The organism is Pseudoclavibacter sp. VKM Ac-2888 (assembly GCF_015351285.1).
Lineage (GTDB): Bacteria > Actinomycetota > Actinomycetes > Actinomycetales > Microbacteriaceae > Pseudoclavibacter.
In genome coordinates, this window is the sequence record NZ_JADKSM010000001.1 from 2,813,928 (window position 1) to 2,926,726 (window position 112,799).

At 68.7% G+C, this 112,799-nt stretch carries 108 protein-coding genes (2 of these 108 cut by a window edge); 69 read left to right on the top strand and 39 right to left on the bottom strand.

Annotated features, from left to right (window positions below; all coding sequences use genetic code 11):
- On the top strand, positions 1-831 hold the 3' portion of the coding sequence (locus tag ITJ61_RS13305; RefSeq protein WP_228496672.1) for an alkaline phosphatase. It extends 846 nt beyond the left edge of the window; 831 of the gene's 1,677 nt are visible here — the last part of the coding sequence; its start codon lies beyond the left edge, outside the window; the stop codon is at positions 829-831.
- Between the two features lie 107 nt (positions 832-938).
- Here ITJ61_RS13305 and ITJ61_RS13310 read toward each other — a convergent pair whose 3' ends face one another.
- The 3 genes from ITJ61_RS13310 to ITJ61_RS13320 all read right to left on the bottom strand — a co-directional run bounded on the left by ITJ61_RS13310 (position 939) and on the right by ITJ61_RS13320 (position 4,355).
- Positions 939-1,571 (bottom strand): LysE family translocator, encoded by a 633-nt coding sequence (locus ITJ61_RS13310; protein ID WP_104244103.1) that lies wholly within the window; start codon positions 1,569-1,571, stop codon positions 939-941.
- A 127-nt stretch (positions 1,572-1,698) separates the two neighbouring features.
- Positions 1,699-2,817, bottom strand: a complete 1,119-nt coding sequence (locus ITJ61_RS13315) for a hypothetical protein (protein WP_104307588.1) — start codon at positions 2,815-2,817, stop codon at positions 1,699-1,701.
- A 176-nt stretch (positions 2,818-2,993) separates the two neighbouring features.
- The gene (locus ITJ61_RS13320; protein ID WP_323744357.1) at positions 2,994-4,355 is read right to left on the bottom strand and encodes an MATE family efflux transporter; all 1,362 of its coding nucleotides are present in this window, start codon (positions 4,353-4,355) and stop codon (positions 2,994-2,996) included.
- Positions 4,356-4,497: 142 nt separating this feature from the next.
- Between ITJ61_RS13320 and ITJ61_RS13325 the strand changes: the two genes are divergently transcribed.
- The gene (locus tag ITJ61_RS13325; protein ID WP_194686424.1) at positions 4,498-6,510 is read left to right on the top strand and encodes a M13 family metallopeptidase; all 2,013 of its coding nucleotides are present in this window, start codon (positions 4,498-4,500) and stop codon (positions 6,508-6,510) included.
- Positions 6,511-6,596: 86 nt separating this feature from the next.
- On the opposite strand, the gene ITJ61_RS13330 is transcribed toward ITJ61_RS13325, so the two are convergent.
- Entirely contained in the window at positions 6,597-7,139 is a 543-nt protein-coding gene (locus tag ITJ61_RS13330) for a hypothetical protein (RefSeq protein WP_194686425.1), read from the bottom strand.
- 133 nt (positions 7,140-7,272) lie between these two features.
- A complete protein-coding gene (locus ITJ61_RS13335) occupies positions 7,273-8,625 on the bottom strand; it encodes a glutamyl-tRNA reductase (protein WP_104244113.1) in 1,353 nt (450 codons plus the stop codon).
- Between the two features lie 143 nt (positions 8,626-8,768).
- Here ITJ61_RS13335 and hemE point away from each other — a divergent pair, with 143 nt between their 5' ends.
- The 12 genes from hemE (at position 8,769) to ITJ61_RS13395 (ending at position 19,748) form a co-directional block, all read left to right on the top strand.
- Positions 8,769-9,902, top strand: coding sequence for a uroporphyrinogen decarboxylase (gene hemE / locus ITJ61_RS13340; RefSeq protein ID WP_258063484.1), 1,134 nt, complete (start codon positions 8,769-8,771; stop codon positions 9,900-9,902).
- Complete coding sequence (locus tag ITJ61_RS13345; RefSeq protein ID WP_194686426.1) at positions 9,899-11,368, top strand: protoporphyrinogen/coproporphyrinogen oxidase; 1,470 nt, start codon at positions 9,899-9,901, stop codon at positions 11,366-11,368. Before hemE ends, ITJ61_RS13345 begins: the two co-directional genes overlap by 4 nt.
- A 97-nt stretch (positions 11,369-11,465) precedes the next feature.
- The gene (locus tag ITJ61_RS13350; protein ID WP_104244117.1) at positions 11,466-11,789 is read left to right on the top strand and encodes a hypothetical protein; all 324 of its coding nucleotides are present in this window, start codon (positions 11,466-11,468) and stop codon (positions 11,787-11,789) included.
- 30 nt (positions 11,790-11,819) lie between these two features.
- Positions 11,820-12,281 carry a phage holin family protein gene (locus ITJ61_RS13355; protein WP_104244119.1) on the top strand — a complete coding sequence of 154 codons (462 nt, stop codon included), beginning with the start codon at positions 11,820-11,822 and terminating at the stop codon, positions 12,279-12,281.
- A complete protein-coding gene (locus ITJ61_RS13360; protein WP_104244121.1) occupies positions 12,274-12,570 on the top strand; it encodes a DUF3618 domain-containing protein in 297 nt (98 codons plus the stop codon). The genes ITJ61_RS13355 and ITJ61_RS13360 overlap by 8 nt, the downstream gene beginning before the upstream one ends.
- A 60-nt stretch (positions 12,571-12,630) precedes the next feature.
- A complete protein-coding gene (gene hemQ, locus ITJ61_RS13365) occupies positions 12,631-13,443 on the top strand; it encodes a hydrogen peroxide-dependent heme synthase (RefSeq protein ID WP_104244123.1) in 813 nt (270 codons plus the stop codon).
- Positions 13,444-13,532: 89 nt separating this feature from the next.
- Complete coding sequence (locus ITJ61_RS13370) at positions 13,533-14,726, top strand: ferrochelatase (RefSeq protein ID WP_323744390.1); 1,194 nt, start codon at positions 13,533-13,535, stop codon at positions 14,724-14,726.
- Positions 14,723-15,646: a hydroxymethylbilane synthase gene (hemC, locus tag ITJ61_RS13375; protein WP_258063490.1), complete on the top strand. Its 924-nt coding sequence runs from the start codon at positions 14,723-14,725 to the stop codon at positions 15,644-15,646. The genes ITJ61_RS13370 and hemC overlap by 4 nt, the downstream gene beginning before the upstream one ends.
- Before the next feature lie 33 nt (positions 15,647-15,679).
- Positions 15,680-16,594 (top strand): uroporphyrinogen-III synthase, encoded by a 915-nt coding sequence (locus ITJ61_RS13380; RefSeq protein ID WP_104244129.1) that lies wholly within the window; start codon positions 15,680-15,682, stop codon positions 16,592-16,594.
- Positions 16,595-16,690: 96 nt separating this feature from the next.
- Positions 16,691-17,716: a porphobilinogen synthase gene (gene hemB, locus ITJ61_RS13385; protein ID WP_194686428.1), complete on the top strand. Its 1,026-nt coding sequence runs from the start codon at positions 16,691-16,693 to the stop codon at positions 17,714-17,716.
- On the top strand, positions 17,713-19,065 hold the full coding sequence (gene hemL, locus ITJ61_RS13390) for a glutamate-1-semialdehyde 2,1-aminomutase (RefSeq protein WP_194686429.1): 1,353 nt from the start codon (positions 17,713-17,715) through the stop codon (positions 19,063-19,065). Before hemB ends, hemL begins: the two co-directional genes overlap by 4 nt.
- A gap of 47 nt (positions 19,066-19,112) precedes the next feature.
- Complete coding sequence (locus tag ITJ61_RS13395; protein ID WP_181059529.1) at positions 19,113-19,748, top strand: DedA family protein; 636 nt, start codon at positions 19,113-19,115, stop codon at positions 19,746-19,748.
- A gap of 142 nt (positions 19,749-19,890) precedes the next feature.
- Here the strand turns inward: ITJ61_RS13395 and ITJ61_RS13400 are convergent, their stop codons facing one another.
- On the bottom strand, positions 19,891-20,550 hold the full coding sequence (locus tag ITJ61_RS13400) for an FMN-dependent NADH-azoreductase (RefSeq protein WP_104244135.1): 660 nt from the start codon (positions 20,548-20,550) through the stop codon (positions 19,891-19,893).
- Positions 20,551-20,630: 80 nt separating this feature from the next.
- Between ITJ61_RS13400 and ITJ61_RS13405 the strand changes: the two genes are divergently transcribed.
- A complete protein-coding gene (locus tag ITJ61_RS13405) occupies positions 20,631-20,978 on the top strand; it encodes a winged helix-turn-helix transcriptional regulator (RefSeq protein ID WP_104300409.1) in 348 nt (115 codons plus the stop codon).
- A gap of 22 nt (positions 20,979-21,000) precedes the next feature.
- Here ITJ61_RS13405 and ITJ61_RS13410 read toward each other — a convergent pair whose 3' ends face one another.
- Positions 21,001-22,020, bottom strand: a complete 1,020-nt coding sequence (locus ITJ61_RS13410; RefSeq protein ID WP_194686430.1) for an acryloyl-CoA reductase — start codon at positions 22,018-22,020, stop codon at positions 21,001-21,003.
- A 109-nt stretch (positions 22,021-22,129) separates the two neighbouring features.
- Between ITJ61_RS13410 and ITJ61_RS13415 the strand changes: the two genes are divergently transcribed.
- Both ITJ61_RS13415 and ITJ61_RS13420 read left to right on the top strand, forming a co-directional pair.
- Positions 22,130-22,606, top strand: coding sequence for a GNAT family N-acetyltransferase (locus ITJ61_RS13415; protein WP_104244141.1), 477 nt, complete (start codon positions 22,130-22,132; stop codon positions 22,604-22,606).
- A gap of 110 nt (positions 22,607-22,716) precedes the next feature.
- Positions 22,717-24,069, top strand: a complete 1,353-nt coding sequence (locus ITJ61_RS13420; protein WP_104244143.1) for an ABC transporter substrate-binding protein — start codon at positions 22,717-22,719, stop codon at positions 24,067-24,069.
- Positions 24,070-24,505: 436 nt separating this feature from the next.
- Here the strand turns inward: ITJ61_RS13420 and ITJ61_RS13425 are convergent, their stop codons facing one another.
- The 5 genes from ITJ61_RS13425 to ITJ61_RS13445 form a co-directional block, all read right to left on the bottom strand.
- Entirely contained in the window at positions 24,506-25,312 is an 807-nt protein-coding gene (locus ITJ61_RS13425) for an ABC transporter ATP-binding protein (protein ID WP_104243553.1), read from the bottom strand.
- Positions 25,309-26,328 carry an ABC transporter ATP-binding protein gene (locus ITJ61_RS13430; RefSeq protein WP_181058078.1) on the bottom strand — a complete coding sequence of 340 codons (1,020 nt, stop codon included), beginning with the start codon at positions 26,326-26,328 and terminating at the stop codon, positions 25,309-25,311. The genes ITJ61_RS13425 and ITJ61_RS13430 overlap by 4 nt, the downstream gene beginning before the upstream one ends.
- Positions 26,321-27,301 (bottom strand): branched-chain amino acid ABC transporter permease, encoded by a 981-nt coding sequence (locus tag ITJ61_RS13435; protein WP_104300418.1) that lies wholly within the window; start codon positions 27,299-27,301, stop codon positions 26,321-26,323. The genes ITJ61_RS13430 and ITJ61_RS13435 overlap by 8 nt, the downstream gene beginning before the upstream one ends.
- A 10-nt stretch (positions 27,302-27,311) precedes the next feature.
- A complete protein-coding gene (locus ITJ61_RS13440; RefSeq protein ID WP_228496673.1) occupies positions 27,312-28,571 on the bottom strand; it encodes a branched-chain amino acid ABC transporter permease in 1,260 nt (419 codons plus the stop codon).
- Positions 28,572-28,963: 392 nt separating this feature from the next.
- Positions 28,964-29,896, bottom strand: a complete 933-nt coding sequence (locus ITJ61_RS13445) for a rhodanese-related sulfurtransferase (protein ID WP_104342713.1) — start codon at positions 29,894-29,896, stop codon at positions 28,964-28,966.
- Between the two features lie 61 nt (positions 29,897-29,957).
- On the opposite strand from ITJ61_RS13445, the gene ITJ61_RS13450 reads away from it, so the two are divergent.
- Positions 29,958-30,890 (top strand): DNA-3-methyladenine glycosylase family protein, encoded by a 933-nt coding sequence (locus ITJ61_RS13450; protein ID WP_194686431.1) that lies wholly within the window; start codon positions 29,958-29,960, stop codon positions 30,888-30,890.
- A gap of 196 nt (positions 30,891-31,086) precedes the next feature.
- Positions 31,087-31,500 carry an Hsp20/alpha crystallin family protein gene (locus tag ITJ61_RS13455; protein WP_104243543.1) on the top strand — a complete coding sequence of 138 codons (414 nt, stop codon included), beginning with the start codon at positions 31,087-31,089 and terminating at the stop codon, positions 31,498-31,500.
- Between the two features lie 139 nt (positions 31,501-31,639).
- On the opposite strand, the gene ITJ61_RS13460 is transcribed toward ITJ61_RS13455, so the two are convergent.
- Entirely contained in the window at positions 31,640-33,079 is a 1,440-nt protein-coding gene (locus ITJ61_RS13460; RefSeq protein ID WP_194686432.1) for a xylulokinase, read from the bottom strand.
- Between the two features lie 156 nt (positions 33,080-33,235).
- A complete protein-coding gene (gene xylA, locus ITJ61_RS13465) occupies positions 33,236-34,429 on the bottom strand; it encodes a xylose isomerase (RefSeq protein ID WP_104243539.1) in 1,194 nt (397 codons plus the stop codon).
- Positions 34,430-34,650: 221 nt separating this feature from the next.
- Here xylA and chvE point away from each other — a divergent pair, with 221 nt between their 5' ends.
- From chvE to ITJ61_RS13485, 4 genes are all read left to right on the top strand, one after another.
- On the top strand, positions 34,651-35,772 hold the full coding sequence (chvE, locus tag ITJ61_RS13470) for a multiple monosaccharide ABC transporter substrate-binding protein (protein ID WP_104243589.1): 1,122 nt from the start codon (positions 34,651-34,653) through the stop codon (positions 35,770-35,772).
- 162 nt (positions 35,773-35,934) lie between these two features.
- Positions 35,935-37,449 carry a multiple monosaccharide ABC transporter ATP-binding protein gene (gene mmsA, locus ITJ61_RS13475; protein WP_323744358.1) on the top strand — a complete coding sequence of 505 codons (1,515 nt, stop codon included), beginning with the start codon at positions 35,935-35,937 and terminating at the stop codon, positions 37,447-37,449.
- Positions 37,450-37,499: 50 nt separating this feature from the next.
- Positions 37,500-38,654 carry a multiple monosaccharide ABC transporter permease gene (gene mmsB / locus ITJ61_RS13480; RefSeq protein WP_104243587.1) on the top strand — a complete coding sequence of 385 codons (1,155 nt, stop codon included), beginning with the start codon at positions 37,500-37,502 and terminating at the stop codon, positions 38,652-38,654.
- A 146-nt stretch (positions 38,655-38,800) separates the two neighbouring features.
- Positions 38,801-39,952: an ROK family transcriptional regulator gene (locus ITJ61_RS13485; RefSeq protein WP_104330179.1), complete on the top strand. Its 1,152-nt coding sequence runs from the start codon at positions 38,801-38,803 to the stop codon at positions 39,950-39,952.
- Positions 39,953-40,065: 113 nt separating this feature from the next.
- Here the strand turns inward: ITJ61_RS13485 and ITJ61_RS13490 are convergent, their stop codons facing one another.
- Positions 40,066-41,046, bottom strand: a complete 981-nt coding sequence (locus tag ITJ61_RS13490; protein WP_104243585.1) for a beta-ketoacyl-ACP synthase III — start codon at positions 41,044-41,046, stop codon at positions 40,066-40,068.
- Between the two features lie 108 nt (positions 41,047-41,154).
- Entirely contained in the window at positions 41,155-41,547 is a 393-nt protein-coding gene (locus tag ITJ61_RS13495) for an META domain-containing protein (RefSeq protein WP_258063385.1), read from the bottom strand.
- Between the two features lie 41 nt (positions 41,548-41,588).
- On the opposite strand from ITJ61_RS13495, the gene ITJ61_RS13500 reads away from it, so the two are divergent.
- From ITJ61_RS13500 to ITJ61_RS20350, 3 genes are all read left to right on the top strand, one after another.
- Positions 41,589-41,966 (top strand): ankyrin repeat domain-containing protein, encoded by a 378-nt coding sequence (locus tag ITJ61_RS13500; protein ID WP_104342716.1) that lies wholly within the window; start codon positions 41,589-41,591, stop codon positions 41,964-41,966.
- 108 nt (positions 41,967-42,074) lie between these two features.
- Positions 42,075-42,575: a DUF1990 family protein gene (locus ITJ61_RS13505; RefSeq protein ID WP_104307646.1), complete on the top strand. Its 501-nt coding sequence runs from the start codon at positions 42,075-42,077 to the stop codon at positions 42,573-42,575.
- A 40-nt stretch (positions 42,576-42,615) separates the two neighbouring features.
- On the top strand, positions 42,616-43,512 hold the full coding sequence (locus tag ITJ61_RS20350; protein ID WP_219819580.1) for a helix-turn-helix transcriptional regulator: 897 nt from the start codon (positions 42,616-42,618) through the stop codon (positions 43,510-43,512).
- A gap of 33 nt (positions 43,513-43,545) precedes the next feature.
- Here the strand turns inward: ITJ61_RS20350 and ITJ61_RS13515 are convergent, their stop codons facing one another.
- The 3 genes from ITJ61_RS13515 to ITJ61_RS13525 form a co-directional block, all read right to left on the bottom strand.
- Positions 43,546-44,760, bottom strand: coding sequence for an MFS transporter (locus ITJ61_RS13515; RefSeq protein ID WP_104342717.1), 1,215 nt, complete (start codon positions 44,758-44,760; stop codon positions 43,546-43,548).
- Between the two features lie 92 nt (positions 44,761-44,852).
- Positions 44,853-46,985: an FUSC family protein gene (locus tag ITJ61_RS13520; protein WP_194686434.1), complete on the bottom strand. Its 2,133-nt coding sequence runs from the start codon at positions 46,983-46,985 to the stop codon at positions 44,853-44,855.
- Positions 46,986-47,005: 20 nt separating this feature from the next.
- Positions 47,006-48,556 (bottom strand): helix-turn-helix transcriptional regulator, encoded by a 1,551-nt coding sequence (locus tag ITJ61_RS13525; protein ID WP_194686435.1) that lies wholly within the window; start codon positions 48,554-48,556, stop codon positions 47,006-47,008.
- 500 nt (positions 48,557-49,056) lie between these two features.
- On the opposite strand from ITJ61_RS13525, the gene ITJ61_RS13530 reads away from it, so the two are divergent.
- The 9 genes from ITJ61_RS13530 (at position 49,057) to ITJ61_RS13570 (ending at position 60,375) form a co-directional block, all read left to right on the top strand.
- On the top strand, positions 49,057-50,247 hold the full coding sequence (locus ITJ61_RS13530; RefSeq protein ID WP_323744359.1) for an amidohydrolase family protein: 1,191 nt from the start codon (positions 49,057-49,059) through the stop codon (positions 50,245-50,247).
- A 39-nt stretch (positions 50,248-50,286) separates the two neighbouring features.
- Positions 50,287-51,057 carry an ATP-binding cassette domain-containing protein gene (locus tag ITJ61_RS13535; RefSeq protein ID WP_228496674.1) on the top strand — a complete coding sequence of 257 codons (771 nt, stop codon included), beginning with the start codon at positions 50,287-50,289 and terminating at the stop codon, positions 51,055-51,057.
- Positions 51,054-53,009: a YhgE/Pip domain-containing protein gene (locus tag ITJ61_RS13540; RefSeq protein WP_104330185.1), complete on the top strand. Its 1,956-nt coding sequence runs from the start codon at positions 51,054-51,056 to the stop codon at positions 53,007-53,009. The genes ITJ61_RS13535 and ITJ61_RS13540 overlap by 4 nt, the downstream gene beginning before the upstream one ends.
- A gap of 71 nt (positions 53,010-53,080) precedes the next feature.
- Entirely contained in the window at positions 53,081-54,487 is a 1,407-nt protein-coding gene (locus tag ITJ61_RS13545) for a glutamate decarboxylase (protein ID WP_104307604.1), read from the top strand.
- A 78-nt stretch (positions 54,488-54,565) separates the two neighbouring features.
- Positions 54,566-55,291, top strand: coding sequence for a hypothetical protein (locus ITJ61_RS13550; RefSeq protein WP_194686437.1), 726 nt, complete (start codon positions 54,566-54,568; stop codon positions 55,289-55,291).
- Positions 55,292-55,294: 3 nt separating this feature from the next.
- Positions 55,295-56,212, top strand: coding sequence for a DMT family transporter (locus tag ITJ61_RS13555; protein WP_194686438.1), 918 nt, complete (start codon positions 55,295-55,297; stop codon positions 56,210-56,212).
- A gap of 130 nt (positions 56,213-56,342) precedes the next feature.
- On the top strand, positions 56,343-58,151 hold the full coding sequence (locus ITJ61_RS13560; protein WP_194686439.1) for an oleate hydratase: 1,809 nt from the start codon (positions 56,343-56,345) through the stop codon (positions 58,149-58,151).
- A 79-nt stretch (positions 58,152-58,230) separates the two neighbouring features.
- Positions 58,231-59,310 (top strand): linear amide C-N hydrolase, encoded by a 1,080-nt coding sequence (locus ITJ61_RS13565; protein WP_104330190.1) that lies wholly within the window; start codon positions 58,231-58,233, stop codon positions 59,308-59,310.
- A 93-nt stretch (positions 59,311-59,403) separates the two neighbouring features.
- Complete coding sequence (locus ITJ61_RS13570) at positions 59,404-60,375, top strand: FUSC family protein (protein WP_194686440.1); 972 nt, start codon at positions 59,404-59,406, stop codon at positions 60,373-60,375.
- A 15-nt stretch (positions 60,376-60,390) separates the two neighbouring features.
- Here ITJ61_RS13570 and ITJ61_RS13575 read toward each other — a convergent pair whose 3' ends face one another.
- Positions 60,391-61,395, bottom strand: coding sequence for an AI-2E family transporter (locus tag ITJ61_RS13575; RefSeq protein ID WP_181059726.1), 1,005 nt, complete (start codon positions 61,393-61,395; stop codon positions 60,391-60,393).
- Between the two features lie 274 nt (positions 61,396-61,669).
- Here ITJ61_RS13575 and ITJ61_RS13580 point away from each other — a divergent pair, with 274 nt between their 5' ends.
- Genes ITJ61_RS13580 through ITJ61_RS13595 form a run of 4 tightly spaced genes read left to right on the top strand, consistent with a single transcriptional unit; the run spans position 61,670 to position 65,937 of the window.
- A complete protein-coding gene (locus tag ITJ61_RS13580; protein ID WP_194686441.1) occupies positions 61,670-62,350 on the top strand; it encodes a GntR family transcriptional regulator in 681 nt (226 codons plus the stop codon).
- Positions 62,347-63,882 carry an MmgE/PrpD family protein gene (locus ITJ61_RS13585; RefSeq protein WP_194686442.1) on the top strand — a complete coding sequence of 512 codons (1,536 nt, stop codon included), beginning with the start codon at positions 62,347-62,349 and terminating at the stop codon, positions 63,880-63,882. Before ITJ61_RS13580 ends, ITJ61_RS13585 begins: the two co-directional genes overlap by 4 nt.
- The gene (prpB, locus tag ITJ61_RS13590; RefSeq protein WP_194686443.1) at positions 63,882-64,781 is read left to right on the top strand and encodes a methylisocitrate lyase; all 900 of its coding nucleotides are present in this window, start codon (positions 63,882-63,884) and stop codon (positions 64,779-64,781) included. Before ITJ61_RS13585 ends, prpB begins: the two co-directional genes overlap by 1 nt.
- Before the next feature lie 40 nt (positions 64,782-64,821).
- The gene (locus ITJ61_RS13595; RefSeq protein WP_194686444.1) at positions 64,822-65,937 is read left to right on the top strand and encodes a bifunctional 2-methylcitrate synthase/citrate synthase; all 1,116 of its coding nucleotides are present in this window, start codon (positions 64,822-64,824) and stop codon (positions 65,935-65,937) included.
- Between the two features lie 79 nt (positions 65,938-66,016).
- Here ITJ61_RS13595 and ITJ61_RS13600 read toward each other — a convergent pair whose 3' ends face one another.
- The 4 genes from ITJ61_RS13600 to upp all read right to left on the bottom strand — a co-directional run bounded on the left by ITJ61_RS13600 (position 66,017) and on the right by upp (position 68,674).
- A complete protein-coding gene (locus ITJ61_RS13600) occupies positions 66,017-66,349 on the bottom strand; it encodes an ArsR/SmtB family transcription factor (RefSeq protein ID WP_181058082.1) in 333 nt (110 codons plus the stop codon).
- A complete protein-coding gene (locus ITJ61_RS13605) occupies positions 66,333-66,797 on the bottom strand; it encodes a MarR family winged helix-turn-helix transcriptional regulator (protein ID WP_104243495.1) in 465 nt (154 codons plus the stop codon). The genes ITJ61_RS13600 and ITJ61_RS13605 overlap by 17 nt, the downstream gene beginning before the upstream one ends.
- A 160-nt stretch (positions 66,798-66,957) precedes the next feature.
- Positions 66,958-67,653: a winged helix-turn-helix domain-containing protein gene (locus tag ITJ61_RS13610; RefSeq protein WP_104243493.1), complete on the bottom strand. Its 696-nt coding sequence runs from the start codon at positions 67,651-67,653 to the stop codon at positions 66,958-66,960.
- Positions 67,654-68,038: 385 nt separating this feature from the next.
- Positions 68,039-68,674 (bottom strand): uracil phosphoribosyltransferase, encoded by a 636-nt coding sequence (gene upp, locus ITJ61_RS13615; RefSeq protein ID WP_104243489.1) that lies wholly within the window; start codon positions 68,672-68,674, stop codon positions 68,039-68,041.
- An 81-nt stretch (positions 68,675-68,755) separates the two neighbouring features.
- Between upp and ITJ61_RS13620 the strand changes: the two genes are divergently transcribed.
- Complete coding sequence (locus ITJ61_RS13620; protein WP_323744360.1) at positions 68,756-69,217, top strand: nucleoside deaminase; 462 nt, start codon at positions 68,756-68,758, stop codon at positions 69,215-69,217.
- 21 nt (positions 69,218-69,238) lie between these two features.
- On the opposite strand, the gene ITJ61_RS13625 is transcribed toward ITJ61_RS13620, so the two are convergent.
- Entirely contained in the window at positions 69,239-69,538 is a 300-nt protein-coding gene (locus ITJ61_RS13625) for a hypothetical protein (protein ID WP_146080122.1), read from the bottom strand.
- 215 nt (positions 69,539-69,753) lie between these two features.
- Between ITJ61_RS13625 and proC the strand changes: the two genes are divergently transcribed.
- The 3 genes from proC (at position 69,754) to ITJ61_RS13640 (ending at position 73,595) form a co-directional block, all read left to right on the top strand.
- The gene (gene proC, locus ITJ61_RS13630; RefSeq protein ID WP_104307611.1) at positions 69,754-70,593 is read left to right on the top strand and encodes a pyrroline-5-carboxylate reductase; all 840 of its coding nucleotides are present in this window, start codon (positions 69,754-69,756) and stop codon (positions 70,591-70,593) included.
- Between the two features lie 91 nt (positions 70,594-70,684).
- Positions 70,685-72,238, top strand: a complete 1,554-nt coding sequence (locus ITJ61_RS13635) for a DnaJ domain-containing protein (RefSeq protein WP_104243483.1) — start codon at positions 70,685-70,687, stop codon at positions 72,236-72,238.
- Between the two features lie 103 nt (positions 72,239-72,341).
- Positions 72,342-73,595 (top strand): CPBP family intramembrane glutamic endopeptidase, encoded by a 1,254-nt coding sequence (locus ITJ61_RS13640; protein ID WP_194686445.1) that lies wholly within the window; start codon positions 72,342-72,344, stop codon positions 73,593-73,595.
- Between the two features lie 111 nt (positions 73,596-73,706).
- Here the strand turns inward: ITJ61_RS13640 and ITJ61_RS13645 are convergent, their stop codons facing one another.
- Positions 73,707-74,918: a M20 family metallopeptidase gene (locus ITJ61_RS13645; protein WP_181065032.1), complete on the bottom strand. Its 1,212-nt coding sequence runs from the start codon at positions 74,916-74,918 to the stop codon at positions 73,707-73,709.
- Positions 74,919-74,980: 62 nt separating this feature from the next.
- Entirely contained in the window at positions 74,981-76,552 is a 1,572-nt protein-coding gene (locus ITJ61_RS13650; RefSeq protein ID WP_104243477.1) for an AbgT family transporter, read from the bottom strand.
- A 109-nt stretch (positions 76,553-76,661) separates the two neighbouring features.
- Here ITJ61_RS13650 and ITJ61_RS13655 point away from each other — a divergent pair, with 109 nt between their 5' ends.
- On the top strand, positions 76,662-77,678 hold the full coding sequence (locus ITJ61_RS13655) for an Lrp/AsnC family transcriptional regulator (protein WP_194686446.1): 1,017 nt from the start codon (positions 76,662-76,664) through the stop codon (positions 77,676-77,678).
- On the opposite strand, the gene ITJ61_RS13660 is transcribed toward ITJ61_RS13655, so the two are convergent.
- Both ITJ61_RS13660 and ITJ61_RS13665 read right to left on the bottom strand, forming a co-directional pair.
- Positions 77,671-78,339, bottom strand: a complete 669-nt coding sequence (locus ITJ61_RS13660) for a potassium channel family protein (protein WP_068478414.1) — start codon at positions 78,337-78,339, stop codon at positions 77,671-77,673. The genes ITJ61_RS13655 and ITJ61_RS13660 overlap by 8 nt on opposite strands.
- The gene (locus tag ITJ61_RS13665) at positions 78,332-79,789 is read right to left on the bottom strand and encodes a TrkH family potassium uptake protein (protein WP_104342733.1); all 1,458 of its coding nucleotides are present in this window, start codon (positions 79,787-79,789) and stop codon (positions 78,332-78,334) included. Before ITJ61_RS13665 ends, ITJ61_RS13660 begins: the two co-directional genes overlap by 8 nt.
- Positions 79,790-79,999: 210 nt before the next feature.
- Between ITJ61_RS13665 and ITJ61_RS13670 the strand changes: the two genes are divergently transcribed.
- The 3 genes from ITJ61_RS13670 (at position 80,000) to ITJ61_RS13680 (ending at position 80,816) form a co-directional block, all read left to right on the top strand.
- Positions 80,000-80,212: a helix-turn-helix domain-containing protein gene (locus ITJ61_RS13670; protein ID WP_104243471.1), complete on the top strand. Its 213-nt coding sequence runs from the start codon at positions 80,000-80,002 to the stop codon at positions 80,210-80,212.
- Between the two features lie 106 nt (positions 80,213-80,318).
- Positions 80,319-80,417, top strand: a complete 99-nt coding sequence (locus tag ITJ61_RS13675) for a 30S ribosomal protein bS22 (RefSeq protein ID WP_082775156.1) — start codon at positions 80,319-80,321, stop codon at positions 80,415-80,417.
- A gap of 135 nt (positions 80,418-80,552) precedes the next feature.
- Positions 80,553-80,816 (top strand): glutaredoxin family protein, encoded by a 264-nt coding sequence (locus ITJ61_RS13680; protein WP_104300462.1) that lies wholly within the window; start codon positions 80,553-80,555, stop codon positions 80,814-80,816.
- 25 nt (positions 80,817-80,841) lie between these two features.
- Here ITJ61_RS13680 and ITJ61_RS13685 read toward each other — a convergent pair whose 3' ends face one another.
- The 3 genes from ITJ61_RS13685 to ITJ61_RS13695 are packed head-to-tail and all read right to left on the bottom strand — an operon-like array spanning position 80,842 to position 83,533.
- Complete coding sequence (locus ITJ61_RS13685; RefSeq protein ID WP_194686447.1) at positions 80,842-81,780, bottom strand: FHA domain-containing protein; 939 nt, start codon at positions 81,778-81,780, stop codon at positions 80,842-80,844.
- A 38-nt stretch (positions 81,781-81,818) separates the two neighbouring features.
- Positions 81,819-83,006, bottom strand: coding sequence for a M23 family metallopeptidase (locus tag ITJ61_RS13690; RefSeq protein ID WP_323744361.1), 1,188 nt, complete (start codon positions 83,004-83,006; stop codon positions 81,819-81,821).
- Complete coding sequence (locus ITJ61_RS13695; RefSeq protein WP_146081180.1) at positions 83,003-83,533, bottom strand: hypothetical protein; 531 nt, start codon at positions 83,531-83,533, stop codon at positions 83,003-83,005. The genes ITJ61_RS13690 and ITJ61_RS13695 overlap by 4 nt, the downstream gene beginning before the upstream one ends.
- Before the next feature lie 317 nt (positions 83,534-83,850).
- Here ITJ61_RS13695 and ITJ61_RS13700 point away from each other — a divergent pair, with 317 nt between their 5' ends.
- The 8 genes from ITJ61_RS13700 (at position 83,851) to ITJ61_RS13735 (ending at position 92,487) form a co-directional block, all read left to right on the top strand.
- Entirely contained in the window at positions 83,851-84,144 is a 294-nt protein-coding gene (locus tag ITJ61_RS13700) for a hypothetical protein (protein ID WP_104243463.1), read from the top strand.
- Between the two features lie 19 nt (positions 84,145-84,163).
- Positions 84,164-84,982, top strand: a complete 819-nt coding sequence (locus ITJ61_RS13705; RefSeq protein WP_194686448.1) for a hypothetical protein — start codon at positions 84,164-84,166, stop codon at positions 84,980-84,982.
- Positions 84,982-86,565 (top strand): hypothetical protein, encoded by a 1,584-nt coding sequence (locus ITJ61_RS13710; RefSeq protein WP_194686449.1) that lies wholly within the window; start codon positions 84,982-84,984, stop codon positions 86,563-86,565. The genes ITJ61_RS13705 and ITJ61_RS13710 overlap by 1 nt, the downstream gene beginning before the upstream one ends.
- A 4-nt stretch (positions 86,566-86,569) precedes the next feature.
- Positions 86,570-88,063, top strand: coding sequence for an SCO6880 family protein (locus ITJ61_RS13715; protein WP_194686450.1), 1,494 nt, complete (start codon positions 86,570-86,572; stop codon positions 88,061-88,063).
- A complete protein-coding gene (locus ITJ61_RS13720; RefSeq protein ID WP_194686451.1) occupies positions 88,060-89,622 on the top strand; it encodes an ATP/GTP-binding protein in 1,563 nt (520 codons plus the stop codon). Before ITJ61_RS13715 ends, ITJ61_RS13720 begins: the two co-directional genes overlap by 4 nt.
- Positions 89,619-91,424 carry a type IV secretory system conjugative DNA transfer family protein gene (locus ITJ61_RS13725; RefSeq protein WP_194686452.1) on the top strand — a complete coding sequence of 602 codons (1,806 nt, stop codon included), beginning with the start codon at positions 89,619-89,621 and terminating at the stop codon, positions 91,422-91,424. The genes ITJ61_RS13720 and ITJ61_RS13725 overlap by 4 nt, the downstream gene beginning before the upstream one ends.
- Positions 91,421-91,822: a DUF4913 domain-containing protein gene (locus tag ITJ61_RS13730; RefSeq protein ID WP_323744362.1), complete on the top strand. Its 402-nt coding sequence runs from the start codon at positions 91,421-91,423 to the stop codon at positions 91,820-91,822. The genes ITJ61_RS13725 and ITJ61_RS13730 overlap by 4 nt, the downstream gene beginning before the upstream one ends.
- 269 nt (positions 91,823-92,091) lie before the next feature.
- Positions 92,092-92,487, top strand: coding sequence for a type II toxin-antitoxin system HicB family antitoxin (locus ITJ61_RS13735; protein WP_194686454.1), 396 nt, complete (start codon positions 92,092-92,094; stop codon positions 92,485-92,487).
- Positions 92,488-92,591: 104 nt separating this feature from the next.
- On the opposite strand, the gene aspS is transcribed toward ITJ61_RS13735, so the two are convergent.
- Positions 92,592-93,902: an aspartate--tRNA(Asn) ligase gene (gene aspS, locus ITJ61_RS13740; protein ID WP_194686455.1), complete on the bottom strand. Its 1,311-nt coding sequence runs from the start codon at positions 93,900-93,902 to the stop codon at positions 92,592-92,594.
- A 117-nt stretch (positions 93,903-94,019) separates the two neighbouring features.
- Between aspS and ITJ61_RS13745 the strand changes: the two genes are divergently transcribed.
- From ITJ61_RS13745 to ccsB, 5 genes are read left to right on the top strand one after another with little or no spacing between them, the layout of a single operon-like run.
- Positions 94,020-94,667, top strand: coding sequence for a histidine phosphatase family protein (locus tag ITJ61_RS13745; protein WP_104243445.1), 648 nt, complete (start codon positions 94,020-94,022; stop codon positions 94,665-94,667).
- A complete protein-coding gene (locus ITJ61_RS13750; protein WP_323744363.1) occupies positions 94,664-95,302 on the top strand; it encodes a TlpA disulfide reductase family protein in 639 nt (212 codons plus the stop codon). Before ITJ61_RS13745 ends, ITJ61_RS13750 begins: the two co-directional genes overlap by 4 nt.
- Before the next feature lie 53 nt (positions 95,303-95,355).
- Positions 95,356-96,210 (top strand): cytochrome c biogenesis CcdA family protein, encoded by an 855-nt coding sequence (locus ITJ61_RS13755; RefSeq protein ID WP_416366857.1) that lies wholly within the window; start codon positions 95,356-95,358, stop codon positions 96,208-96,210.
- Positions 96,194-98,005, top strand: a complete 1,812-nt coding sequence (gene resB, locus ITJ61_RS13760; RefSeq protein WP_104300478.1) for a cytochrome c biogenesis protein ResB — start codon at positions 96,194-96,196, stop codon at positions 98,003-98,005. The genes ITJ61_RS13755 and resB overlap by 17 nt, the downstream gene beginning before the upstream one ends.
- Positions 98,002-99,093, top strand: a complete 1,092-nt coding sequence (ccsB, locus tag ITJ61_RS13765) for a c-type cytochrome biogenesis protein CcsB (protein WP_104300480.1) — start codon at positions 98,002-98,004, stop codon at positions 99,091-99,093. Before resB ends, ccsB begins: the two co-directional genes overlap by 4 nt.
- Here the strand turns inward: ccsB and ITJ61_RS13770 are convergent.
- The gene (locus tag ITJ61_RS13770; protein ID WP_104243439.1) at positions 99,078-100,091 is read right to left on the bottom strand and encodes an o-succinylbenzoate synthase; all 1,014 of its coding nucleotides are present in this window, start codon (positions 100,089-100,091) and stop codon (positions 99,078-99,080) included. The two genes, ccsB and ITJ61_RS13770, sit on opposite strands and share 16 nt — an antisense overlap.
- Positions 100,092-100,198: 107 nt before the next feature.
- Between ITJ61_RS13770 and ITJ61_RS13775 the strand changes: the two genes are divergently transcribed.
- From ITJ61_RS13775 to ITJ61_RS13785, 3 genes are all read left to right on the top strand, one after another.
- The gene (locus tag ITJ61_RS13775; protein ID WP_104243437.1) at positions 100,199-100,741 is read left to right on the top strand and encodes a hypothetical protein; all 543 of its coding nucleotides are present in this window, start codon (positions 100,199-100,201) and stop codon (positions 100,739-100,741) included.
- 79 nt (positions 100,742-100,820) lie between these two features.
- Positions 100,821-101,732: a 1,4-dihydroxy-2-naphthoyl-CoA synthase gene (locus tag ITJ61_RS13780; RefSeq protein ID WP_104243435.1), complete on the top strand. Its 912-nt coding sequence runs from the start codon at positions 100,821-100,823 to the stop codon at positions 101,730-101,732.
- 87 nt (positions 101,733-101,819) lie between these two features.
- Entirely contained in the window at positions 101,820-103,085 is a 1,266-nt protein-coding gene (locus tag ITJ61_RS13785; RefSeq protein WP_323744365.1) for an AMP-binding protein, read from the top strand.
- A gap of 33 nt (positions 103,086-103,118) precedes the next feature.
- Here ITJ61_RS13785 and ITJ61_RS13790 read toward each other — a convergent pair whose 3' ends face one another.
- On the bottom strand, positions 103,119-104,363 hold the full coding sequence (locus ITJ61_RS13790; RefSeq protein ID WP_194686456.1) for an SGNH/GDSL hydrolase family protein: 1,245 nt from the start codon (positions 104,361-104,363) through the stop codon (positions 103,119-103,121).
- Between the two features lie 156 nt (positions 104,364-104,519).
- Between ITJ61_RS13790 and ITJ61_RS13795 the strand changes: the two genes are divergently transcribed.
- Positions 104,520-105,500 (top strand): 1,4-dihydroxy-2-naphthoate polyprenyltransferase, encoded by a 981-nt coding sequence (locus ITJ61_RS13795; RefSeq protein WP_194686457.1) that lies wholly within the window; start codon positions 104,520-104,522, stop codon positions 105,498-105,500.
- Here ITJ61_RS13795 and ITJ61_RS13800 read toward each other — a convergent pair.
- Entirely contained in the window at positions 105,497-105,913 is a 417-nt protein-coding gene (locus tag ITJ61_RS13800) for a DUF4229 domain-containing protein (RefSeq protein WP_194686458.1), read from the bottom strand. The two genes, ITJ61_RS13795 and ITJ61_RS13800, sit on opposite strands and share 4 nt — an antisense overlap.
- A 147-nt stretch (positions 105,914-106,060) precedes the next feature.
- Here ITJ61_RS13800 and ITJ61_RS19900 point away from each other — a divergent pair, with 147 nt between their 5' ends.
- From ITJ61_RS19900 to ITJ61_RS13810, 3 genes are read left to right on the top strand one after another with little or no spacing between them, the layout of a single operon-like run.
- Positions 106,061-106,630: a PLDc N-terminal domain-containing protein gene (locus tag ITJ61_RS19900; protein WP_104243427.1), complete on the top strand. Its 570-nt coding sequence runs from the start codon at positions 106,061-106,063 to the stop codon at positions 106,628-106,630.
- Entirely contained in the window at positions 106,623-108,473 is a 1,851-nt protein-coding gene (gene menD / locus ITJ61_RS13805) for a 2-succinyl-5-enolpyruvyl-6-hydroxy-3-cyclohexene-1-carboxylic-acid synthase (RefSeq protein ID WP_323744366.1), read from the top strand. The genes ITJ61_RS19900 and menD overlap by 8 nt, the downstream gene beginning before the upstream one ends.
- Before the next feature lie 58 nt (positions 108,474-108,531).
- Positions 108,532-109,017 (top strand): acyl-CoA thioesterase, encoded by a 486-nt coding sequence (locus ITJ61_RS13810; RefSeq protein WP_194686460.1) that lies wholly within the window; start codon positions 108,532-108,534, stop codon positions 109,015-109,017.
- Positions 109,018-109,056: 39 nt separating this feature from the next.
- Here the strand turns inward: ITJ61_RS13810 and ITJ61_RS13815 are convergent, their stop codons facing one another.
- Entirely contained in the window at positions 109,057-109,266 is a 210-nt protein-coding gene (locus ITJ61_RS13815; protein ID WP_104243421.1) for an Rv0909 family putative TA system antitoxin, read from the bottom strand.
- 95 nt (positions 109,267-109,361) lie between these two features.
- Between ITJ61_RS13815 and ITJ61_RS13820 the strand changes: the two genes are divergently transcribed.
- Positions 109,362-110,213, top strand: a complete 852-nt coding sequence (locus ITJ61_RS13820) for a PPK2 family polyphosphate kinase (RefSeq protein WP_104243419.1) — start codon at positions 109,362-109,364, stop codon at positions 110,211-110,213.
- 1 nt (position 110,214) lies between these two features.
- Here the strand turns inward: ITJ61_RS13820 and ITJ61_RS13825 are convergent, their stop codons facing one another.
- Together ITJ61_RS13825 and ITJ61_RS13830 are read right to left on the bottom strand one after the other, a co-directional pair.
- Positions 110,215-110,748, bottom strand: coding sequence for an ASCH domain-containing protein (locus ITJ61_RS13825; RefSeq protein ID WP_228496676.1), 534 nt, complete (start codon positions 110,746-110,748; stop codon positions 110,215-110,217).
- Entirely contained in the window at positions 110,745-112,046 is a 1,302-nt protein-coding gene (locus ITJ61_RS13830) for an isochorismate synthase (RefSeq protein WP_323744367.1), read from the bottom strand. Before ITJ61_RS13830 ends, ITJ61_RS13825 begins: the two co-directional genes overlap by 4 nt.
- Positions 112,047-112,121: 75 nt before the next feature.
- Between ITJ61_RS13830 and ITJ61_RS13835 the strand changes: the two genes are divergently transcribed.
- Positions 112,122-112,799, top strand: partial view of a class I SAM-dependent methyltransferase gene (locus ITJ61_RS13835; protein ID WP_104243417.1) — the 5' portion only. Its footprint extends 51 nt past the window's final position; the window shows 678 of its 729 coding nt (coding positions 1-678); the start codon lies at positions 112,122-112,124; its stop codon lies beyond the right edge, outside the window.

Here is a 112,799-nt window from a genome sequence, read left to right on the forward strand (position 1 = left end):
CGCACGGACAGTGGCGCGAGGAACGACGTGCCGGGTCTCGCGACGCTCACCGAGGGCGCCCTGAACGTGCTCGACAACAATGACAGCGGCATGTTCCTCATGGTCGAGGGCGGCGCGATCGACTGGACCGGGCACGCCAACCAGACCGACCGAGCACTCGAGGAGACCCTCGACTTCAACGACGCCGTGGATTCCGTCATCGACTGGGTCGAGACCGAGTCGAGCTGGGATGAGACGCTCGTCGTCGTCACCGCCGACCACGAGACCGGCTACCTCTCTGGCCCGGTCGAAGGCCAGTTCACGCCCATGACGGTCGAGAACCACCTCGACTACGCCACCCACTCGTGGAACTCCACGAACCACACCAACCAGCTCGTGCCCTTCTTCTACAAGGGTGCAGGTGCCGAGCAGCTCACGGCGCTCGCCGATCAGCGCGACCCGCTGCGCGGCCACTACCTCGACAACACCGAGATGGCGCAGTGGCTGCTGACGTCCGCGTGGGTCGAGGTCGCTCCGCCGACTCCGACCGCGACGACCGAGCCGACGGCCACGACCGTGCCGACCGCGACCACAGAGCCGACGGCGACCGCGACCACCGCACCGACGGCGACGACCGAGCCGACCGCGTCCACGACGGCATCCGCCACCGCTCCTGCCAGTGCGGGTCCGGCACCCACGAGCACCTCGGCGACCGGCCGGGGCGGGGACTCGCTGGCCACGACCGGCGCCGACGGTGCAGCGCCCATCGCGATCGGCGCTGGTCTGCTCCTGGCCGCAGGCATCACCGTGGTATTCGTCGCCCGTCGCCGCGCCGCGACCGAGCGCGAGTAGCGGAGGAGCTCCCAACAGCGAGGCGTCACCAAGAGCACGCCGCTCGCGCGCGGAGCGCATGGCTGGCCGGTCCCGGATGCACGGGACCGGCCAGCCTGACCGCGTCTCTAGGACTTCGCGCCGGTGAAGGCGAGCGCCCCGCCGAGCCCGATCATCATGGCTCCACCCGTCGCTGACATGCCGGAGATGCGCTTGGGGGAGCGTGCGAACCAGGCCCGTGCGGTGCCGGCGAAGAGCGCCCACGCACCGTCGAAGACGAGCGCCAGCAGAAGGAAGCAGACGCCGAGCTCCATGAGCTGGAGCCAGGCCGGCCCGGCCGCCGGTGACACGAACTGGGGGAGCACGGCCACGAAGAACGCGATCGTCTTCGGGTTCGTGCTGCCGACGATGAAGCCCTGCGTGAGCAGCTTGAAGGCGCTCGCGGGAACGGGCGGTGCGGCCTCGAGGTGGGCGTTCCTCGTGCGGATCGCCTGCACGCCGAGCCAGACGAGGTAGACCGCGCCGACGATCTTGATGATCGTGAACGCCACGACCGACGAGGCGACAAGGGCCCCGACCCCGAGCGCCACCGCGAGGACCGCCGGGATCATCCCGATGGCGTTGCCGACGACGCTCAGCACGCCGGCCCGACGGCCGAGCGCGATCGACCTGCCGATCACGAAGAGCACGCTCGGCCCCGGGATGAGGATGAGCAGCACCGACGCGATGGCGAAGGCGAGCAGGCTGTCGAGTGGGACCATGACGAGAACGTACCGCTCCCGAGGCCCGAGCGCGAGCGATCCTGGGGGACGGTCAGGCCCATGTTCGGAGCCTCCCCGAGTGGGCCTCGCTCTCAGCCGGAGCCCTTCGGAGGCCCGCCCTTCACGCTCAGGCCGGGACGACGCCGTAGGCGTAGGCGAACTCGGTGGTGCGCTGGTTGCGATCGTTGTTGTCGGCCGGGAGGAAGCCCACGTGCCCAGCGGTCGACGCCACGTCGAAGGAACCAGCGCCCGGAGCGTCGTAGACGATGTCGAACTCGAGGAAATCGTCAGCGTCGAGTGGTGTCCCGAACACGGCGACAAGCTCCTGCACACTCGAGCCTGCCTGACGCTCCGGTGCGGTCACGTTCTGGAGGAAGTCACCCGTCGCGGTGCCGTTGCGGCGGACGTTGGCGATGGAGAAGGTCGTCGTCGAACGGTAGTCGAACCTGACGACGGCTGAGCCCGACGCGGGAAGCGGGCTCGGGCCGACCGACGTGATCTTGACCGACGTCGGACGGCTCGTGCGGGCCGGCCCGGTGCCGAGGGGCACCGTCTCGAAGCTCGCCTCGGTCTCCGCGGCGTACGGTGCGGCCGGCTCGAGCTCGGTGACGCCGACGCCCTGCAGCACGTTGTTGTCGGTCTTGGTCTCGGGAGCCAGAGACGTGGCGCTGACCCGGGATCCCGTGATCTTCGCCGGGTCGTACGCGTCGTTCGGGTAGCGCAGGAGCACGGTCGACTCGACGACGAGCACCACCGCACCGGTGGGGAAGATCGGGTCGTCGGACTCGTTGACGGGAACCGAGACGGGGACGAGCCACCTGTGCTCGGTGCGCGTTCCGGTCACGATCGTCTCGACATCGTCGACGTACGTGGGCTCAGCGGCCCCGGCGACCCGGTACCCGACGCGGTCGATCGTGGCCACCTCGTTGTCGACCGTGTAGCTGGCCTGGAAGCCCGAGGCAGGGGAAGGCGTGTCGCCGAAGTTCGCGACGGCGAAGTTGCTGAGCGGCACGAACGACGTGTACCGCTGGGAGTAGTCCGGCGTGAAGAGGGGGAGGGAATCCCCGAACTGCAGGCCGACGATCGCGAGGTCGAACCCGGCGGTCGTCGTGCTCGCCGACGCCGACGGTGCTCCGACGGCCAGTGTCACGAGGGGGATGCTCCAGGCGCCGGCAGTCACGATGGCGCGCCGCGAGGGGAGCTGCTTGTCGGTCGAGCTGCTGTTCGAGGGAAGGGATGCACGCATGGTGGAACTCCAGAGGGGGATCTGTTGGCGCCGGCGTCAGATGCGCGCAGCGTCTGCGAGCCCAGGGGCGACCCGCAATCCCCACATTTGCAGGAAATCACCCGGGGAGCGATGGGGAGAACTCCCCGTGGCTCGGCTCGGATCCGCGAAGCCGAGCGAGCGGATCCGAGCGTCCGCTACCTCGCGGCGCCCGGGACGAGCCACTTCGTGCCGCGCTCCCTGGCACCCAGGACGAGCGCCCGAGCGCCCATGGTGCCAACGGCGAACGACGCCCACAGCACTCCGAGACCAGCCGCACCCTGCATCCCGAGCTGCAGCACGACCGTCACGCCGACCACCAGCACGAGCAGCGGCGGGATGCCAGCCAGCGCCAGGTAGCGAACGTCACCCGCCCCGATGAGGATGCCGTCGAGCACGTAGACGAACCCCGCGATCGGAGTCCCGGCAGCGAGGATGAGGAACCCGACGGGCAAGAGGGAGAGCACGGCGGTGTCGCTCGTGAAGACGTACCCGAGAACCCACGCGAGGGCCGCGAACACGACCGCGAGGATCACGCCGAACCAGAACCCCCACTGCTTGAGGCGGCGGGAGATCGCCGTGACCCGCTTCGTGTCACCGGCACCGAGGGCGTGCCCGACCATCGCCTGGCCCGCGATGGCGAGCGCATCCAGGGTGAAGGCGATGAGGCTGTTGACCGAGATGAGGATCTGCAGGGAGGCCAGCTCCGCGACCCCCTGCTGCCCGGCCGCCCAGACCAGCACGACGAGGGAAGCGCGCAGCGTGAGGGTGCGCAGCACCATGAACGCGTTCGCCGAGAACACCGTCCGAGGGTCGCCGATACCCGGCCGCAGCGAGACGCCGAGCTCGCGGCCCGCTCGGACCGCGATGACGATGTAGACGATGGCCATGCCCCACTGCGCGATGACCGTGCCGAGGGCAGACCCCGCGATGCCCCAGCCGAAGCCGTAGATGAAGACCGCGTTCAGCGCCCCGTTCACGGCGAAGCCCGCGATGGCGACGACCAGCGGCACCTTGGTGTTCTGCAGGCCGCGCAGCAGGCCCATGGCGGCGATGACGAGCAGCATCGCGGGGAGACCCCACAGGCTCAGGGACAGGTACGTGTTCGCGGCATCGATGGCGCCGGGATCGCTCGTGAAGACGCCGACGAGCGGAGCGCTCAGGGGGAGGCCGACGATGAGGAGCACGAGCCCGCAGAAGGCCGCCAGCCACATGCCCTCGATACCGGCGCGGATGGCGCCTGGCCGGTTGCCGGAGCCGAGCAGCCGCGCCACGACCGGGGTCGTCGTGTAGGCCAGGAACACCATGATGCCGACGATCGTGTGCAGGATCGTCGCCGCGACCCCGAGGCCAGCGAGCGCCGTATCGCCGAGGTGGCCGACGAGGGCCGTGTCGGTGATCAGGAACAGCGGCTCGGCGACGAGCGCCCCGAACGCCGGAACCGCGAGGGTCAGGATGCTGCGGTCGAGCGCGCGTGCATCGGCGCGTCCAGCGGGTTGGGGGTTCCGAGATGCGCGCACGGATCCATCCTCCCAGGAGTCAGCGCGAAGCCCGTTGCCCAGACGCGGGCAGGTGCACGGTGGGTGACCCCGCGTCCCCTCGCGTGTTCGCCCTGAGGTGATCTCAGCGCCTGTGTCGGTGGCGTGTTCTAGCCTGAGGGACATGTCACAGACGGACGACCTCGCCTCCACCGCTCCCGCAACCGAGCAGCTGCCCTCGGGCATCGACCTGGAGGCGCTCGACGCCTCGGTCCGCCCCGCAGACGACCTGTTCAGGCACACCAACGGCAAGTGGATCGCTGCCACGGAGGTGCCCGCGTACCTGCCCGCCTACGGCAGCTTCATCCAGTTGCGCGAAGACGCCGAGAAGGCGGTCCTCGACATCCTGAAGAGCGGCACGGACGCGGAGCCTGGGTCGGAGCTGCGCAAGGCGGCAGACGCCTACGCGGCGTTCATGGACGAGGAGAAGCTCGAGGCCCTCGGCTTCGACCCGGTTCGCCCCGACATCGACCGCGCACTCGCCGCATCGACGATCGACGAGTTTCTCCACGTGCTTGGCGACCTCGAGCGCACCGGCCTCGGCTCGTTCGTCTCGGCCTACGTCTACCCCGACCTCAAGTCGCCCGCAGAGTACGCCCTCTACTTCGAGCAGTCGGGCCTCGGCCTGCCTGACGAGAGCTACTACCGCGAGGAGCAGTACGCCGAGATCCGCGAGCAGTACACGGCGCACATCGCCCGCATGCTCGGCCTCGCCGGACTGCCGGACGCGGGGGCTCGGGCCGCGCGCGTCTTCGCGCTCGAGACCGAGATCGCCAAGCTCCACTGGGACGTCGTCAAGTCGCGCGAGGCGGAGCTCGCGTACAACCCGCGCACCTTCGCGGAACTCAGCGCGGCCTACGCGAACGTCGACTTCGCGGGCTGGACCGCACGCTGGGGTGCACCGGCCGGCGCACTCGACCGCGTCATCGTCCGTCAGCCCGACTTCTTCGAGGGTGCAGCTGACCTGCTCACGCACGAGCGGCTCCAGGCCTGGCAGGACTGGCTCGTCTGGGGCATCGTCTCGCAGTACTCGGGCATCCTCGCCCCGTCGGTCTCCGCGGCCAACTTCGACTTCTACGGCAAGACCCTCCAGGGCACGCCAGAGCAGCGCGAGCGTTGGAAGCGGGGCACGGGCCACGCTGAGGGCAAGCTCCCCGAGGCCATCGGCAAGGCCTACGTCGAGCGGCACTTCTCGCCGACCGCGAAGGCCAAGATGCTCGAGCTCGTCGGCTACCTCACCGGGGCCTACCGCGCATCCATCGCCGAACTCGAGTGGATGAGCCCGGAGACCCGTGAGCGAGCCCTCGACAAGCTCGAGAAGTTCGTCACCAAGATCGGGTACCCCGACCGCTGGCGCGACTACTCCGACCTGGAGATCAGGGACGACGACGTGGTCGGCAACTCGCGCCGGGCCTCGGTCTACGAGGCGGCCTACGAATTCGCCAAGCTCGGCACGCCCGTGCGACGCGACGAGTGGATGATGCCGCCACAGACCGTCAACGCCTACTACTCGCCAGGCGAGAATGAGATCGTCTTCCCCGCCGCGATCCTCCAGCTGCCATTCTTCGACGAGCACCGCGACCCCGCCGCGAACTTCGGCGCCATCGGCGCCGTCATCGGCCACGAGATCGGGCACGGCTTCGACGACCAGGGGTCCAAGTACGACGGAGACGGGCGCCTCGAGGACTGGTGGACCGCGACCGACCGCACCGCCTTCGAGCAGCGCACCCGGGCGCTCATCGACCAGTACAACGAACTCTCACCTGAGGGCACCGAGGGCCAGAAGGTCAACGGCGAGCTCACCATCGGCGAGAACATCGGCGACCTCGGCGGACTCGGCATCGCCTGGAAGGCGTACCGCGCCTACCGCGCAGACGCCGGCTTCGACGCAGACGACGAGAACGTCATCGACGGGCTCACCGCGGCGCAGCGGTTCTTCCTCAGCTGGGCGCAGGCGTGGCAGCAGAAGGCGCGCCCCGAGTACGCGAAGCTGCTCCTCGCGGTCGACCCGCATTCGCCCGCCGAATTCCGATGCAATCAGATCGTCCGCAACGTCGATGCCTTCTACGACGCCTTCGACGTCACTGAGAGCGATGCCCTCTGGCTCGCCCCCGAATCCCGGGTCACCATCTGGTAGCCGAGCGCTGAGCCAGGCATCACCTCGACGCCTCCCGGGACGCAAGACGGCTACGGGAGGCGTCGTCTCGTCTCGTCGCTGCGCCGCTACTCGACGCCGATCGGTGCCCAGGCCCCGGTCGACCCCGTCAGCATGATGCGGGCGCCTGAACCCAGGTACGTCGACGCGACGGCGTCACCTGCACACAGGTCGACGCCTTCCCCCGTGTACAGGGTCGACGTCGTGATCCTGTCTTCCGCATCGCCGAAGAGCAGGGCGAACGAGCCATCGGCGACCGGCAGGGTTCCATCCGCGAGCTCGTAGTTCCCCGCGTCGATGCCAGTGCTCTCAGCAAGCGACTCGACCGTATCGCCGGGGCAGGCGATGACCGCGCCGGTCGCGCCGCTCGGCAGAAGCGCGGCGAAATCGAGGGTGGCGCCCATCTCGTTCTCGCTCAGGGCATCCGCGATCGACGTGCCTGGCGGCTGCATGCCCTCCTCGGGGACGGCACCATCGGTCTGCCCGGAGCCCGAGCATCCGCTCAGCGCGAGGAGCGCGGTCGCAGCAACGGTGCCGGCAAGCAGCTTGGAGCGGTGTTCGCGGAGCATTCGCAGGGGTTCCCATCGACGGAGCGTGCACTCGGTGGTCATCTCGGGATGCTCAGCCCAGGGCGAGAAGGTGCGGTTCCCGAGATCGCCGGCGCGCATCGATTCTGCCCCGTGTGCTCGAGGATTCGGGTGAGCCTGACCGCAGTGCCGCGCATTCGGCGTCGGGTGGGGGCTGCTAGGAGGTGTGCACGGGGCACTCGAGCGCCCCGTCGTCTTCCGCCTGAGCGACGCGGGGGAGCGCGGTGGGCACGACGGGTGCCGCCGCCGGGGTCGCCGGCTTCGTCGCGGGGGTCTCGCGCTCGACGGTGATGCCGAAGAGCAGCTCGATCGCGTCGAGGTACTCGTCGCCGCGACCAGCGCGGGCGAGTTCCTTCGCGCGCACCGACGGGCTGTGCAGGAGCGTGTTCGCGAGGCGACGCAGAGCAGCCTCGGCGACGCCCGATTCGTCCTTGTTCGCGACGCGCTCGGTCTCCGCGCGCGCGATGTCGGTGATGTGCGAGCGAAGCGCTGCGATGCCCTCCGCGACGCTCGTCTCAGCCTGCTGCTCGACGAACTCGCTGGCTGCGCGGGACACGATGCAGCGAGCCTCATCGGCGGCCCCGAGCTCTTCGAGGGGAGCGTGGATGCGGATGGTCTCGAGGTCGAGCACCGAGATGCCGTCGAGGCGGCCCACGGCCGGGTCGACGTTGCGCGGCATGCCGAGGTCGATGATGAGCGTGGCCTCGGCGCATCCGGGCGCGAGTCGCGCGCCGAGCATGAGGTCGTAGTCGATGACCACCGTGTCGGCGCTCGAGCAGGTGACGACGAGGTCGGCGTTCGAGAGGTGCTCTGGCAGGTTCTGGCCGTCGATGACGAAGACGCCGTCGCGCTCGGCGAACTTGTGGGCGCGACCCGAGGGGGAGTACACGCCGACGCGGGTCACGCCGCGGTCCTGCAGGGCCTTGAGCGAGGCTGCCGCGTACGAGCCGGTGCCGACGAGCACGACCTGCGCGGTGCTCCAGTCGGCGATCTGGGATGCGGCGAGCTCGAGCGAGAGGCGCACGAGCGATCGGCCAGCGCTCTGGAGCTTCGTGCCCGACTTGATGCCACGCGATGTGGTGGACGCCGACTGGAAGAGACGCTCGAGCTGCGAGGTCGACATGCCGGCCGCACGTGATTCCTCGAGCGCGCGGCGCACCTGACCGGAGATCTCGCCCTCGCCCACGACCACGGACTCGAGGCCGCTCGAGACGGCGAAGAGGTACTCGGGCACTTGCGTGTCGTGGATGACGGCCATGTTGGCGCGGAGCGTCTCGACGGAGACGTCGAGTGCCGTCGCGATGGTCGGCATGAGCTCGGGAGCGACCGGCTGAGCCGTGTCGATGTCGAGGTAGATCTCGAAGCGGTTGCAGGTGGCGAGCACAATGGCTCCGTCGACGCCTGGGGCGTCGCGGAGCGCGGACTCAAGTCCGCCATCTTCGCGGGCCGCGAGCTTTTCAAGGACTGGGAAGCTCGCGGTGCGGTGATTGGCACTCAGACACAGCAACACGATTACTTATTGTAGAAGTTCTCCGCGTTTCCGCTTCTGAGCCATACCTTCCCTTAAACCTCTTGCGGTCCGCCAGAGCCGGGAATCCATCGTCGGATGCCCGCTGTACGGCCCCGTCCGGGCGTCGGGTGGAGAATGGGCGGGTGACCGAAACAGCTCCTGCACCCCTGCCGCTCAGCGACTCGCACCCCCTCTCCTCAGGCCTCACCGCCGATGCTCCGCTCATCCGCGCGGCACGCGGGGACCGGCCTGAGACGCTCCCGGTGTGGTTCATGCGACAGGCTGGCCGTTCGCTGCCCGAGTACCGCGAGCTGCGCAAGGGCATCGAGATGCTCGACTCCTGCCTGCGCCCGGAGCTCGCCGCGGAGATCACGCTGCAGCCCGTGCGCCGTCACGGCGTCGACGCGGCGGTCTTCTTCAGCGACATCGTGGTTCCGCTCAAGCTCATCGGCGAGGCCGTCGATATCGTTCCAGGCACAGGCCCGGTCTTCGACAACCCGGTGCGCTCCTCGCAGGAGGCACACGAGTTCGCCGCGCGCATCAGGGCCCGCATCAGCCCGGAGCTCTTCGCTCCCATCACCGAGGCCGTCTCGCTGACGGTGGCGGAGCTCGGCTCCACGCCGCTCATCGGCTTCGCCGGGGCGCCGTTCACGGTCGCCGCGTACGTCGTCGAGGGCGGCCCCTCGAAGGACCACCTCCGCACGCGCACGCTCATGCAGGCCGACCCTGAGGCGTGGGCCGACCTCTCCGGCGCGATCGCGGAGCTCTCGGCCGCGTTCCTGGAGGCGCAGGTGCGCGCGGGAGCGAGCATCGTGCAGCTCTTCGACTCGTGGGCTGGCTCGCTCAGTCGCGATCGCTACCAGAAGTCGATCGCCGCCTCGAGCGGCCTGGCGCTCGAGCGGGTACGGGCCCTGCGCACGCCGGGTGGCGAGCGGGTCCGCACGATCCACTTCGGCGTGGGCACTGCCGAGCTGCTGCCGGACATGCACGCGATCGGGGCCGACGTCATGGGGGTCGATGACCGCATCACGCTCGACGAGGCCTCGCGGCGCCTCGGCGGCGGAGTGCCGCTGCAGGGCAACGTCGACCCTGCTGTGCTCGGAGCGGGCGCCGCGGTGCTGCAGGAGCACGTGCGAGATGTCGTTCGCCGGGGGAACTCGGCGCCCGCGCACATCCTCAACCTCGGCCACGGCGTCCCGCCGTCCGCCGATCCAGCGGTGCTGACCGGCCTCGTGGAGTTCGCCCACTCGCTGCCGGACGGCGGTCGGGTCGAGTGAACCGATCGTCCCTCGGCCAGTCGACGCCCGACCTCGTCGTCGTCGGCGGGGGCATCGCGGGCATGCTCGCCGCCAGACGGGCAGCGGGCCGCGGTGCCAGCGTGGTGGTCGTCGAGGCGGGAGATCGGCTCGGCGGGATGATCTGCCGCGCAGACCTGGGCGGGCTGCCGATCGACATCGGTGCGGAGGCGTTCGCCACGCGCGGTGGCGCGTTCGCGGCCCTGCTGCACGAGCTCGGGATGCACGATGACATCGTCGAGCCGCGAGCACTGGGCTCCTGGGTCGTGACCGATGCGACTGCTGCTCCGATGCCGGCTGGGGGGATGCTCGGCATACCCGGGGAGGCGGCTCTGCGTGATGCGGAGTCCCGCGCCGCGGTGCACGCCGCGATCGGCGACGAGGGCATCGCGGAGCTCGAACGCGACCGGACGCTCGACCCGGGTGTCGGCGCCGACGCCTCCGACCTCGAGTCGCTGGTGCTCGCGCGCATGGGGCCGACGGTGCTCGGCCGGCTCGTCGCGCCGGTCACGCGGGGCGTGTACTCGCTCGACCCGGCGGAGCTCGACCACCGAGTGCTCATCCCCGGTCTCGCCGAGCGCGTCCACGAGCACGGTTCCCTGTCGGCCGCCGTCGCGGCGCTCAGGAAGAGCGCGCCCCCTGGCGCCGCAGTTCGCACCGTCGAGGGAGGCATGCACCGCGTGGTGGCGCGGCTCGAGCACGAGCTCGCTGAGCTCGGCGTCGATGTCCGGCTCTCCACTCGCGTCGCCTCAGTGCTCGAAGACGGCTCCGCCCTCGAGCAGGCCTGGCGCGTCGAGTTCGAGGGCGCTGGGTCGCTCTTCGCGAAGCGCATCCTGTCGACCGTCGCCGTGCCGCGCTCCGTCTCCGCCCGCGGTGACGACTCCGAGGGGCCATCCGGCGAGGCGGTTGCGATCGGCGGCGCTGCCGCAGTCCCCGCCGAGGTCGTCGCGCTGCTCGTGCGAGCCCCGCAGCTCGACGCTCACCCGCGAGGCACTGGCGTGCTCGTCGGCGACCCGAGTACGACCATCCGGGCGAAGGCCCTGACTCACGTCACCGCGAAATGGGCCTGGCAGGAGGCGGCAGCCGACGGGATGCACGTGCTCCGGCTCTCCTACGGTCCACACGCTCGCGGGGGCAGCGAGCCGCTCACGCATTCGCTCAGCGACGACGAGACGACCGAGCTCGCGCGCGGCGATGCCGGGCGCCTGCTCGGCACGACCATCGAGCGCGAGGACGTCATCGCGATGGCCAGGCACGTCTGGCGCATCCCGGCCCCGGCCGCGCGCATCGGACGATCCACAGAGCTCCGGGGTGCGCGGGACGAGGCGCGGCGGACGGCTGGGGTCGCGCTCGCCGGCACCTGGATCGACGGAACGGGGCTCGCGAGCGTCATCCCAGGGGTGCTGCGCGCCGTGGATGAGCTCTTCCCCGAGGACGCACAGGCTTAGCGCGAGTTGAGATGCCTCGCGGGGCTAGGCTTGCTCCGTGGCTTGATCGCGCCCGATTGACCGATCGCTGGCGTACCGGCGAACGATAGGAGTTTTCATGAAGAAGTTCGTGTTTGTGCTTGGCCTCGGTGCCGGGTACGTCCTTGGTGCTCGCGCGGGGCGCAAGCGCTACGAGCAGATCTCCTCCGTCGCGCAGACGGTGTGGGACACGAAGCTCGTCCGCTCCAAGCGCGCTGAGGTCGACGAGTTCTCCCGCAAGCTGGCTCCGAAGGTCGCCGACGCGGCCGTCAGCGGTGCGAAGCTCGTGACGGCCCAGGTCACGAAGGCGGTCAAGGACAACGGCAAGAAGAGCTCGTCCGGCAAGTCGAACCCGCCTGCTCCCTCCGGAACCGTCGGCAACCCGAGCAGCGACGCGTCCTAACCAGCACTCCCAGCAGAGAGCGACACACCCATGTCTGAGTCGTCAGAAAAGACGCCGATCCGCGGGCCCTTCCCCGGCATCGGCCGCACGAGGGCCAACCCGAAGTCACGGTCGAGCCTCGGCACGCTCGTGACCGACGTCCCCAAGCTCCTCACGAAGCTCGTGCGCGACGAGGTCGAGCAGGGCAAGCGAGAGCTCATCTCGACCGGCACGAAGTACGGCATCGCGGTCGGTCTCTTCGCCGCCGCGGCGTTCTTCGCGCTCACGCTGTGGGCTGTGCTCGTGACCGCCGCCGTCCTCGGACTCAACACGGTGTTCGCGCCGTGGCTCTCCGCGCTCATCGTGGCAGGCGCGTTCCTGCTGTTGGTCATCGTGCTCGGCCTCGCCGGCTACCTCGCGCTGAAGCGCGCGGGCAAGCTCGCGCCGGAGCGCACGATCGCCAGCGTCAAGCAGGATGTCAACGCAGTGAAGGGGCTCGGACAGTATGAGTGAGCAGAACGGCGAGGCGACTCTCGCGAAGAAGGAAGACAAGCGCAACGACGGCCAGCTGAAGGCCGACATCGAGCGCACCCGACGTGAGCTCGCGGCGACGCTCGACGCGATCGAGGTGAAGGTCGACCCGCGCATCCGCGGCCGCGAACTCCTCGAATCAACGCGTCACAGCATCCAGCGCCTGAAGGAAGACAATCCGCTCCTGCTCGCGGGCATCGCAACTGGTGCCGCGGTCGTCGTGGCCGGTGGCGTGACCGCCGCCGTTGCCCTGTACCGCCGCTCCCGCTGAGCTCGTGGTCGGCTGTGCGCCGCACCCCAAACACTCCTCGACATTTCGTAGAATAGGACCATGACCCATTCGAATGAGGTCCCGGCTTTCGCCGCCGAGCCCAACGCAACGTCCGCAGTCCCCGCAGAGCACGCATCGGCTGCTCAGCAGGGCGCCCCAGAGGCCCACCATGGCGCTGAGGAGCAGGGGGGAGGCGCGACGCTCACCGAGTACACGATGATCTCGGTCTTCCGACGAGAGACGCTCAACGAGCTCGTCCTGTCCGGGCGCGACGCCATCAAGGCCGTCGACGAACTCGACGGCATCGTCGCGGAGCTGGCGGAGAACGGCGTCAAGGTGCGCGGCTTCTACGACGTCTCCGGGTTCCGGCACGACGGCGAGCTCATGGTCTGGCTGCACGGTGAAGTGCCCGAGAGCCTGCAGTGGGGCCTGCGCCAGATCCGCCGAAGCGAGCTCATCGCGCCGCTCACGCCGTCCTGGCAGATCGTCGGGGTGCATCGCGCCGCCGAGTTCAGCGCGCGCCACATGCCGGCGTACATGCTCGGCAAGGAGCCGCGCCAGTGGGTCACCGTCTACCCGTTCGTGCGCTCCTACGAGTGGTACCTGCTGCCAGAGGACGAGCGTCGTCAGATGCTCGCCGAGCACGGCCGAGCCGGATCGGCGTACACGTCGACGCTCACCAACACCGTCGCATCCTTCGGCATCAGCGACTACGAGTGGCTCCTCGCGCTCGAGGACGACAACCTCCTCAACCTGGTCGACATGATGCGTGACCTGCGACAGACCGACGCTCGGCGCCACGTGCGCGAGGAGGTGCCGTTCTACACGGGTCGCTTCCTGCAGACCTCCGAGATCGTCGAGGTGCTGCAGTGACCGACGTCGCCGCACAGCAGACCGGTTCGAAGCCGCAGGGCCGCAAGCCCGGCCCGGCGACCTTCACCCGCGTCGAGGTCAATGCTGCCGTGAGCGCCGCCTCCGACGCCGCCAAGTTCGGCCCCGAGCACACGACCGAGCCGGTCGCCTACGACGGCATCCTGCTCGCCTCCTTCGGCGGCCCGGAAGGACAGGACGAGGTCATCCCGTTCCTGCGCAACGTCACGGCAGGCCGTGGCATCCCCGACGAGCGGCTCGAGGAGGTGGCCCACCACTACCGGCACTACGGCGGCGTGAGTCCCATCAACGAGCAGAACCGTCAGCTGAAGGCCTCCATCGAGCGGGAGCTCGAGCGGCGCGGCATCGACCTGCCCGTCTTCTGGGGCAACCGCAACTCCGAGCCGTACTTCAACGACGTGCTGCTGGACGCCCGCGAAGCGGGCTGCTCGACGCTCATCGCAGTCGCCACGAGCGCCTACTCGTCGTTCTCCAGCTGCCGTCAGTACCGCGAGGACTTCGCTGACGCGCTCGAGGACACGGGGCTCGGCGGGCAGCTCACGATCGACAAGGTGCGCGCCTTCTTCGACCACCCGGGCTTCATCGCCCCCTTCATCGAGGGTGTTCGCGACGCCGTGCTCAGCCTCGCTCGGGAAGACGCCGAACTCGACCTGGCCAACGAGGTCGAGGTGCTCTTCACGACCCACTCGGTGCCGATGGCGGACGCCGCGAACTCGGGCCCTCCTGGCGCGGGCTTCGGTGAGAGCGGCGCATACGCCGCCCAGCATCTCGCCGTCGCGGAAGTCGTGGCCCTCGCGGCCCTGCAGGAGCTCGCGGAGGACACGACCATCTCAGGCCGAGTGCCAGAGCAGCTCTCCTGGCAGCTCGTCTACCAGTCGCGCTCCGGCCCGCCCTCGCAGCCGTGGCTCGAGCCCGACATCAACGACGTCATCGCCGAGCTCCCGTCGAAGGGCGCCAAGGCGGTCGTCGTCGTGCCGATCGGCTTCGTCTCCGACCACATGGAGGTCCTCTGGGACCTCGACAACGAGGCGAAGGACTCGGCAGCGGATGCGGGACTCGCGTTCCGCCGCACTCCGACCCCCGGCATCCACGCCAAGTACGTCGAAGGGCTCGTCGACCTCGTCCTGGAGCGCCGCGACGCGCTCCCCGTCGAAGAGCGTCCTGCGATGACCTCGATCGGACCGTGGTTCGACGTGTGCCGTCCAGGGTGCTGCGCGAACAAGCGACTGGGCTTCAAGCCGGCGGTCTCCGGACTGCTGCCGTGACCCTGCGGATCGGCACGCGAGGCAGCGCGCTCGCGGTCGCGCAGACGTCGACAATGGCGCGGGAGCTCGAGCGCATCACGGGCGAGCAGACCGAGCTGGTGCGAGTGACCACGCACGGCGACGTGACGCGTGCCGCACTGTCGTCGCTCGGCGGCACCGGTGTGTTCGCGAGCGAGCTGCGGGATGCGCTGCTCGCGGGGGAGTGCGACCTCGTCGTGCATTCGCTCAAGGATCTCCCGACCGCGAAGGCTCCCGGCCTCACGGTGGCCGCGTACCCCGTGCGGGAAGATGCGCGTGACGCGCTCTGCTCGCTCGGCGGAGCCTCCGGACTCTCCCTCGCGGAGCTTCCGCACGGCGCGAAGGTCGGCACCGGTTCGCCGCGGCGCGTGGCGCAGCTCCTGACGCTTCGGCCCGACCTCGAGATCCGCGATATCCGCGGCAACGTCGAGCGTCGTCTCCGCTTCGTCACGGACGGCGAGCTCGACGCCGTCGTGCTCGCTGCTGCCGGGCTCGAGCGGCTCGGCTTCGCGGATGCGATCACCGAGCGCTTCGACCTCGCCGACTTCCCCAACGCTCCCGGTCAGGGCTGCTTGGCCATCGAGGTGCGCGACGATGACGCACCTGCGGGCGTCGCCGAACTCGACGACCGAGAAGCGCGTGCGGCGGTGCTCGTCGAACGCGGCATTCTCGCGACGCTCGAAGCCGGATGCGCGGCTCCCGTCGGCGCTGCAGCCCGGTACGCCGACGGAAAACTCGAGGCGTGGGCTACCGTGTATGCAGTAGACGGATCTTCGCGGGTCTCCAGCAGGCGTGCCGTGGAGGTCTCCGACCCCGGCGCATTCGATGCCGCCCAGGCAGAACTGGTCTCGCTCATCTCGACGGACCTCTTCGATCAGGGTGCTGTCGCGCTGATGGCCTGAACGGAGGGTCCGGACGTGAACGGAGGAACCACGATGGATGCACCGCTGAAGGGCTGGAAGATCCTCGTACCCCGTGGAGGCGTCTGGGGTGGCGACGTCGCGGAGGCTGTTCGCGCCCGTTCGGCGTTCCCCATCACGGCCCCGCTCATCAACTTCGCGAGCCCGAACGAGGACGACTCCCGGGTGCTGAGCGACAAGATCCGCCTGCTCGAGAGCGGGCACTACAACTGGATCGCGGTCACGAGCGCCACGGCTGCCGATGTCATGCACTCGCTCGGCGTGAAGGTGCCGGACCACACGCTCATCGCGGCGGTCGGCGAGACGACCGCGGCCTCGCTGACGACGGCCGGGTACCGGGTGGACTTCGTTCCCACGCACGACAACTCCGCCAAGGGGCTGCTCCTGGAGTGGGCCGAGGCGGCTCGCCGCCAGCCGCCCATCTCGGTGCTGTGGCTGCGCTCGGAGGTCGCTCGACCGACGCTCGCGGAAGGGCTCGCCAGGCGCGGCCACCTCGTCGACTCGGTCGTCGCGTACCGCACGGTGGGTGTGCCGGCGGCGGAGAGCATCCAGTACGACATCCGCAACAGCCGGATCCGAGCGATCCTCGTGACGAGCGGCTCCGTGGCGGAGCAGGTGCACAAGCAGTTCTCGCCGATCCCTGATGAGATCTACATCGCCGCGATCGGCCCCCGGACCGCGAAGGACGCCAGGCAGCTGGGTCTCCGCGTCGACGTCGTCGCCAAGCAGCGCTCGGTCGCATCGCTGCTCGACGGCCTCGAGTGGCTTGCGAGCGGCAGCGACATGCCGGTGACCGAGGCCATCGATCTGAAGGCGCTTCGCGCGTTCGAGGCGAGCGAGCTGCAGGCCGAGCACGACAGTCGACCGGTGCCGAAGGAAGACATCCCTGCCCTCGACGAGGGACGCGGTCAAGCCCCCAATGACCGCTGAGTTCGCCGCCTGCTGGGCGGATCGGACCCACATGCCGACAAGCCGGGCCGCGTCCGCGACCGTCGGCGCAGAACTCCTGAGGAAGGACACGATCGCATGATCTCCCCGAGCCGCAGGCCTCGTCGCCTGCGCCAGAGCGACGCCGTGCGCCGCCAGGTCCGCGAGGTGCGCGTGCACCCGAACGACCTCATCCTGCCGCTGTTCGTCCGCGAGGGCGTGAGCGAGCCGATCGCGATCTCGTCGATGCCCGGCGTGCAGCAGCACTCGCTCGACTCGCTGCGCCGCGCGGTCGAGGAGGCGGCGACGCTCGGAGTCGGCGGGGTGATGCTCTTCGGCGTGCCGGAGACTCGCGACGCCGTGGGCTCGGGCGCGACCGATCCGAACGGCATCCTCAACGTCGCGGCCCGCAAGCTCGCGGAGGAATTCGGCGAGGACATCGTCGTGCAGACCGACCTCTGCCTCGACGAGTTCACCGACCACGGCCACTGCGGCGTGCTGGATGCGGCCGGTCGTGTCGACAACGACGCGACGCTCGAGCGGTACGACGCGATGGCGATCGCCCAAGCCGACTCCGGTGCTGCGATGCTCGGGATGTCGGGGATGATGGACGGCCAGGTCGCGAGTGCGAGGGCCGCCCTCGACGCAGCCGGGCACACCGACGTCGCGATCGTCGCCTACTCCGCGAAGTACGCGTCGGCGTTCTACGGCCCGTTCCGGGAGGCTGTGGACTCGCAGCTCCAGGGAGACCGTCGCACCTACCAGCTCGACCCGGCCAACCGCCGCGAGGGCATGCGGGAGGCGCTCATCGACATCGATGAGGGCGCCGACGTCGTCATGGTGAAGCCGGCTGGCTCGTACCTCGACGTGCTCGCCGATGTCGCCGCGGAGTCGATCGTTCCCGTGTGGGCCTACCAGGTCAGCGGCGAGTACGCCATGATCGAGGCCGCCGCGGCGAACGGCTGGATCGACCGCGATCGCGCGATCGCGGAGTCCATCACGTCGATTCGACGCGCTGGCGCGGATGCCGTGCTGACCTACTACGCGAATGAGCTCGCGCGCACCCTGGCGTCGCAGTCGGGCACGCCAGTGTCGGCGGCCCATGGCAGAGTGGATGCACGATGAACCACGACGTCTCCGCCTCGCTCTTCGCCCGCTCGCTCGAGGTCACGCCCGGGGGTGTGAACTCGCCGGTCCGCGCGTACGGCTCGGTTGGGGGCACGCCTCCCTTCGCTGCCTCCGCGACGGGTCCGTACCTGACCGACGTCGACGGCAACGAGTACGTCGACCTCGTCAGCGGGTGGGGCCCCATGCTGCTCGGGCACGCGCATCCCGCCGTCGTCGAGGCAGTCCAAGACGCGGCGGCTCGCGGGCTCTCGTTCGGAGCCCCCACCCCGGCCGAGACGCTGCTCGCGGAGCTCGTCGTCGATCGCATCGCCCCCATTGAGCAGGTGCGCCTCGTCTCCACGGGAACCGAGGCGACCATGACGGCCCTGCGGCTCGCACGCGGCTACACGGGCCGCGACCTCATCGTGAAGTTCGCGGGCTGCTATCACGGCCACTCCGACGGCCTCCTCGCGGCGGCGGGCTCGGGCCTCGCCACGCTCGCGCTCCCGGGCTCTGCCGGTGTGCCGGAAGCCATCACCTCGCAGACCATCGTCGTCCCGTTCAACGACCTCGACGCCGTGCGCGCCGCGTTCGCCGAGCATCCCGGCGAGATCGCCGCTGTCATCACCGAGGCGTCACCCGCGAACATGGGCGTCGTCCCTCCCGAGCCTGGCTTCAACCGCGAGCTCGCCCAGCTGTGCTCGTCCGAGGGTGCCCTGCTCGTCTGCGACGAGGTGCTCACCGGGTTCCGCACCGGGCCAGCAGGCTGGTGGGGCGAGGAGCAGAAGACCGAGTCCTCGAGCGGATGGCAGGCCGACCTGTACACGTTCGGCAAGGTCATCGGCGGCGGCATGCCCGTCGCGGCCCTGGGCGGTCCGCGCGAGATCATGAGCCACCTCGCCCCGCAGGGCCCCGTCTACCAGGCTGGCACGCTCTCGGGGAACCCCGTCGCGGTCGCCGCCGGCATCGCGACGCTCTCGCACGCCGACGCCGCCGTCTACGCTCGCGTCGACGCGGCTGCCGAGCGCATCCGCACCGCGACCTCCGAGGCGCTCACCGCCGCGGGCGTCGCCCACTCGGTGCAGAACGTCGGCAACCTCTTCAGTTTCACCTTCGGCGATGGCGCGGCGCTCGGCTGGACCGGAACCGGCGGCGGGCCGCGGAACGAGGACGAGGTCAAGCGCCAGGAGGCCTGGCGCTACCCGCCGTTCTTCGCCGCGATGCTCGACGCCGGTGTCAACCTGCCGCCGAGCGTCTTCGAGGCCTGGTTCGTCTCGGCTGCCCACGACGATGCGGCCATCGACCGCGTCCTCGCGGCGCTCCCCGCAGCAGCCCGGGCCGCGGCCAACGCCTCGGCACCCGAGTAGGGCCGCGTTGGAACGCCGAGCCGTCGACGAAAGGGCCTAGAAGCCACGTGGAGGAACTCACCAACTGGGTGCTCGACCTGAGGGGCTCCGGCTGGAGCTTCGCGGTCGTGGCGCTCGTGCTGCTCGTCGGCGGCGTCGTCACCTTCCTGCCGAGTCAATCGCTGGTCGTGGCGATCTCCGCCCTCACCGCCGGAGATCAGGGGTGGACAGCCCTCATCAACCTCTTCGGACTCTTCGCGTTCTGCGTCGTCGGCATGGTGCTCGGCGACATCGGCACGTACTGGCTCGCCAGGGGCGTCGGGTTCGGCAAGTGGAGCTGGATGAACGGGCGCCGGCTCACCGCCGTGCGCACGCGAGTCGGCGATCAGCTGAAGACCCGTCCGAAGTGGGTCATGGTCACCGTGCGGCTGCTGCCGCTTGGGCGCATCGCGACGGTGCTCGCCGCATCCGACGCCCGGATGCCGATGCCCACCTTCCTTCCGCTTTCTGTGCTCGCGAGTGCCGTGTGGGTTGGCTACGCGGTGGTGATCGGCGCTGTGTTCGGCTCGTTCAGCACGGACAACCCGCTGCTCATGATGGTGCTCGCCGTGGTCACGGCCATCGCTCTTGGCCTTCTCGCGCAGGTGGTCAACGGCTGGTTCGAGAAGCTCACCGACCGCCGGAAGGCCGACGTCGCAAGCTAGGGCACCCCGCCCACGGAGTCGGAGAGTCTGCGGGATGCAGAACGCGCTTCGCTGAGAGGCGTTCCCCTCGAGGAAGCGAGTTCCGTATCCCGAGACTGCCCGGCTGTCGACGGTCGGAGCGGTGGAGCTGGGCTCCGCCTGCCTACGCGGCGTCGGTCTTGCCGCGGAGCTCGGCGAGCTCGCGGCCGGACTCCGCCGCCTTCGTCTCGGCTTCGGACTTGAGGTCGGCGGCGAGGTCGGCGAACTGGTCGAGTGCCGGGTTGACGCCCACGAGCGTGAAGGGACGCTGCACGACGCGGAGGTCGAGGCCCCAGGCGTCCTGGAGCAGACGGGTCAGGTACGGCGTGGAGTGGTCCCAGCCTTCCTTCGGGGTGCCCTCGTCGTAGTTGCCACCGAGGACGGTCGCGAGGGTTGCGGGCTTCCCGGCGAGCGTCGTGCTTCCAGCGTTGGTGCGCGGGTCGGTGTAGGCGAGGTCGAACCAGAGCTTGAAGTGCTGCGAGATGCCGTAGTTGTAGAGCGGCACGGTGAAGAGCAGGGCGTCGGCCGCGATGATCTCGTCGGCCAGCTGCGCTGCGAGGGCGACGGCGGCGCGCTGCTCCTCGGTGCGGTCGTCCTCGGGCGTGAAGCCAGCGTAGACGGCGTTCTGCCAGGCGTCGGCGGGGATGGGCGACTCGATGAGGTTGCGGCGTGTGACGACCGAGTCGGGGTGTGCCTGGGTCCACTCGGCCTCGACGAGGTCGCCGAGCGCGCGGCTGGCGGAGGTGGCGGGGAGCAGGCTGGCATCGATACGGAGAAGGGACATGCGGGGCTCCTTGAAATTTCACAGAGTCGCTATGAAAACCAGAGCGACTCTTTGCAGATTAGCACGGGTACACTGGCGGCATGGCAGAGAAAGCGCAGGAGCACGGCGCCGCGGAATGCGACGGCGCCATCTCGCTCGCCTTCACGCTGCTGGGCAAGCGCTGGAACGGCATGATCATCGATGTGCTCGGCTCGCAGCCCCTCACCTTCGTCGCCCTGCGCCGCGCGGTGACGGGCATCAGCGACGCGGTCCTCTCCGACCGCCTGACCGAGCTCGCCGGGGCCGGACTCGTCGCGCGCACCGTCAACGACGGCCCGCCGATCTCGGTCAGCTACGAGCTCACGACGGCAGGTCAGCGCCTCATTCCGGTGCTCAAGCAGCTCGGCACGTGGGCTTCGGAGAACCTCGAGCACGCCCCGCTGGCCTGATCCAGCGTCAGTCGCCCTCCAATCAGGCGTCACCCCGCACGCGCACGACCGTTCGCCCGCGCACCGCCCCATCGAGGATGGGCTGCGCGACCTCGATCGCCTCCTCGAGGGCGACGACCTCGGTCATCGACTCGAGCAGTTCGCTGTCGAGCTCGAGGAGCCTGTTCCAGGCCTCGGCCCGCACCTCCAGGCTCTGCACGACCGAGTTGATGCCGCGCAGCGTCACGCCGCGCAGGATGAACGGCAGGACCGTCGTCGGCAGGTCGGTACCCTGCGCCAGCCCGCACGCCGTCACCAGCCCTTCTCGTCTCGTCTGCGCGATCACGTTCGCGAGGGTCGTCGAGCCGACCGCGTCGATGGCCCCGGCCCAGCGCTCCGTCTGCAGTCCCTTGCCCGGCGCATCGGAGAGCACGTGCCGGTCGATGATCTCGGCCGCGCCGAGGCGGCGCAGGTAGTCACCCTCCTCGTCACCGCGGCCAGTGGATGCGACGACCCGGTAGCCGAGTCCCGCCAGCAGGGCGATCGCCACGCTGCCGACGCCACCCGCCGCACCCGTCACGAGCACATCGCCGTCGCCGGGCGCGACCTGCTTCTCGAGCGCCAGCACCGACAGCATCGCCGTGTACCCGGCAGTGCCGATGGCGGCCCCCTGCAAGAGGGACATCTCCTCGGGTAGGTGGATGAGCGACTCGTCGTCGACGAGGCACAGCTCGGCGAGGCCGCCGTGCCTGCTCTCGCCGAGCCCCGCACCGTTCAGCACGACGCGGTCGCCTGGCACGAAGTTCGGCGTGCGCGACTCCCGAACGACGCCGACGACGTCGATGCCCGGGACGAGCACATCCGCTCGACTCACGCCGGGCCTGCCGGCGAGCAGCAGGGCGTCCTTGTAGTTGAGGCTCGAGTAGGCCACGTCGACGAGCACCTGGCCGCGATGGAGGCGGCCGTCGCCGAACAGCTCGTCGCCGAGCTCATCGAACGCGACGTCGATGCGAGGCTTCCCCGCGTCGTCGGTGGACTTCGTCGTCAGGTATCCGCGAACCATGGCGCCATCGTAGGGGGCGCGGATCAGAGCTCCCCAGCATCCGCTGCACGGAGCCGACCGCATGCCGCTCGCTGCTCTGCTGCGCTGCCGCTCTGCAAGACTGGCTGGCATGATCACGGTCCGCACCTTCACCGAACTCAGTGCCGCCGAGCTCTGGGGCATCCTGCACCTGCGCTCGAGCATCTTCGTCGTCGAGCAGGACTGCGTGTACCTCGACCCGGACACGGCCGACTTCGCCGACGGCACCCTGCATGCGTTCATCGGCGACGACCCCCTCTACCCGCACAGCTACGCGAGACTCCTCCCCATCGGCTGGCCGGACGAGCACCTGCCGACGCACCTGTCACGCCCCATCGGCAGGGTCGTGACGGCCGAGAGCTCCCGCGGCCTCGGATACTCGGCTCAGATCATCCGCCACCTCGTCGAGATCGCCGAGAGTGAAGGCCTCTCGACCTCCCTCAACGGGCAGGCCCACCTCGAATCCTGGTATGCGAGATTCGGGTTCGAACGATGCGGTGAGAACTTCATGGAGGACGACATTCCCCACGTGCCGATGGTGAAATACACATCGAGCCCTGACTCATGATTTACTCGCTCGTAACAAGCATGAATCAGTTAGTCGCAGTGCCGCGGCTAGCTTGAGATCCGGGCGCCGCTGCGCGGCGCTCGCTCTCTGCTTACGTATAAAGGAGCACCATGAGTAACTTTGCCAAGTCGTCTCCCTCCAGGAAGTTGCGCATCACCACAGGAATCGCCGCCATGAGCGTCGGCGTCTTCATGCTGGCTGCGTGCTCGTCGACGACCGAAGGTGGCAGTCCAGATGCGGAGGGCGATGCTGCCGCTGCCGTCTGTGGGCCCGACACGGCTGCATCCGTAGCCGACGTCACGCCCGTCGACGCACCGACCGCTCAGGAGCGCTCCGAGGCGCTCAAGATCGGCTCGCTGCTTCCGCAGACTGGAACCCTCGCCTTCCTCGGCCCGCCCGAGATCGCGGGTGTCGACCTCGCAGTCGCCGAGATCAACGCCTCGCCGTCCGGTGTGCTCGGCGGCAACATCACCGTCGTCCACCGTGACTCGGGCGACACGTCGACCGACATCGCGACGCAGTCGGTCACCGACCTGCTGAGCCAGAACGTGTCCGCCATCGTCGGCGCGGCATCCTCGGGCGTCTCGATGACGGTCATCGACCAGATCACCGGTGCAGGCGTCGTGCAGATCTCGCCGGCGAACACCTCGGCCGAGTTCTCCACCTACGCCGACAACGGCTTCTACTTCCGCACGGCCCCCTCGGACATCCTCCAGGGACGCGTCAACGGAAACACGATCGTCAACGACGGCAACGCATCCGTCGGCATCATCTACCTGAATGACGCCTACGGCTCGGGCCTCTCCGAGAGCATCACCACAGCAGTCGAGGCTGCTGGCGGCGAGGTCGTCGCGTCTGAAGCCTTCAACGAGGGCGACAGCCAGTTCTCCGCACAGATCGACGCCGTCACGGCCGCCGACCCCGACGCGATCGCGCTCGTCGCGTTCGACCAGACGGCGACCATCGTTCCGCAGCTCATCGGCACCAAGGGCTTCCCCGCCGACAAGCTCTACATGGTGGACGGCAACATGGCCGACTACTCCGCTGACTTCGAAGAGGGCACGCTGAACTGCGCCAAGGGCACCATCCCCGGTGTCGTCGCCTCCGACGACTTCCGCGCCCAGCTGCTCGGTATCGACCCGGACCTGAAGGACTTCACGTACGGCGCTGAGTCGTACGACGCGGTCATCCTGGCAGCCCTCGCCGCACAGGCCGGCGGTGCCGCTGACCCGGCGACGATCAAGGACAACATGCAGAAGGTTTCTGTAGAGGGTGAGAAGTGCACCACCTACGCCGACTGCGTCGCGCTCCTCGAAGCTGGAACCGACATCGACTACGACGGCGTCTCCGGACCGATCTCGTTCGACGAGAACGGCGACCCGTCAGAGGCCACGATCGGCATCTACCAGTACGGCAACGGCAACACCTACTCCAACATCGGAGAAGAGGCTGGCCAGCTCTAAGCTGACCCGCTGAGCGAAGGGCCCGGGATGCACGCATCCCGGGCCCTTTTGTGTGCCCTGGCGGGGCTGGGCTTGGCCCTATCGCATGCCCGAGCCGAGCATCCGCCCGCCCCGCTGCCGTCCTCTCCCTCCCCCCTGCACCCCCCCCGCAAGCAGCCAACGCTGCCCGACGTTTCCCCCTCTGCGGGCCGTCGCAGCGGGGGAAACGCCGGGCAGCGTTTACCTCCCTCCGGGGAGGGGAGCCTTCTGCAGAACCTGGGCGTGAGGAGCCCCCGCTGCCCGCGCATCGCTGCCCGCGAAGGCAACCAAGACTGCCCGGCGTTTCGCCCCCTGCGCAGTCTGGCAGGGGGCGAAACGCCGGGCAGTGATCGGCTTCGCCTTCGCCTTCGCGGGGGCGCCGGGCCGGGGGCCGGGGCGGCTGGGTGGATGCTCGCGGCTAGTGGGCCGCGTCGCCGTCCTTCGCCTGTTCGTCGGCCGCGAGGGTGCCGAGGTAGAGGGCGATGACCTTCGGGTCGTTGAGCAGCTCGCGTCCGGTGCCCGTGTACGCGTCCTTGCCCTGGTCGAGCACGTAGGCGCGGTCGCAGATCTGCAGGCAGCGGCGCGCGTTCTGCTCGACCATGATGACGGAGACGCCGGCACGGTTGATCTGGCGCACACGCAGGAACGTCTCGTCCTGACGGACCGGGGAGAGGCCTGCCGACGGCTCGTCGAGGAGCAGCACCGACGGGTCCATCATGAGGGCCCGCGCCATGGCGACCATCTGCCGCTCACCGCCGGAGAGGGAGCTCGCGCGCTGCTTGCGGCGCTTCCCGAGCTCGGGGAAGAGGTCGGCGACGAACTCGAACCGCTCGTTGAAGACCTTGGGCCGCAGGAAGAGCCCCATCTCGAGGTTCTCCTCGATCGTGAGCGACGGGAAGACGTTGTTGTTCTGCGGCACGAGCCCGACGCCCTTGGCGACGAGCTTGTCGGCGCGGAGGCCCGTGATGTCCTCGCCCTTCAGCATGACGCTGCCGCCGCGGATCTTGATCTGCCCGAAGATGGCCTTGAGTACCGTCGACTTGCCGGCGCCGTTGGGCCCGATGATGCCGATGAGCTCGCCGGGGTAGGCGTCGATCGAGCATCCGTTGAGGATGTTCACGCCGGGCAGGTAGCCGCCGACGAGGTCGATCGTCGACAGCACAGCGTCGCTTCTGGGGGTCGTCGCTGTCGCAGAACCGGATGCGTTTGGCGTCGTCTCGCTCATTTGCTGTCACTCTCCGTCGTCTCGGTCCCGGGCTTCGTCTCGGCGATCTCCTCGGCGATCGTGGTCGTCCCGAGCACTTCGGCCTCGTACTCGGCCGCCGCTTCGACGCCCTGTTCCTCGGCGATGCGCTCGACTTCCAGCTCCTGGATGTCGAGGTCGCCGAGGTCCTGGTCGTGGTGTGCGCCGAGGTAGGCGTCGATCACGGCCTGGTCCTTCATGACCGTCTCAGGCGGGCCCTCCGCGACGATCTGGCCTTCGGCCATGACGACGACCCAGTCGGAGATGTTCGTGACCATGTGCATGTCGTGCTCGACGAACAGCACCGTGGTGCCGTCGTTCTTGAGCTCCTTGACGTGGCCGAGGAGTGACTGCACGAGGGCCGGGTTGACGCCGGCCATGGGCTCGTCGAGCATGATGAGCTTCGGGCTGCTCATGAGGGCGCGGGCCATCTCGAGGAGCTTGCGCTGTCCGCCGGAGAGGGACGCCGCGTAGTCCTCGCGCTTCGCGTCGAGCTTGAAGCGGGCGAGGAGCTCGTCGGCCTTCTCGGTGATCTCCTTCTCGCGGTCGCGCCACAGCGGCTTGAACAGCGCGCGCAGCATGCCCTCGCCGCCCTGCTGGTCGGCGCCGAGGAGCATGTTGTCGAGCACCGTCATGCGTCCGAGGGACTTCGTGAGCTGGAAGGTGCGGACCATGCCGGAGCGGGCCACCTTGAAGGCGGGCACGTTGGCAAGGGAGGTGCCGTCGAACGACCATGTGCCCGTGTTGGGCTTGTCGAAGCCCGTCAGCAGGTTGAACATGGTGGTCTTGCCGGCGCCGTTGGGGCCGATGAGCGCCGTGATCTTGCCGCGCGGGATCTCGAGGTGCTGCACATCCACGGCCGTGTTGCCGCCGAACTGGCGGGTGACGCCGTCGGCGATGACGATCGGGTCGACCTTCTTGCAGCCGGGGCCGACCTTGCCGTCGACGAACTCGTGGGTGGGGAGGATGCCCGTTGGGGGGCTCGTCTGCTCAGGCACTGAAGCTCAGCTCCTTCTTGTTTCCGAAGATGCCCTGGGGTCTGAAGACCACCAGCAGCATGAGCGCGATTCCGACGATGATGAAGCGCAGCTGGCCCGCCTGCGTCGTCGAGAGGAAGGTGATCGCGCCCGATTCGATCGCGCCGTACAGGATGCCCTGCGTGAGCGAGAGCACGACCCAGAAGATCATCGCTCCCACGATGGGCCCGAAGATCGTCGCGGCTCCTCCGAGCAGCATGATCGTCCAGATGAAGAACGTGAGACCCGTCGTGTAGTTCGCGGGTTGCACGGCTCTCGGCAGGATGAAGATGATGCCGGCGAGGGAGCCGAGGAGGCCACCCGTGATGAGGGCCTGCATCTTGTAGGCGAAGACGTTCTTGCCGAGGCTGCGCACGGCGTCCTCGTCTTCGCGGATGCCGCGGACGACGCGACCCCACGGGCTGCGCATGAGCGCCCACACGAGGAGGGTCGCGAGGATGACGAGGCCCCAGCCGACGATGCGGGTCCACCAGTCGTAGGCGTTGTAGGTGAAGGGACCGAAGCCGTAGGTGCCGTCGGGGATCGGGTTGATGGCCGCGAAGGTGCCCTTGAAGCCGTTCAGGCCGTTGGCCGCACCCGTCACGGGGGTGAGGCCGGTCGTCGTCACGATGTACCGCAGGATCTCTGCGGAGGCGATCGTGACGATGGCCAGGTAGTCGGCGCGCAGCCGCAGCGTCGGGACGCCGAGGATGAACGAGAAGACGATCGAGACGACGATGACGCACAGCACGGCGGCCCAGATGGGCCAGCCGAGGCTGATCGTCGGGATCGCGAACGCGTACGCGCCGAGCAGCATGTACGCGGCCTGGCCGAAGTTGAGGAGGCCGGTGTAGCCGAAGTGGATGCCGAGGCCGATCGCGGCGAGCGCGTAGGCAGCGGTGGTGGGGCTGAGGAGCTCGCCGATGGCGTTGCTCAGGATGTTTGACCAGTCCATGGTTCGTCTCCTAGCCGACTCGCTCGCGGCGGCCGAGAATGCCCTGGGGCCTGACGAGCAGGACCAGGATGAGGATGAGGAGCGCCGCCGCGTACTTGAGGTCGGCGGGGATGAAGAGGGTCGAGAGCTCGACGAAGATGCCGACGACGAGCGAGCCGACGAGGGCGCCGTAGGCGGAGCCGAGGCCACCGAGGGTGACGGCGGCGAACATCAGCAGGAGCACCTGGAAGCCCATGTCCCATGAGGATTGGCGGTAGAGGGCGAGCATGACGCCGGCGAGGGCGGCGAGGCCACCTGCCGTGGTCCACACGATGCGGATGATGCGGTCGACGTTGATGCCGGATGCGCTTGCGAGCGACGGGTTGTCGGACACGGCCCTGGTGGCTTTGCCGACGCGGGTGCGCGTCAGGAACAGGGCCACGAGGAGGAGCGTGACGATCGAGATGCCCATGCTGAGGAGCGAGCCCGTCGTGATGCGCACGGGGCCGAACTCCACGGCTCCGCTGAGGCCCACCGAGCTCATCGGGAGGATCGCCCCGCCGAAGAAGAACTGGTAGAGGTAGCGGAGTGCGAGGCCGAGGCCGATGCTCACGATCATCGCCGGGACGAGGCGCACGCCGCGCTTGCGGAGCGGCTTCCAGAGGGTCGCATCCTGGAGCCAGCCGAAGGCGGCGCCGAGGATCACGACGACGATGATGGCGACGAAGATGTTGAGCCCCATGACGACGGCGAAGAGCCAGGCCATGAGTCCGCCGAAGGTGACGAGCTCGCCGTGGGAGAAGTTGTTCAGCCCGGTGGTGCCGAAGATGAGGGTGATGCCGATCGCGCCGAGCGCGATGAGGAGGCCGAAGTTGAGGCCGGCGACGAGGCGCTCGATGAGCTGCGAGCCGAAGTTGCTGCTCTGCCTCGTGTCCTCTCCGAGTGCGAAGAGGCGTCCGACGTTGGTCGTCGACCATTCGTCCTCGGTGACCTCTGCGGTGGCGCCGTCCTCGTTCCGCAGGTCGATGCCGTCTGGCAGGGTCTCCGTGTCGAGCGTGACCGTGTAGTTGCCTGGGCCTGGGACGGGCACGCGCCAGCGGCCGTCTTCACCCGACTCCACCGTCTCGGAGTAGCCGTCGCCGTCGACGGTGAGCGAGACGCCCGCGACGGGTTCTCCCTCGTAGTTGAGGATGCCGCTGATCGAGTACGGCGACTCCTCATCGACGGGGTCGGCTGCCGCGTTCGCGGGGCCGGCCATCGCGAAGACGCCGAGGAACGCAAAGAGCGACATCGCAAGTGCTGCGAGCATTCGGTGGGTTCGGGTGAGCCGGGAACGCCGGGCGGTCGCTGAGCGCGAACCGGCTGGCGTGAGCGGACTGGGGAGAAGGGGCACGGAGTACCTCCAGTGCGAGTCGGGCTGGGCACGACGACTGAACGAGATTCTGGAACTGCTATTTCTGCAAGCGAGGATTCGCCACTCTGCGAATCTACGGATGGTTTGTATCGGCAATGTTTCACTGCCGCTACACACGATAGCCGTGCGGAAGAGGCTCTGCTCGCAGCCAGGAGCCTCAGCGCGCAATTTTGTTCTACGTCACCACAATTGTGGTGCCTCAGCACGGCACAGTGTGCCGCCACATCCAAGATCTCCGATTTGTGAAGATGTCTTTCGTCTCCGGCGTGTCACCGACCGGATGGTGCCCCCGCCGCGGCACTGAGGCCCGCGGGCGTGTGCTCGGGACAGTGGAGTGCGCGCTCGCCGCAGTCCGCACAGGCGACGAAGCGTTCCCTGCAGGAGGGGTCGCTGCAGTTCTGGGTGCGGTGCGTGGGCCTCTCGCATTCGCGGCAGCGGCCGAGGACGTCGGTGTCGGGGCCGAACTCGAGGTGCTCGCGAGCGTCGAAGACCGCGAGGGAGCCCTTCCAGAGCCCCTCGTTGCCGAACTGCTCCGCGTATCGGACGATGCCGCCGTCGAGCTGGTACACCTCGTTGAAGCCGCGCTTGAGCATGAGCGCTGAGAGGACCTCGCAGCGCACGCCACCCGTGCAGTAGGTGACGACGGGCTTCGACTTGAGGTCGTCGTACTTGCCCGATTCGAGCTCGGCGATGAAGTCGCGGGTGGTTCCGGTCTCCGGAACGATGGCGCCCTCGAAGCGGCCGATCTGCGCCTCGATCGCGTTGCGGCCATCGAAGAAGACGATCTCGTCGCGCGATTCGACGAGTGCGTGCAGCTCGTCGGGTGCGAGGTGGGTCCCGCCGCCCTTGACGCCGTGCTCGTCGACCTCGAGCTCGCCCGGCGCCCCGAAGCTGACGATCTCGTCGCGCACCTTGACGCTGAGGCGTGGGAAGTCGAGGCTCTGTCCCTGCTCGTCGAGGCCGGTGCCCTCCGACCACTTGTAGTCGGCGTCCTTGAAGGCCGCGTACTCCCGGGTGGTGCGCACGTAGCGCTTGAGCGCGTTCAGCTCGCCGCCGAGGGTGCCGTTGATGCCGTCCTTGGAGATCAGGATGCGCCCACGCAGCCCCAGGGACGCCGCGAGGTCGCGCTGCCAGAGGCGGATCGCCTCCGGGTCGGCGAGGGGCGCGAAGGCGTAGTAGAGCACGATCTTGGGGACAGCCATGAGGACGATTTTAGGTGAGGGGCTCACGCCGAATGTCCGTGGGTCTGCGTACCCTTGCCGCATGCCAGATCGGGTCATGTCGCTCTATCGGCCGGCGTCACCGGTCGATGTGCAGCAGACCCTGTCTCCCCTCATGCGGGGCAGGCGAGATCCGACGTGCTGGGTGCATCCGGTGTCGCGGGACGTGTGGCGCACGTCCCACACGCTGGCGGGAGGCGCGACCACGGTGTTCCGCCAGGCCCGGGAGGGGGTGCGGGTCGTGTCGTGGGGTGCGGCCGCTGAGATCGCGGTCGACGAGGCTCCCACGCTGCTGGGCCGCGACGACGACTGGAGCGAGCTCCGTCTCGACGCCCTGCCGGAGCTGGCGGATGTGCGGCGACGGAACGAGGGGCTGCGGCTCCCGAAGTCGGGCGCGGTGTTCGAGGCGCTGAGCGCGGCGATCATCGAGCAGAAGATCACGGGCCTCGAGGCGCATCGCGCTTGGGACATCCTGCACCGCGACCACGCCGACGCGGCGCCAGGGCCGGCCGGTCTCGTGCCGCGGCACCTGCGCCTGCCGCTCACGCCGGAGCAGTGGCGGCGCATCCCGAGCTGGGACTGGCACCGGGCCGGCGTCGACTACTCGCGGTCCGGCACGGTGATCCGCTCGGCGACGGTCGCGTCGGCACTCGAGCGCACGAGCGGCCTGCCGACGGGGTCGGAGGAGCCGCTCCGTCGTCTTCGCTCGATCGTGGGGGTCGGCGTGTGGACGGCCAACGAGACCGTGCAGCGCTCGCATGGCGACCCTGATGCCCCGAGCTTCAGCGATTACCACATCCCCAACATGGTCGGGTGGGCGCTCGCGGGCTGCGACGTCGACGACGACGGCATGCGGGAGCTGCTCGAGCCGTGGCGCGGACACCGCGAGCGGGTCGTGCGGCTCATCAAGCTCGCGGGCAACCCGCGCCCGAAGCACGGCCCCCGTTTGACCGTGCAAGACCACCGCTCCCACTGAGCTCTGCGCCCGGCGTCGACGTGCGCTGACCTTTTCGAGAGGCGTTCGCCCACGGCTGACGGGGTTTTCAGCAAACTTTCTGGCACTCGATGGGGCAGAGTGCTAATTTTCTGCTCAAGGAAGTTGACACCAGTCGACTCAAGTTCACCGCACCGTCTCGCGCTGACGAGCGTGCGTACAAGGAAGGGAAAACGACATGGCACGCGTCTTCGATCCGTTCCAGGAGATGGAACGACTTTTCCAGGGAGCACCGAACAGCCCGCGTTCGATGCCCATCGACCTCTACCGCGAGGCCGACCACTACATCCTCACCGCCGACCTGCCCGGCATCGACCCGAGCTCGATCGACGTCGACCTCGACGGCCAGCAGCTGACGATCCGCGCCGAGCGCAGCACGGTCAACGCCGAGGGCGCCAAGTGGCTCGTCCGTGAGCGCAACGGCGGCAGCTACCTCCGCCAGTTCACGCTCGGCCAGGGGCTCGACACCGAGCGCATCGCGGCGAGCTACGAGCACGGCGTGCTGACCGTGACCGTGCCGGTCAGCGAGCGCGCGAAGCCGCGCAAGATCGAGGTCGAGAGCGGCACGAAGGTCGAGACCATCCAGGCCTGAGCGGCCCGGTGATCACCGCTTCGTGATGTGACCTCTGTGACGCAGTGAGGGGCAGCGCCGACGGGCGCTGCCCCTCACTGCGTCGGTAGGTCTGTGGGTCTGCGCTCGTCCTCGACTCGCGCTCGCGCCTTCGTTCGCGTCAGGCGGCGTGGAGTCCCGTTCCTGCCTCTTCGGTCTCGCGGGCGAGCTTCGCGGCCGCAGCGTAGCGGGTGCGGAGTGCCGCGTCGGGGGCGGGCTCGAGGCGAGCGATGGTCTCGACGGGCCAGTCCGGACGTGTCCCGGTCGCCACCCAGGCAGCCTGGCGGGCTGCACCGTCGGCGACGTACTCACCGGGTGCCGGGATCTCGACGGGCACGTCGAAGAGCGTCGGCGCGACGGCGCGGACGCCCTCGCTCAGCGCGGCGCCGCCGATGAGCATGACTCGCTTCGCCTCGACGCCGAGCGCACGGTGGGCGTCGAGTGCCTGCGCGAGGCTGCCGAGCATGCCCTCGACTGCGGCCCTGGCGAGGTTCTCGCGGGTGAACGATCCGCGGGTCATGCCGAGGAGCGACGCGGTCGCATCCGGCAGGTCGGGGGTGCGCTCGCCGTCGAGGTACGGCACGAACGCGAGACCACCAGAGCCGACGGGTGCCGATGCGGCGAGCCGACCGAACTCCTCGTGGTCGACGCCGAGGACCTCGGCGGTCGTGTCGATGACGCGAGCGGCGTTGAGCGTCGCGGACAGGGGAAGGAACGCTCCCGTCGCGTCCGCGAACCCGGCCAGCCCACCGCGGGGGTCGACCACCGGTCGGTCGGCGACGGAGAAGACGGTGCCTGAGGTGCCGATCGAGACGACGACGTCGCCCGGACGCGCGTTGAGACCGAGCGCCGCACCAGCGTTGTCGCCGGCGCCCGCGGCGACGAGTGCGCCGGCCGGTGTCTTCCCAGCGACCTCGTCCGGTCCGAGCACACGGGGCAGGATGGCGTCGTGGCCGAGCGCCGCGATGAGCAGCTCGCGGTCGTAGTCGAGCGTGAACGGCGACCAGTAGCCGGTCCCCGACGCGTCGGAGCGGTCGGTCGTGAGCTTCGTCAGGTCCGGGCCGAGGGGGCTCTCGCCTGCTGGGCCGTAGCCGAGGAGGCGCCACGTGAGCCAGTCGTGGGGGAGGGCGACGGCCGCGACGCGCGCCGCGTTCTCGGGTTCCGCATCCCGCAGCCAGCGCAGCTTCGTGATCGTGAACGAGGCGACGGGCACGAGTCCCGTGCGCTCGACGAGCGCATCCTGGCCGAACTCGGCGATGAGGTCTCGTGCTGCGCCTGCGCTGCGGGTGTCGTTCCAGAGGAGGGCGTCGCGGACGACGCGGCCGTCGGCGTCGAGGGCGACCATGCCGTGCTGCTGGCCGGCGACGGAGATCGCCGCCACATCGTCGAGCCCGCCGGCGGCCTCGGTCGCGCCCTGGACGGCAGCCCACCAGTTCGCCGGGTCGATCTCCGTGCCGGGGAGGTGAGCTGCGCGCCCCTGGCGGACGAGCGCACCCGTCTCCGCATCGCGGATGACGAGCTTGCAGCTCTGCGTACTCGAGTCGAAGCCGGCGACGAGCATGGTGGTCTGCTTTCTATAGGGCGAGTGCGGTGTTGAGGTTCAGGCGCTGGTCGAGCATGCACGACAGAGCTGGGGCGGATGCACGCGCGTGGTGAGTGCATCCGCCGCAGCTCTGCGCGGGGGGACGGGGGAGCCCGTCGGTCGTTGGGGCGTGTGCTAGCCGCGTGCGCCCATGAGGTGCTCGAGCGCGAGCTGCTGCAGGCGCACGAAGCCGAAGCCCTTGCCGTTGAAGTACGCGTCGGCGTCGAAGTCCTCGAAGGCGGAGCGGTCGGCGAGGAAGTCGTCGTAGGTCTCGCCCTCGCCGAGCGTGTTCGTGGAGAGCTCGTCGACGCGGGAAGCTGCGAGAGCCTCCTGCACCTCGGGGTCGGCGCGGAAGGCCGCCGCGCGCTCCTTGAGGAGAAGGTAGGTGCGCATGTTCGCTGCCGCCGACTCCCAGACGCCCGTCTCGTCCTCGGTGCGCGAGGGCTTGTAGTCGAAGTGGCGGGGGCCCGTGTAGGTCTGACCGCCGTTGGGGCCGCCGTTCTCGAGCAGGTCGACGAGCGCGAACGCGTTCTGCAGGTCGCCGTGGCCGAACACGAGGTCCTGGTCGTACTTGATGCCGCGCTGGCCGTTGAGGTCGATGTGGAAGAGCTTGCCCTGGTAGAGGGCCTGCGCGATGCCTGCCGCGAAGTTGAGGCCGGCCATCTGCTCGTGCCCGACCTCGGGGTTCACGCCGACGAGCTCCGGGCGCTCGAGGGTCTCGATGAAGGCGAGTGCGTGGCCGACCGTGGGGAGCAGGATGTCGCCGCGGGGCTCGTTCGGCTTCGGCTCGATCGCGAAGCGGATGTTGTAGCCCTTGTCGGTGACGTAGTCGCCGAGGAGGTTGACGGCCTCGCGGTAGCGCTCGAGGGCCTGGCGGATGTCCTTCGCGGAGTCGTACTCCGCACCCTCGCGGCCGCCCCACATGACGAACGTCTCGGCGCCGAGCGACGCGGCGAGGTCGAGGTTGCGGAGGACCTTGCGCAGCGCGAAGCGGCGCACGTCGCGGTCGTTGGAGGTGAAGCCGCCGTCCTTGAACACGGGAGCGGAGAAGAGGTTCGTCGTGACCATGGGAACCACGAGCCCGGTCGCATCCAGTGCGCCACGGAGGCGGGAGATCTGCGAGTCGCGGACCTCGTCACTCGAGCCGAACGGGAAGAGGTCGTCGTCGTGGAAGGTGAGGCCGTAAGCGCCGGCTTCTGCGAGCTTCTCGACGACGTGCACGACGTCGAGGTCGGCGCGCGTCGGGCCGCCGAACGGGTCGGTCCCGTTGTAGCCGACGGTCCACAGACCGAATGAGAACTTGTCTGCGGGGGTGGGAGTCAGAGACATGGGAGTCCGTTCTAGGTATCGTCGTTGATAAGTTCCAGAGAGCAACATATAGCACTTCGTTGTGTCACTTCCACCACGAGTTCCGGATGAGACGGGGTTCGGATGGCGCCTGGGGCCAGTTTTGTCACGAATCTGACACGGGGTTGCACAACCTGACCCAAGTGGGTATATGTTTGGCGCGACAACTTAGGGCAACACATTTCAGAGAGGAAATGACCGTCATGTCAGCAACGAAGAAGTTGCTCGGTCTCGCAGTCGTTGGAGGCCTCGCACTCGGTCTCACCGCATGCGACGCGCCAGCAGACCCAGCAGCAACCGGCGAAGCAGGAGCAGCAGTCGAGGTCGAGAGCGTTGGCATCTCGATGCCCACCCGCGAGCTCGAGCGCTGGATCAACGACGGAGCGCAGCTCCAGAGCAAGCTCGACGAGGCCGGCTTCACGACCGACCTGCAGTACGCCGAGAACGACCCGGACACGCAGATCTCGCAGATCCAGAACCAGATCGCATCCGGAGTCGACGTGCTCGTCGTCGCCGCCATCGACGGCTCGGTGCTCGCACCGGTGCTGCAGGATGCGGCTGACGAAGGCGTCACGATCATCGCCTACGACCGCCTCATCAACGACACGGAGAACGTCGACTACTACGCGACGTTCGACAACTACGCGGTGGGCAAGCTCCAGGGCGAGTACATCGTCGACAGCCTGGACCTCGAGAACCAGCCCGGCCCGTTCTACCTCGAGCCCTTCGCCGGCAGCCCGGACGACAACAACGCCAAGTTCTTCTTCTCCGGAGCCTGGGACGTCCTCAAGCCGTACATCGACGAAGGCAAGCTCGTCGTCGGCTCCGGCAAGTCGCCGGCATCGAACGACGACTGGGCCTCGGTCGGCATCCAGGGCTGGGAGAGCGCCGGCGCTCAGGACGAGATGGAGACCCGTCTCGCCTCGAACTACGCCGACAAGAAGGTCGACGTCGTCCTCTCGCCGAACGACAGCCTCGCCCAGGGCATCGCGGAGGCGCTCGTCTCCGCCGGCTACACGCCCGGCTCCGAGTGGCCCATCCTCACGGGGCAGGACGCTGACAAGGCATCGGTCACGAACATCCTCGCCGACAAGCAGTCGATGACGGTCTGGAAGGACACCCGCCTCCTCGGCGACCAGGTCTTCGCCATGGTCGAGTCGCTCAAGGCGGGCACCGAGGTCGACGTCAACGACACCGAGAGCTACGACAACGGCGTCAAGGTCGTCCCCTCGTACCTCCTCGACCCCGAGGTCGTCACGAAGGACACCGTGCAGGAGAAGCTCATCGACAGTGGCTTCCTCCAGGCATCGGACGTCGGACTCTAACGAGTCACCGACACCACACTGAACGCGCTCGGGCTGGCTGTGCCCCCACACCAGCCCGAGCGCGCTTCTGTTGCAGCTCGCGCCCTCGAGGCGCAGCAGTGCCGAGCGGTGACGCTCGGAAAGTGAGACGGAGCAATGGTGCAAGACGACACAATCCTGAAGATGTCGAACATCGTGAAGGAATTCAGCGGTGTGCGAGCCCTCGCGGGCGTCGACATCGAAGTCCGTCGCGGCGAGGTGCACGGCATCTGCGGCGAGAACGGCGCGGGCAAGTCGACGCTCATGAAGGTCCTGAGCGGCGTCTACCCCCACGGCACCTTCGAGGGGACCATCGAGTTCGATGGCCGCGAGGTGCGGTACAAGACCATCAACGACAGCGAGCAAGACGGCATCGTCATCATCCACCAGGAGCTCGCCCTCAGTCCCTACCTGTCGATCGCGGAGAACATCTTCCTCGGCAACGAGATCCAGCGCTTCGGCGTCATCGACTGGGACGAGACCAACCGCCGTGCGGCGGAGCTGCTCAAGCGGGTCGGCCTCAACGAGAACCCCGCAACCGTCATCCGCGAGATCGGCGTCGGCAAGCAGCAGCTCGTGGAGATCGCCAAGGCGCTGTCGAAGGACGTGAAGCTGCTCATCCTCGATGAGCCGACCGCTGCCCTCAACGACGAAGACTCCGCGCACCTGCTCGGCCTCATCGAGCAGCTGCGCGAGCAGGGCATCACGTCGATCATCATCTCCCACAAGCTCAAGGAGATCCGGCGCATCGCAGACCGCGTCACGATCATCCGCGACGGGGCGACGATCGACTCGATCGACATGACCGAGCCGGATGCGACCGAGGGTCGGATCATCCGCGCCATGGTCGGCCGCGAGCTCTCCTCTATGTTCCCGCCCCGCGAGGCGGTCATCGGGGAGGAGAAGCTGCGCGTCGAGAACTGGACGGTGCACCACCCGGCCGACCCGAGTCGCAAGGTCGTCGACGACGTGTCGTTCCACGTGCGCGCCGGCGAGATCATCGGCTTTGCCGGCCTCATGGGCGCAGGCCGCACGGAGCTCGCCATGAGCATCTTCGGCCGCAGCTACGGCACGAACATCTCCGGGGAGGTGTACAAGTCGGGTCAGCTGATCTCCACGAAGACGATCAACGAGTCCATCAAGAACGGCCTGGCGTACACCACCGAGGATCGAAAGCACCTTGGCCTCAACCTCATCGGCGACATTCAGGCCAACATCTCCGCGGCCGCCGCGAAGAAGGTCGCCCGTTGGGGCATCGTCGACGGCATCAAGGAGAACGGCGTCGCCGAGGGCTACCGCAAGTCCATGAACATCAAGACGGCGAGCGTCGCGACGCCCACGGGCAAGCTCTCCGGCGGCAATCAGCAGAAGGTCGTGCTCAGCAAGTGGCTGCAGACAGACCCTGACGTGCTGTTCCTCGACGAGCCCACCCGCGGCATCGATGTCGGCGCGAAGTACGAGATCTACGGGCTCATCAACAAGCTCGTCGAGCAGGGCAGGGCGGTCGTCGTGATCTCCTCCGAGCTCCCCGAGCTGCTCGGCCTCGCCGACCGCATCTACACGATCTCCGAAGGACGCCTCACGGGTGAGGTCTCCAAGGAGAACGCAACACAGGAACTGCTCATGCAGTACATGACCGCTGGAAAGGACGAGTCGTGACCACCACGAACACCGAGGCCGCGAACGAAGCAGGCACCCGGAAAGTGAGGATGTCGGTCGACGTCCGCCAGTACGGGATCCTCGGCGCACTCGCCGTCATCATCATCCTGTTCCAGATCCTCACCGGCGGGAAGCTCCTGCTGCCCGCGAACATCAACAACCTCATCCAGCAGAACGCGTACGTGCTGATCCTCGCGGTCGGCATGATCATCGTCATCATCGCTGGCCACATCGACCTGTCGGTCGGCTCGGTCGTCGCCGTCGTGGGTGCCATCACGGCCATCGCCATCACCCAATGGGGGCTGCCGTGGTTCGCGGCGGTGCTCATCGGCCTCGCGGCCGGGGCGGTGATCGGCATCTGGCAGGGATTCTGGATCGCCTACGTGGGCATACCGGCGTTCATCGTGACGCTAGCGGGCATGCTGCTCTTCCGAGGTCTCACTCTCGTGCTCCTCACGGGTGGAACGATCAACGCGCTGCCGGACGAGTTCGTCGCCATCGGCAAGGGCTCGCTGCCGCAGTCGATGGGCACGATGCTCGGCGGACACGACGTCGTCACGATGCTCATCGCGCTTGTCGTCGTCGCAGCCGTCATCGGAAGCCAGCTCCGCACCCGCGCACGCCGCAAGAAGCTCGACCTGCCCGTCGAGCCCGGGGCCGCCCTCATCGCGAAGCTCGCGATCGTCGCCATCGCAGTGCTCGCGTTCGCGTGGCTGCTCTCGGCGCACAAGGGCCTGCCGATCATCCTCATCATCCTGGCCGTGCTGATCATGCTCTACACGTTCATCCTGCAGCGCACCGTCTTCGGCCGGAACGTCTACGCCATGGGTGGCAACCTCTTCGCGGCCAAGATGAGCGGTGTGCGCACGGAGCGCGTCAACTTCCTCATCTTCGTCAACATGGGTGTGCTCGCGGCGCTCGCCGGCATCGTGACGACGGCCCGCGCAGGTGGCGCCGTCGCCTCAGCTGGCAACACCTACGAGCTCGACGCCATCGCGGCGGCGTTCATCGGCGGCGCGGCGGTGACCGGTGGAGTTGGTACCGTTATCGGCGCAGTCATCGGCGCGATGATCATGGGTGTCCTCAACATGGGACTCTCGATCCTCTCGGTCGACTCGGCCTGGCAGTCGGTCATCAAGGGCCTCGTGCTGCTGCTCGCCGTGGCGATCGACGTGCTCGGCAAGCGCCGAGGCGGACGCAGCTGATCGATCTCCGTCGCCCGCGCTGAACCCAGCGCGGGCGACGGAACGGCTCGGCCGAGCGCCAGCCTGCCCGGAAGCAGAAGCAGAAGCAGAACCAGAACCAGAACCAGACACGCACCGCCGTGACGAGCGAGAGAAAGAGGACGGGCATGGCCACCGATCGTGTCGCCTCTTCGAACCTCTCCCTCATCCTCGAACGCCTTCACCGCGGTGGACAGGCGTCCAGAGCTGAACTGACCCGCGAGACCGGCCTCAACCGTTCCACCATCGCTGCGCTCGTCTCCGAGCTGGCCGACCGCGGCATCGTCGAGGAGCATGAGCCCGTCGCGACGAATCTCGTCGGCAGGCCGAGCCCTATCGTCGGCGTCTGCGACAAGATCGTCGCCGTCGCGGTCGTGCCGGAGGTGGACGCCCTGAACGTGGGTGTCGTCAGCTTCCGCGGCGAGCTGCTGAAGCGCATCCGCTTCGAAACCGAGAAGCCGCCGACCGCGAGAGAAGCGGTCGCCATCGTGAAGGCCCTCGTCGAGGGGCTCAGCGAGAGCCTCGACACGCTCTACGAATGCGTCGGCATCGGCGTCGCCGTGCCAGGACTCGTCCGGGCCTCCGACGGATTCGTGCGCTGGGTTCCGCACTTCGAGTGGCGCGACGTGCCGCTCGCCGAGCAGCTGCAGAAGGCCACGGGCCTGCCGGTGCTCGCCGCGAACGACGCCAACCTCGGCGCGGTCGCCGAGCACATCTTCGGCGCCGGCCGCGGCATCAGCAACATGCTCTACATGAACGGTGGCGCGAGCGGCATCGGCGGCGGCATCATCGCCGACGACCGACTCCTGCACGGCGTGGCCGGCTACGCGGGCGAGTTCGGGCACAATCTCGTGGCGACTCCCGCGGCGCTCGGCAACTCGGGCGACGATGAGCTCGAGCGTGTCGTCAGCAGGCGTCGACTGCTCGCCGCCCTCGGCACGAAGAGCGCCAGCGACGACGAGCTGGAGCGGATGCTGCAGCAGAACATCGACCCGGCGGTGAAGCTCGAGACGCACCGCCAGCTCGGGGTACTCAGCGTCGGCGTGCGCAACATGATCAACATCCTGAACCCCGAGCGGGTGGTGCTCGGCGGGTTCCTCGGCGTGCTGCTTGACCTCGAGCGCGACTACTTCCTCGAGATCCTCGCCGAGCACACGCTCGCCCCGAACTACGGCGAGGTCGAGGTGGTGCGGGCCGGGCTCGGCAGCGACCTGCTGTTCATCGGCGCCGCCGAGCTGCAGTTCCAGGCGCTCATCGAACGCGCCCACCTGCGCCGCTAACCCCCGCTGCCGACGCGGTTTCGAGATGGGAACCTCGCTTCGGGATGGTCTGTTCTCCATCCGGAAGCGGATTTCCCATCCGCAGACTGGGTCCAGCGGGCCGCCTTGGCGAGCTACGCGGGGTTGCGGACCTCGGGGAATGCGATGACCTGACCCGAGTAGCAGAAGCCTCCGCCGAAGCCGAGCAGGAGGGCGGGGCCACCGGGCTCGGCGACGCCAGCCTCGACCTGCTTGGCGAGCGCGATGGGGATGGAGGCGGCTGAGGTGTTTCCCGAGTAGACGACGTCGCGAGCGACCACGTCGTCGGCGAGGCCGAGCTGCTTGCCGAGGGCGTCGATGATGCGCAGGTTCGCCTGGTGCGGGACGAACGCGACGAGCTCGTCCGCTCGCACCCCGCCCTTCGCGAGCGCATCGATCGCGACGTGCTGCGCCTGCGTGATCGCCCAGCGGAAGACGCTGCGGCCCTCCTGCTCGAAGCGGCCGGACGGCTGCTGGATGCGCACGAGGTTGCCGAGCTCCGGCTGCGAACCCCACGCGACGGGGGCGACGCCGGGAGTCTCGCTGCGCTCGAGCACGACCGCGCCTGCGCCGTCTGCCATGAGGATGGCGGTGGTGCGGTCGGTCCAGTCCATGAAGTCGCTCATGCGCTCGGCGCCGATGATGAGGGCGCGGCTCGCGGAGCCGGCGCTGATCGCCTGGTCGGCGACGGCGAGCGCCTGCGAGAAGCCGGCGCATGCCGCGTTGAGGTCGAAGGCGACGGGGTGCGTCGCGCCGATGCGGGTCGCGACCTGCGCGGCCGTCGACGGCGAACGGTCCATGGCCGTCATCGTCGCCACGATGACCATGTCGATGTCCGTGCCCTGCACGTCCGCGGAGAGGAGCGCCTTGACGCCGGCCGCTGCGGCCAGGTCGGTGACGCTCTGCCCGTCTGCGGCAAGTCGACGCTCGCGGATGCCGACGCGTGACGTGATCCACTCGTCGCTCGTGTCGAGAGTCTGCGAGAGCTCATCGTTCGTCACGATGCGCTCCGGCGACTCGTAGCCGACTCCGACGATGCGCGAGTGCACTGGCTGAGGCTGGGGGAAGGAAAGCATGATCAACGCAGAATCCTACCCTCCGGTCAGTGCTGGTCTCTGTGGGGGTATTCGGAGCGTGCGCGTCGCCCGGATTGCCGCATCGAACGGGGGCGCCCGGGGTGCGCGTCAGCTTCGGGGGAGCGTGCCGATCTCGTCGCCGGCGTCGTTGTAGATCAGGAGCGAGTCGCCGTCGACCGAGGCCGACGCGGCGCCGACGAGCCAGGTGTCGACACCCTCGCAGAACATCATCGTCGACGCGAGGGCTCCGAACTCGATCTTCCCGTCGGTCTCGCTCCAGTCGCCCATGAGCCGGTTGCAGCCGTCGTTGCCCGTCACCCTGCCGTCGTCGGAGAGGCGCAGGCCGGGTTCGCCCTGGCCGCTCGAGTCGGGGGTGCCCCAGGTGCCGGCCGCCGACGCGGCTGTCTGCGCGCATCCGCTGAGGAACAGGAGGGTCGCTGCCGCGACTGCGATGCTGACGCCGATGGTCTTCACGAGGGCTCCGATGCTTGGGGTGGCCACATCGTAGCGAGTCAAACCGGAGCGGCGGATACCCTGTTGCCATGCCCGAACTGACGCCAGAACAAGTCGAGACGCTGACGGAGCTCGCGATGGGCTGTGCTCGCCGCGGTGACAGCAAGACTCTGGTGGATCTCATCGACCAGGGCATGCCCGTCGACCTGCAGGATGCGGCCGGCAATACCGCGCTGATGCTCGCCGCGTACAGCGGCCACGCGGGGGCCGTTCAGGCGCTCATCCGTCACGGAGCCGACGTGGACCTGTGCAACGCGCGGAACCAGTCGCCCATCGCGGGGGCGCTCTTCAAGGGCGAGGACGAGATCGTGCGCCTGCTCCGGGACGCGGGCGCGGACCTCGACGCGGGAACGCCGACTGCGCGCGCGACCGCGGAGATGTTCGGGCAGAAGCACCTGCTGGACTGACCGTCCCGACTGGAAGCGGGAACCGGCAGCGGGCGACCTGCGGTGCAGGAACCGAGCGCTTCGGAACTCGAGCTCGCCGAGGAGTCAGCCGGATGCCAGGCTGGGGGCATGGCCACGTCCGTTCCGCAGGCGCTCACGCAACCGCACCTCGACGTGTGGCGCCCTGAGGCTGGGCGGCTCCGACGCTTCGAGAAGACGGTCGCCCTCGGCGACGGGGATGCGCTGTGGGAGCGGGCCGCGGCAGACGTGCTCGTCTGGCGAGTGAAGACGCGCAGCGGGTTCGAGGTGCACCCGGACGGGGCCCGTGCGGTTGTGGGGGCACGTCCGACGATCATCGCCGGGTGGGGTGGGGTGCGCATCCAGGAGCCCGTCGAGGTCGTGGCCGTCGTCGACGAGCCGACGAGGGTGGGGTTCGCCTACCGGACCCTGCCGGGTCATCCCGTGCAGGGCGAGGAGGCGTTCATCGTCCGCCGAGTGGATGCTCGGGTCGAGTTCACGATCCGCTCGCTGACCCGAGCGGCGCCATCGGGACCTTGGCGCACGCTGTTCCCGTTCCTCCGGGCCGCGCAGATCGTGGCGAGGCGGAGGTACGAGCGCGCGCTTCGGTGAGGCGCGGAACAAGCGCCGGGTCCGTGGTGTTCGACTCAGTGTGACGACCACGATGCTGCAGGCGCCCCCGAGTGATGCGTTCGACCGCGCCCTTGCCACCCTGGAGTGGACGCTCATCGGATCGCACCGCCACCAGCTCGCTGCTGGGGAGCCGGTTGTGCGCCGCCATGCCGGTCCGGGGTTCGTGTTCGTCTTCCGCGGCGCCATCCGACTCTCGGCCTTGGGGGCACCGGTCGTCGACCTCGTGGCGGGTGACCTGGTGTTCTTCCCCAGGGGGCACGTGTCCTCGGTGCTCGCGAGCGTCGAAGCCGAGTTCATCGACGTCGGCTTCGAGGAGGCACCACAGGCGCAGACCGCGGCCGAGGCGCTGCCGGCTTCCCTGATCGTGCGTGACTTCGCCGCGCAGGAGCCCTCGATGGTGGCGCTCATCGATGGCATGGCGTGCGCCTGGAGTCTCGGGGGCGCTCACCCTCGGCCGGGTGACGCCGTGATCTGCAGCCGCATCGCGACGACGATCGTGTCGACGGCGCTCCGTGCCTGGAACGAGGCGGGATGCGCGCCTGCGGGCTGGTTGCGTGACGTCGCCGAGCCACAGCTCGCGGCCGCCCTCGAGGCCCTCCACCAGAAGCCGGGCGACCCGTGGACGCTCGACGAGCTCGCCCGCGTCGCGCGGATGTCGCGCTCGGTCTTCGCCGCGCGGTTCCAGGAGTCCGTCGGCGAGACGCCCATCGGATACCTGACACGCGTGCGCATCGAGACGGCCAAGGGACTGCTCCTGCGGAGCGAGCTGACGATCGGGGCGGTCGCGAGCGGGCTCGGCTACGAGTCGCAGGCGGGCTTCAGCCGCGCGTTCCAGCGGCACACGGGATCCACGCCCGGACGCTGGCGTGCCGAGGCGAGAGCACGGTCGGAGCGAGGGATGCGCGCCAGCTCCTGACGCGCATCCGCTCGACCTGGGCAGTCGAGCCGCTCAGCTGGTGCGGCCGGGGAAGCGCGCGCTGCCGAAGATGAGGCCGCCGACGATCGCCGATACGGACGCGACGACCAGTGCGGGTGTGACGCCGATCAGGTCGATGAGCAGGCCGCCGACACCGGCACCGAGGGTGATGGCGAGCTGGAAGCCGGCGACCGAGAGCCCGCCACCCGATTCCATACGGTCGGGGACGAGGCGACCCATCCACGTCCCCAGCGTCGTGAGCCAGCCGCCGAACCCGATGCCCCACGTGGTGACGGCGACCGCGACGAGCCAGATCTGGCCGGGTGCGAGCGCCACGATGCCGATCGAGACGCCGATGAGGAGGGGCACGGCGAAGCGGAGCACGGCGAGGTGCCGGTCGACGAGCAGGCCTACGACGAAGTTGCCGATGACACCGCCGATGCCGAAGGCGACGAGCAGGGCGGCGACCCCGACCCCGTCGAGTCCGGGCACTCGGTCGATGGCGAGGCGGATGTACGTGAAGGCCACGAAGTGGCCGAGGACGGTGAGGATGTGTCCGGTGAGTCCCACGCGGATGCCGGGGACGCGGAGCGTCTCCACGAGCGAGCGGAAGCCGCCGCTCGATGCGGTCGGAGGAACGTGCGGGAGGGCCAGTCGCAGCGCGATCGCGACGACGACGGTCACGATGGCGACGCTCGCGAAGATGAGGCGCCAGTCCATGATCGTGCCGAGGTAGCTGCCGAGCGGCACGCCGGCGACGGTCGCGACCGTGGTGCCCGTGTTGACGAGCATGATGGCCCTGCCCAGGTGCTTCGGTTGGGAGAGGCTCGCGGCGATGGCGATGGACATGGCCCAGAAGGCGCCGAGTGCCGCGCCGAGCAGGAGCCGGGCGATGAGCAGGAGCACGAACCCGGGGGCCACGGCGACGACCGCGCTCGAGAGTGCGGCGGCGCCGGCGAGCACCACGAGCAGGGTGCGGCGGTCGAGGCGTGGCACGAGGATGCCGATCGTGGGGGCCGTGAGGAACCCGACGAACGCCGTCACGGTCACGGTCTGGCCGGCCTGCCCCTCCGTGATGCCGAGGGAGGCGGCCATGGACGGCAGGAGGCTCGGTGGGAGGAACTCGGCGACGACGAGGACGAAGCTCGTCGCCATCATGGCCGCGATGGCGGCCCACGCCGTCTTTGGGGGAGTCTGCGTCTGAGGAGTCTGCGTCGCAGCGACGGTGGGGATGGTTCCTGTGGTCATGTGCCAAGCATCCTCGAACTCGGAGTCGAGCGTGTGACCGTCCGTCCGATTCGTGGCACCGATCGTCCGCCGCCGTCAAAGTCGCCGCCCCGTCACACGGGTGGCACGGACACCTTGAGCGCGGGCTTCCTCTTCCGTCCACCGCGCTCGAGAGGCAGCTCAGCCGTGCTGTCGTCGATGACCTGGGCGAGCGTCCAGTCCATCCGGAGCAGCGCGACCAGCGCTTCTCCGGATGGAGATCTGGGGTCGAAGGAGCTGGCCTGGTCCTGCAGCAGGGCGTTGACCGACTGGTGGTCGTCGGCATCCCGATCGACCGAGGGCTGGCCGCGAGCCTCGGCCAGCGCGTGGCGGGCGGCGGATGCGCGCGCGGCGACCCTCGAGATCGCTGCGGCCACCAGCGGGTCCGGCCGGGCGAGATCGCCGTCGAGCTGGACGAGACGAGCTGCGGATCTCGTGGCGATGTACATGAGGTGCACGGCGTTCCCTGTTCTCCTCGGGCCGGTGACGAGGAAGGCCGTGGACATGCCGGAGACGGCGGTGTCGACGTCGCCTTGCGCGAGCTCCAGCGCGCGAAGTTCCGTTCGGAGCGCGGTGGTCGTGACGGGGTTCACCGGGGTCGCCAGCAGTCTGCCGAGGAGCGCCTCCAACGCGTCCAGGTAGGCGTTCGCCTTCGCGTCCAGTGCCGGTTTCGAGCTGGACGAGAGGATGAGGTAGGCGCAGAGCACGCCGATGACGCCGCCCGCGATGGTCTCCTCGAGGCGAGTCTCGAGGACGTCGGCGCCGAGCTTCCCGAGCAGGCGGTACAGGGCGACGAGGATGGTCGTGGTGAAGAGCGCCGAGTAGAGGTAGTTGAGCGGCCCGAAGTAGAGCGCCCCGAAGACGCCGAGGACGCAGATCGCGCTCAGCACGTTCACGTTCCCCGAGGCGAGGGCCACCGCGGCCATGCCGACGATGATGCCGATGGCGGTGCCGAGGATCCGACGGAAGGCGCGCGTGAGGATGCCGCCTCTCGTGGTGGTTCCGGTGAAGATCAGGGATGCGGTGATGACCGCCCAGTACCAGTGCGAGGCGGAGATGGACTCGCCGACGATAGATGCGATCGATGCCGCGGCCATGGCCTGCACCGTCATGCGCGTCCACGGATCCCGCTTCGGGGCGAGTGAGACGTGCGGCCGTGCCGAGCCTGAGCCCGGGCTCGGTTTCGGGTCTGATGGCGCGCCGACGATGGTGAGCTCTCGCAGCCGGGCGTGCGCGTGCACGCTGCGGGCGATGAGGTAGCTCGCGAACGTCGCCCCGAGACGGGTGCCGCGTTGCGATGGTCGATGCGCGATGATGTCCGTCGCCCACTCGGTGGCGGAGCTGATGTCACACGCGGGAGCACGCTCGTCGAGCACCGTCCGGAGGTGCGCGAGGTCGTGGTGGAGGTGGGCGGGCAGATCCGCGGCGCTCGCGGAGAGGCGGGCCAGCAGGTAGCAGAGCTCTTGGATGTCGACGCGGGCGTCGAGGACCCGATCGCCGAGCGTTTTCGGGTCACCGTCCGCGTGCAGCTCGGCGTCTGAGTTCCGCTGCCACGCGTCGATGGATTCGCTGGTCGCGTCGATGCGCGCGAGCCTCAGGCGCAGGGTTCCGGGGTGACCGGGGCGCGAGGCGGCTTCGAGCGCCGACTCCGACGCAGCCCGCAGCTCTCGGAGGAGCAGCAGCAGCTGCCGTCTGGGTCTCTGCATGAGGAGGGCCGCACGCGCGACGAGCTGTGTCGTGCAGGCGAGGAGGGCGATCAGGCACAGCGCCGGCAGCTGATCGTGCGTGGGCTTCAGGAGGAGCGCGAAGAAGTACCCCATGAAGGTGACGGTGCCGAGCGAGCCAGCCCTGGCGCCGTAGCGGCGCACCCAGACGGCGGCTCCGCTGACGAGGATGAAGGCACCGATCGCGAGGATGCGGTTCGGGGTGAGGAACGCTGCGAGGGTGATCACGGCCACCGAGGCGGGAATGAGGAGCATCGTCGTGACGAGGCGCTCTCGTGGCGAGCGATCCTTGACCGAGGCGCCGGCCATGATCGACAGGAAGATGCCGACGCTCAGGAGCGAGCGCTCGGCGTGGAGCTGCCCGATGAGCAGGTTGGTGAGGAGCGCGCTCGCGAGGACCCCGAGCGAGACGGCGGTGGCCGCGGTGAGTCGCGCCCGGGCAGGGTCGCGAGCGGCGAGGAGCAGTCGGAGGGTCGTGCGCATCAGCTCACCCGATGCTGAACTCAGCGGTTGTCGTCGCCGACGGAGATGAGCTGCAGGGTGAGCGCCGTCTGTATCGCCTCCGCGCGGTTCGAGCAGGCGAGCTTCCGGTAGACGGACCTGAGCTGGGACTTGATGGTGTTGGGGGAGACGTGCAGCTGCGCCGCGATCTCGGCGGTGGTCAGCTCTCGCCTGAGTGCACTGAGCACGCGGAGCTCGCTGGTGGTCAGGGTGGGGCGCGTCTGCACCATCACGTGCGTGATGCCGTTCACGGAGACGTCGAACGTCGGGTGCATGGAGTCGTCGAGCTCGCACCTCACGCTCGAGAGCACCTCCTGCGGGATCTGGCTCAGGATGCGTCGGGAGTTGCCCCTCTGCACGATGTGCGCGACGCGCTGGGCGGTCGTCGGGTCGATCGAGTCGGCCCTGGCGATGGAGAGCCAGGCGGAGAGGATGATGCGCTCCGTGTGCTGGGCGGGCGCGAGCGTTCGCTGCTCGGACAGACGCCGCAGGTGCGTCTCGGCGAAGTCGAGCTTGTCGTCGGCGATGGCGAGGCGGATTGCGGCGCTCGTCTCGAGGAACCCCTTCTGCTCGGTCCGGAAGGCGGCTGCTCTCGCCTGCTTCTTCGAGCCGAGTGCCCACAGCGCGTCGATGGTCGCGGCGTTCATGACGTCGATGGCGAGCGAGCCGTGCTGCTCCGTGTGTGCGTCGCGGGCGAGGTGCACGCACTCGAGCGCTTCGTCCGGTCGCTTGCGGGCGAGCAGGGAACGCGTTCGGGCGAGGAGCCCGTATGGCCAGGTCACCTGCAGGCTGCCGAACGAGTCGAGCTTCGCGAGCAGGGGGTCGATGTCGTCGATCATCCGCTCGACGCCGATGAGGGCAGCTGCCGTGTTCTCTGCGAAGCGCGTGGGTTCGCTGTACGGTGCGCACGGCTCGGGAAGCTGGGGGAGTTCAGCGAGGACTCGTTCCGCCTCCTCGAGCGATCCCCGTTTCGCATGGGCGAGCGCGACTCGTGAGAGGGCGAGACGCCTGGCGTCCGGCCGGCCTGCGATCTGGCCGATCTCGGCTGAGGCGGCGAGCTCGGTCAGCGCGGGGCCCGTCTCTCCGGCGGCGAGCATCGTCGAGCCGATCTGCTGGTGGTAGAACCACAGCGGCCCGTCGGCCCGCTCGCGGAACCCTGTTCCCCGCGATCGGATGCGGTCGGCGAGGCGGGCAGCATAGGCGAGTGCGGCGGTCACATCGCCGCTGTACCGGAAGGCGATCATCTGTGCGAGCGTGAGCATGTCGACCTCGTCGATGGTCATGCTCTTGACGGTTTCCGGATTGAGGTGGGGTTTAAACGGGGTTCGTTTATGGGCGAGAACCGGATTCACCCGGTGAAGAATCCAAAGAACCGGGTAATTTTCGAGAAGTGACAGCGGGATCTTCTCTATAGCGTGGATGAGATCCAGGTAGTGCTTGTCGAAGAGCGGCCAGATGTGCGCCATCGCGGCCTGTGCGATCTTGCGCGGGTTTCCCGTCTCCAATGCGGCGTCGAGCTTCTGCTTGGAGTCTGCGGCGGTGGCTGCGGTCATGAATCGCCATTCTCTGGGGGAAGCGCGGGTCGTTATCGATGGTTCGGCGAGAAAGTGCTTATCTCATGGCAAAAACATGTTCATCGATCGACCGTCCTTCTTCTCAAGGGTCTCTTCGCCCCTCTCGGAGTGAGGAGAGGGGGCGGGTGCGATGGCTGTAGTTCCCGGAAAGTCGGCGTCAGCGGCGACTGTCGATACGGGTCGGTGGGAATCTTGTCCGAAGAAACCTATCCTGAAATGAACGCGTCACGCGACCTTCGAGCGTGTCGTGACGAGCAGTGTCACGAGCGCCTTTGCGGCCGGGGTGAAACCCGGGGTGAAACGTCGGGTTACACCCCAGGTTACGAACCGGGTGAAATTCTTTGGCGGTCTCGGTACATTTTTTCTCTCGGGTTACTGTGGCTTTCATGCCCCAGGACGCGGATAACCCTCCACGAATCATCATTCGAAATGCCAGGCTTTTCGATGGGATAAGTGAACGAGTTCGCGATCATGTGGACGTGCTTATCGAGGGGGCGCGAGTGCTCGCGATCTCGGAATCTCCTCTGGCGAGCAACTCCCCGGACGGCGCGCGTGAGATCGACGCCCACGGCAGATTCCTCATGCCCGGGCTCACCGACGCCCATGTCCACCTCATGGGCAACGCCAACAGCATGAACGACTTCCTGCAGGCGGCAACGGGCGAGCTGTACGGCAACACGATCGCGGAAGCCAAGAAGATGCTGCTCCGCGGTTTCACGAGCGTGCGCGACATGGGTGGCGACACCAGCCCGATCAAGACGCTCATCGATCGCGGCGTGCTCGAAGGGCCGCGCATCTTCCCCAGCCAGGCCATGATCTCCCAGACCTCAGGCCACGCCGACTTCTCGTTCGTGTACGAGGAGCCGAGCGAGTTCGGGGGCAGGCCCGCACGCACCGAGGACATCCACTTCACGAAGGTCGCGGACGGAGTCCCCCAGGTGCTGACCGCGGTGAGGGAGCAGCTGAAGACCGGCGCGAGCCAGATCAAGCTCACGCTCGGGGGTGGTGCGGCATCGCTCTACGACCCGCTCAGCACGCTGCAGTACACGCCGGAGGAGATCCGTGCCGCGGTCCAGGCGGCTGCCGACTACGGAACCTACGTCGCCGCACACGTCTACACCTCCGCGGGAGTCGCCAGGGCGCTCGACTGCGGTGTGCGCTCGATCGAGCACGGCCACCTCATGGACGAGGCCACCGTCAAGCTCATCCGCGACGCGGGTGCCTGGCTCTCGGTGCAGCCCTTCGCGGAGGACGACCACCACTATCCCGACCGCGATCGCGCGCAGAAGAACGCCGAGATCTGCCGAGGCACGGCGCAGGTCTACGCCTGGGCCAAGCAGCATGGAGTGCAGACCGCCTGGGGCACCGACCTCCTGCTCGAGCCCGGAGCGGCCGCGAGGCAGAGCGTCATGGCAGCTCGACTCGGCGAGTTCTACAGCCCGACCGAGGCGCTCCTGATGCTGACCTCCGGGAACGCGAGCCTCTTCGAGATGGCCGGCGAGCGGAACTCGTATCGGGACGCGAAGCTCGGCGTCATCGCCGAGGGAGCCTGGGCCGATCTCATCCTGGTCGACGGCGACCCGCTCTCCGACCTCTCGGTCATCGCCGAGCCGGAGCTGAACTTCCCGCTCATCGTCAAGAACGGCCGGATCGTGAAGGACGAACGCTGATGCTGCATGTATCCGGACCATCGAACAGGAGTGACTGACGTGAGCGATGTGACGCAGCTGTTCGGCGATCACCCCCTTCCCTTGACCCGCGCCGAAGGCGAGGCGGCGGTCGGCGACGTCATCCTGAACGCCGATGGCATCGAGGTGAAGGCGTCCTGGGGCCACATCTTCGGGCCGGTGAACCTCACGATCCGGTCCGGTGGAGTCACCGTGCTCGTTGGCGCGGGCGGCCGGGGCAGGACAGCGCTGCTGCTCACCCTGGCCGGGCGCATGAAGCCCTCGACGGGGCAGCTCGAGTCGTTCGGGCGGCTCAACGACGCCCACCACCTCTTCAAGCAGGCTGCCCTCGCCAACATCGACGAGGTCGATGGCATCGGCCAGACCATCCGAGTCCACGACATCATCACCGAGCAGATCCGGTGGGGAGCCCGAGGGGCCCGCTGGGTGCGGCAGTCGAAGCAGGCGGACCTCGAGCGTATCTGCGCCCCGGTCTTCGGCGAGTACACCCTGCCGACCATGGACGCGATGGTCGAGGAGCTTCCGGAGCTGACCGGAGCGCTGCTGCGCATCGCCGTCGCGAACACCCGCAAGCCGCCGATCCTCGTCGTCGGGGGTATCGACAAGCTCGCGAGCATCGAGAGCTCGCACAAGCTGATCGAGCGCCTCGTCGAGCTCGGCAGGGAGCAGACCGTCATCACCGCCGACGTCAACGGCGTCAGCCCAGATTCTGGAATCCGCGACCAGTTCCTCGTGGAGAACCTGACGAACAAGGAGTTCGCCGTGCTCGAGCGAGAGGCTGATGGGCGATGATCGCTGCGTTCTCACCAGGAAGCGACTTCAAGCGCTACTACCGCGGCCGCATGCCGCGGCTCGCGCTCGCGGTTGTCATCCTCATGCCGCTGCTCTACGGTGCGCTCTACCTGTGGGCGTTCTGGAACCCGTTCGGCAACGTCGACAAGATCCCGGTCGCGATCATCAACCTCGACCGGGGCGCCACGGTCGAGGGTGAGCCGCTCACCGCTGGCGACTCGGTCGTGCAGGGCCTCATCGACTCCAAGCAGCTGGACCTCACCGAGACGAGCGAGCAGGACGGCGTCGACGGCCTCGCGCACGGCAAGTACTACTTCACGATCACGGTGCCCGCCGACTTCAGCGAGGCCGTGGCATCGGTGACCACCAACGAGTCACGCTCCGCGCAGCTCGAGTTCACCTACAACGACTCCAACAACTACCTCTCGACGGTCATCGGCCAGGACGCGGCCGAAGAGGTCATCGTCATGGTCAACCAGCAGGTCTCGGCGCAGATGTTCGACCAGGCACTGGCAGCCGTCAGAGCCGAGATCCCGACGCTCAAGGAAGCCGTCAGCAGCGTCGACGAGCTCAACTCCGGCATGCAGACGGCGAATAGCGGTGCGAAGGAGATCGCGGACAACCTGGTGACGGCGAAGGACGGGTCGGCCACGCTCGCCGGTGCCATCGACACGCTCGATGAGGCCGTGCAGGGCGCCGTGACCCGAGTCGACAACGCGATCGCCACCTCCGGCATCACCGGCGCTGAGCTGCGAGACCTCTCGTCGGATGTCGTCACGAGCACGAACACCATCGCGACGGCGCTCAACGAGGCGTCTGCCGCGCAGGCGCGAGCCGACAGCGAGCTGGCAACCATGATGACCGAGCTCGCAGCAAGCGACGATCCGGTCGAGCAGGCGATCGCGGCCCGCCTCGAGAGCGTGCACACGCACATCCAGGACTCCAGGCTGACGGAGGAGTTCGTCACGGTCTTCGACGCCCTGCACACCGACATGAACCTGCTCGCCGGCGAATTCAACGATCCAGACAGCCGCGTCAACGTGATCATGACGGCCATCGAGGACGGTGCCGTGCAGCGCGACCTCGCGACCGCCTCCTCAGACGCGGAGCAGCTCCGCTCCGGAGCTGATCAGCTGGATACCGGCCTCGGTGAGCTCTCCGCCGGCGCCGCGCAGCTGTCGTCTGGCACGGACCAGCTCGCGGCTGGCACGATCGAGCTGGCCGATGCCGCCGATACTGCGCTCAACCTGTTTCCCGACTGGGACGAGGACCAGCAATCCAACTTCGTGCAGGCGCTCGCCCAGCCGGTGGAGCTGAAGGAGACGATCAACAACGAGGCCAAGACCTTCGGCTACGGCTTCGCGCCGTTCTTCCTCGGCCTCGCGCTCTTCGTCGGCGGCATCATCGCGTGGATGCTCTTCACCCCGCTGCAGGCGCGTCCGCTCGCCCAGGGCCTCGGTTCCTTCCGCGTGATCCTCGCCTCGTACGTGCCGACCGTGTTCGTCGGGTTCCTACAGGCGACCATCCTCTACCTGGTCATCTACTTCGGCATCGGGCTGCATCCCGAGCACACCTGGGGAACGTACGGGTTCCTGCTGCTGATGGTGATGATGTTCATGGCGATGATCCAGATGTTCAACGCGGTCTTCGGCCCGGCAGTCGGACGCGTGTTCACGCTCGCCTTCCTCATGATCCAGCTGACCTCCGCCGGCGGTATCTATCCCGTTCCGACGACCACCAACGTGTTCCAGTACATCAACGTCATCGACCCGATGACCTACACCAACAACGGACTGCGGCAGCTGATCCTCGGCGGCATCGACGATCGCCTGCTCACAGCGATCATCGTCATCCTCTCCATGACCGTCGCCTTCATCGCCATCTCGACCTGGGCCGCGAGAAGGAACCGGCAGTACAACATGGACCGCCTGTATCCGCCGGTGGAGGTCTGACCGTGTCAGCATCACCACGAGCGCCCAGTACGTCCACGAAGTCACCGTCCGAACGAGAAGAGAGAGTTCCCATGGAGAAAAGCACCAGCAACGGCCACCACCGAAACATCAACCCGGATCTCGACGTCAACCCCGTCTTCGTTCGACCCGGCGAGGCGACGGTCTTCGACAAGTTCAAGCTGCCGGCAGACCAGAGCCTCCCTGAGACGGCCTACCAGATCGTGCACGACGAGGCCATGCTCGACGGCAACTCGCGCCTCAACCTCGCGACGTTCGTGTCGACGTGGATGGACGACGAGGCGAAGAAGCTCTACGCCGAGGCCGCGGACAAGAACATGATCGACAAGGACGAGTACCCGGGAACGGCGGCCATCGAAGACCGCTGCTGGCGGATGCTCGCCGACCTCTGGAACGTCCCGGACGCCGCTGACACCATCGGCACCTCCACGATCGGATCGTCAGAGGCCTGCATGCTCGGCGGCCTGGCGCTCAAGCGGCTCTGGCAGGAGAAGCGGAAGGCGGAGGGCAAGTCGACCGAGAAGCCCAACCTCATCATGTCGGCCGCAGTGCAGGTCGTCTGGGAGAAGTTCTGCAACTACTGGGACATCGAGGCGCGATACGTGCCCGTGTCGCCCGACCACCTGGTGCTCGACGGCTACGATCTCGAGAAGTACGTGGACGAGAACACCATCGGCGTCGTCGCGATCCTTGGACAGACCTTCACCGGTCTCTACGACGACGTCGTGGCGATCGCCGCGAAACTCGACGAGATCCAGGCCGCGACCGGCAACGACGTGAAGATCCACGTCGACGGCGCATCCGGCGCGATGGTGGCGCCGTTCTGCCAGCCGGACCTCGGCTGGGACTTCGGGATCGACCGGGTGAACTCGATCAGCACGTCCGGCCACAAGTACGGCCTCGTCTACCCCGGCGTCGGCTGGGTGGTGTGGCGCAACACGGCGGTGCTCCCCGAGAGCATGATCTTCCACGTCAGCTACCTCGGCGGCGACATGCCGACCCTCGCCCTGAACTTCTCCCGCCCGGGCGCCCAGGTCCTGCTGCAGTACTACCAGTTCCTCCGCCTCGGTCGCGAGGGCTACCGGCTCGTCCAGCAGAACTCGATCGACGTCGCCACCTACCTCTCCTCGGAGATCGAGAAGATGGGGCCGTTTGAGCTCGTGAGCCGCGGAGATACGATCCCCGTCTTCGCCTGGGTGCTGAAAGACGGCCACACCGGCAACTGGAGTCTCTACGACCTCGCCGACCGGCTCCGCATGAAGGGCTGGCTCGTGCCCGCGTACCCCATGGCCGACAACATGGGCGACGTCATCCTCCAGCGCATCGTCGTCAAGGTCGGCCTCAGCCGCGACCTCGCGTCGTCGCTCCTCGCGGACATCCGCGGTGACGTGGAGTACCTCGACTCGCTCGAGACGCCGCTGCCGCGCGAAGCGGGCCGCGGCGTGCACTTCCACCACTGAGATCAGCGGCCGCGCGGGGGAGCCGAGCTGCTCTCCCGCCGGCCCGCCGCCCACGAGCAGGAGACGGAACCCACCGACATGACGAGCGCAGCAACCTCCCCTCGCGAACACACGGGACCCCTCGGTGCCACGGGGAAGCTCCTCGTGCCGACCGTCGTCAAGCAGTGCTGGCTCTTCATGGTGGGCTCCGCGCTCTTCGCGCTGGGCTCCGCGCCGGTGCTCAGCGAGCAGATGGGCTCGCAGCTCTCGAACCTGTTCTTCTTCGTCGGGGCATGGTTCTTCACCTCAGCCGGCCTCATCCAGCTCTTCCTCAGCGGCGCGGTGGCCGTTCCCGTCTCCTATGCCCCCGGTCGAATGGTGAGAGCCGAGTGGCTGACGGCGTCCACCCAGTCGTTTGGGACGCTGCTCTTCAACGTCAGCACGACAGCGGCGCTGCACGCCAAGTCGCTGACCAGCCAGGAGAAGCTCGTGTGGAACCCGGACGCGGGCGGGTCGGTCGCGTTTCTCGTGAGCGGATGCGTCGCCTTCATCGCGTTCGCGCACACGAACCAGACGTGGAGCGTGCGCTCGAGCGCGTCCTGGTCCGTGGTCATCAACTTCGTCGGCTGCGTGGCCTTCGGCGCCTCCGCGGTCGGCGCCTACATCCTCCCTGGCGGGGCGACGATCAACGCCTCGCTGGCGACGTGGGGCACCTTCATCGGCGCGGTCTGCTTCTTCCTCGCGTCCCTCGTCGTCCTGCCAGGGGCCATGAAGGCCGGTGCGACTCCGGCTCGCGACAGCGCCAGCGTCGGACGGAGCGCCTAGGCCATGCTCATCGGCATCGCGCTCGCCCTGGCCGCCGCCGCCTTCATGGCCGTTGGCAATCTGCTCCAATCGCGCGGCGTCCACCTCGCGGAGACGAGGTCCAGCAGCCGCAAGGATGCGGCCGTCCACGTGCTGCGGAATCGGATCTGGCTCTTCGGGAGCATCGCGCTGGTCGTCGCGATGCTCGTGCAGGTCGGCAGCCTGGCGTTCGCGCCGCTGATCGTCGTGCAGCCGATCGGCGTGGCGGCGCTCGTGTTCTCCGTCGTCCTGACGAGCATCTTCCGCAAGACGCGGCCGTCGAGAGCCATCATCCGGTCGATCCTGCTGTGCGTCGTCGGTGTCGGCGGATTCGTCGTCGTCGCCGCGATCGTGAGCACGCAGCAGCCAATCGAGGACGCGCAGCTGGTCGCCGTGCTCGTGACGCTCGGCGGCGTGCTCGTCGCGACCGGCATCGTCGAAGTGCTGGGAAAGGGCCGTCCGACGCCGCCGCTGCTGTGGGTGCTGCTCGGCGGGGTCTACTCCGCATTCGTCGCGACGCTCGGAAAGACCGTCATCCTCCGGGTGCAGGCCATTCTGAAGGCCCACGAGATGCCGTTCAACTCGACGGACATCCTCACCATCGCCAGCATCCTCGGCATCGGAATCGCCGGGGCCCTCTCCGTGATCTTCGTCCAGCGCGCGCACCTCGACAACTCACCGGAGGTCGTCGTCGCGGGGCTCACGGTCATCGACCCCACGATCGCGGTTGTCCTCGGCATCGTGATCCTGCATGAGGCGACGAATGCCCCGCTCTGGGCGGTCGTCGCATTCCTCGCGGCAGGTGCCGTCGCTATCACCGGGGTGATTCAGCTGGCGCGGGCCGAGAAGTCTCCCGTCGATGAGGTCTCGAATTCCTCATCCGCGGGTGAGAGGAAGGGTTAGTGGGCGGGTGAAATAACTCGCATCTCTTATCGGTGCAAAAGGGTCAAACATATACTTCGATAACGTCGGACAAATCATGATGGCATATTATCCTGGCCATTTGCACGAGCCGGCGGGAAATGAGTCGACTATGCATTACAGCAGTGGAAACTACGAAGCATTCGCACGCCCGCGCAAGCCGCAGGGTGTCGATGACAAGAGCGCTTGGCTCGTCGGCGCAGGTCTCGGGAGCCTCGCTGCGGCGATCTTCCTCATCCGCGACGGGCAGATGAGCGGCGACCGCATCACCATCCTGGAAGAGCTCAACATCGCCGGCGGCGCACTCGATGGCATCAAGTACCCCGAGAAGGGATTCGTCATCCGCGGTGGCCGCGAGCTCGAGGACCACATGGAGTGCCTCTGGGACCTCCTGCGCACCGTGCCATCGCTCGAGATCGAGGACGCCAGCGTGCTCGACGAGTTCTACTGGCTCAACATCGACGACCCGAACTCGACGAAGAGGCGGGTCACGGAGAAGCAGGGCCAGGACGCAGGCACGAACTTCAAGTTCGGTCTGTCCGAGAAGGCGCAGAAGGAGATCGTCGGTGTCTTCCTCGCCACGCGTGCGCAGATGGAGGACAAGCGGATCGACGAGGTGTTCAGCGCCGAATTCCTCGACAGCAACTTCTGGCTCTACTGGCGCACGATGTTCGCCTTCGAAGAGTGGCACTCGGCCCTCGAGATGAAGCTCTACCTCCACCGCTTCGTGCACCAGCTCGGCGGGTTCCCCGACATGTCGGCCCTCAAGTTCACGAAGTACAACCAGTACGAGTCGTTTGTGCTGCCCATGCAGAAGTGGCTGCTCGAGCGCGGCGTCACTTTCCAGTACGGAACCAAGGTCACCGACGTGCAGTTCGACATCACGGGTGACAAGAAGCAGGCGACCCGCATCGAGTGGGTCCGCGACGGCGAGGAGGGCGGCGTCGACCTCAGCAAGAACGACCTGGCGTACATCACCATCGGATCGCTGACGGAGAACTCCGACCAGGGCGACCACGCCACCGCGGCCCGACTCAACACGGGCCCGGCTCCGGCCTGGGACCTCTGGCGCAAGATCGCCGCACGCGACGAGGCGTTCGGCCGCCCCGAGGTGTTCTGCGGAGACATCCAGAAGTCGAAGTGGGAATCGGCGACGGCGACGACGCTCGACGCTCGCGTCCCCGAGTACATCGAGCGCATCGCGGAGCGCGACCCGTTCTCGGGCAAGGTCGTGACCGGTGGCATCGTCACGGCACGCGACTCGCCGTGGCTCATGAGCTGGACGGTCAACCGCCAGCCCCACTTCAAGGCGCAGAAGCCGACCGAGATCGTCGTCTGGATCTACGGCCTCTTCGTCGACACCCCAGGAGCCTTCGTCAAGAAGAGCATGCAGGACTGCACGGGTGAGGAGATCACCCAGGAGTGGCTCTTCCACCTGGGGGTCCCCGTCGACGAGATCCCCGAACTCGCCGCCACCGGCGTCAAGACGGTGCCGGTGATGATGCCGTACGTCACCTCCTTCTTCATGCCGAGGAAGGCAGGCGACCGCCCGGCCGTCGTCCCGAAGGGCAGCGTGAACTTCGCCTTCATCGGTCAGTTCGCCGAGACGACGCGAGACTGCATCTTCACGACGGAGTACTCCGTGCGCACCGCCATGGAGGCGACCTACGAGCTCCTCGGCGTCGAACGCGGTGTTCCGGAGGTCTTCAACTCGACGTACGACCTCCGGTTCCTGCTGCACTCGACGAACGTCCTGCGCGACGGCGAACAGCTCGACATCCCCGGGCCGAGCTTCGCGAAGCGCCACCTCGTCAACCGCTTCGATCAGACCGAGCTCGGCCAGCTGCTGACCGACTTCAACCTGATCCCGGCCACCAAGGACGCTCGCGTCCACGCCCGCGGCGACGACGCGATCGCCTGACCCGCACGCGCACCGGCCGCCGTCGCATCCGCGTCGGCGTGCAGAGCAGTTCCCCTTACGAAAGGACGTGTCAACGAACATGTGCACTCGAATTGTGTGGCCCGACGCCAACGGGTCCGTCATCGTCGGCCGCAACATGGATTTCCACATGGATCTCCTCACGAACCTCTGGAAGTACCCGCGCGGCATCGAACGGGCCGACGGGGTCGAGGGGAACCTCACCTGGACGGCCAAGTACGGCAGCATCGTGGCGACGGCCTTCGACCTCATCGCCACCGACGGGATGAACGAGGAGGGCTTCGCAGGGCACATCCTGTGGCTCGCCGAGTCGGAGTACGGAAAGCCGAACGACAAGACGACTCAGCTGAGCCAGTCGGTCTGGCTGCAGTACTACCTCGACAACTTCGCGACGGTCGAGGAGGCCGTCGCGTGGACCAAGAAGTCGCAGGTGCAGATCTCGCAGCTCTTCGACCCGACCGGTCACCTCGTCCCGACCCTGCACCTCGCGATCAACGACGCCACGGGTGACTCGGCCATCATCGAGTACACGAGCGGCAAGCCGACGGTGTACCACAGCCGTGACTACAAGGTCATGACGAACTCCCCGACCTACGACAAGCAGCTCGAGCTCGCGAAGAAGATCGAGGGGCTCGGCGGCGACCAGCCGCTGCCGGGGTCGACGCTCGCGAGCGACCGCTTCGCTCGCGCGTCCTTCTACGTCGAGCACCAGGTGCAGCCCAAGACGCAGCTGGATGCGATCGCCGCGATGTTCAGCATGATCCGGAACGCGGCGCAGCCGTTCCGGACGCCGGAGCCCGGCAAGCCGGACGCGTCGCAGACGATCTGGCAGGTGGTGCTCGACCTCACGAACAAGCGCTACGTGTTCGAGTCGACGACCCGTCCCAACATCGTCTGGGTGGACTTCGACGAGGTGAGCTTCGCCGAGGGATCCAAGGTGCTCAAGCTCGACCTCGTCGGTCAGCTCGCGCTCGAGGGCGGACTCGCCGGCAACGTGAGCCACAAGTTCACCGACGTCGGGCCGGAGGCGACGGAAGTGCTCGCGGACGGCGTCAAGGCGCTGGAGTTCGTGGCGAACAAGAAGGACGACTTCCTCGCCGTGAAGACGCTCGTGCAGGACCTCGTCGGCAAGAAGGGCTAGTCCGAGCACGACGGCGGGTGCCCCTCCTCGGGGTGCCCGCTGTTGTCGCATCAGGGGTCGGAGAAGGGGAGAGCATCGTGCGGGAGGGTCCCGATGTCAGCTGACGGCGCGGTCAGGGCCGCGCTTTCAGCCAAGCAGCTCCTGGTCGCGGTCGCCCTGGTCTCCGTCGCGGCGCTCATCCTCGGGGCCAGCCAGTTCCTCATCGGCCCGAACACGGCCGCATCCGGCTACCTGACGATCCTCTTCCTGCTCTCGATCATCCGCGCGGGGAGCTGGCGGGCTCGGCTCTTCTCCGTGGGCTGGTCACTCGCCATCGCAGCCCTCGGCTTCGCGGTCGGGGGTCTCGGGCTCTGGGTGACACTCGCCGCAGTGGTCTTCGTCTGCCTCGTGCAGGCCTTCGTGACGGTCGGCGAGACGGCCTTCCTCACGCGGTCTCCCGTGAACCTGCTGGCGTTCGCAGCGCTCTCGCAGTCGGGCGCCGAACTCTGGCAGGCGATGCTGGGGTCCGCGATCGGTGCGGGCGTCGTCGTCGGCTTCGCCGCGCTCGTGAAGGCGAGGGCGCACGCCCACGACCCGGGGTCGCCGCTCGTCGACCGGATCGCCTACGGCGCGGTCACCGCGGGCGGATCCTTCCTCATCGTGTTCGCCTCCGAGCTGCTGGAGTTCCCCTACCGCGACTGGACGCTGCTCTCGTTCAGTGTGATCCTCGCCGTGGGGGCCGACCAGCGCGCGAGACGCGGCTACCTCAGGGTGCTCGGATCGGTCGCCGGGGTGCTCCTCGCGATGCTCGCGTCCATGCTTCCGCAGCCGATTCCGCTCGTCCTGGCCGGCCTCTTCCTCGTGCTGTGCGTCGCGTACGTCAATGCCGGAGAATACGCGCTGTTCGTGCTCTTCCTGACGCCCGCCATCCTGCTGACGGCCGCCACGGAGCTCTCCACCTTCGCCCTCGGGGTCTACCGACTCGAAGCGGTCCTGTTCGCGACGCTCGTCGCGCTGCTCGGTGGGCTCGTCATGAACTTCATCACCAGACGCTCCGGTGGCGGGGAGGTCATCGAAGCCGCGTGAGACCGAGCGGGTCGGCTAGCTCCGCGCCTTCTTGGGGATGACGACCTCGCGCACGAGCAGAACGATGCCGGCGGCGAGCGGGATCGCGACGAGGGCACCCACGAGCCCGAGCAGCGTTCCACCCGCGAGGGCGGCGATCAGGACGAGGGAACCGGGGATCTGCACGGCCTTCGACATGACGCGCGGCGTGAGGATGTACGCCTCGACCTGCATGTAGACGAGCATCGCGACGAGGACGATGAGTGCCGCGATGGGCGAGGCGAACAGTGCGATCACGGTCATGAAGATCGTGGTGATGATGGTTCCGATGAGCGGGATCAGCGTGATGAAGAAGCAGATGACCGCGACGATGAACGGGTACGGCGCGCCGACGATCCAGAGCAGGAGCCCGCTGAACACCGCGTTGATGAAGGCGAGCACCACCATCCCGTTGAGGTATGAGCCGACCGAGGCCATGATCCGCTCCGCGTACTCCTCGAAGCGGGGGCGGACCGAGGCGTTGATGAGCGAGTAGCCCGCCTGCTTGATGCTGCCGAGTGTCGCGATGAAGTTCAGGGTGAGGATGAAGACGAACAGTCCGGTGCTGACGCCGTTGACGATCGTCGTCCCCACCTTCAGGGCGCCGCCGCCGACGGTCGCCCAGGTGTTCGGGTCGGTCGCCGTGTTCTGCGCCCAGTCGAGGGCGTTGGTGGCGGCGCCGTTCGTGGCCTTGTTGACCGTGTCGAACCAGCCCTCGTTGTTGATCCTGGTGATCTCTTGAGGAATGGTCGTCGCGAGGGAGGTGATCTGGTTGACCAGAATGGGCACGACGATCCAGATGAGCCCGGCGACGATGAGGATGAAGACGACGATCACGGAGATGATCGCCATTCCTCGCTTGAGTCCGAGGCGCTGAAGGAGTCGAATCAGCGGGTCGAGTCCGAGGGTGATGAAGAATGCGATGAAGACGGAGAGAACCACCGACTGCAATTGAATGACGGTGGTCGCGAGAAGCGCAGCCAGGAGAAGGCCGATTGCCACGGAAAAGGCCCACATGACGGGATTGCGGCGAAAGAGATCAGTCGCTGTGCTGCGAATATCGGGCATCAAGAAGCCTTCTTCTGAGGAAATTTCTCCAAGGCTAGAGCACAAGCGGCTCCGCACGACTCGGCGCGGCGAGCGCTGGAGCGGCCTCGGCGACTGCGGGCACGAGTGGGGATGCACCTATGTATGCATAGCCTGGCAGTTCGGGCAGAATCGTTGCTCAATGGGCCGACTGTGCATACATTGAGGGGTGTCCAAACGAGGGGGAACCATGCTCGCCAGCGACCGGGTCTACGCGGTACTCCGTGAGGAGATCCTCGCGGGCGCGCTTCTGCCCGGGACGGTGCTCACCGAGGTCGAGCAGGCAAGCCGCCTCGAGGTGTCTCGCACGCCGGTCCGCGGTGCGTTCACGAGACTCCTCGCCGACGGTCTCGTGCGCAGCCAGTCGCCGAGAGTGCTGCTCGTCTCCGAGATCAGCCCAGAACGTGTCGTCCAGCTCTACGAGCTGCGGGAGGCGCTCGAGACGCAGGCCGCCGCGCTCGCGGCGATGCGCCGAGACGAGAAGCCGTTCGAGTCCATCCGCATCCGCCTGCTGCACGCACCCGAGCTCCTCGAGCTCGGGGAGGCCGGCATCGCCGACTACTTCGAACTCGTCGACGCGCTCGACCGCGCCATCGACGAGGCCGCGGCAAGCGACTACCTCAGCGTCGCGCTCGAATCCTGCCGCCTCCACTCCTCGCGAGTGCGCAGGCTCGCGAGCCACAACCCCGAACGCCTGCGCGAAGCCGCGAGCGAGCACCTCAGCGTCGTCGACGCGATCCTCGCCCGCGATCCTCGCCTCGCCTCGCACGCGACCCACGTCCACCTGCACCGCAGCCTCACGACCGCGCTCTCCTCCCTGCAGCCGAGCGCTCCACGACCAACTCCTCCAGAAGGGATCCTCCACACGTGAATCTCCACGACGTCCGAGTCCACCGCAGCGACGAGAACCTCGAGCGCCGCGACCAGCTGGCGTGGAAGATCGCCGAGGTCGCCGCCGACCCCGTCCCCGTCCAGGCCGAGGTGACCGACATGGTCATCAACCGCGTCATCGACAACGCCGCAGTCGCGGCCGCCTCGCTCACCAGAGCCCCCATCGTCGCCGCCCGCGACCAGGCACTCGCGCACGGCGTCTCGCGTCACGGCGCCGGCTCGACGCTCTTCGGGCTCGAAGACGCGCAGCGAACCTCACCGGAATGGGCGGCCTGGGCGAACGGCGTCGCGGTACGTGAGCTCGACTACCACGACACGTTCCTCGCCGCCGAGTACTCGCACCCTGGCGACAACATCCCGCCGATCCTGGCGGTCGCCCAGCACCTCGCGGGCCAGCGAGCCATCTCCGGTGAGCAGCTCGTTCGCGGCATCGCGACCGGCTACGAGATCCAGATCGACCTCGCCAAGGGCATCTGCCTGCACAAGCACAAGATCGACCACGTCGCCCACCTCGGCCCGTCGGCGGCGGCCGGTATCGGGACGCTCCTCGGGCTCGACGCGGAGACCATCTTCCAGGCCATCGGGCAGGCGCTGCACACGACCACGGCCACACGTCAGTCGCGCAAGGGCGAGATCTCGACCTGGAAGGCGCACGCGCCGGCCTTCGCGGGGAAGATGGCTGTCGAGGCCGTCGACCGTGCCATGCGCGGCCAGACCAGCCCCACCCCCATCTACGAGGGCGAGGACGGCGTCATCGCCTGGCTCCTGGGAGGTGTGGACGCGCGCTACCAGGTGCCCCTCCCCGCCGCAGGAGAGTCCAAGCTCGCGATCCTCGACAGCTACACGAAGGAGCACTCCGCCGAGTACCAGGCGCAGGCCTGGATCGACCTCGCGCGCAAGCTGCACAACGAGCACCCCCAGCTCGCGACTGCGCCCGATCGCATCGAGCGCATCCTCATCCGCTCCTCCCACCACACGCACTTCGTGATCGGCTCCGGAGCGAACGACCCGCAGAAGTACGACCCGACTGCCAGCCGCGAGACCCTCGACCACTCGATCCCGTACATCTTCACCGTCGCGCTGCAGGACGGCGCCTGGCACCACGTGGGCTCCTACGCGCCGGAGCGTGCCGCCAGGCCCGACACCGTCGAGCTGTGGAAGCGCGTCGTGACCGAGGAGGACCCGGAGTGGACCCGCCGCTACCACTCGCTTGACATCGCCGAGAAGGCGTTCGGCGGGAGCGTCGAGATCCTGCTCGCCGACGGAACCGTCATCCGTGACGAGATCGCCGTCGCCGACGCGCACCCGCTCGGCGCGCGGCCGTTCGCGAGGGCCGAGTACATCCACAAGTTCCGCACCCTCGCCGCAGAGGTCGTGGAGGACCACGAGATCGAGCGCTTCCTCGACACCGTGCAGCGGCTCCCCGAGCTCGCCCCAGGTGAGCTGGGTCAGCTCGGCTTCGTCGCGTCGCCCGGCGTCATCGAGTTCAACGAAGGCGGAGGGATCTTCTGATGCTGTACGCCAAGACCAGCCCCGCCGAGAAGCGCGCGGTGTTCCGCGCGCGTCTCGCCAGCGGGGAGCTGCTGCGCTTCCCTGGCGCCTTCAACCCGCTCTCGGCTCGCCTCATCGAGCAGAAGGGCTTCGAGGGCGTGTACATCTCCGGGGCCGTGCTCTCCGCCGACCTCGGCCTGCCCGACATCGGGCTCACGACGCTCAGCGAGGTCGCAGGGCGTGGCAGGCAGATCGCCCGCATGACGGAGCTGCCGGCCATCATCGACGCCGATACGGGCTTCGGGGAGCCCATGAACGTCGCCCGCACCGTGCAGGAACTCGAGGACGCCGGCCTCGCGGGCATGCACATCGAAGACCAGGTCAACCCGAAGCGCTGCGGGCATCTCGACGGCAAGCAGGTCGTCGACGAGGAGACGGCGCTCAAGCGCATCAGGGCGGCCGTGGATGCGCGGCGAGACCCCAACTTCCTCGTCATGGCGCGCACCGACATCCGCGCGGTCGACGGGCTCGACGCATCCATCGACCGCGCCAGGAAGCTCGTCGACGCGGGCGCCGACGCCATCTTCCCCGAAGCGATGGCATCGCTCGAGGAGTTCGCGGCCATGCGCGCGGCCGTCGACGTGCCGCTGCTCGCCAACATGACCGAGTTCGGCAAGAGCGAGCTCTTCACGGTGCAGCAGCTCGCCGACGTCGGCATGAACCTCGTCATCTGGCCCGTCTCGACCCTCCGCATCTCGATGGGCGCGACGGCAGGGGCGCTCGACGAGCTCATCAGCCACGGAACGCTCACGGGAAAGCTCGACGAGATGCAGCACCGCGCGGAGCTGTACGAGCTTGTCGACTACGAGGGGTATAACCACTTCGACAGCGGAGTGTTCAATTTCACCGTCAAGCGCTGACGACAGCAGCGTTCGGCACACAAGGAAGGGCAGGTCAACGATGACTGAGCAGGAGATCTACAAGGGCCTCGCAGGGGTGCCCGTCGACTACAGCGCCATCTCGAAGGTCAACCCGGAGACCAACTCCCTGCTCTACCGCGGCTACCCGGTGCAGGAGCTCGCGGCGCAGAAGAGCTTCGAGGAGGTCGCTCTGCTGCTGTGGGGAGGCGAGCTGCCGAGCGAGGCGGAACTCGCCGAGTTCGGAGCGCAGGAGCGCTCGGGCCGGGCGCTCGCCGACAACGTGCGCTCCATCATCGATGTCCTGCCCGTCACGGCGCATCCCATGGACGTCGTGCGGACGGCCGTGAGCGTCATCGGCGCCAATGACCCAGACGCGGACGACCCGTCGCCCGAGGCGGAGCTCGCGAAGGCGAAGGCCCTCTTCGCTGCGCTCCCCGCGATCGTGGCCTACGACCAGCGCCGCAGGCACGGCCTGGAGCTCGTCGAGCCTCGCGACGACCTCGACTACTCGCAGAACTTCCTCTGGATGACGTTCGGGGAGGAGGCCGCCCCCGAGGTCGTCGATGCCTTCCGCGTCTCGATGGTGCTGTACGCCGAGCACTCCTTCAACGCCTCCACGTTCACGGCACGCGTCATCACGTCGACCACGGCAGACCTCTACTCGGCGGTCGTGGGCGCGATCGGCGCGCTCAAGGGCGCCCTGCACGGTGGCGCGAACGAAGCGGTCATGCACACGTTCGCGGAGATCGGCGACGCGGCCAACGTCGAGGCCTGGCTCGATGACGCGCTCGCGAACAAGAAGAAGATCATGGGATTCGGGCACCGCGTGTACAAGAACGGCGACTCACGCGTTCCCACCATGCACGCCGCCCTCGAGAGCCTCGCCGAGCACTACGACCGACGTGACCTGCTCGAGCTCTCCGAGGCGCTCGAGCGGAGCTTCGGCGAGCGGAAGGGCATCAAGCCGAACCTCGACTATCCGGCGGGTCCCGTCTACCACCTCATGGGCTTCGACACCCCGACCTTCACGCCCCTGTTCGCTGCGGCGCGCATCACGGGATGGACGGCTCACATCATGGAGCAGGCCGGAGCCAACTCCCTCATCCGCCCGCTCGCCGTCTACAACGGCGTCGACGAGCGCCACCTCGAGGGCTGAGGCGGACAGGGCGGGGGCTGTCGGCCCGTCCCGGCCTGCGTCTCGAGGCTCTCGCCTCTTGGGAGGCTCGGCGTCGGGCTCAGCGGGGACGGATGCTTGCCGACGTCGCCTGGAGCTTCGTCGCCTCGAGGCGATACAGCCCCCACGTGCCGCTGCGCTCGTAGGTGAGATACCCGCCGTCAACGAGGATCCGCAGGTGGTGCGAGGCAGTCGACTGCGCGCATCCGAGCGCTGAGACGAGTTCCGTCACGGTCGTCGGACGGTCCGGATTCGCGGCCACGAGAGACAGGATGCGCAGTCTCGTCGGGTCGGCGAGCACCTGGAGTCCGTGGGCGAGCGTGTTGGCGGTCGCCGCATCGAGCGGTGCGGCGGAAGCAGCACCGGCCCATGCGAAATCAGGCGCCGAAGTCACGCCCGCGACCACCCGTCTGGCCGACTCGGAGCTTCGTGCAGAGGTGCTGCAGAGTGCGGAGCTCGTCCGCGTCGAGCGAGCTGGTCATCCGCTCCTGGATGTTGCGCATGTGCGTGCGCGCCGCACGAGTGAACTCGGCGCGGCCCTCCGTCGTGACCTCGATGAGCGTCGATCGCAGGTCGAGCCGGTCGTCGATCTTCACGAGGAACCCGCGCTGCACCAGCCGATCGACGAGCCTCGACACCGAGGACTGCGTGATCAGCACGTTGCGGTTCAGGTCGCGGAGCCGGATGCGTCCCTGCGGCTCCCGCACGACGTTGAAGAGCACGTCGTACTCGTTCATCGACATGGAATTGCTCGAGAACTCGCTGCGGAGCTCTCGCATTATCGAGACCTGGGCTCGGAAGAGGGACTCCCAAGCCTCCACTGGGTTGCTCGTCGTCGGCATCCGGCCTCCAGCTTCGTCGTCTCGTCAGCTTCCGTTGCAGTGTACTGGCCAGTACATCAGGCGACGGAATCCGGCGCGACCACGCGGCGCGAGAGGCCGCATCCACTCGCCGCAATGCGGCGCAGAGGCCCGGTCCCGGCGGGGGATGGGGCCAGGCCGATCAGAGGCGGTCGGGTGACTGTGCGTTCGGGTAGAGCACCTCGACGTCGGCGTGACGGTCGAAGCGGTAGCCGGTGCCGCGGACCGTGCGGACGATGTCTCCGTAGGCACCGAGCTTGGAGCGGAGGCGGCGGACGTGCACGTCGATGGTGCGCTCGTTCGGGCGCTCCTCGTCGCTGTCGCGCCACAGGATGTCGATGATCTCGGTGCGGTCGACGGTGCGTCCCTCGCGCAGCACCAGCGCCTGGAGGAGCTCGAACTCCTTGTAGGTGAGGCCCGCGTTCTCACCGGAGACGCTCACGCGCTTGCGAGTCGTGTCGATCGTGACCCCCTCAGCGGAGTCCGGCAGGTGGTCCTCCTCGACCCCGCGGGCAGCGAGCGCCTGAGGGTCCTGCAGTGCGAGGCGGACGACGTCGACATCGCGACCGCCGGCGCCCTTCGGAGCCAGGGCAACGGCTGCGTGCGTCTCGGCGTGCGGGGCGACCTCGGCGGTGACGCGCTTGAGCGCTTCGACGAGCTCGGTGAGCGTCGTTCCGTCGAGGTTGGCCTTCGCTTCGTCGAGACCGACGTAGAGGACGAAGCCGCGCGCTTCAGGCGCGGCGGGGACCGCCTGGACGTAGGCGGGGCGAGGAGTTTCTGGGATCTGGGTCACGGCATTCAGGGTGCGAGGGCGGCGGAAGTCGGTAGCAAGCGACATGGGAGGAAGTCCTTCGAGGTGATGATGCTCATGGCACCCACCTGCGGGCGGGTGCTGCCCGCGACGGTTCGCGGACGGTGCCGAGGGGCTGGAGCCTCGGCGGGATGCGGTCGGGTGCAGAGAGCAGCGCGACCACGCTGGCCCAAGGGGCGCAGGGCTCCTTCTCCATGGGACAGGCCGTCATGAGAGAAGGGGGCGGGAAATGCGGCGACTCGACGGAGGGTGAGTTCCGGAGTCAGCGGCACATTCGACAGCACATCACGCTGCTGGGCATCATCATGCCAGCGGTTCCCGTCGCCGAAATGGCGGTCAGGGGTCGCGAGAGGTTCGTCATGCCGCCAGTATCTTTCCCCGTGACGGCACATGTCAACAGATGACGCGAAGTTTATTCCGCGACGCCGTAGAGGCGATCGCCCGCATCGCCGAGTCCCGGCACGATGAAGCCGTCTTCGTTGAGTCCCTCGTCGAGGGCTCCGACGACCACCGTGACGTTCTTGTCGGCGAACGCCTCACGCATCTTCTCGATGCCTTCCGGGGACGCGACGATGCAGATCGCCGTGACATCGACTGCCCCCGCGTCGAACAGGAAGTCGATCGCGGCGACAAGTGAACCGCCTGTCGCCAGCATCGGGTCGAGGGCGAAGCACTGGCGGTTCGCGAGGTTCTCGGGGAGGCGCTTGGCGTAGGTCTCCGGCTGCAGCGTCTCCTCGTTGCGGCGCATGCCGAGGAAGCCGACCTCGACGTTGGGGACGAGCTTCAGGAACCCGTCGAGCATGCCGAGGCCCGCGCGGATGATCGGGACGACCAGGGGAACGGGGTCCGTCATGCGCAGGCCAGTGGTCTTCGCGACCGGGGTCTGCAGCTCGTACGACTCGGTGCGGACGTCGCGGGTCGCCTCGTAGCTGAGGAGGGTCACCAGCTCTTCGACCAGCGAGCGGAACTGCTGCGACGAGGTCTTCTCGTCCCGCAGCACCGAGAGCTTGTGGGTGATGAGCGGGTGGTCGGCTACGTGCAGGCGCATGAAATACAGAGTAACGATGCTGGAGGCGTCCCGGTGACATCCGGTCGATGAGATCGTGGCCGTGATGGGAAGATGGGCGGCGTGTCACTCCACGTCGACGAGCGCCTGCACGAGCTCATGGGAATCGCCCTCGGTGAGGCCGAGCTGGCGCTCGCGAGCGCCGACGTGCCCATCGGTGCGGTCGTCACCGACGCTACGGGCGAGGTCATCGCCACGGCGCACAACGAGCGGGAGCTGACCGGGGACCCGACGGGGCACGCGGAGGTGCTCGCGCTCAGGCGCGCGGCCGAGCACCTCGGCAGCTGGCGGCTCGACGGATGCATGCTCGTCGTCACGCTCGAGCCCTGCGCCATGTGCGCTGGGGCGATCCTCTCCTCGAGGGTCGGCACGCTCGTCTACGGCGCCTGGGACGACAAGGCAGGCGCCGTCGGCTCGCGTTACGACCTCGTGCGCGACCGGAGGCTGCCAGAGCGTGCGGTGGTCATCGCCGGGGTACGCGAGGTGGAATGCGCGGCGCTCGTGCGCGGGTTCTTCCGCGACTGAGCGCTCCGGCGCTCGCGCTGGTCAATCGACGGAGCGGATGACGATCGACTCGGTGCTCACGTGCACGTTGTGTCGCTCGGTCACGTCGGGCTCGACGAAGATCGACTCCGCGTGCGGGGCGGCCTCGCGCACGAGCGCGCGGAGCTGAGCGAGGACGGGAGGCAGATCGAGCACCTGCGGCAGGTTCAGCACCGAGACGCGGACTCCCACGAGCGTCACGCGGTCATCGACTTCCACGCTGCGCACCTGGAGCACCTCGCCCACGTGCACGTTTTCGAGCAGCAGTTCGCGAATGTGAGCGGCGAGTTCCTGATTCGGCACGAGTTCCCCTTCGACGGTGACGAGTAACGGCCAGCATACCGAGGCCACCTTGGCGCGTCTCAGAGCAGGTGCTGCATCGCGGCGTCCTTCATGGTGCATCCGTACAGTCGCGACGCCGACGCGGCTTCGACCGACCCTGTCCTCGGGCAGCGGGGAGGCGGCGCGCGAGGGCGCACGGCGGGCGAATGTCGGTGGTGCATCCGTACAATCCCGGTATGACGGCACTCACCTATGCGTTCCTCGGCGGCGGCAACATGAACGGCGCGATCCTGCGCGGGCTGCTGGATGCGCCCCTCGGCGAAGGGGCACGGGTCCACGTCACGACGAGGTCCGCGGCATCGGCGGCGGCAGGCGAGAGCGACGACCGGGTCACGACGACGGCGCTCGAGTCCGATGCGCGTGCGAACCTCGCCGCGGTCGAAGAAGCTGACGTCGTCGTCCTCGGCGTCAAGCCCTACCTGATCGGCGAGCTGCTCGACGAGATCGCGCCGGCGCTCAAGCCGGACGCGGTTGTCATCTCCGTGGCGGCAGGCGTGCGTCTCGAGAGCCTGGCGGCACGGCTTCCCGACGGCGCGCAGATCGTTCGCTCGATGCCGAACACGCCCGCGAGCATCGGTCTCGGCGTCACGGGCCTCGCGGCGAACGACTCGACAGGCGAGGCCGCGCTCGCGGTCGCCGTCGCGCTCTTCGAGAGCGTCGGCAGGGTGGCCATCATCGACGAGGACCGCATCGATGCGCTTGCCGCGGTCTCCGGTTCGGGGCCAGCGCACGTGTTCCTGCTCATCGAGCAGTACCTCGAGGCGACCAGGCGCCTCGGCTTCGACGAGGAGCTCGCGCGGCAGCTGGTCGTCGGGACGTTCGAGGGCGCAGTCGGCATGGTCGTCCGCGATCCCGAGACCGAGCCGTCCGAGCTGCGTCGGCGGGTGACGAGCCCCAAGGGAACAACCGAGCGCTCCGTCGCGGTGCTGCAGGACGCCGACCTCGCCGGCCTCTTCGAGCGTGCGTTCGACGCGAACCGGCGCCGATCCGCTGAGCTGGCCGCAGAGAACTCCTGAGTCCACACTCGCGCTCGCCCGCACGGCGACGGGCGACGAGGCGATCACTGCGTAGGCTTGGGCACTTGAACCAGGAGCGGGAGGGACGGCCATGAGCGGTCGACGGCACGTCTTCACAGAAGACCTCTACCTCGTGCTCGGCGTCTCCAGAACGGCGTCCCTCGAAGAGGTCCGTCGCGTCGGGCGTGCGAGGCAGCGAGAGTCCCACCCCGACCTCGGCGGCAGCTCCGACGACTTCGTCAGGGTGCGACTGGCGGTCGAGGTACTGACCGACGAGACGACGCGGCGGGAGCACGATGCGTGGCTCGCCGGTGGCGGCTCGCGTCATGTCCGCACCCAGCAGCGCGCGCAATGGGCTCCGACGAGCAGGCGCTCAGCCGGTGGCGGCGGGCGATTCCGCACGCCCCCTCGCGCCAGCACGAAGCGGGACTCGGCCGCCTCCGCCCCTCGTCGCAGCGCCCACGCAGAGCCGGCGACGCGGGACGCACCGCCGCCGTCGCGCATCCCCGCGCAGGTCTTCGACGTGCGGCGCATGGCGTGGTTCCGCACGCGCTGGCCCGAGCAGCCCGCCTACTGGCCGCCTGCGGTCGCCGCGAAGCGTCCGTACACGCGCCGTGAGCTGATGGCGGTCTCGATTCACGCTGCGATCGTCGTCATCGGTGCGCTCCTGCTCCTGATCGACGCGTCGTTCGTGCGCCTCACGGTTCCCACGTTCGGGCCAGGGGAGGAGCCGACCATGTGGCCCGCGGTGCTCGCCTACGTGGCGGTCAGCGCGGCTTGGCTGACCTTGCGACTGCGTGTCCGAGCCCAGCGCTGGGCTCTCGTGCTGTGGCTCGTGACGCTCGTGGTGGCCGTCGTCGCTGGCGTGCTGTCGGCGACGCTCGGTGTCATGTCCCTGTTCGCGACGACTGCAGGCATGCAGAACCCGGCGTTCGCGAGCCTGCTCGTGCAGGCCGCCATCTACCTCGCAGCTGCAGTGTCCGGCTACTTCGCCTGGTCCGGCCTCACGCAGCGCCGCGTCGCGGTGACCCGCGAACGACTCCTCGTCCAGCTCGCCAACGAGTCCGCGCCCCCGGCGGGTGACGGCAGGCGAGTCTGGGGTGAACCAGGCCAGACGGCGATGGACGCCGGCGGAACCGCGGGCGGCACGAACCCCATGCGGGCATTCCTCGCGCAGCGCTCGGTCGGCGAGCCCCTCGCCCAGCTCCTCCGCATCCCAGGCGTGCGCATCGTGCATGGCCTCCGGGTTCCAGGCCAGGGCACCGGATCGATCGCGCACGCCGTGATCAGCGGCCGCCGCGTGGCGCTCATCAACGACGAGCTCTGGGCGCCGGGCACCTACGGCATCTCGGCAGACGGCGAGCTCACGCACAACGGCGTCGCCTTCTCCTCGCCCGCGGCGGAGTTCCCGCACGCCGTCGAGCGATTCCACGAGCTGTTCGGCGAGATGTCGGTGGTTCGGGGGTGGATGACGGTCGTCGCGGAACGTGAGGGGGCGCTCGAGGTCGACAACGCGCTCACCTGGCAGCGAGTCAGGCTCGCCACCACGGAATCGCTGCTGCGCGAGGTCGGCGACTGGCTGGCCGGCGACGGCAACCGTGTCGACCGGCTGCTCCTGCGCGACCTCGTCGCCCACAAGCGCTGACGTAGCCGCACCCCGGGCGCCTCCCTCGCGCAGCGGAGAGACCGGATGAGGAATCAATCGTGCGGCTGATCCCCGGGCATCCGCTCGTCGGTAGCGTCGAAGCATGAGCAACCACGGCATGACTCCGACCCCGACCGGCAGTGCACCGCTCACCGAGCAACCCGCGACCGGCAGCAGCAGACTCACGTACGACCATGCGCTGAGCCCGATCGGCCGCGGCAAGGGATGGTGGAGGGGGCTCCTCTTCATCGCGTTCCTCGTCGTCGGCTTCTTCATCAGCTCCATGACCATCGGCGGTCTCGGGATCCTGATCTCGACATTGACCGGGGAGATCAGCCAGCAGCAGCTCATGGACGCCGTCGAGAGCGGCATCGTCCCCATGACACCCGCGATCTTCGTGACGAACAACCTGGCGCTCGCGGCGCTCCTCCCGCTGGCGTACCTCGGCCAGCGGATGCTCTTCGGCGTCCGGCCGGGCACCATCTCGTCGGTCACGGGCCGCTTCCGGTGGGCGTGGTTCCGCAAGCTCGCCCTGGTCATCGTCCCGGTCTTCGCGGTCTACTCGGCTGGGCTGTTCCTGCTCGAGCCAGCCGAGGTCAACATCGACGGCACGGCGATGCTCATGCTCGTGTTCGTGCTGCTGACGACGCCCTTCCAGGCCGCGTCGGAAGAGTACGTGGCGCGCGGCGGCTTCCAGCGCGCGGCCGGCTCCTGGTTCGCCTCACCGCAGCTCTCCTTCATCATCGGCACCGCTGTCTCCGCGACGCTGTTCTGCCTCGCCCACGGGGCTGGCGACTGGTGGCTCATCGGGTACTACTTCTTCTTCGGCGTCATCATGTCGGTCACCGTCAAGTACACGGGTGGGCTCGAGAGCGCCGTGCTCATCCACGCGGCCAACAACGTCATGCTGTTCATCCCCTCCGTGCTCACGGGGCAGCTCAGCGAGGGCATCGACCGCTCGGAGGGTGCGGGTGGCCCGATCATGCTCCTCCCTGCTGCGTTCCTCGCGATCGTCGCGGCGTTTGTCATCTGGCGTGCCAAGAAGGAAGACGTCGAGACGACGACTGCGCCGCTCGTGACCGCCAAGCAGCGCAAGGAGGAAGCGGCGCGCGCCGCCTACGAGCTCTACGCGCAGCAGCAGGCGCAGCTCGCCCAGCAGGCCGCGCAGCAGCCGATGCAGACCTACGGCGACGCAGCCGGCCAGGCCTACGGCCAGGCTCCGGCGCAGCAGTACGGCCAGGCACCGGCACAGCACTACGGCCAGGTGCCGCCGCAGCGCGACGGACAGGCGCCGAACCACGGTCAGCAGCAGTCGGACTGGGCGCCGCCAGCCGATACGAACCGGGGACGCGAGTAGCGCCCGCCGCTCTGCTCGACTGGCTGGGCGCGAAGAAGCCCCTCGAGATGGACCCAGTGTCCATCCGAGGGGCTTCGTCGCAGCAGTGTCGGGGGCCCGCCGCAGGATCGGTCAGCGTGCGTCGAACGCCGTTTTCGCCTCGACCGCGAGGCTCGGTTCGCGGAACACGGCGAGTGCAGTCGCGGCGAGCATGGCTGCGCCGTCCGCGATGGTCGCAGCGGCGTTCGGGCCGCCCGCGGCTGCCGCGAACTCGCGCGTGTGCGCAACTCCGTCCGGGATGAGCTGGATCATCGGGTGGATCGACGGCACGACGTGGCTGACGTTGCCCATGTCGGTGGAGCCCGTTATGGGCTCCTCGCCCACTTCACGGCCCAGGCGATCGAAGGCCGAATGGGCGATGTCCGCCAGCACGGGGTTCGAGATGAGCGAGTAGTAGGCAGGCGTGTTCTCCTCGATCAGCACCGTGCACCCGGTTGCGATCGCGGCCCCCTCGAAGCAGGCGCGGACCCTCGGCACGACGTTCTCGAGCAGGTGGTCGCGCTCGGCCGCGCGGATGAAGATCCGCAGCGCCGTGCGCTCCGGGATGATGTTGGGCGCCTGGCCGCCATCCGTGACGATGGCGTGCACTCGGGCGTCGTCCGTGAGCTGCTGGCGGAGCAGCCCGATGGCGGTCAGCGACAGCGTGGAGGCGTCGAGCGCGTTGATGCCCGTCTCGGGGCTCGCAGCAGCGTGGCTGGCGCGCCCCGTGAACGTGACGTCGAGTGCCACTCGGGAGAGCGTGGAGCCGCCCACGGTGTTGGTGGCCCCCGGGTGCACCATGATCGCGAGGTCGATGCCGTCCAGCACGCCGCCCTCGATCATGGGCACCTTTCCTGCGGCACCCTCCTCGCCGGGGCTGCCGATCACGACGACGTGGGCGGGAGTGCCGGGGGCGGCGGTCAGGGCGTCCTTGAGCAGGATGCCCGCGCCGAGTCCGCTCGCCGCGATGATGTTGTGCCCGCACGCGTGCCCGATGCCCTCGAGGGCGTCGTACTCGCAGAATACGGCGATCGTGGGGGTGTCCTCACCCGCATCCGGGGTCGACCAGCGGCCCACGAAGGCCGTGTCGAGGCCGGCGAAGCCACGCTCGAGGGCGAAACCCGCCGACTCGAGCTCGGACGTGAGCCTCGCTGCGGCGTGCACCTCGGTGAAGCGGATCTCGGGGTTCGCGTGCAGGTCGGCGGCGACGTCGACCAGCAGGGGCAGTCGCGCTGGCAGCTGCGCGCTCAGCTCGTCGACGATGGCGGGGACGTTGTCCGTTCGGATGCTTGTGCTGGTGTTCATATGCGGTGTTCCTCCACTGGGTGGGATCGGGGTTCTGGGAGATCGGCTGCGGTCGGTCGGCATCAGCCGCCCATCATGAGGCTGTGTCCGGGGCCGACCGGCAGGTCGAAGATGCCCCACACGAGGAGCTGCAGGAGCCAGACGCCCCAGATCGCGATCGTGAACGGCATGACGAGGCTGAACAGCGTGCCGAGTCCACCCTTCGGCGCCCACTTCTGCATGAGGCCGAGCACCACGGGCAGCATCGGGTTCATCGGCACGAGCGGGTTCGACGCGGAGTCCGTGATGCGGAACGCAGCCTGCACGTAGGCGGGGTCGACGCCGTTGAGCATGAACATCGGCACGAAGATGGGTGCGAGGAGCGTCCACAGTGCGGAGCCGCTGGCGAGGAGCAGCGCGGGGAGGAAGACGAAGACGCTGAAGATCATCAGGCCGCCGATGCCGCCGAGCCCCGTCGCCTCCATCGCGGTGGCGCCGCCCGTCGCGATGAGGAGGCCGAGCTTCGACCAGGAGAACCATGCGATGGCCTGAGCGGCCGTGAAGATGACGACGATGAACGGGACGAGCTCCTTCACCGCGTCCGTCATCATGCTCGGCACCTGCCCCCAGGTCGTGAGTGTGCCGGAGGCGATGCCGTAGCTGACCCCGCCGATGAGGAACATGAGCAGGATGAAGATCGGGATGCTCGACATGAACGGGGAGCGGAGGATCTCGCCGCCCTCGCCCTGCAGGGCCGAGCCGGGCAGCAGCAGGAGCGTCGCCAGGATGGCCAGGTAGGTGACGATCGCGACCGCGGCGACCAGGAGCGCGCGCCGCTCCCTGGCGGTCACGGGCTGCGGGTCGGCGTCAGGCGTGAGTGCGCTCGGCAGGGCGTCGGTGTTGGGCACGAAGGTGCCGAGCTTCGGCTCGAGGAAGCGCTGGCAGACGAACGTGATGACCACGGAGAGGATGACCGTCGAGGTCGCGAAGAAGTAGTAGTTCGCGACCACGGACACCTCGGCGCCAGGGTCGACGATCTGCGCGGCGCTCGTCGTGATTCCCGACATGAGCACGTCCGTGCCGGCTGGCACGATGTTGGCGCTGAACCCGGCCACGACGGCGGCGTAGGAGGTGATGAAGCCTGCGAGCGGGTGCCTGCCCGCGGCGAGGAACGCCGCCGCTGCGAGTGGGGGGAGGATCACCATGGCCGAGTCGGAGGCGAGGTTGCCCATGAGGCTCACGAACACGACGACGAAGGTCACCGACCACTTCGGGGCCGAGAGCACCGTCGCTCGCATGAAGGTGCTCAGGAGGCCGGTGCGCTCGGCGACGCCGATGCCCAGCATGACGGTGATGATGAGGCCGAACGGCGGGAACGTGACGAAGTTCTCGATCGCGCTCGAGACCGCGTACACGAGGCCATCCGGTGACAGGATGCTCTGGATCGGCACGATCTCGTCGGTGGCCGGGTCGAGCGTCGTCGCGCCGAGGCCCGCGGCGATGGCGGATGCGACGGCGACGAGGCCGGCGAGGATGAGGAAGAGGTAGAACGGATGCGGGAGGCGGTTGCCGACGCGCTCAACGCCGCGCAGCATCCTTCCGCTGAGTCCTGGCGCCTCCGCGAGCGTGAGCTCCGTGGTGTCAGTCCGAGGCATGTGCACTCCGATGTTCGAGGGGACTTCGTTGTCCTGAGTGTTGAGATTCTGCTTTACGGTCCTGTTACGACGGCTGTTCTGAGTTGGAATTGGGTCCAAGATGTTCGATATGGATCTTGAGCCGGTTGAAGTCGCACCCGCGTTGTCCGAAACGGACCTGGCGCTCATCGACGTCATGCAGGAGGACCCCCGCGCGCCGTGGGCGCAGATCGGGAAGTCCCTCGGCGTCAGCGCGCCCACGGCTCGGCGCCGTTGGGAGCGACTGCACGCGGCGGACTCCGCGTGGGTCACGACGCACGTCGGATGGAACTCCGGAGTGGTGACGGCCATCATCGCCGTGCAGTGTCGGCCGGGGACCGTCGAGACGGTCGTCGAGGCGCTCGTCTCGCATCCGCGCGTCGTCACCATCGCCGGCATCACGGGAGATCACGACCTCATGCTGACCGTGCTCGTGCCGAACGTGCAGGAGCTTCGACGCTTCCTCCGAGTGGGTCTCACCTCTCGCGGCGACGTCGTGCGGATGCGCTCCATGCTCGTGACTCGCATGTTCCTCGATGGCTCGCACTGGCGCTCGGGGCTCGGCGGAGCCCCGCGAACTGTCGAGGCTCGCGATGGCGGCTCCTCGGCCCCTTCGCCGAGTCCCGCGCTTGCGACGGCGATCAGCGTCCTTGAGCGCGACGGCCGAGCGCCGAGCAGCGAGCTGGCATCGGCACTCGGCGTCTCGGAAGCTCACGCCAGGAGGTTCGTGCACCGCGCCGTGCGGTCCGGACACATCGTGCAGCGCATCGACGTGCAGCTCGAGCAGCCACGCTGGCCCTATTCGCTCGTGCTGTGGATGGTCGTGCCGGCCGGCCGCCTCTACAGCGCCGCAGCCCGCATCAGCCAGCGCCAGTCGGTGCGTGCCTGCGCGGCGCTCGCGGGAGGCAGCGCCAACCTGTACGCCATCGTCTGGCTGAGCTCACTCGCAGAGGCGCCGGACGTGGAGATGCAGATCGTGCAGGACGGTGACGTGCGCGTCGTCGAGCGCAGCATCATGCTCCACTACAGCAAGCGCATGGGGCACGTCTTCGACAGCGAGCAGCGCAGGACCCGTCACGTGCCGTGGGTCGCCGGGGCGGTTACGTGAGCGCCGCGAAGCGCTCCACATCGGAGGCCGAGCCGGACACGATCACGAGGTCGTGGTTCGAGACCACCGTGTCCGCCATCGCGTAGGTGAAGGGCTTGCCCGGGCTCTTCACCCCGACGACCGTCACCCGGTACTTCGTGCGAACGCCGGACTCCATGAGGGGGACGCCCCGGATCGCCTTCGGCGGGTAGAGCTTCACGAGCACGAAGTCGTCATCGAACTGGATGAAGTCGAGCATGCGCCCCGAGAGCAGGTGCGCGATGCGCTCGCCAGCCTCCCGCTCCGGGTAGATGACGTGGTGCGCGCCGATGCGTCCCAGGATCTTGCCGTGTGTCGCTGACATCGCCTTCGCCCAGATCTGCGGCACCTTCAGGTCGGAGAGGTTCGCCGTGACGAGCACGCTCGACTCGAGCGACGTGCCGACGGCGACGACGGCGACGGCGAACTCGTGCGCGCCGATCTGCCGCAGGGCTTCGATGTTCCGCGCATCCGCCTGCACGGCATGCGTCACCCGCTCCGCCCACTTCTGGACGAGTCCCTCGTCGGTGTCGACCGCGAGCACCTCGCGGCCCTGACGCTGCAGCTGGCCCGCGGTCGCAGCGCCGAACCGGCCGAGGCCGATGACGAGCACCGGCGCATTGTGTGGAATCGGCTCACCCAACGATGATCCTTTCTTCGGGCAGCCTGAACAGCTGCTTGTGCTCGCTGGAAGCGAGCGCGGCGGCCATGGTGACCGTGCCCACGCGGCCGAGCCACATGGTGATGGAGAGAATGTACGCGCCCTGCTCTGGCAGGTCCCCGGTGAGCCCCGTCGAGAGGCCGCAGGTGGCGAATGCGCTGATCGCCTCGAAGATCGCCTCGTCGAAGGGCACCGAGGCGAAGTGCATGAGGGAGATCGAGGAGACCGCCACGATCGTCGCCCCCCAGAGCGTCACGCTGACGGCGAGGCGCAGCACATCGTTCGGGATGCGGCGGCCGAACGCCTGGATGTCGTTGACGCCCTTCGCCTCGGCGAAGGCCGCGAGGAAGAGGATCGCGAGCGTCGTCACCTTGATGCCACCCGCCGTGGACGCGCTGCCGCCACCCACGAACATGAGCATCTGCATGGCGAGCATGGTGGCGGGGTCGGCGTTGGCGAGGTCGATCGTGGAGAAGCCGCCGGAGCGGGTCATGGCAGACATGAAGCCAGAGGTCACCGGCCGGAACCACGGGTCCTGCGCGCCGATCGTCTGGGGGTTGTCGCCCTCGAGGAAGTAGATCGCGACCGCGCCGAGCACGAACAGCAGCACGGTCGTCGAGAGGGTCAGCTTCACGTGCACCGAGATGCGCTGCTTCGTCTTCACCCAGCGAGTGAGAGCGAAGATGACGGGGAAGCCGAGGCTGCCGAGGAAGACGGCCGTCGCGAGGCACGTGAGCATCCACACATCCGTCGCGAAGGGCGCGATGCCGCTGCTCGTCGGCATGAACCCCGTGTTGGTGAACGCCGACGTCGCCCAGAAGAAGCCGTCGAGGATCGCGTCCCAGAGCGGCTCGCCCGCGATCAGGAGGCGAGGGATGATGAGCATCGCGATGATCGTCTCGATGATGACGAGCGAGATCGCGACGGTCGCGAGGATCCCGCCGATGTCGCCCAGCTTCACCGCCTGCGACTCGGAGACGGGGCCGGCGTGCGTGCGCAGCGCGTTGCTGTCGCTCGCCGCGACGAGCTTCTGCCGCAGTCCGAGGCGCCGCGTGACGATCGCGCCCATGATGCTCGCGAGCGTCAGCACTCCGATGGCCCCGACCTGCATGCCGAGCCACACCATGAAGTGGCCGAAGCCCGACCAGTGGGTGGCCATGTCGACCACGGAGAGGCCGGTGACGCAGATCGTGGAGACGGCGGTGAAGAGCGCCTCGTGGAACGGAGTCATGGTTCCGTCGGCCGAGGAGATCGGCAGCATGTAGATCGTCGTCCAGAGCAGGATGATGCTCGTGAAGATGATGACCGCGAACCGGGACGGCGTGTGGTGGGCGAAGTCGTCGATCTTCCGGCCGACGGCCGCGACGATGCGCCGCAGCAGCCCATCCGTGTCCACGGGTGCGGGGATGCTCGAGGCCCGCGGAGTGCGCATCCCATCCCCAATTCACTGCACCGTCGACGACGCCGCGCGTGCGCGAGGCGTCGGTCATGCTACTCCTCGCGGGTGGAATCGCGAATCCGTGGCACGGCATGATTCGCTCTGGACCTTGTTTCTGCAGTGCTCTGGGCCATAAGGTGTTCAATTGACACTCACTTCACTTCCGTAACGCGCGGATCATCTGTCACCTTGGAGCTGCAACACATGGCAAACGACCTGTCTGATGTGCGGTTCCTGACCGTTGCCGAGGTGGCAGAACTCATGCGGGTCTCGAAGATGACGGTGTACCGACTCGTGCACTCCGGTGAACTTCCCGCGGTGCGCTTCGGCCGCTCGTTCCGGGTGCCGGAGTCGGCGGTCTCCGAGGCCATCAAGCAGTCCGGCCGCGGAGATGAGCTCGACCAGCACACTGCCTGAGTTCCGCTGGACACAGGGTTACCGGCAGGTGACGTGTAAGCTGACGCGAGCGATGCCGCAGCCCACCGCTGCGCACACCTCGTACTTGTAGATAAAGGATGTTCCTATGGGTTCAGTAGTCAAGAAGCGCCGCAAGCGCATGGCGAAGAAGAAGCACCGCAAGCTGCTTCGCAAGACTCGCCACCAGCGTCGCAACAAGAAGTAGTCGCGACGACGCAGAGCGCCGGGCCCTCGGGTCAGGCGTTTTCTGCGTTAAGGCGCCGGTTCGCCGGTCGAGTGCTCGACCGGCGGTGACCTGCGCGCCTGCCGTCTCGGGGCACTCGTCTGCGAGACTCGAGGCATGACGGATGCGCGCGTTCCGAAGGTCACCTTCCTGGGCAAGCCGGGCTGTCACCTGTGCGAGCAGGCTGAGCCGGTGGTGCGGGAGGTGACGGCCCGTCACGGCGCCGCGCTGTCGGTGCTCAGCATCCTCGACGATGAGGCCCTGCAGCGGCAGTACGGCGAGCTCATCCCGGTCGTCCTCGTCGACGGGGTGCAGCATTCGCAGTGGTTCGTGGAGGCCCAGCGGCTGGATGTCGCGCTCGCGGCTGCGTCCCGCACGTAGGAGCTGCCGGTCGCTGCCAGGGCACTCAGCGAGCGCCGGCGGTCTCGGTGCTCACCCGGCAGAGGACGTCGCCGAGCCGCAGCTGCGCGCCGTCGGGGACGCGGTAGACGACGCCCGGCTCGAACGTCGAGGTGCGTCTCCCGCTGAGGTGCACGCCGTGTGTCGAGTGGTAGTCGGTGACGAGGATGCGGCCCGCGTGGTCGACGTCGACGAGCGCGTGAGTGCGGGAGACCGTGCTGTCTCGGCTGTCGACGCGAACCGGGATGCGGCCGTCGACGGGCGACGGGTTGCGGCCCAGCGCCGCGCTGCCCGAGAGGACCGCGCGTGAGCTGTCGTCGAACTCGATGACGAGGGCTCGGGGCGACGGCAGCGGTCGCGCAGACGCGCGACCCGCCCCCTGCTGCCTGGATCTCTCTCGGGATCTTCGGGAGAGCGTGGGCGATGGTGCGATCGGCTGCGGCTGCGGCTGCGGCTGCGGCGCTTCTCGACGGAGCTCGCGTCTGCCGGTCCGTCGACGCTCGCCCGCACCGTCCTCCGCGGGAACCGCCCTCGCTGCTCTGGTCGAAGTCTCGGCGCTGCGACTCAGCGGTTCCAGGGCGCCGCACTCCTGGCACCGTGTGTCGGCGGCGCTCGAGGTGCAGCCGCACGCGCGACACGTGCCGGTCACCACCACCGGCGCTGGCAGGTCCGGCTCGGTGCGGCCTGGCCCGTCCTCGGTGTCTCCGGGCTCAGCGGCGCCAGACGGATGCACCACCAGCGCGCGCATCCGGTCGCGCTCGTGCAGCTCGAGTCGGACGGGGCGTGCGATCGTCTGCGCGATGCGCGTGCACCGCGCGACGATGTCGGCGCGTGCCGCTTCGCGATCCGACGCGGAGATCCGGTGCACCACGGAGTTCCAGGACAGCTCCCCCTGGCCCTCGACTCCGAGCCGCGCGGTGATCCGCGGCCAGCGGGGCACCGCCATGCCGGGCTCCGCTGGGTCGGACCGTCGCCTCCTCGCCATCAGAAGCTCACCCCGCGGGACGCCAGGAACGGCAGGGGATCGACGCGACTGCCGTCGACGACCACCTCGAAGTGGAGGTGGCAGCCGGTCGACTGCCCGCTGGTGCCGGTGATGCCGATCTGCTGCCCCGCCGCGATCGTGGCTCCGACCCCGACGAGGTAGCCGTCCGCCTCCATGTGCAGGTACTTGGTGATGAGCCCCCCGCCGTGGTCGACGACGATCGTCCCGTTGCCGGAGCTGTCCGGTTCGGCCTCGATGACGGTGCCCGACTGCGCGGCCCAGATCTGGCCCCCGCAGCCGCCGGCGGCGAGGTCGATGCCGTTGTGCATCCGCCACTCGAAGTCGGTCGGGTGGAACCTGTTGCCGAATGTGTCGGTGATGCCGCCCAGACCGGGAGCTGCCCAGCCGCCCGGGCTCACCGCCGTGCGGCTGCCGCCGTCAGGGGTGGATGCTCCTGCTCCCGCCGCGCCGCATCCATCGCCATCCGAGCCGATCGCGCTGGCACCGGAAGCGAGTGCTCCGTCGCCGAGGCCCGTGCTGGACCCGCTGATCGTCTCGCTGACTGCGACGGCTGCCTGCCAGTACTTCGAGTAGTGCGCCGGATCGGCGTTGCCCTGCACGCGGTGAGCTGCCTCGGAGGGGGTGAGCGCGTCTCGCTCGGTCACCGCGAGCAGTGCTGCGAAGAAGTGGTCCGCGCTGATGCGCGGGTCCATCCTGTCGGAGTAGCTGCCCCATGCGCCGTTGTCGCGCTGCTGGAACAGGCCACGTGAATCAGGGCCAGCCTCGTCGCCGTGGTCGATGACCAGCAGTGTCGACTCGCCGATCGCGGTCATGACACCGATGACCTGATCGCGCGTGCCGAGTCCAGCCGCGCGGCCCGCCAGCAGGATATGGGCCGCATTCGACAGCTGCGCGCCGGCGAACTCGACATGATCTGCCCCGATCATGGTGCTCACCTCGAGCGCGGCCGCGGAATTCGGCTCGGCCTCCATGCCCACGCTCGACTTCGCCTCGGGCCCAGCGTCGGAGAAGACGCCCGGCAACGGGAAGTCGGGCGTCGCGCAGGCGGCCACACCCACGAGCGCGGTGCTCGCGATGGCCGCGACCACGAGCGCGCCGAGCAGCAGACCCGGCGTGAGCAGGACCGCGATCGCAACGCCCCACCAGAGGCCGTTCCGGGTGCTCACGAGCTCGACTCCTTGGCCGTGATCTCGGCGACGAGCCAGGGCCCGGAGCTGCCGTCGCGCACGAGCAGCAGGCGGTAGGAACCCGACTCGGTCGGTGCGGTGACGTGAGCCAGGTACCCGCTCGTGTGGCGCTCGAGGTGAGTCGCGGCGGTCAGGAAGGCTCCGGGGATGGTGGCAGGGTCGACCGAGCTCAGCGCGGCCATCGCCGACGCCGTGAGATGCGGTTCCAGCGCTTCGAGCCAGGCGCGTCGTTCGGTCTTGCGGCTGAGGTACGCCTCGATGGTGGCAGATGCGACGGCCAGAGCCTCCGCATCCGAGGCCTCGTCGTGCGTCGGAGACGGCCCAGGGAGGTGCGTGTCGACGTGCTCATCCTGCGGTCCGCGGGCGAGCTGCGTCGGCACCGATGGCGAAGCTGGAGCGGTGGCTGGAGCGTGCCTCGGTACCTCGGCGGGCGAGCAGCCGCTCACGCCTGCGCTCACACCGAGGGCCATGGCGGCAAGCCCGGCGACAGCGATTCTTCGGCGCATGGAGCACCCCCTTCTCGCCGCAGACCGGCTGCGGCGAGGACCAATCTAGGTGGCTCGGGAGGCCCCAGATCGTGGCTGTGGATAACTCCTCGCAGCCCCCTCGACCGTGCGTAGAGTCCATTCCTGTACCGAGCCGGTGCACACGCCGACGAACCGTCTGAGGTCGTCGACCTGCCGGCTCATGTCCCCGGTGGGCCCACGGCGAGCTGACTCGAGCGCTCGCGGTTCGACTGCCCGGCGACGGCTCGAGCCCGCCGTGAGCGGAGCTGCCCTTCATCGCGCGTTCCCGCGTTCATCTCGACAGGAGACCACCGACCATGACGATCGCCGCACTCACCGACCTGCTGCTCGACGCATCAGCGCACCTCACGACGCTCCCCGACCCCGACCCCGTGCAGCCTCCAGGCACCGAGGGGCTCACGACGCTGCTCGGCTGGGTGAAGTGGATCGGTCTCGCCGTGTGCGTCCTGGGCCTCATCGCGGCCGGCACGATGATGGCGATCCAGTCACGCAGAGGCGAGGGCGGCGAGCACGCGGGGAAGATCGGCATGGCGCTCGGCGGCGTCATCATCATCTCGGCGGCGACCAGCCTCGTCGGCTTCTTCGTCTGATGCGGGGAGGGCGAGCATCATGCCGAGCGGCGGATCGTTCCAACGGCGGTCAGCGCAGCGCCGGAGGGCTTCCTCCGGGAGCCGGCCAGGGTTCATCGTCGCCGCGCTGGGCGTCGCCCTGCTTGTCGTGGCCGGCGTCGTGGTCTCCATCCAGGCCGCCTTCGGTGGCGGCACATCCGGAGGCGAGATGACAGTGGGCGACGGCCAGCGGGCATCCGCTTCGGCGGGTGCCACGCCTGCGGGTCCCGAGCCCGGGCCCGGTGATGCCGGCGCGGTCGCGGCCGTCTCTCCGAGCAGCTGCGGGCTGCGCGAACCGGAGCGGACCTCATTGCCTCCCGCTGACAGGCAGCTCCTGATCGCACCGGCGACCAGCTGGCGCGACGTCGACGTCAACCTGGCACCGAGCTCACCGGAAGCGGGCCCGGCGGCACTGCACGAGGACGGCTTCGGATACTGCTTCCAACGTTCAGCCGAGGGGGCGCTGTTCGCCGCCGCGAACTTCCTCGTGCAGTCGAACACTCCCGCGCTTCGAGCGCCGCTCCTCGACTACGCACTCGCCGCAGGCCAGCATCGGGAGTCCCTGCTCGCCGATTCGGGCTCGGGAGGCTCCGGCGTGCGACTCCAGATCGTGGGCTACCGGTTGCTTGCGTTCGACGGGGACACCGCGCGCGTCGACGTCGCCCAGCGTGTGAGCGTCGACGGGACGACCAGCTTCATCGCCGCCGTCATCGACCTCGTCTGGGTCGACGGCGACTGGCGCATTCCGAGCGATGAGCCTGCTCCGGTGCGCCTGCAGTCGCTTGGCGACGTCGGCGGCTACGTGAGATGGAGCGCCTGATGGCCGACTGCGGACTCATGGACTTCGAGTGCTACTCCAAGGAGATCGCCTCGACGGTGTGGACTCGAACACGGGAAGCCCTCCAGAACGACATCAACGAGTGGATGGCCGAGCAGCTCTCGACTCTCGGCACGATGTGGGTCGACGTCCCGACGCCCGACCTCGGGACGACCGGTGCGCCCTCTGGCACGGCGCCGGCAGCGCCGACGGGAGACATCGAGACCCACCTCGGGACCGTCCTCGGCTACGTGAGCTGGATCTCGGGCACCGTCGCGATCATCGGACTCGTCTTCCTGGCCGTCATGGTGGGGCTGCGCATCCGCTCAGGCGACGGCGTCCCCTTCCATGGACGCCTGTTCGCGGTGCTCGCTGGCGGGGTGCTCATCGCGGGAGCTTCGTCGCTCGTGTCGGCCCTCATCCCCACGGCCCCAGCGGCGGCGACCAACACTGCGACGTTCCTGCAGTCGTCGACGTGGTGGCTGGCTGGGGTCTGCGCGATCGTGTCGGTCATGATCGGCGGTGCTCGCATGGCCTGGGAGCAGCGCGCGAGGCCAGGGCAGGAGCTGCTGAAGAGCCTCCTCACACTGGTGGTCGTCGCCAGCGTCGGTCTCACGATCGTGTGGCTGCTCGTCCGTGCCGGCGATTCGTTCTCGACCTGGATCATCGACGAGTCGCTCGAATGCGACCTCGACGGAACACCGAACTGCTTCAAGGACAACGTCGGCGTGATGCTCGGAACCTCGATCGCCGGTGTCGCCGGCGCAGCAGGCGGGACTGCCGGGCCCGCCGCGTTCTCCGGGGTCGTGAACGGCCTCTTCATCGGGGTCATCGTCGGCCTCGTTTCCGTCGTCCAGGTGCTCCTCATGATCGTGCGAGGGGGGATGCTCGTGATCCTCGCCGGAATCCTCCCGCTGGCGGCCTCGGCGACGAACACCGAGCTCGGCCGGGGCTGGTTCCAGCGCTGCCTCGCCTGGCTCACCGCCTTCATCCTCTACAAGCCAGCGGCGGCGATCGTCTACGCCGCCGGATTTCGCATGACCGGGGCGGCCCCGAGCGCCGAGAGCGGCGCCGTGCTGACCACCTACACGGGGATCGTGATCCTCGTGCTCGCCATCGTCGCGCTCCCCGCGCTCATGCGATTCGTTACGCCCATGGTGGGCGCGATCGCCTCGAGTGGGGGCGGTGCCGCGATCGCCACCTCGGTCGCGGATCGGGTGCCAGAGGGTGCACGACCGAGGCCGGCCTCAGCACCCCAGGGGAGCAGCGTCCCGCGCGGCGGAGGGCGTGCCTCGACAGGCGGCGGCCCTGCGTCGCGCGGCTCAGGACCGAGCCCGCGGGCGGTGCCTGCTGCGGCGGGAACATCTGCGGCATCGCCGGGGAGCACACGCGCAGCCGCGTCGACGGGTACTGCCTCCGGCGGTGCGGCAGCCGCAGCGGGAGCAGGCAAGGCCCTCGCTGGGCCCTACGTCGCGGCAGCGATCGCAGGCGTTCAGCCGTTGAAGAAAGCCGTCCAGTACGGCACTGACGCCGCGATCGCGGTCGCAGAACGGACAACAGGAGAGGACCCGAGCGGTGGTCGATAGCTCGATGACACGACAGACGCGAACCTACGGGAACTGGCGGAAGCCGACGTCAGCGGGACTGCTCGGTCTCGGCTCGGTGGGGACGGCGCTCCTGCTGGGCGGACTGGTGCTCGTCGTCGTGGCCGTCATGATCTCGGGCCTCATCGCTGCGCTCATCGTCGCCTCGGGGATCGGCGTCGCGCTCCTGATGCTCGTGGTGCGCGACGCGCACGGCAAGAACGCGCTGTCGCGGCTCGGAGCCCACTCAGGCTGGGGCCTCTCGCGGGCGAGGGGCGAATCCGCGTACCGGTCCGGTCCGGTCGGTCGAGTGCCGTGGGCGACGTTCCAGCTGCCGGGCATCGCAGCGCCGACCAGGCTGAGCGAGCACGTCGACTCGCACGGCCGGCCATTCGCGCTGCTCCTGACGCCCGCGGTCGGCAGCTACACCGTCGTGTTCGGCACGGACCCGGATGGCGCGGCGCTCGTCGACCAGGAGCAGATCGACTCCTGGGTCGCCGAGTGGGGCCACTGGCTCTCCAGCCTCGGCGACGAACCGGGCATCGAGGCGGCGTCGGTGACGATCGAGACGGCCCCCGACTCCGGCTCTCGCCTCAGGCGAGAGGTCGCCATGAACATCGACCCCAACGCGCCAGCCTTCGCGCGGGCGGTGCTGGAGGAGACCGTCGCGGGGTACCCGGAGGGCTCCTCCACGGTGAAGGCCTTCGTCGCGCTCACCTTCCAGGGGGCCCTCCGAGTCGGTGCCAGAAGGAGGGCGCCGGACGAGATGGCGCGCGAGCTCGCGGCGCGGCTCCCCGGTCTCAGCGCGGGGCTCCAGGCAACCGGCGCGGGCGTGGCGCAACCGCTCACCGGGCAGGAGCTCTGCGAGATCGTCCGAGTCGCCTACGACCCGGCAGCCGCGGTGCTGATCGACGAGGCGCACGCCGGAGGGGAGATCCCGGAGCTCAGCTGGAGTGACGTCGGCCCGGCGGCGGCCCGCGCCAGCTGGGCAGGCTACCGTCACGACTCCGCCTACTCGACGACCTGGGCGATGACCGTCGCACCCAGGGGCAGCGTGCAGTCGAGCGTCCTCGCGCGGCTCCTCGCGCCCCATCGTGACATCGCGCGCAAGCGGGTGACGCTGCTCTACCGCCCCATCGACGCCGCCAGAGCAGCGGCACTCGTCGAAGCTGACCTCAGCGCGGCCCAGTTCAGGCAGACCTCCACCTCGAAACCCGCCGCGCGCGACACGCTCGCCGTCCGCGCCGCCGCCGCGACGGCAAGCGAGGAGGCATCCGGCGCTGGCCTCATCAACTTCGGAGTGCTCGTCACGGCGACAGTGCTCGACGCCGCCCACGAGCTCGACGCACGAGCGGCCGTCGACAACCTCGCCGCGACAGCACGCCTCCGCCTGCGCCCCGTCTACGGATCCCAGGACTCGGCCTTCGCCGCGGCGCTCCCGCTCGGCCTGGTCCTCAGCAAGCACCTGCGAGTGCCGAGCGAACTGAGAGAGAAGCTATGAGACGAGCACACGCCAGGTCACGCAAGCAGGCGACCCAGGAACGAGCGCGCCCACCCGAGCGGCCGGGTCCCAGAGGCTGGAGCGGGACCGGCCGGGGCGCATCCACCTACGTCCAGGCGCCCGACGAATGGCGCGGCACCACCGTCCAGGTGTGCGGTCTCTGGCCCTTCGCTGTCGGCACGGGAACTCCCATGATCGGGGTGCCCCTCGGGCGGCACACGCAGACCGGCGCGACCCTCTGCTGCGACCCCATCTCGTGGTTCCAGCGGGCGAAGCTCATCAGCAACCCCTCCGCGTTCATCCTCGGCAAGCCCGGGCTCGGGAAGTCATCGCTCGTGCGTCGCATGGCGACAGGCCTCGCCGGCTACGGCGTCATGCCCCTCGTGCTCGGCGACCTCAAACCCGACCACGTCGACATGATCACTGCCCTCGGCGGGCAGGTCATCTCGCTCGGGCGCGGACGCGGCTACCTCAACGTGCTCGACCCGGGAGAGGCGACGGCCGCCGCGCGGCGGCTCAGGGCGAGCGGCTTCGACGCCGAGGCTGGCCAAGTGCTCGCCGATGCGCATGGCCGCAGACACACGATGGTGTCGGCCCTCCTCACGATCATGCGGCTCCAGCCGCCGAGCGATCGAGAGGAGACGATCCTCGACCGGGCACTCAAGTGGCTCGACCAGCACCACGACGGCGTGCCCGTTCTCGGCGACCTCCTCGAGGTCGTGCGTGCAGGCCCCCCGGAGGTGCGCGCGGTTGCGCTCGACCGCGGAGACGACAGCAGGTACAAGGCCATCACGGAAGACCTCGAGGCCTCCCTCATCGGGCTCGTCGGAGGGGGCAGGCTCGGCGAGACGTTCTCCCGCCAGACCACCAACCCTACGCGACGCGACGCGCCAGTCGTGTACGACGTCTCGTCCATCGACGACTCCGACGTGGACCTGCAGGCGGCCGCGCTCCTCGCCTGCTGGTCGGCCGGGTTCGGCACCGTCAACGTCGCGAACGTGCTCGCGGATGCGGGACTCGAGCCCCGCCGGCACTACTTCGTCATCCTCGACGAGCTCTGGCGCGCGCTGCGAGCAGGCAAGGGAATGGTCGACAGAGTCGACGCCCTCACTCGCCTCAATCGCCAGCGCGGAGTCGGCATGGCAATGATCTCGCACACCATGAGCGACCTGCTCGCGCTGCCCACCGAGTCCGAGCGGATGAAGGCGAAGGGCTTCGTGGAACGCGCCGGCATGGTCATCTGCGGCGGACTGCCGGGTGCCGAGATGCCGCGCCTCACCTCCGCGGTGCCCCTGTCGCTCGCAGAGCAGGAACTTCTCATCGGCTGGCAGGACCCGCCAGCCTGGGACGCGACCAGCGGCAGAGAGGCCGAGCCACCGGGGCGAGGCAAGTTCCTCGTCAAGGTCGGCGGCAGGCCTGGCATCCCGGTCGACGTGCAGCTCACCGCCGCAGAGGCGAGCATCAACGACACCAACAAGCTCTGGCACGAGCCGAGCCGTGTGGCCGGGCTGGGCCCGGAACCGTCAGCTGGTTTCGACCCGGAGCGGATACGGCGATGAGCGCGCCGCGAAAGCGGGGCCCGGGCGGCATGGCTGCCGAGGCCGTGCTGCTGTGGATCGGACTCACTGCCGCCGTGGTCGCCATCGGCGGGACCAACCTCTGCGTGCGGGTCGCCGCGAACGTCGAACGCCCCAGCGAGCCGCTGCCCGACGATGTGTTCGCGCTGTTCTTCGGCGTGCTTCGGGGCAGCATCCACTGGACTGCCACAGCGACCGGGGTTGCGGTGGCGCTCGGTCTCGGTCTGGCGCTCGCGGTCTCGGCGACGCTGCTCCTCGCTCGCGGGCATCTCACCGGCAGTCGACGCCTCGACCGCTCTGCGGCGCTCCTCGGGCGGGGCCGGGAGATCGCAGGCATCAGCGCCCGCGGGGCGCGTGCGAGCAGCCAGCGCCTCGGCGTCGCGGGCCCCATCGGCGTGCGGCTCGGCACGAGCCTGCCGGGCGGCTCCCCCGTCTTCGGCAGCTGGGAGGACATGCAGATCAACATCAGCGGCCCGCGAACCGGGAAGTCGACGGCCTTCGCCATCCCCGCAATCGTCGAGGCGCCGGGAGCCGTCATCGTCACGTCCAACAAGCGGGATGTCGTCGACGCCACCCGGGGCGTGCGCGCCGAGGCCGGGCGAGTCTGGGTGTTCGACCCGCAGGGTGTTGCAGGCGACGCCGCAGAGTGGTGGTGGGACCCGCTCAGCTACGTCACCGACGAGGTGCAGGCGGGAAAGCTCGCCGAGCACTTCGCGAGCGGATCCCGGGAGCCGGGCTCGAGGGCAGACGCGTTCTTCGACCCAGCTGCGAAGGATCTCCTCGCCGCGCTCCTCCTGGCAGGGGCCCTCGCAGGCACCCGCATCACCGAGGTGTACCGGTTGGTGACGCGGCCCGGTGACGACGATGCGGTCGGCATCCTGCGGGATGCGGGGTACCGCCTCATCGCCGACCAGCTCGAGGGGGTGATCAGCGCGCCCGAGCGCCAACGCGGCGGCATCTACGGCACCGCGCAGCAGATGGCGTCCTGCCTCACCAACGGCGCGCTCGCCCCGTGGATCACAGCGACCGGGGAGCTCGACACGAGGCCGCGGTTCGACCCGCGCGAGTTCGTCCGTGGAACCGACACGCTCTACTCGCTGTCCCGCGAAGGACAAGGGACAACAGGCCCGCTGGTCACCGCCCTCACCGTCGCCGTGGCCGAGGCGGCGGAGGAACTCGCCTCCGCCTCGCTGTCCGGACGGCTCGCTCGGCCCCTGCTCGGCGTCCTCGACGAGGCCGCGAACGTCTGCCGCTGGCGAAGCCTCCCCGACCTATACAGCCACTACGGGTCGCGGGGCATCGTGCTCATCACCATCCTCCAATCCTGGTCGCAGGGCGCCGAGGTCTGGGGCGAAGGCGGCATGCGCAAGCTCTGGTCGGCGGCCAACATCAAGATCTACGGGGGAGGCGTCAGCGAGGCGGCCTTCCTCGACGAGCTCTCCAAGCTCGTCGGCGACCACGACCGGGAGCTCTCCTCGCTGAGCTACGGACGAGGCCACCGCACCGTCTCGAAGCAGCTGCATCGAGAGCGCATCCTCGACGTCGCCGAACTCAGCGCGCTCCCACGCGGGCGCGCGCTCGTGCTCGCATCCGGCAGCCGCCCCACCCTCATCAGGACCAGGTCGTGGATGCAGGGCCCGCACGCCGCGCGCATCCGCGCGTCGATCACCGCGCACCAACGAGGAGGCGACGCCACAGGAGGAGACGGGGCGGAACGCGACGAGGCTGAACGCGACGGGGCTGAATGCGACGAGGCGGAACGCGGAGAGGAGACACTGCCGTGAATCAGGAGCAGAGCCAGGGTGGCATCTCGAGCGAACTCGCGCGGGCTCCGGGACCGCAGTTCGCGTGCCTCGCCGACTTCGTGGCCGAGTTCGTCGCGCGGAGCTGCGCGCGCAGAGTCGACGGCCGGACGCGCGTCTGGTCGGCGCGCTGGTGGGACTCCCCGGAAGCGGTGCTCCGCCTCGGTGGGCTCTGGCAGGCGTGGGAGGAGCTGAAGGACGTGCCCGGAGGTGCGTCCCTCTGGTTCCGAGACCACGCCGACTACCACCTTGGCGTGCTCTTCAGCCCAGACGGACCCTTCGAGGCGAGCCCCGACGTCCGCGAGAGCACCAGCCGCCGCGGCGACGACCTTCCCTGCGCGCCACCACCGCCCGGCCACGAGGTCTCCCGACGACGCTGACCCATGCCCCGAACGCAGCAGAGCCGCTCGAAATTTGTCAAGAGCTATTGCCAGTATTCGTCTATACCTCTGGACAAACATGTGAAACGCTTGGACCTTCTCCGGCGACTGCGTCGACATGCAGCCGAACAGCGACTCGAGATGGTGCTCACCGAAGGCGCCAGCCACACCAAGGTCGTGATCGGGGGCGCGAGGACCGTCGTGCCGCGTCACAGTGAGATCAACGAGCGGACGGCAAGAGCCATCCTGAGACAGATGGGAATCGAACGATGAAGGTAACGGCGCGGGCGACCCGTTCCGGTTCCTGGTGGGCCGTCGAGGTGCCAGAGGTGCCAGGACTCTTCACGCAGGTGAAGCGCCTCGAGCACGTCAGAGAGCAGGTCGCGGACGCGGTCGAGCTCCTCGAAGGTGTGCCAGCGGCAGACGTGCAGATCGCGCTCCTACCGGTGTTCGATACTGCGACGGATGGCGTTGTTCACGGCGCGCAGGACGCGGCGGCGGCGGCAGCCGCTGCCCAATCTGTCGCCTCACGCCGCATGCGGTCGGCCGTGGCCCGCCTTCGCGACGAGCAGCTCACGATGCGAGACATCGCAGAAGTCCTCGGCATCAGCCACCAGCGCGTGTCGCAACTGGCGCAGGACGCCGGCGTCCGCGAAGCGGGCTAGCGCTCAGTCGACCGCGGTGCTGCGCGCCCCGGACGCAGCAGAGCCGCCCGCGATCACTCGCGGACGGCTCTGGGGAGACTCGGCAGGGCAGGCTGCCGGGTGGCTTACGGCTGCAGGCGGTTCGGGCCGCGGAACAGGTACGTGACCTCGCGCAGCGTCGTCTGGTGCAGCATCAGCATCAGGATGCGCGCGAAGCCCATGCCGAACCCACCGTGGGGCGGCGCGCCGTAGCGGAAGAAGTCGAGGTAGAAGCCGAGCTCGTCGACCTCCATGCCCTTCTGCTTCGCCTGCTCCTCGAGCAAGTCGACACGGTGCTCGCGCTGAGCGCCCGTCGAGATCTCGACGCCGTTCCAGATCAGGTCGTAGCTCTTCGTGAGCGACTCGTCGCCCTCGTGGCGCATGTGGTAGAACGGCCGGATCGAAGCCGGGTAGTCCGTCAGGAACACGAACTCGTGGCCGAACGTCTCCTGCACGTGCGCCGCGATCTGACGCTCGCCCTCAGGGTCGAGGTCCAGGTCGTTGCGCTCGAGCTTGTGGCCGCGGGCCTCGACGATCTCTCGAGCCTCCAGCAGCGGGATGCGCGGGAACGGCAGCGACGGAACGACGATGTCGACGTCGAAGAGCGCCTTGATCTCTTCGCCGTGGGCATCCTTGACCGCCTGCAGGCCGGCAACCATGAGCTGCTCCTGCATCTGCATGACGTCCTCGTGCGACTCGATCCAGCTCACCTCGGCGTCGATGCCCGTGAACTCGGTCGCGTGGCGCGAAGTGAAGGAGGGGTCAGCGCGGAACACCGGCCCGATCTCGAAGATCTTGCCGAGGCCCGAGCTCATCGCCATCTGCTTGAAGAACTGCGGGCTCTGCGCGAGATACGCGCTCGTGTCGAAGTAGTCGACCTTGAACAGCTCGGCCTTCGACTCGGACGCCGAGGCCATGAGCTTCGGGGTGAACAGCTCGACGTAGCCGTTCTCCACCCAGTAGGTGCGGAACGCGTGCGCGAACGTCGTCTGGATGCGGAAGATGAGGGCGTTGCGCGGGATGCGCAGGTCGAGGAAACGCCAGTCGAGGCGCTTGTCGATCGACGTGTCCTCGGCGATGGGCGTCTCGGGGAGCGCCGCGGTCTCGACGACGATCTCGTCGACCTTGACCTCGAGGCCGCCGAGCTTCACGCGCTCGTCGGCCTTCTTCTGGCCGCGCACGGAGATGAAGCTGCCCTGGGCGAGCGCGGAGATCGTGTCGGAGATCGCCTCGCGGCCCTCGGCGCGCGGGTTCACGAGCTGGACGGCGCCGCTCTCGTCGCGGAGGACGACGAACTGCACCTTCTTCTGGTCTCGAACCGTATCGACCCACCCCTGCACAAGCACGGGGCCGTCTTCGAGCGTGGAAAGGGAGGAGATGAGGGCGCGATCAGTCACCTCGCAAGGGTACCCGAGGCGCAGACGCGTGCGAGCGGGAAGACAACAAGGCACAGCTTGGGGTGCGGATGCGCATCCTGTGCCGCAGTGTCGGTGGCGGTTCGTAGACTGGAGCGCATGGCGGCACAGCGAATCCACCTCGTCCGCCACGGCGAGGTCGAAAACCCCAACGGGCTCCTCTACGGGCGCCTCCCCGGCTTCGGCCTCTCCGAGCTCGGCGCGCGCATGGCGCGCGTCACAGCCGAGGACCTGCACGCCAGGGCCGTGCCCGCCACCCGCCTCGTCGTCTCCCCGTTGCAGCGCACCCGCGAGTCGGCGGCACCCATCGCCGAGCTGTTCGGCCTCGAGCCCGTCATCGACGAACGCGTCATCGAGCCGACGAACGCCTTCGAGGGGCGACGGATGACGGGCAGATACGGAGCCCTGCGTCGCCCTGGCTCGTGGCCGAAGCTCGTGAACCCCCTGCGCCCCAGCTGGGGCGAGGCGTACAAGTCCATCGTCGCCCGCATGCGAGAGGCGGTGCTCGACGGGGCCGAGCTCGCAGATGGCGGCGATGTTATCGTGGTCTCTCACCAGCTGCCGATCTGGATGGTGCACCGCGCGCTCTCGAAGGAGCCGCTCGCGCACAACCCGAAGCACCGGCGGTGCTCGCTCTCGAGCATCACGACGCTGGAGTACCACCCCGCAACCGGCTTCGTGGAAGCCGACTACCGCGAACCGGCGGCGCACGAACTCGGCGCCGCCACCGATGAGGGAGCCGTGTGACCATCCGCTCAGAGAGCGTGAAGACGTCGCGCTTTCCCCGAACCCTCCGTGCAGCCCTCGCGACCGCAAGCGTCGCCACCATGCTGGCGCTCGCCGCCTGCTCCGGAGACGAGCCGCTCGCCCAGGACTACGCCGCCGGGGGAGATCAGGGCTACGTCGCGGGCGACGGCAGCTACGAGATCTTCCCGGCGGGCGAACGACAGGACCCGATCCAGTTCGGTGGCGTCACCGAGTTCGGAGACGAGCTCTCCAGTGAGGATCTCGCGGGCTCCGTCACCGTCGTCAACTTCTGGTACGCCTCCTGCCCGCCCTGCCGCCTCGAGGCCCCGGACCTGCAGGCAGCTTGGGAAGAGCACGAAGACGACGGCGTGAAGTTCGTCGGCGTCAACATCTACGACCAGGCGGCGACCGCCAAGACCTTCGCCGAGACGCAGGGCATCACGTACCCGTCGATCCTCGACGTCGACGACGCGAGTGTGCGACTCGCCTTCGCCGACAACGTGCCTCCCCAGGCCATCCCGTCCACGCTCGTGCTCGACGCCGAGGGTCGGGTCGCTTCCGTCATCCGCGGGCCGATCGACCCCTCGATCCTGAACTCGATGATCACCGACACGCTCGCAGAGAGCAGCAAGTGACGACCCCCCTGCTCGCCTCCTCCGCGCTGACGGCGATCGCCCCCGGCAGCGCGGTGGGCGAGACGATCGTGAGCGGCCAGCTCTTCCTCGCGATCCCGCTCGCCGTCCTGGCCGGCCTCATCTCCTTCGCCTCCCCGTGCGTGCTGCCGGTCGTGCCCGGCTACCTCGGGCTCGTCGGCGCAGTGGCACAGGATGCGCCGGCCAAGGTCCCCGCTCGCCAGAGCGTCGGAGCGCACTCGGGTCCCGCAGCCGCAGCCGAGTCCTCCTCACGCGCATCGCGACTCGCTGACCAGCCCGAAGCGAAGCGGGGCCTCCTCGCCCGCCTCACGACCGGACGCGGCCGAGTCGCGTTCGGCGCGACGCTGTTCGTGCTCGGCTTCACCGTCGTCTACGTCCTCTCCGGCGCGGCCTCCGGTCTGCTCGGATTCTGGCTCATGGAGTACCAGCGCGTCATCATGCGGGTGCTCGGCGTCGTCGTCATCGTCATGGGCGTCGTGTTCATCGGCCAGGTGTCGTTCATGCAGCGCACCGCGCGCATGAAGTTCGCGCCGTCCGGCCTGCTCGGAGCGCCCCTTCTCGGCATCGTCTTCGGCGTCGGATGGGCTCCGTGCCTCGGGCCGACGCTCATCGCGATCAACTCCCTCAGCTACCAGTTCGCCTCCCCCGGCCGCGGAGCGCTCCTCGCGTTCTTCTACTGCATCGGGCTCGGCCTCCCGTTTGTCCTCGTGGCGCTCGGCATCGGCCGCGTGACGACGGGCATCAACTGGGTGCGGAAGCACATCCGCACGATCAACCTCGTCGGCGGCGGCATCCTCATCCTCATCGGGTTCCTCATGGTGATCGGCGTCTGGCAGCACTTCATGTCCGCATTCGCGGCGACGATCGGCGGCTATGTCCCGGCCCTCTGACCACTTCGACGCGGGGAAGGACGGCTTCGAAGCCCGCGACCGCGAACCGAAGAAGACCGCATCAGGCGCCGCGCGCGCGAGCATGCCGAACAAGCCGGGCGACATCAAGAAGCCCGGCCGCGCATCCGCGCTCGTCGCCTGGCTCCGCACTGCCTGGCGTCAGCTCACGAGCATGCGCACCGCGCTGCTCCTCCTGCTGCTGCTCGCCATCGCCGCCGTGCCCGGCTCGCTGGTGCCGCAGCGCTCGAGCGACCCCAACGGGGTCATCGTCTACCAGGACACGTACCCGGACATCGCCCCGTTCCTCGACGACATCGGCATGTTCGACGTGTACAGCTCCCCGTGGTTCACGGCGATCTACCTGCTGCTCTTCGTCTCGCTCATCGGCTGCATCATCCCGCGCATCAAGCACCACTGGGATGCGCTGCGCTCGAAGCCGCCGAAGACTCCCGCGCGTCTCTCGCGGCTCGACGCCTACTCCACGCAGGTCCTCGACTCGTCGCTCGACCCGAAGCGCGGCGCCGTCATCGACGAGGCCGCCAAGCTGCTGCGCGACAAGAAGTACCGCACCGTCATCTTCGATGAGGGCAAGCGCGGCATCTCCGTGTCCGCGGAGCGCGGCTACCTGCGGGAGACGGGCAACCTGGTCTTCCACTCGGCCATGGTCGGCATCATCGTGGCCGTCGGTATCGGCGGCGGCTTCACCTGGTCCGGGCAGCGTGTGCTCGTCGAGGGCCAGACGTTCGTGAACGGCCTCGTCAGCTACTCGTCGTTCAACCCGGGACGATTCTTCACGCCAGACGTGCTCGCGCCGTTCTCGATGCGTCTCGACTCCTTCGACATCACGTACGAGGAGGAGAACCAGAACGCCATCGGGCAGGCCACCGACTACGCGGCGAACGTCACCGTCAACACTCCGGGCGGCGAGCCGAAGACCGAGACGGTGCGCGTCAACGACCCGCTTCGCTTCGCCGGTACCGACAGCTACCTCCTCGGCAACGGCTACGCCCCCGAGATCACGGTGCGCGACCCGGACGGCAACGAGGTCTTCTCCGACTTCGTCCCGTTCCTCCCGCAGGACGCCTTCCTGACCTCCATGGGCGTCGTGAAGGTCCCGGATGGGCTCGACGAGCAGATCGGCATGCTCGGCTTCTTCTACCCCTCAGCGGTCGAACTCGAGTCGGGTGCGCTCACCTCGAACCATCCCGACCTCCGCGACCCGATGCTGACGCTGAACGTCTACTCGGGTGACCTCGGCCTCGACGACGGGGTCCCGAGGTCCGTGTACACGCTCGACACGGATACGCTCACGCCCATCGCGGCTCGCGACCTCGACTTCAAGCCCATCGAGCTCCGGCCGGGTGAGACCGCCGAGTTGCCGAACGGCCTCGGCACGATCGAGCTCGGCGAGGTTCCTCGCTACGCGTCCTTCGACGTGCACGAGGACCCGACACAGATACCGGTGCTCATCTTCGCGATCCTCATCATCGGCGGCCTCTTCACGTCACTGCTCGTGCCGCGGCGCCGCCTCTGGGTGAAGGCCACGACCCGCTCCGACGGCACCGTGCTCGTCGAGTACGCGGGCCTCGCACGTGGAGACGACCCGCAGCTGGCCGCCTCGGTCAATGATCTCCTCGACGCCCACACGAGAAAGATCGTAGGCTTAGCGGAACCTGCGTCGCCGGCCCGCGCCGCCGGGGCACCTCAAGGCCCCGAGGCCACCCAAAGCTCACCATCTGGCGCCGGCAGCCAAGGCGCGGCGCTCGCCTCTTCTCCCACTCAGGAAGCTCCATGATCGAAACGCTGTCCAGCTGGTCGAACCTGCTCCTCTACGTCGCGATGGCGGTGTACTCGATCGCGTTCATCGCCTTCGCCATGGACCTGGCCGGTCGCAGCGCACGCGCAGCCGAACGCTCCGAACGGCAGTCGGCGGTCGGAGCGACCGCCGCGCGCCGCAATGCGCTCGTCGGCGCGGCAGCCCCGGCAGGAGCAGCCGCGCATGACGGCGTCGCGGCAGACCGCGACGTGTCCGAGCCGGCCAGCTACACGACGGAGGACCCCGCGAGCTCGGTGTCTCTCGCGTCCACGCGCACCGAGTCGGGCGACGCCTGGCGCGACACCCGCGCGACGCCGTCGCTGCGCATCGCGATGTGGCTGACCATCGCCGCGTTCGTCGTGCACCTCGCGGCGACCACCCTCCGCGGCATCGCCGCTGACCGGGTGCCGTGGTCGAACATGTTCGAATTCTCCATGACCTCGACGCTCCTCATCGTGCTCGTCTTCCTCCTCGCCCGCTTCTGGGCCGACGTGCGCTTCCTCGGCACCTTCATCACGGGCTTCACCGTCATCACGCTTGGCATCGCCACGCTCGGCTTCTACGTCGATGTCGTGCCGCTTGCGCCCGCTCTGCAGTCGGTGTGGCTCGTCATCCACGTGTTCGTCGCGTCGCTCGCGACCGGCTGCCTCGCGATCGGCGCGGGCCTCAGCGCCGCGCAGCTCCTGCAGACTCGTCGAGTTGCGCGCGTGCGTGCCGGTCTGCCCACGAAGCTCAAGCTCCTCTCGGCGCTGCCAGACGCGGTGCGCCTCGAGAACCTCGCCTACCGCATCAACATCATCGGCTTCATCCTCTGGACCTTCACCCTCATGGCGGGGGCCGTCTGGGCTGAGCGCGCCTGGGGCCGCTACTGGGGCTGGGACACCAAGGAAGTGTGGACCTTCATCATCTGGGTGGTCTACGCGGGCTACATCCACGCTCGTGCCACGCGTGGCTGGCGCGGAACGCCGTCGGCGTGGCTTGCCATCGCGGGCTTCGCGACGGTCATGTTCAACTTCGGCGTCGTCAACGTGTTCTTCAAGGGACTGCACGCCTACTCGGGGATCTGAGCAGACCCTCCGGCGAGGAGGGCATGGCAGCGGCGGAGCCGTTCCCTCCACCATTCCTGCCGTTCGGCAGGGGAGGCGAGCCGCTTGAGCGCGGCTTCGTCGACCGTGACGGGGGCGAGCGGGATGCGCCCGGCGCGCGGGCGGAGCGGCTCGATCACGACATCCTCCGCGAGCAGCGACGCCGTTCCGAGGCCCGCGTCGTGGCGAGGCGCTGGCAGGGCTGCGGCGAGCTGTGCTCCCATCGCGATGCCGACCGAGGAGTCGAGGGCGCTCGACACGGTCGCGGGAAGCCCCGCCGACGCGACGATGTCGACCGCGCGGCGGATCCCGCCGAGGGGCTGCATCTTCACGACGACCACGTCAGCTGCGCCGAGGCGCGCGACCTCCAGGGGGTCATCGGCCTTCCTGATGGACTCGTCGGCGGCGATGGGCACCTCGATGCCAGCGTCCCGCAGGCGGCCCCTGAGCTCGCCGAGCTCGGCGGTCGTCGCGCAGGGCTGCTCCGCGTACTCCAGGCCGAAGCGGGCCAGTGCCCGGAGAGCGGTGACGGCGTCATCGACCGACCAGCCGCCGTTCGCGTCGACGCGCAGCCGCGCATCTGCGCCGAGGCGCTCGCGCACGCCGGCCACCCGGGTGATGTCGTCGGCGAGCGTCTGCCCTCGCTCGGCGACCTTGACCTTGGCCGTTCGGCAGCCGTCGAAGCGCGCGAGCACGCCGTCGAGCGCGGCCTCCCCGACGGCGGGCACGGTCGCGTTGACCCAGATCTCGCCCTCCGCGTGACGCTCGAGGGTCTCATCGAAGCCGAACTCGATCGCGGCGCGCAGCCAGTTCGCGGCTTCCGCGTCGCCGTACTCGAGGAACGGCGAGAACTCGCTCCATGCGACGGTGCCGCGGATGATCGCCACCTCGCGTGCATCCACCCCTCGGAACCGGGTCACGAGGGGAAGCGTCACGATGTGCGTGCGGTCGAGGAGCTCGTCGATCTCGGGCAGCTGCATGCCGCCATTGTCTCGCGCGGTCCCGGGAAGGTCTCACCGGCTGGGGACGTTCGGCGCGGATCGCGCTAGGCTGAGGCATCGATCGGTCATGCCGGACGCAAACTCCTATGTCTACGAACCTCTCCAGCCCCGCACCTCGCTTCAGCCCTCCGCCGGCCGACGAGGACTTCGGTGACGCCCTCGTCAGCTCCGGCTCTGGAGGGCACCGCCCCCAACGGGTCGTCTCGACGGGCGGCAGTGGCAGGCTCGGGTACGGGAAGCCGCAGTATCGGCACGGCTCGCTCGTGCAGCGCACCTGGTACGAGATCGCCTTCAACCCGCGCCGCTGGTCGGCCGGCCACTGGGCGCTCCTCGGGGTGCTCATCACGGTGCTCGCCGACGTCTTCGTCTTCTTCTACGCCTCGAACCTGTTCGGCATCGACCGCAAGTTCGAGATCGAGATGTGGCTGCTCACGGCCGGCATCGCGGGCTTCCTGACGATCGCGATGGCCCTCTGGGGCATCATCTTCAACAGCGCCAGGGGTGCGGCGATCTTCGCGATCATCCTCGGACTGCCGTTCGGGGCACCCCCCGCGTGGCTGGTCGGCAACACGATCATCCAGCTGATGGCGAACGGCGGCACCCTCCCCGTCGCGCCGCCCCTCTGGTAGCGGCGCAACGCTCGGAGGCTCGGACTCGACGGGTGCACGCCCCGCAGGACCCTGCCCGCTCGTCGGATAGCGTTATGGCATGACTGCCTTCGTCTCCGAACTCTTCGACGCCGAGCGCTGGCGCACCGTCCCGGGCTTCGAGGAGCTCACCGACCTCACCTACCACCAGGATCTGACGGGCCGCATCGCCCGCGTCGCCTTCAACCGGCCAGAGGTGCGCAACGCGTTCCGCCCGCAGACGGTCGATGAGCTCGCGCGTGCCCTCGACGATGCGCGCATGAACCCGCGCATCGGCGTGGTGCTGCTCACGGGCAACGGCCCGAGCCCGAAGGACGGCGGGTGGGCGTTCTGCTCGGGCGGCGACCAGCGCATCCGGGGTCGCGACGGCTACAAGTACGCCGACGGGGAGACGCGCGACACCATCGACTCGGCCCGCAACGGTCGGCTGCACATCCTCGAGGTGCAGCGGCTCATCCGCTTCATGCCGAAGGTGGTCATCGCGGTCGTTCCCGGGTGGGCCGCTGGGGGCGGGCATTCGCTGCACGTGGTGTGCGACCTGTCGATCGCGTCGCGCGAGCACGCGAAGTTCAAGCAGACGGACGCGGACGTCGGGTCGTTCGACGCCGGCTACGGTTCGGCGTACTTCGCGAAGCAGGTCGGGCAGAAGTTCGCGCGCGAGGTGTTCTTCCTCGCCGAGGAGTACTCGGCGGAGCGCGCCATGGAGATGGGCACCGTCAACCGGGTCGTGCCGCACGCGGAGCTCGAAGTCGAGGCCGTTCGCATGGCGGAGACGATCCTGACGAAGTCGCCCACGGCCATCCGCATGCTGAAGTTCGCGTTCAATGCGGTCGACGACGGGCTTGTCGGGCAGCAGGTGTTCGCCGGCGAGGCGACCCGCCTGGCCTACGGCACGGATGAGGCCGTCGAGGGGCGGGATTCGTTCCTCGAGAAGCGCGAACCCGACTGGTCGCCGTTCCCGTGGCAGTTCTGACGTCGCGGATCCCTGGCGCCTCGTTGGGGCGGGGGCTTCGACGTGGGTGCTGAGCCCGGGAGGGGCGGCGCGCGTCCGCTGGTCCGCGTGGATGCGAGTGACACGTCCGCGGTCACGTCCGCGCTCCGGAGCGCGCTGAGCGGTGCGGGTCCTGCCGTGCTGCCCACGCAGCCGCCAGCAGGCGCGCTGGCGTCGGGTGAACTCGGCCTGGCCGGCGAGGCGCTCGGCGCCGTGCCGGAGGGCGTCGTGCTGGTGATCGAGACGAGCGGGTCGACGGCGGAGCCCAAGCGCGTCATGCTCACCGCAGACGCGCTGCGCGCATCCGCTGCGGCGACGTACGCGCGCTTCGACCTGCTGTTCGGGAGGGCGCGCGCAGCTGAGCCCACTCGCCAGTGGCTGCTGACCCTGCCGGCCTCCTACGTGGCGGGCGCGCAGGTGCTCATGCGGTCGATCCTGGCCGGCACGGAGCCCGTCGTGCTGGGCGATGACCATTTCACGGCTGAAGGGTTCGCGCGCGCCGCCGCGGAGCTCACCGCCGACCGGCGCTACGTCTCGCTGGTGCCCGCTCAGCTGGCGCGCCTGCTCGATGCGTCTCCTGCGGTCGCGGACGTGGTTGCTCGCTTCGATGCCATTCTCGTCGGCGGGCAGTCGCTGCCGCCCGCGCTTCGCTCGCGGGCCGAGGCGCTCGGCTGGAACGTCGCGACGAGCTACGGGTCGAGCGAGACGAGCGGCGGGAGTCTCTACGACGGTGAGCCGCTCGACGGGGTGCGGATGCGCATCCGCGACGGTGAGGTGCAGCTGGCCGGTCCCGTGCTCGCGGCCGGCTACCTTGGCGACCCGCGCCGCACGGCGGAGGCCTTCATCGAGGATGGCGGCGAGCGCTGGTATCGAACGAGCGACGGCGGACGCCTCGAGCGCGATGAGACCACGGGCCGAGAGCGGCTCGTGGTGACCGGACGCCTCGACAACGTCATCGTCTCCGGGGGTGAGAAGGTGCTCCTCGACCGGGTCGAGGGCATCGTGCGCCAGCTGCACGGCCTCGCCGACGCGGTTGTCGTCCCCGCGCCGTCCGAGGAGTGGGGGCAGGTGCCCGCGCTTGTCGTGGAGGCTTCCGGCTGGGCACCGGACGGCCCCCCGCCCGGTGTCGAGGCGACGCTGCTGGACGCACGTGCGCTCGCGGGCGACGAGCGCTGGCGCTCTGTTCGCGAGGCGACGGGGGCCGCTGGCCGCGCGGCTCGCCCGGCGCTGCTCGTGCTTGCACGGCGCATCCCGTATCTGCCCAGCGGGAAGCCCGACCGCCGATCGCTGGAGCGCCTGGTCGCGGGGCTCGCCCGCGCAGTCGGCGAGGGCTGAGCGCCGGGCTGCCGATCAACCCTGCGGGCCGTGTCAGGCCTCGGGCTCGTGCTCCGGTGGGCGTCTGGCTGCGGCCGAGCGGCGGCGCAGGATGATCGTCGTGGCGATGCCGGCTCCGACGAGGACCAGCACACCGGCGACGACGAGTGGTGCTGCGGGTGTGGCCGTGGTCGCGGCTGTGGCCGTCGGCTGCTCGGTGGCGGTCGCTGTCGGCGTGGGCGTCGGCGTCGGCGTCTCGGGCGTGCCCGGCTCGAGGAGCGCCTGCAGCTCCGCCCCAACGGTCTCGGCGAGGTAGGCGACGCCCGCCTCGTTGGGGTGGAGCGCGCCGAGCTTGAGAGATGCGCCTGGCGTGGTCGACCCTCCCTCACCGGGTTCCAGCGTGATGCCGCTCATGTAGGGCTCCGTGGTCGAGCATGCGGAGTGCGCGGAAGTCGCCTTCAATGTGGAGATGAAGGTGGCACCGCTCGCCTCGGCCGCCGTCTGTATGGCCTCGTCGAGGTGGACTTCCGTCTCGTGCAGGTACGCGGTGTCGACGTCGGTGAACGGGAAGGAGTTCTCCGGGTAGCCCGCCGAGGTGAAGGCGGGGGAGAAGCATCCACCGACCGGAGTGTTCGTGGGGTCGGGTGTGATGGCGGGGTATCCGACGACGACGATGTCGGCGTTTGGAGCCTTCTCGGCGATGAGGGCGAACGTCGAGGCCAGCGCGGGGGCGATGAGCGAGTCGATGCGGTCCTTCAGGGCGTCGACCTCGACACCCCCTCCGTCGACGACGTACTGCGATCGGCAGTTGGGGACGGTCTGGTCGGCGACGAGGGGGCCGAGGGAGCTCGCGGCGACGCAGGAAGCGGCGATATCCGAGAACTTGAGGTCGTTGCCGCCGATCGACAGGGTGACGATCTCGGTCGTTGCGGAGAGGCTCGCCGACTGCACCGGTGCGCTCGCGCCGGACGCGGTGACCTGCTCGGCATCGCGGATGTCGGCGGTGACGGCGCCGCTGCACGTGCGGTCGTCGAGGGCCAGGCCGAGCGAGTCGGCGATGCGGTGCGGGTAGTTCGCGAGTGCCTGGAAGCAGCCAGGGGCGGGCTCCTCGCTGAACGGCACGAGCCCGAAGCCCGAGGAGTACGAGTCGCCCAGCGCAACGTACGCGCGCGCCTGGGTGCCTCCGTTCACCGCCGGATCGCCGAGGGGCGTCGCGAGGGCGCCGGGAGCGGCGAGCAGCACGATGCCTGCGGCCGCAGCGCTGATGGCGGCCGCGCGCACGCGTGATCGGGCAGTCATGGTTCTCCTGTCGAGCGGATGTCGATCGGGACGGGGGTGGTGGTCTCATAGTGCCACCGTGATGCTGACCGGGGAACGGGCTGAGGAGCTCGCTTCTGGGGTGCGCCAGCCGTCGTCGCAGGGATGCGGGTCTGCACCGCCCTCTAGAATCGCTCCGTGGCGCAGAAACAGAAGAACAGACAGCGGAAGCAGCAGCAGGCGAACCCCACGCAGCGGCCACGGCCGAAGGCGAGGGAGGTGCGCAAGCTGGATGCGCGCGCCTGGATCGCGGGTGCACGTCTGCGGACGCTCCCGTTGGCGATCGCCCCGGTGCTGCTCGGCACGGCCGGTGCCATCGTCGACGGCGAGCCCGGCCAGTACCACTGGGTCCGCGCCCTCGCCTGCCTTGCGGTTGCGCTGTGCCTGCAGATCGGCGTGAACTACGCCAACGACTACTCCGACGGCATCCGCGGCACCGACGCGTTCCGGGTCGGCCCCGCCAGGCTCACCGGCTCCGGCCTGGTCGAGCCGAAGCGCGTGAGGCTCGTCGCGTTCATCTTCTTCGGCCTCGGCGCCCTCGCCGGCCTCTTCCTGGTGGTGACCTCGGGGCACTGGTGGCTGCTCGCCGTCGGCGCCGCCGCGATCGTCGCCGCCTGGTACTACACGGGCGGCAAGCGTCCGTACGGCTACGCGGGCCTCGGCGAGGTGTTCGTGTTCGTCTTCTTCGGTCTCGTGGCGACCGCGGGCACGACGTTCGTGCAGATCGGGAGCGTCTCCACGAACGTGTGGATCATGGCGACGGCGATCGGCCTCTTCGCGTGCGCGGTGCTCATGGTCAACAACATCCGCGATATCGAGCAGGACCGTCTCGCGAGCAAGCGCACGCTTGCCGTGCTCGTCGGTCCGGTCGTGTCGCGGTGGCTGTTCGGCGTCTTCACGCTTGCACCGTTTGTCCTCGCGATCTTCTTCGCCATCGCGTACCGCAACGCGATCTTCACCTTCTTCGCCCTGCTGCTGGCGGCCCCGGCCGTACTCATCGCGTCGACGGCGCGCAAGCCGCGCGAGCTCATCCTCGCGCTGATGCTGACGAGCTTCGCGACGCTGGCCTACGCTCTGCTGCTCGGCCTCGGCATCGTCTTCAGCGGGTACGTGCGCTAGCTGACGCTCGGTCGGGTGCTCTCGGGAGCATCCGGCTCGTCGGCGTGAGCTGAGGCGTCCGCCTGCTCGGGTGCGGTGAGCTCGTCTGCGTCTGGAGCTGCGTCGACGTCTGGCTTGGCAGCGGCGGTCGAAGTGGGGCCCGCTTCGCCGTCGAGGGCCGCGTCCTCGAGCTTGTCGTCCACGGTGCGCGCGTCCTTGCGCTCGCTGAGTCGCTGCAGGTCGTCGCCCATCTTCTGGCGGGTGCCGCGCAGGAAGATCACCGAGATGCAGGCGCTGATGATGGCACCGACAAGAGCTCCCGCGAGCCAGCTCCACTGCCAGGCAGGCAGGGCCAGCATGACAACCGCGAACGGGATCGCGAACGCGAGCAGTCTGATGACGGAGTAGACGAGCCAGGCGCGCTTCGAGTTCATCCCGCAATTCTACGAGCGAGGCGGATGCGCGCCTCACCGACTCCCTGAACGCCCGGTGTCCGCCCAGTACTCGCGCCGAGCACGGTTCGCGGAGGGCGAAGGCATCACCAGCTCGGGCGGAGGCAAGTCGCGTATCCTCGGGGGACCATGTCTCGCCTCCTCATTACTGCCGCAGTCATCGTCGTCGCGGTGACGATCTTCGCCGTGGTCGATTGCGCGATGACGGACGCAAAGCGCACGCGCGCACTCCCGAAGCCCGTCTGGGTCGTCGTCGTGCTGCTGGTCCCCGTCGTCGGTCCGCTCCTCTGGCTCTTCTTCGGCAAGGTCCGCGGCAACGCGGCAGCCGCGAAGCCGGTGCAGACCACCCCGGACGATGACGAGACGTTCCTGCGCTCGATCGGCATCGAGTCCGACAGCGATGAGCGCATCCGCAAGCTCGAGGAGGAGCTGCAGGCTCTCGACGACGTCGACTTCCCGGCCGCGGCCCCCACTGGCCCGGTCTCGGAGGGTGGCGTCGCGACGGCCCTCGAAGACGCGAACGACGAGGCGTCCTCCGGCGAGAAGTCGGACAAGTCCACGAAGCCAGAGTCTGGCGGCAAGAAGTCCCGCAAGGGCCACGAGAAGCCGGCAGCCAACGACGACGAGCCTGGCGAGCACGAAGAGCCCATCGAGCATAAAGACGACTGGACTCAGGGCGACGGGTCGCCCCGTGCCTGAGCGGCACACCCACACCGAAGCCTCCAACTCCCAGCGCCCCACAGTGGGCGCTGAGTCGCGTGCGCCTGCACCCGGGGCGAGCCTGCCGCGCACCGGCAACCCGGCGGTCGACTTCAGCCTGGACTTCCTGGGCTCCCTCGTGCGCTTCGGCGTCACCGATCTGGTCGTCTGCCCCGGCTCGCGCTCGCAGGCCCTCGCCCTCGTGGCGGCCGAGCTCGAGCGAATCGGCGCCGTTCGCCTGCACGTGCGCATCGACGAGCGCTCGGCCGGCTTCTTCGCCCTCGGTCTGGCCGCTGAGACCGCCCGCACGGTGCCCGTCATCACCACCTCGGGGACCGCCGTCGCCAACCTGCTCCCCGCAATGCTCGAGGCGTTCCACGCCGGGGTCCCCCTGGTCGCGGTCACCGCCGACCGGCCGGAGGAGCTGCTCGGCATCGGGGCGAACCAGGCCACGACGCAGCCCGGGATCTTCGGGCCCAACATCGTGCACGAGGCGGTGGATGCGCCGACGGGTGCACCCGCGGAGTCGGCGGAGGCCGAGCGCCTCGCGCTGCGCGCCGCATCCACGACCGGACCGCTGCAGCTGAACCTCGCCTTCCGCGACCCGCTGAGCGTCGCCGTCCCATCGCTCGAAGCCTGGGCCGAGGGCGTCGACCCGGGCGAAACTCCCGGCGGCGACCGCGTCGCCGAGGTCAGCCAGGCCAGCGATGCGGATGACGTCCTCGACGTCGACGCGGCCGAGTGGCAGCGCACGCTGGTCATCGCCGGGGCTGGCGCCGGCCCGGTGGCCGAGGAGGTCGCCCACGCCGGCGGCTGGCCGCTCATCGCCGAGGCGTCGAGCGGCTCGCGCTACGGCCGCAACCTCGTGCTCGCGTACCGACAGCTCCTCGGCGTGAGCTCCCCTCGGCCGGATCTCCGGGATGCTGTCACGCGGGTCCTCGTGTTCGGGCATCCGACGCTCAGCCGCGAGATTCCCCAGCTCATCGCCCGCGAGGGAGTGCACGCCGTCGTCGTCGGCTCGACGGGCGGCGAGCCATACAACCCCGGCCGTGCCGTCGCTGCGCACGTCGAGGCCGTGCGCGTGCATCCCGTCTCCGCTGGCGACGCCGAGTCCCGGGCCGAGTCGCGCTCCTGGCTGCGCGAGTGGGTGCTCGCGAGTCGGGAGATCGTCACGGCCTCAGCGGAGCAGCCGCCAGCGCCAGACATCGAGGCGTCGAGATCGAGCGACAAGGCCGTGCGGAGCCGATTCGCCAGGCAGGAACTCGCCGTCGCGCGCATGAAGGTCGACAGGCGGATGCTGGTCGAGGCCGTCTGGAGCGCCACCTGGCCCCACGACCGGCTTGTGCTCGGCGCATCCACCCTCATCAGGGTGCTTGATGCCCACGTGCCGGGCAAGCCCGTGCGAGTGCACTCGAATCGGGGACTCGCCGGCATCGACGGCACCGTCGCGACGACGCTCGGCGTCGCCGTTGGCAGCCAGCTCGCCGGCCCCGTCTCAGCACAGGGTGGCGTGACACGTGCGCTCATCGGCGATCTCACCTTCATCCACGACGCCTCTTCGCTGCTCGTCGGACAGGGTGGCGAGTGGTCGCCCCGCGTGCAGCTCATCGTCGGCAACGACGGCGGGGGCACGATCTTCGACGATCTCGAGGTGGCTCGAACGGCCGCCTCCGCCGCGCACGCACGGGTGCTGTACACGCCGACCGCGGTCGACCTCGAGTCGCTCGCGAGGGCCTACGGCTGGAGTTACCTGCGCGTCGAGACACGTGCCGAGCTGGAGCGCGCGCTCGTCTCTCGGGAGCACGAGCGCGTCCTCATCGAGGTGCCTCTGCAGCGAGGCTGAGTGAAATGTCAGGACATATGCTAGCCGTGCACTGTCCGGCCTGAGCAGCGGAGGACCGATGGCCCCTACATCCCCCAACCCCGAGACGCGCGCCGCCGCCGAGGGAGACATGAACTTCCACACCCGCAAGTGGGTGCGACCGGAGGACCTGAACGCGAACGGCACCCTCTTCGGCGGGAGCCTGCTGCGGTGGATCGACGAAGAGGCCGCGATCTACGCGATCATCCAGCTCGGCAACTACCGCTGCGTCACCAAGTACATCTCGGAGATCAACTTCGAGGCGTCCGCGCAGCAGGGCGACCTCATCGAGATGGGGCTCGTGGCGACGCAATTCGGTCGCACGTCGATGACGATGCGCGCCGTCGTGCGCAACATGATCACACGGCGCACGATCCTCTCGATCGAGAAGATCGTGTTCGTGAGCCTCGGCGATGACGGGCACCCCGTGCCGCACGGGTACTCGAGCATCACGTACGCGCGCGACCGGATGCCGACCACGCATCCGCAGACCGGCACGATCGCCGTTCCCCGCGTCGGGGAGTAGCGCCGCCGCTCCGAGAGGCGGCGGCGCTGCGGCATCGGGCTACTGGTTGCCGACCTGCTTGTCCGCCGCGTCGCGTGCACCCTTGATCTGATCGGTGAACTTGTCGCCGGTCGCCTTCTGGGCGGCGTTCGCGACGCCGTCGAGGATCTTGTCGCTGATGTCCTCGGCCTTCTCGCTCTTGAGCGCCTCGGTGACTCGCGGGTCCTTGAGGAACTCCTGCGCCTTGCCGGTGATGTTCTCGATGCCCATGTGCTTCTCCTCTGCTGGGCGCCGCTTCCGCTCCGTCGCGAAAGCTGTTCGCGCGAGCAGAGCATAGCGTCGGCGGGTGGCGTTAGCCTGTCCTCATGCCTCACTTCACCACCGAAGACGCTGCAGTGCTGCGCGTCGATGAGAACTTCGATCTGGGTGCGCTCGACCCCCGCTCGACCCCTGGATTCACCGGCAAGAAAGTCGACGCCGCAACCCTGTTCACCGAGCACGACGACGAGATCGCGGAGCTGCAGGAGCGCATGTTCGCGAACTCGCGAGCGGGTCTCGAGGCGCCTTCCGTGCTGCTGCTCCTGCAAGGCATGGACACGTCCGGCAAGGGCGGAATCGTGCGTCACGTCATCGGTGGCGTCGACCCGCAGGGGGTGCAGATCGCCTCCTTCAAGGCGCCCACCGCCGAGGAACGCGAGCAGGACTTCCTCGTGCGCGTCCGCAAGCAGCTGCCCGCCGCTGGCAAGATCGGCGTCTTCGACCGCTCCCACTACGAGGACGTGCTCATCCAACGCGTCCGCTCCTTCGCGCCGCCGGAGGAGATCGAGCGCCGCTACGGTGCCATCGTCGACTTCGAGAACGAGCTCGCCGCATCCGGAACGAAGCTCATCAAGGTCATGCTGCACATCTCGAAACAAGAGCAGGGCGCGCGCCTCGCGGAACGGCTCGAGCGCCCTGACAAGCACTGGAAGTTCAACCCGGGAGACATCGACGAGCGCCTGCTCTGGGACCAGTACCAGGAGGCCTACGAGATCGCGCTGCAGCGCACATCGACGGAGACCTCGCCCTGGTACTGCGTGCCCGCCGATCGCAAGTGGTTCTCCCGCCTCGTGGTGAAGGGCCTGCTGCTCGATGCGCTGCGCGGCTTCGACCTGCAGTGGCCCGCCGCCGATTTCGACGTCGAGGCCGAGAAGCGGCGTCTCGCCGAGAGCGCGTAGCTCAGTCTGCGAGCTCGGGCGGCCAGACGACGCCGAACCGCTCGAAGACGACCTCGTGCTGCGGCGTGAACTCGCGACCGACCGCGGCCCGGGTGCGTTCCCAGTAGCGCTGGTGCTCCCGGCGCCAGCTCTCGAGGCTCCGGTCGTCTTCACCCTCGTCGTAGGCGAAGGCCTCGTCGACGCTGTCGAAGGGGCCGACGCGCAGCTCCGTGCTGCGGATGACGACGACGGGCCTGCCTCGGCCATCGCACGCGATCCAGTGCGATCCGATGCGGGGCAGCAGCTCGCCCTCCTCGGCGAACTCCTCGACGAGCGCGGCGGTAGCGCGCTTCGGTCCGTGCGTCACCAGCGCAAGCAGCTCATCGGCGAGCTCGACGCTGTCGCCGAAGTTCTCGACCGAGTACTCGGGCGCGGCGGCGGCGGCACCGGGGTTGGCGGCGCGGTAGGCGGCCCACATCGCGGCGGCCGCGGCGCGGTCGAGTTCAGGGAGCTCCGTGCGGCCGAGGGCCGCGTTGCTGTTGGGTGCCTCTGTCATCGCGAGTCCTCTTCGTCCGGCCCGCCGATGCTGTCGCCGCGGAGCGCTTCCACGATGGGGCGGAACTTCAGCTGCGTCTCCCGGTACTCGTCCGAGGCATCCGAGGACGCCACGATGCCGCCGCCCGCGTACGCCGTGATCGACCCGTTCGCGTCGATCTCGGCACCGCGCAGGGCGACGGCCCACTCGCCGTCCCCGCCAGCGCCCACCCAGCCCACTGGGCCGGCATAGCGCTGTCGGTCGAACGGCTCGAGGGCGAGGATCGCGTCAAGGGCCGTGGGTGTCGGGGTGCCGCCGACGGCCGCCGTCGGGTGGAGCGCATCCACGAGATCGAGCACCGTCACTCCCGCAGGCAGCGTGCCGCGGATATCGCTCGCGAGATGCCACAGGTTCGGGAGCTTGAGAGTGAAGGGGACGCGGCTGCTCGTCAGGCCCGTGCCCGGGTCGTCGTGCGTGTCGAGGGTCGCGAGCGAGGTGAGCGCGCTCTCGACAGCGAAGCGGTGCTCTGCCAGGTTCTTCTCGCTGTGCCGCAGCCTCGCCTCGGCCCGCGCGTCTGCTTCCTCGTCGCTGCCGCGGGGTGCCGTGCCGGCGAGCACCCGCGCCGAGACCTGCCGCTCGAGCACACGCACGAGCGTCTCCGGGCTCGTGCCCGTGAGCCCGTCGACGGCGTAGGTCCAGCACTCCGGATACGCGGAGGCGAGCCTCGCGAGCAGGCGGCGGCGGTCGGCGCCCTCCGGGAGGGAGCCGCGCTGCTCGCGCGCCAGCACGACCTTCGAGAGGTGACCGGTGTGGATGAGGTCGAGGGCTCGGTCGATGGCGCGCCGGTGCTCGTCGCCGGACATCAGGCCGTCCGTGAGCATCGCCGCGGCGTCGATGTCGCCGAGAGGTGCAGCGTCGGGGAGGCGCGGCTCCGGAGTCGAGCCGTCGGCGGTGATCGCCGTCACGAAGCACCGCGCACCTCGACGCCCCACGACGAGCTCGGGAACTTCGAGGACGCTGCGCGCCCCCGACTCGGCGGCGAACGCGAACGCGCCGAACGCGATGAGGCCAGAGCCCGTCACCTGGGCGACATCGTCGATCTCGGCCGCCCCGACGACGTCCCGCCAGGCGGCGGCGGAGTCCGGGATTCGCGTCGCACCTGTGAACTCGCCGCGCCACGCGCTCCCCGTCGCGACGACTCCATCGCCCTGACGAAGCCACACGAGGGGGGAGGTCGACGACGCGAAACGGAGGAGATCGCCCGGATCGGGGACCTCGATCGTCCGTGCGCGCAGGCGGGGGAGGATCACAGCTGGCACGACGGCAAGACTATCCCCAGCAATCCACTGGAACACGGCCAGGGCGAGACGTGCGCCGCAACGTAGGATGATCTGGTGACAAAAGCCGACCTGAACAAGCGACCCGAGCAAGTGTCGTCGATGTTCGACCGTGTTTCCAAGAAATACGACGAGACGAACGACATCTTGAGCATGGGCAACGCAGCGCGTTGGCGCGTGCAGACGCGGCACGCCATCGCCCCGCAGCCCGGCGAGAAGATCCTCGACGTCGCAGCGGGGACGGGCACGGTCAGCAAGGTCCTCGCCGACGCGGGCGCCAAGGTCACCGCCCTCGACTTCTCCGCGGGCATGATCGAGGAGGGCAAGCGCATCCACGGCGCGAACCCGAACATCGACTTCGTGCAGGGCGACGCCACCAAGCTTCCCTTCGACGACAACACCTTCGACGCGTCGACGGTGAGCTTCGGCCTGCGCAACGTGCAGCAGCCGAAGGTCGCGCTCCAGGAGATGCTGCGCGTCACGAAGCCGGGCGGGCGCCTCGTCATCGCCGAGTTCTCCACGCCGCCGCAGGCCCTCATCCGCACGGGATACCGCGCGTACATGCAGATCGCGATGCCGACCATCGTGAAGCTCGTGAGCAGCGACCCCGAGGCGTACACCTACCTGAACGAGTCGATCATCGCCTGGCCCGCACAGCGTGAGCTGGCGTCCTGGCTGCGCGAGGCGGGCTTCGAGCGGGTCAAGTACCGCAACCTCACTGCCGGTGTGGTCGCC

Coding starts and splice junctions, on each gene's coding strand:
- ITJ61_RS13330 (WP_194686425.1), bottom strand. CDS start 7,139: ATGACCACCGAGTGCACGCTCCGTCGATGGGAACCCCTGCGAATGCTC.
- ITJ61_RS13735 (WP_194686454.1), top strand. CDS start 92,092: ATGAAGGTAACGGCGCGGGCGACCCGTTCCGGTTCCTGGTGGGCCGTC.
- hemQ (WP_104244123.1), top strand. CDS start 12,631: ATGACCCATTCGAATGAGGTCCCGGCTTTCGCCGCCGAGCCCAACGCA.
- ITJ61_RS13310 (WP_104244103.1), bottom strand. CDS start 1,571: ATGGTCCCACTCGACAGCCTGCTCGCCTTCGCCATCGCGTCGGTGCTG.
- ITJ61_RS13815 (WP_104243421.1), bottom strand. CDS start 109,266: ATGGGCATCGAGAACATCACCGGCAAGGCGCAGGAGTTCCTCAAGGAC.
- ITJ61_RS13540 (WP_104330185.1), top strand. CDS start 51,054: ATGATCGCTGCGTTCTCACCAGGAAGCGACTTCAAGCGCTACTACCGC.
- ITJ61_RS13580 (WP_194686441.1), top strand. CDS start 61,670: ATGCTCGCCAGCGACCGGGTCTACGCGGTACTCCGTGAGGAGATCCTC.
- ITJ61_RS13565 (WP_104330190.1), top strand. CDS start 58,231: ATGTGCACTCGAATTGTGTGGCCCGACGCCAACGGGTCCGTCATCGTC.
- ITJ61_RS13525 (WP_194686435.1), bottom strand. CDS start 48,556: ATGACCGCAGCCACCGCCGCAGACTCCAAGCAGAAGCTCGACGCCGCA.
- ITJ61_RS13350 (WP_104244117.1), top strand. CDS start 11,466: ATGAAGAAGTTCGTGTTTGTGCTTGGCCTCGGTGCCGGGTACGTCCTT.
- ITJ61_RS13720 (WP_194686451.1), top strand. CDS start 88,060: ATGAGACGAGCACACGCCAGGTCACGCAAGCAGGCGACCCAGGAACGA.
- ITJ61_RS13425 (WP_104243553.1), bottom strand. CDS start 25,312: ATGAGCGAGACGACGCCAAACGCATCCGGTTCTGCGACAGCGACGACC.
- ITJ61_RS13435 (WP_104300418.1), bottom strand. CDS start 27,301: ATGGACTGGTCAAACATCCTGAGCAACGCCATCGGCGAGCTCCTCAGC.
- ITJ61_RS13715 (WP_194686450.1), top strand. CDS start 86,570: ATGACACGACAGACGCGAACCTACGGGAACTGGCGGAAGCCGACGTCA.
- ITJ61_RS13440 (WP_228496673.1), bottom strand. CDS start 28,571: ATGTCGCTCTTTGCGTTCCTCGGCGTCTTCGCGATGGCCGGCCCCGCG.
- hemB (WP_194686428.1), top strand. CDS start 16,691: ATGATCTCCCCGAGCCGCAGGCCTCGTCGCCTGCGCCAGAGCGACGCC.
- ITJ61_RS13675 (WP_082775156.1), top strand. CDS start 80,319: ATGGGTTCAGTAGTCAAGAAGCGCCGCAAGCGCATGGCGAAGAAGAAG.
- proC (WP_104307611.1), top strand. CDS start 69,754: ATGACGGCACTCACCTATGCGTTCCTCGGCGGCGGCAACATGAACGGC.
- ITJ61_RS13695 (WP_146081180.1), bottom strand. CDS start 83,533: ATGCGCCGAAGAATCGCTGTCGCCGGGCTTGCCGCCATGGCCCTCGGT.
- ITJ61_RS13700 (WP_104243463.1), top strand. CDS start 83,851: ATGACGATCGCCGCACTCACCGACCTGCTGCTCGACGCATCAGCGCAC.
- ITJ61_RS13725 (WP_194686452.1), top strand. CDS start 89,619: ATGAGCGCGCCGCGAAAGCGGGGCCCGGGCGGCATGGCTGCCGAGGCC.
- resB (WP_104300478.1), top strand. CDS start 96,194: ATGTCCCGGCCCTCTGACCACTTCGACGCGGGGAAGGACGGCTTCGAA.
- ITJ61_RS13665 (WP_104342733.1), bottom strand. CDS start 79,789: ATGCGCACTCCGCGGGCCTCGAGCATCCCCGCACCCGTGGACACGGAT.
- ITJ61_RS13420 (WP_104244143.1), top strand. CDS start 22,717: ATGAGTAACTTTGCCAAGTCGTCTCCCTCCAGGAAGTTGCGCATCACC.
- ITJ61_RS13360 (WP_104244121.1), top strand. CDS start 12,274: ATGAGTGAGCAGAACGGCGAGGCGACTCTCGCGAAGAAGGAAGACAAG.
- ITJ61_RS13645 (WP_181065032.1), bottom strand. CDS start 74,918: ATGAACACCAGCACAAGCATCCGAACGGACAACGTCCCCGCCATCGTC.
- mmsB (WP_104243587.1), top strand. CDS start 37,500: ATGTCGGTCGACGTCCGCCAGTACGGGATCCTCGGCGCACTCGCCGTC.
- ITJ61_RS13640 (WP_194686445.1), top strand. CDS start 72,342: ATGAGCAACCACGGCATGACTCCGACCCCGACCGGCAGTGCACCGCTC.
- ITJ61_RS13570 (WP_194686440.1), top strand. CDS start 59,404: ATGTCAGCTGACGGCGCGGTCAGGGCCGCGCTTTCAGCCAAGCAGCTC.
- ITJ61_RS13445 (WP_104342713.1), bottom strand. CDS start 29,896: ATGGCTGTCCCCAAGATCGTGCTCTACTACGCCTTCGCGCCCCTCGCC.
- ITJ61_RS13775 (WP_104243437.1), top strand. CDS start 100,199: ATGTCTACGAACCTCTCCAGCCCCGCACCTCGCTTCAGCCCTCCGCCG.
- ITJ61_RS13450 (WP_194686431.1), top strand. CDS start 29,958: ATGCCAGATCGGGTCATGTCGCTCTATCGGCCGGCGTCACCGGTCGAT.
- ITJ61_RS13460 (WP_194686432.1), bottom strand. CDS start 33,079: ATGCTCGTCGCCGGCTTCGACTCGAGTACGCAGAGCTGCAAGCTCGTC.
- ITJ61_RS13710 (WP_194686449.1), top strand. CDS start 84,982: ATGGCCGACTGCGGACTCATGGACTTCGAGTGCTACTCCAAGGAGATC.
- ITJ61_RS13500 (WP_104342716.1), top strand. CDS start 41,589: ATGCCCGAACTGACGCCAGAACAAGTCGAGACGCTGACGGAGCTCGCG.
- ITJ61_RS13790 (WP_194686456.1), bottom strand. CDS start 104,363: ATGACTGCCCGATCACGCGTGCGCGCGGCCGCCATCAGCGCTGCGGCC.
- upp (WP_104243489.1), bottom strand. CDS start 68,674: ATGCGCCTGCACGTAGCCGACCACCCGCTCATCACCCACAAGCTCTCG.
- ITJ61_RS13770 (WP_104243439.1), bottom strand. CDS start 100,091: ATGCAGCTGCCCGAGATCGACGAGCTCCTCGACCGCACGCACATCGTG.
- ITJ61_RS13605 (WP_104243495.1), bottom strand. CDS start 66,797: ATGCCGACGACGAGCAACCCAGTGGAGGCTTGGGAGTCCCTCTTCCGA.
- ITJ61_RS13315 (WP_104307588.1), bottom strand. CDS start 2,817: ATGCGTGCATCCCTTCCCTCGAACAGCAGCTCGACCGACAAGCAGCTC.
- ITJ61_RS13555 (WP_194686438.1), top strand. CDS start 55,295: ATGCTCATCGGCATCGCGCTCGCCCTGGCCGCCGCCGCCTTCATGGCC.
- ITJ61_RS13380 (WP_104244129.1), top strand. CDS start 15,680: ATGGATGCACCGCTGAAGGGCTGGAAGATCCTCGTACCCCGTGGAGGC.
- ITJ61_RS13595 (WP_194686444.1), top strand. CDS start 64,822: ATGACTGAGCAGGAGATCTACAAGGGCCTCGCAGGGGTGCCCGTCGAC.
- ITJ61_RS13505 (WP_104307646.1), top strand. CDS start 42,075: ATGGCCACGTCCGTTCCGCAGGCGCTCACGCAACCGCACCTCGACGTG.
- ITJ61_RS13780 (WP_104243435.1), top strand. CDS start 100,821: ATGACTGCCTTCGTCTCCGAACTCTTCGACGCCGAGCGCTGGCGCACC.
- ITJ61_RS13410 (WP_194686430.1), bottom strand. CDS start 22,020: ATGGTTCGCGGATACCTGACGACGAAGTCCACCGACGACGCGGGGAAG.
- ITJ61_RS13820 (WP_104243419.1), top strand. CDS start 109,362: ATGCCTCACTTCACCACCGAAGACGCTGCAGTGCTGCGCGTCGATGAG.
- hemL (WP_194686429.1), top strand. CDS start 17,713: ATGAACCACGACGTCTCCGCCTCGCTCTTCGCCCGCTCGCTCGAGGTC.
- ITJ61_RS13515 (WP_104342717.1), bottom strand. CDS start 44,760: ATGACCACAGGAACCATCCCCACCGTCGCTGCGACGCAGACTCCTCAG.
- ITJ61_RS13635 (WP_104243483.1), top strand. CDS start 70,685: ATGAGCGGTCGACGGCACGTCTTCACAGAAGACCTCTACCTCGTGCTC.
- ITJ61_RS13490 (WP_104243585.1), bottom strand. CDS start 41,046: ATGCTTTCCTTCCCCCAGCCTCAGCCAGTGCACTCGCGCATCGTCGGA.
- ITJ61_RS13745 (WP_104243445.1), top strand. CDS start 94,020: ATGGCGGCACAGCGAATCCACCTCGTCCGCCACGGCGAGGTCGAAAAC.
- ccsB (WP_104300480.1), top strand. CDS start 98,002: ATGATCGAAACGCTGTCCAGCTGGTCGAACCTGCTCCTCTACGTCGCG.
- ITJ61_RS13415 (WP_104244141.1), top strand. CDS start 22,130: ATGATCACGGTCCGCACCTTCACCGAACTCAGTGCCGCCGAGCTCTGG.
- mmsA (WP_323744358.1), top strand. CDS start 35,935: ATGTCGAACATCGTGAAGGAATTCAGCGGTGTGCGAGCCCTCGCGGGC.
- ITJ61_RS13670 (WP_104243471.1), top strand. CDS start 80,000: ATGGCAAACGACCTGTCTGATGTGCGGTTCCTGACCGTTGCCGAGGTG.
- ITJ61_RS13545 (WP_104307604.1), top strand. CDS start 53,081: ATGGAGAAAAGCACCAGCAACGGCCACCACCGAAACATCAACCCGGAT.
- ITJ61_RS13685 (WP_194686447.1), bottom strand. CDS start 81,780: ATGGCGGTGCCCCGCTGGCCGCGGATCACCGCGCGGCTCGGAGTCGAG.
- ITJ61_RS13485 (WP_104330179.1), top strand. CDS start 38,801: ATGGCCACCGATCGTGTCGCCTCTTCGAACCTCTCCCTCATCCTCGAA.
- xylA (WP_104243539.1), bottom strand. CDS start 34,429: ATGTCTCTGACTCCCACCCCCGCAGACAAGTTCTCATTCGGTCTGTGG.
- ITJ61_RS13560 (WP_194686439.1), top strand. CDS start 56,343: ATGCATTACAGCAGTGGAAACTACGAAGCATTCGCACGCCCGCGCAAG.
- prpB (WP_194686443.1), top strand. CDS start 63,882: ATGCTGTACGCCAAGACCAGCCCCGCCGAGAAGCGCGCGGTGTTCCGC.
- ITJ61_RS19900 (WP_104243427.1), top strand. CDS start 106,061: ATGTCTCGCCTCCTCATTACTGCCGCAGTCATCGTCGTCGCGGTGACG.
- ITJ61_RS13325 (WP_194686424.1), top strand. CDS start 4,498: ATGTCACAGACGGACGACCTCGCCTCCACCGCTCCCGCAACCGAGCAG.
- ITJ61_RS13400 (WP_104244135.1), bottom strand. CDS start 20,550: ATGTCCCTTCTCCGTATCGATGCCAGCCTGCTCCCCGCCACCTCCGCC.
- ITJ61_RS13405 (WP_104300409.1), top strand. CDS start 20,631: ATGGCAGAGAAAGCGCAGGAGCACGGCGCCGCGGAATGCGACGGCGCC.
- ITJ61_RS13650 (WP_104243477.1), bottom strand. CDS start 76,552: ATGCCTCGGACTGACACCACGGAGCTCACGCTCGCGGAGGCGCCAGGA.
- ITJ61_RS13455 (WP_104243543.1), top strand. CDS start 31,087: ATGGCACGCGTCTTCGATCCGTTCCAGGAGATGGAACGACTTTTCCAG.
- chvE (WP_104243589.1), top strand. CDS start 34,651: ATGTCAGCAACGAAGAAGTTGCTCGGTCTCGCAGTCGTTGGAGGCCTC.
- ITJ61_RS13520 (WP_194686434.1), bottom strand. CDS start 46,985: ATGCGCACGACCCTCCGACTGCTCCTCGCCGCTCGCGACCCTGCCCGG.
- ITJ61_RS13800 (WP_194686458.1), bottom strand. CDS start 105,913: ATGAACTCGAAGCGCGCCTGGCTCGTCTACTCCGTCATCAGACTGCTC.
- ITJ61_RS13680 (WP_104300462.1), top strand. CDS start 80,553: ATGACGGATGCGCGCGTTCCGAAGGTCACCTTCCTGGGCAAGCCGGGC.
- ITJ61_RS13550 (WP_194686437.1), top strand. CDS start 54,566: ATGACGAGCGCAGCAACCTCCCCTCGCGAACACACGGGACCCCTCGGT.
- ITJ61_RS13705 (WP_194686448.1), top strand. CDS start 84,164: ATGCCGAGCGGCGGATCGTTCCAACGGCGGTCAGCGCAGCGCCGGAGG.
- ITJ61_RS13355 (WP_104244119.1), top strand. CDS start 11,820: ATGTCTGAGTCGTCAGAAAAGACGCCGATCCGCGGGCCCTTCCCCGGC.
- ITJ61_RS13655 (WP_194686446.1), top strand. CDS start 76,662: ATGGATCTTGAGCCGGTTGAAGTCGCACCCGCGTTGTCCGAAACGGAC.
- ITJ61_RS13825 (WP_228496676.1), bottom strand. CDS start 110,748: ATGACAGAGGCACCCAACAGCAACGCGGCCCTCGGCCGCACGGAGCTC.
- ITJ61_RS13610 (WP_104243493.1), bottom strand. CDS start 67,653: ATGTCGCTTGCTACCGACTTCCGCCGCCCTCGCACCCTGAATGCCGTG.
- ITJ61_RS13810 (WP_194686460.1), top strand. CDS start 108,532: ATGGCCCCTACATCCCCCAACCCCGAGACGCGCGCCGCCGCCGAGGGA.